A 113,771-nucleotide genomic window follows, 5' to 3' on the forward strand; every position below is an offset into this window, starting at 1 on the left:
ACGGTCTGCCTGTCACCGACCCGTCCCCTTCCTGATTTTTCCGGGGTGGCCACCCCGGAAAAATCAGTCCTTTGTCGCACGCAGCGACACGGAATGCATAAGACAAGCCTGACCGGAAATGCGCGCCGGCGGCGATCCGACGCGCGTTTCCTGTTCTTCGGTGCTCGCAGCCTCCGAGGCCGCTCCGCCCCGATGCTTGGAAACCCACGCCGGGCGCGACCCTTCGGGCCGCTCTCGCTCGCCAGCCCACATTTCCGGTCAGCTTCTGGAGAGCGGTTGCAGGAGCTGCAGCCCCTGTCGCGTTACAGGTGCCGCAGGCGCAGGAACGGGACGACGCGCGTGGAGAGGATCAGGGCTTCGGCCAGCAGGGTCGCGATGCCCGCCCCGTTCACGCTCCACAGGCGTGCCAGCCCGTACAGCACCGGCAGGCAGAGCGTGGTGGCGGCGATGCGGCCGGTGAACAGGCGGTGGGCATAGCCCAGCGAAACCAGGAACGGTTCCAGCGGCACGTCCCACAGATCAAGGATCGCCGCCGAGGTCAGCAGCATCAGCAACGCCAGATCGTCCGTTCGGACCGCCAGCAGGGTCTGGAACACCCAGGGACCGACCGTGGCGGCTGTCAGGAGCGCCACGGCGGAAAACAGGCCGAGCACTTGGAAGATGCGGAACATGATGCGCTGCATGCCCGCGCGGTCGCCCTGGTCGCGCAGGCGGATCAACTCGGGATACAATGCCGGCGTCAGCAATTGCGCCGGCTGGGCCAGGGCGTCGCAGACATGCCAGGTCACGCTGTAGATGGCGGCGGCGGCGGGATTGGTCGCCGCCCCCACCAGCAGCACGGTGACGCGGGAGGTCAGGGCCGCGAGCGCCTGGTTGCCGCTGGTCGACAGGGTGAGGCGCCAGACGCCCTTGAAGCCCGTCTGCCAGATCGTGCCCGTCAGCCGGAAGCCGTGCATGCTGGGCGTATGACGGATGGCCACCCATGCCAGGCTGCAATTGGCCAGGAAGGACATGACGGTGCCGAGATACCAGACCGTCAGGAAGCCCCCCAGATGCCAGTGCAGACCCATGCCCAGCAGGGTACCCGTCAGGCGGGTCGTATTGATCGCCAGATCGGCCAGGGCGGATTGGCGGAAGCGGTCGGTGAGGCGCAGCACGCCCAGCGCCCAGCAGCTGTTCATGAACAGGACGGAGGTCATGTAGACCAGCGCCAGCCCCTGGGCGCTGGCCGGCCAGCCCAAAATATGGCCGAAGGCGGCCACCCCGGCCAAGGCCACCGCCGTGCCGGCCAGGGCCCCGAGCCCGTCCAGCATCATGCAGTGGCGCAGCAGGGTCTGGAAGCGTGGCTGCTCGCCGCGCGCGAACAGCGTGTTGCCGAAATGCAGGAGGGGCTGCCAGGACTGGAAGCGCGTGCCGACCGAGAAGGACGAGGCGCAGACATGCATCAGCAGCAGCGTGCCATATCCCTCCAGCCCCAGCGCGCGCACGACCAGCGCGGTGGTGAGGAAGCCGAGCACGCCCGCCATCCCCTTGCCGCCCAGCAGGTAACCGGTATTGCGGAAGATCCGGGCAACCTGCCCGGGCGGCTGGGAAGACACTAGCGGTCGGTCAGGCGGAACTCGATGCGCCGGTTGCGGGCGTAGGCCGCCTGGGTATCGTGACTGTCCAGCGGCTGGAAATCGGCGAAGCCGGTGGCGGCCAGATGCTGGGGGCTGATGCCTTCCGCGATCAGCAGCTTGACCACGGTGATCGCGCGGGCCGACGACAATTCCCAGTTGCTGGCGAAGGCGCTGTGGATCGGCTGGCGGTCGGCATGGCCGTCCACCCGCATGATCCAGGGGATCGCGGACGGGATCTGCCCCGAGACCTGGCGGAAGGTGCGGGCCAGGGTGCGGATCTCGGCCACGCCTTTGGGCGACAGCTCGGCGCTGCCGGGGGGGAAGAGGACCTCGCTCTGGAACACGAAACGGTCGCCGACGACCTGCACGCCGTCCTGGTCTTTCAGGATGTCGCGCAGGCGGCCGAAGAATTCCGACCGGTAGCGCTGGAGCTGCTCGACCTTGTCGGCCAGGGCCACGTTCAGCTTCAGCCCCAGATCGTCGATCTTGTGGTCGCGGTCATGGACCTGCTGCTGGGAGATATCCAGCATCGTCATCGCGGCGCCGAGCTGGTGGCGGAGTTCCTCGAGCTGCGCGCCCAGGGCCGTGACCTGCTGCTGGCTGGCCTGGGCCAGATTGTCGCGCTCGGCCGTGAGCTGGGACACCTGGGCGGTCAGGGACGAGGCCATCGCCACGTCCTTGTCATGCGCCGAGCGCAGCGAGGCGACGGAGAGCTGGAGCGTGTGGGTGCGATCATGCTCCAGCGCCAGCATGTCGTTGAGCTTGCTGACCTGCTGCGTCAGCTGCTCCATCGCCTGTTGGCGCTTGGCCAGCACCACGGACAGGAAGGCCTGCCCCAGCACGAAGACCAGCAGGACGAAGATGACGACCATCAGCAGGGTGGATAATGCGTCCACATATCCCGGCCAGGCGTCCAGGCCGGCATGGGTCTGGCGGCGGCGGCGTGCCATGCTGTTACCTCGGGGTCCGGGGGGCGATCAGGGCGCGCGCGCGCCGGCGGGTGCGGACGCGGCGATGGTGCGCGTCAGCAGGCGCAGGTCGCCGCGGAGGTCGGTGGCGATCTGCGTGCGGCCCTGTTCCATATCCGACAGGATGCGGGTCAGCTGGGCTTCGATGCCGCGCAATTGCTGCTGGCCCGAATCCTCGGCCATGCGCTGCATCAGGACATGGCTGGCGCGCATCGTCTCGGTCATGACGCCGATCCGGTCGTTCAGGCTGACCAGGAGGGCCTGCTGCTGGTGGCGCCCTTCCTCGCCGCGGGCGATCAGGGCCTGCAGCTTTTCCAGATTTTCGGCGGTCTGTTCCAGCAGGGCCTGGACGTAGACGGGGATGCCGGCGTCGGCGCCGTCGCCGGTGCCCAGGCTGGAGCCGATGCGGGTCAGGCCGGCCAGCCATTCCTCCAACTCGTTGAAGAAGCGGTTCTGGGCCTGGCCCGCCGTCAGGTCCAGGAAGCCCAGCACCAGGGCGCTGGCCAGACCGAACATCGACCCCGAGAAGGCGGTGCCCATGCCGTGCAGCGGCTTGGCCAGGCCGGTCTTCAACTGGTCGAACATCGCGTTCAGGTCGCCCGAGCCGACCGACAGGCTGGTGATCACGTCGGCGATCGACCAGATCGTCAGCAGCAGGCCATAGAACGTGCCCAGCAGGCCCAGGAAGATCAGCAGGTTGGTCATGTAGCGCGACAGTTCCCGCCCCTCGTCGAGGCGCGAGGACAGGCTGTCGAGCATCGACTGCATCGCGGGGGTGGACAGGACCAGCCGGTCGGAGCGGTTGCGGGTGGCCAGCATCGAGGCCATCGGCGCCAGCAGGGTCGGCGGGGTGGGCTGGGCCAGGCCGTCGCGCGGCTGGCGCAGCGTTTCCACCCAGCGGACCTCGGGGATCAGCCGCAGGACCATCCGGACGTTCCAGACGATGCCGAGCGCCAGGATGCCCAGGATGAGCCCGTCCAGGATCGGGTTGTTGAAAAAGGCGGTGTACAGCATGCGCCCCAGGGCGCCGGCCGCCAGCACCACAGCGGTGAGGAACAGGACGATACGCAGAAGATATGTGGTCGGCTGGGTCACGGTGCGGGACGCTGCTCCGAAGGGGCGGGGGAAGGCGGGGGTGCCGAGGCGACCATATCCGACCGGGTCACGTCAACATGATCCGGAAACGTTTCATTCACGCTGTCCGGGCTTTTTGCCCCGCGAGGAGGTACGCCGATCGCGCGGACATAGATCCGGGTCGAGGCGATGCCGGCATGGATCAGGATCGACCGGACCGCCAGGCCGCGCGCCAGCGACAGGCGGCGGGGCGTGGAGATGTCGTCGGCCGCGCCGGAGGCCGTCGCGTCGATCTCGGCCCGGGCGTAGGGTACTTGCAGCAGGGTGGTGGCGAAGCCCTTCACCCGGTCGATCATGGCCGCGTTCATGTCCGCGCTGCCGGCCGCGAAGGTCAGCCGCAGGCCGGCGGGCAGGTCGGCGGCCGTGCCCTTGGCGTCCGCCTTCACCGGGACTTCCGGCGGTGGGGCGGGGGGATGGAGCGGGATATCGACCACGGGGGGGCGGATGATCGGTGGGGGCGGCGGCGCGGCGGGAATGGTGGGCGGCGGCGCAGGGTGGGTGGGAGCCGGTGCCGGTGCCGGCGTGGCGGAGGGGGCCGAAGGGCCGGCCGGCCTGACGGCGGGCGCGTGCGCCGGTGCGGTGTGGGTCGGGCGCGGTTTCGGCGCCTTGGCGCCCGGCAGGGCGGACAGCGCGCTGTCGTCGGTCGTGACCTGCGCGTGGGCCGGGGTGAATGCCAGTCCGCCCAGCACCGAGACGGCCGCGAGCAGGGCGCGGGATGCTGGCGGGCGGCGGAGGCCGGAGCGCGGGGAGCGTGCGGGGCGGATATCGGGCATGATCGGGGCAGCCTAGACCAGATCGCCCGCGGGTCGAAGGGGCGGCGTGCGAGGATGCGAAGAGGCTGGCGCGGCTCAGGGCCGCGCGGTCAGGCTGTCCGCCACCAGTTCGCGCAGCTTTCCGTGCAACTGGGCGTTGCCGGCCACCACATTGACCGAATCGCCCATGTCGTGCAGGTCGGCGCCATCCGGGTCGGTAGCGTAGCCGCCGGCTTCGCGCACCAGCAGCAGGCCGGCGGCGCAGTCCCACGGCTTCAGCCCCAGCTCCCAGAAGCCTTCGTACCGGCCGGCGGCCACCCAGGCGAGATCCAGCGCCGCCGCGCCGAAGCGGCGGATGCCCGCCACGTGCGGCATCAGTGCGCCCAGCGTGCGGGCGAAGGGCAGGCGGCGCTGCGCCGGGACCTTGGCGAAGGGGATGCCGGTGGCGAACAGGGCCTCGTGCATGTCGCGGCGGGCCGAGACGCGGAGGCGGCGTTCGTTGAGGAACGCGCCCACGCCCTTTTCGGCCCAGAACATCTCGTTGGCGGCCGGGTTGTAGACCAGGCCCGCCGCCAGTTCGATCGTGCCATCCGGCAGGCGGCGTTGCAGGGCGATCGAGATCGCCCAGTGCGGGATGCCGTGCAGGAAGTTGGTGGTGCCGTCCAGCGGATCGACGATCCAGCGCCAGGTCCAGTTGTCGCTGCCCGAGGCGCCGCTTTCCTCCATCAGGAAGGCGTAGCCGGGGCGGGCGCGCTCCAGCTCCTCGCGGATCGCGGCTTCGGCGCGCAGGTCGGCCTGCGAGACGAAATCGCCCGGGCCCTTGATGCTGACCTGAAGCTGCTCGACTTCGTTGAAGTCGCGCAGCAGGCGCCGCGCGGCTTTCTGCGCCGCGTTCTGCATCACCGTCATATGGGGAGAGAGTCGCATGGCCACGGCGGTCGGTCCTGTCTGGCTGGAGCGGGTCGTGATGAGGTCGACTTACCTCATCACGCAAAGATGTTCTGTGGAACGGTAAAAACGCAGCGCGGGGGCCTCAGCCCTTCGCGCGTTCCACGTAGCTGGCGTCTTCGGTGCGGACGACGATGCGTTCGCCGGCTTCGATGAAGGGCGGCACCATGGTCTTGACACCGTTGGACAGCTTGGCCGGCTTGTAGGACGAGCTGGCCGTCTGGCCCTTCACGACCGGATCGGCCTCGACGATTTCCAGCGTTACCTGCGCGGGGAGCTGCACGCCCACCGGGTCGCCTTCGACCAGGTTGATCACCAGCGTCATGTTGTCCTGCAGGAACGGCGCCTGGTCGCCCAGCAGGCCCAGCGGGATCAGCGTCTGCTCGAACGTCTCCGGGTCCATCAGCACGACATTGTCGCCGTCCATGTAGGAATAGGTATATTCCTTTTCCTCGGTCATCAGACGTTCGACGGTGTCGGCGGTGCGCCAGCGCTCGTTGGTCTTGTTGCCGGTCTTGAGGTCGCGCATCTCCACCTGGATGAAGGCGCCGCCCTTGCCGGGGGTAATGATCTGCTGCTTCAGGACGGTCCAGCGACGGCCTTCGTGCTCGATGACCTGTCCGGCACGGATCAGGTTCGCCTGCTGTTTCATGGTGGGCCCTGTCTGACTATGGGGTATGGAAGGCGGGCTTCTAACGCTCTCGGGCGCCGAGGGCAAGGTTGGGGGCGGATTCCGCGTCGAGTTTGTGGCGGCCGCCGGCCGGATCGCGCACCACGGGCCCGTCATCGCCGGTTTCCAGATAGTCTGGCCCCAGCGGGACCTTGCCGTGCCCGCCGGGAATGTCGAGCGTGTAGGTGGGCCAGGCCAGGCCCGTCACCCGGCCGCGCAGGCCCGCCAGCAGGTGGCGGCCCTCGGCGATCGGCACGTGGAAGCGCGCGGTGCCGGGGGCGGGGTCGAGCTGGTGCAGATAGTAGGGCTTCAACCTTGCCTCGACCATCGCGCGGAACAGCCCCTCCAGCGCCGCGACGCTGTCATTGACGCCGCGCAGCAGCACCGACTGGCCCAGCACCGGGATGGCCCGTGCCTGGATGCGGCGCAGCGCCGCGCGGGCGGCCGGGGTGAATTCGCTGGCATGATTGGCATGCATGACCACCCACATGGCGCGGTCGGTCTGCATCGCATCGGCCAGTGCGTCGGTGATGCGGGAGGGATCGGCCACCGGCACGCGGCTGTGGATGCGGATGGTCGTGACATGGGGCATCGCCTCCAGGGCGCGGACGATCGCGCCCAGCCGACGGGGGGAGAGCATCAGCGGGTCGCCGCCGGTCAGGATCACCTCGCGGATCGCGGGGTGGTCGCGCAGCCAGTCGAGCGCGCGGGCCAGGGCGGCGTCGTCCAGCACGCCGCCGTCGGGGCCCACATGTTCGCGCCGGAAGCAGAAGCGGCAATAGAGCGGGCAGACCAGCAGGGGCTTGAGCAGCGCGCGGTCGGCATAGCGGTGGACGATGCCGGGGACGGGCGACAGCGCGTCGTCGCCGATCGGGTCCGCGCGTTCATGCGCCGCCACGGCCAGTTCGGCGGCGTCGGGGATGACTTGCAGGCCGATCGGGTCGTCGGGCCGTTCGATCAATGCGGCGAAGGCGGGGGGGATGGCGGTGGCGTATTGCCGGGCCACGTCTTCCAGCGCCGGAGCGGCATCCGGGGGCACCAGTCCGGCGGCCACCAGGGCCGGGATGTCGCGCAGGGTCCGGCCCGATTGCGGGGCGAAATCGTCCTGGGGATGGTTGACCGATCGTGTCATCGGCTGGCTCTACTCGACCGGTCTTCGTCCCGCAACAGGAGTCGTGCATGACCGATCGCGGCGGTTCAGCCCCTTTTTCCGTGCCGGATCGGGACCCCGACCGCATTGCCGGCCGGCTGCCGCTGCTGCGGCGGCGGGCGCTGGTGGCGCGCGGGGTGCGTGCCTTCTTCGATGCGCGGGGCTATCTGGAGGTCGACACGCCCTATGCCGTGCCGACCCCGGGCGAGGAAGTGCATCTGAAGGTGTTCCGCACCGAACGGCGGCATCATGACGGCACCCGCGAGGCGCTGTTCCTGCATACCAGCCCCGAATTCGCCATGAAGCGGATCGTCGCCGCCACCGGCCTGCCGGTCTTCCAGCTGGCGCGCGTGTGGCGGAACGAAGAGGGCAGCCATCTGCATGCCCCGGAATTCACCATGCTGGAATGGTACCGGCCCGGCGCATCGCTGTCTGCGCTGATGGACGAGACCGAGGCGCTGATGCGCGCGGTGCTGCCGCCGGTCGTCGCGCGCCCGGCCGGGCTGGCGGACGCCGTTCCCCTGCGGCTGGACATACCGTTCGAGCGCCTGACGATGCAGGAGGCCTTTGCCCGGCATGCGGGGGTGGACCTGCTGCCGACCGAGGGCGATGCCGGCGCGCTGGCCGTGGCGGCGGGGTGTGCCCTGCGGGAGGGCGAGACGTGGGAGGATCTGTTCTTCCGCCTGCTGATGGAGCGGGTGGAGCCCGCGATCGGCCAGGACCGGCCGACATTCCTGACGCATTGGCCGGCCAGCCAGGCGGCACTGGCGCGGCGCGACCCGGCCGATCCGCGCACCGCCCTGCGCTTCGAGCTTTATGCCGCCGGCATGGAACTGGCGAACGCGTTCGAGGAGCTGACCGACCCGGTGGAGCAGCGCCGGCGCTTTGTGGAGGACCGGGCCCGGCGGGCGGCGCTGTATGGCACCGCGCCCGGGCTGGACTGGCCGATGGACGAGGCCCTGCTGGCGGCGCTGGCGCATCTGCCGCCCTGCGCGGGCATTGCACTGGGATTTGATCGGCTGGTCATGTTGGCGGCGGGGACGGCCCGCATAAATGACATCTTATGGATGGGCTGAACTAAGGACGGGTTGAAATATTTGTAATTTCATCCCCAATTCGTACGCCGTGGCGGTTATGCTACGTTAACGTCATGATAAATTCTATCCTGTAGATCGGTAACCGGATCATGAAATACCTCTCGCTCCTACCGCTGGCTGCCCTGCTCGCCCTGACGGCGTGCGAGGTGCCCTCTCCCGAGCAGCGGAAGCTGCTCAATTCGATGGTCGGCCGGGGCGAGGTGGATGTGATCCGCACGTTCGGCGTGCCCACGCGCTCCTATGAGGCCCAGGGCCATACGTTCCTGGCCTATATCGACAGCGAGACCAATTATTCGCCCGGTGCCGGCGGTTGGGGCTGGGGTTGGAGCGGCGGCCCCGGCTGGGGCGGCGGTTGGGGTGGCTGGGGAGGCGGCTGGGGCGGCCCCGGTTGGGGTCCCGGTTGGGGCGGCGGCTGGGGTGGCATGGGCGGCACCGTCTATACCAGCACCTGCCAGACGACCTTCGAGGTCATTGCCGGCCGGGTGTCGGGCTGGACGATGCGGGGCGACGGATGCTGATTGCCGCCCGCTGAGGCGGGCATGACGACGGGGCGGCGCCGGGTCCGCCCCGCAAAGGGGGTGGAATGAGTGCGGCGCGCGTTCTGATGGCCGGCCTGCTGGCATGTCCTGTCGCGGCCTGTGCGCCGGCGGCCTGGCAGGACCCGTTCGTGGTCCGTGGTGACAGCCGGGCGGCCGCCATTCCCACCGTTTCGGTCGAGCACAGCTACATTCCGGCGCTGGATCAGGGGCGGCCGGACAGTCAGGTGGCCTATGGCGCGCCCGACACGCCGATCTATCGCGACCGGCCGCTGAACGAGACCCTGCGCGGCAGTATCGAACTGGCCGATTATACGCGGGCGCTCGATCTGGCCGGGATGATGGCGCCGTTGCGGCAGGCGGGGCCGTTCACCGTGTTTGCCGTGCCCAACCTGCCGATGGAGCAGTTGGCCCGTGCATCCGGCCCGTCGGGTGGCGTGCCGGCGCCGGCGGTGCTGCATCGGGCGCTGGCCTACAGCATCGTGCGCGGGGCCTATCCGGCGGAGCGGCTGCGCCAGATGGTCGCCGCGGCGCCCGGTAACCGGGTCAGCCTGCCGACGGTTGCCGGCGGGGCGGTGCTGGTGGGGCGCGACCCGGCGACGGGGCGGCTGGTGCTGTCGGACGGGGCCGGGGGCGTGGCGCCGATCTGGATCGACGGGATGCCGCAATCCAACGGGGTGCTGTATCTGACCCGCTCGCTGCTGGGGGCGGCGCCGCCGGCCTCGGATGATGGGGCGCCGGCCCGGACCGGGTGATCGGGCCGGCTTCTATTCAGGCTGCGTCTATGGCTGCGTTCATGGCGCGCACGCCGGCGGCGGGGCCTTCGGGGTGCGACCAGACGGCGCTGATCACGGCCAGGAAATCCGCCCCCGCCCGCACCAGGGGGGCGCAGTTTTCGGGGGTGATGCCGCCGATGGCCACCACCGGCAGTTCCATCATTGCGCTCCACCAGGTCAGCAGTTCCACGGAGGCGCGGATCTCGGTCTCCTTGGACGGTGAGGGGAAGAACGCGCCGAAGGCGACGTAATCGGCCCCGGCCTCGCCCGCGCGCATCGCCAGATCCCGGCTGTCATAGCATGACACGCCCAGTTGCAAGGCGTCGCCCAGCAGGGCGCGGGAGGCGGTGGCGTCCGTGTCCTCGCCGCCCACATGGGCGCCGTCGCAGCCGCTGCGGCGGGCGAGGTCGGGCCGGTCGTTCAGGATGAAGGCGACGTCGCGCTCCTGCGCCACCGGGCGCAGGGTGTCGATCGCGCGGAGGATCGCATCGTCGGATACGTCCTTCAGGCGCAACTGCACGGCGGCGACGGGGCCGGCATCGAGGGCGCGCGCCAGATCCGGCGCGAACGCGACCGGGTCCAGGACCGGGGGGGTGACGAGATAAAGCTGACAATCATACATCGTGGGTCGATCATACGGCGCCCCGCGTCGCAACGACAGGGGGGCAGGGGCGGATCGGTGGGCCATTCGTGCCGGCGATATAGGCCCGCAGCCGTTCGGGCGATGGGGTGGGGCCCACCACCCAATGGGGCGGGCGGCCGGGCAGGCAGGTTGCGCTCAGCGTGTGGGCCAGACGCTGGATCGTGTCTGCCTGGCGGCCGGTGCCGTGCAGCACGATATGGCGCAGGCCCAGCCCCAGGGCCTCGGCGGCGCGGCCTGCCGCCGTGCCGCAATCGAGGAAGGCGGGCAGTGAGGCCTCGGTTTCGGCCAGGAGCGCGCGCCACCAGGCGGGGCCCATGAAACAGCCGGCGTCGGCCGGTGACAGCAGGGCGATGCAAGGTGTGCCGGGCGTGTCGTGCGCGGGCAGCACGGAGAGGATTGCGCGGACCTCGACCGCCGAGGCGACGACGAAGACGCGCGGGGGGATCGGAGGGTGGATCATTGCTTGACGTTGAACCCCGCGCGGGCGATCAGTTCAAGAGTGAGTGTCTGTCCGGATATGTGGACTGGCGAGCGGGCCGCGCGGGATATGCGTGGCGGATTGCTGCCGGCGCATGGGTCTGGACGGCGACCGAGACGCCGAGTGACGGGAATGACGACCGTGGGGCACGCTGATGGACCGGACAGCCCGGTTGCCTGGGGGATGACCGATCCCGCAGACCGCCTGGAACAGGCATTGAACCGTATTGCCTTTGCCCTGGATCGTCGGGACGAGGCGGTGGCCCCGGGCCCTGACCTGCAGACGCTGGCGGCCAATATCGACGCCCTGATCGCGCGGGTGCGCGACGTGCTGGGGCCGGACGAGGATATTGACGGCATGGAGGAGGGCTGAGCCATGGCGCAGGTCACGGTCCGCATCAACGGTTATGCCTATGTCGTCGGCTGCAAGGACGGCCAGGAACGCCATCTCCAGGCCATGGCGATGGAGGTCGAGCGCCGGATCGAGCATATCCGCGCCATTGGTGGGCAGAGTGGCGAGGCCCGCATCCTGGCCCTGGCGGCTTTGCTGATGGCCGATGAGATCCATGACCTCTCGGTCGAGAAGATGCCTGCGGATACCGCGCGCCAGTTGACCGAGGGCCGGCAGGCGCGTGTGGAGAACGAGCGCCGGCGCGAACAGCTGGCCTTGCTGGTCGAGCGCGCCGAGAGCATTGCGGCGGCGCTCGAACATCCCTAAATATGGGGAGCGGGGCTGCCGGACTTGTCAGGCAACTCAACCCCTGGGCCGATAAGCACTTCCTTAGGGAGCTGGCTCTGGCGTGATCCTGGTCATGTTATCTGGCGCCCACCTGCGTGAGCAGGTCCGGGAGGGCTGAAAGACCAACGGTCATGGCGGCTCCGCACATTCCAACCCCATCCGATCTTCCCGCATCCGATCCGCCTGCGCTGGTGGAGGCGAAGGCCGAGCTGCGCCGGCATTTGCGTGCCGTGCGTGCGGCCGCGCCCGCGCCGGGGGCCGCTGCGGCGCTGTGCCGCCGCATGGGGGAGCATGTCCGCGCCGTGTTGCCGCCGGGGGCCTGTGTCGCGGCCGTGTGGCCGTTGCCGGGCGAGGTGGATCTGCGCGGCCTGTGCGCCGGGCTGCATGAGGACGGGTATGGCGTGCTGCTGCCGGAAACGCCGCCGCGTGGGCAGCCTTTGCGCTTTCATCGCTGGTCGCCCGAGGCGGTCATGCATCCTGGCCGTTTTGGCACGCTGCACCCCGATGGGCCTGCGGCGCGGCCTGATCTGGTGTTCGTGCCGCTGCTGGGTTTTGACAGGCGGGGGTTTCGGCTGGGATACGGGGGCGGCTATTACGACCGCACGCTGGCCGGGCTGCCCGGCGTGCCGGCGGTGGGCTTCGGCCTGTCGGCGCAGGAAGTGCCGGCAGTGCCGGTGGGGCCGTATGATGTGCCGCTGCCGTTGATCGTGACGGAGCGGGAAGTGATTCGGGTGTGAGGGGTTTCTGTTCTTTTTTGGAAAAAAGAACCAAAAAACTTTTGATCTGTTCGGGAGCTTTTTGCTGGGGACATACGATGTCCCTGAACGGATAAAAGTCTTTTTGCTTCTTTTTCTTCAGAAAAAGAAGGATGGCGGCCCCAACGTGGAAGAAGGAAAAACGGGTGCGGATCTTGTTTCTGGGCGACATTGTCGGCCGCACGGGGCGCGAGGCGGTGATGGAGGCGGTGCCCAATCTGCGGCGGGATCTGCGCCTGGACCTGGTGGTGGTGAACGGCGAGAATGCGAGCCATGGGTTTGGCCTTTCACTGCCTATCGCCCGTGACCTGTTTGCGGCTGGCGTCGATGTCGTGACGCTGGGGAACCATGCGTGGGATCGCAAGGATCTGGTGGGCCAGATCGATGCCGAGCCGCGCATTATCCGCCCGGCCAATTATCCGCCCGGCACGCCTGGACAGGGCAGTGTGGTGGTGGAGCTGGTGGATGGCCGCAAGGCGCTGGTGATCAATGTCATGGGGCGGCAGTTCATGGAGGCGCTGGACGATCCGTTCCGCGCCGTGACCGACATCATGGCGCGGCATCGGCTGGGGGTGACGGTGCATGCGGTGGTGGTGGATATCCATGCCGAGGCGTCGAGCGAGAAATGGGCGATGGGGCATGTGCTGGATGGGCGGGCTTCGCTGGTGGTGGGTACGCATACCCATACGCCTACAGCCGACCATCGCATTTTGCCCGGTGGCACGGCGTACCAGACCGATGCGGGCATGTGCGGTGATTATGACAGTGTGATCGGCATGGGCAAGGACGCGGCCATTGCGCGGTTCCTGCGCCGGATGCCTGGTGAGCGGTTGCAGCCGGCGGAAGGGGTGGCGACGGTGGCGGGCATGATGGTGGAAACCGATGATGCTACCGGGTTGGCTCGTCGGATGGCGCCGCTGCGTATAGGCGGGTTGTTGGCACCTACGATGCCGGATTTTTGAATTTAGGACGGATAATGGGTGTAGAGGCTACTGGTACCCGTTTCCCATATTGTGATGCTCGTGGCCAATAAGGCGCACTCAGCAGTGAGGCGGGGAAACGCACGACAGAGCATACCGCTTTGTGGCGTTCCCGCTCGTCAATTTATGTTCGCGAACCCAAAGCCGAGCGGCCTATCCCGTCAGGGGGGGGCATTTATTGAGTGATGGCACCCTTTTTCAAACATGACCGCTTGGGCGGCTAAGTAGAATGTCCGGCTTCTGGCAAAGAGGAAAGAAAAGCCGTCATTTTAAAAGGTGGGTGTTAATGATGGTACTGTTGCCCTGGTAATCATTTGTGAGTGGTTAATTCAGTCTAGAAATCTGCCATTCACGGTAAGTTTAATAAAGGGAGGCAACGGGCGGCGAACGGCTGTGCTCTTGTCCTTGTCCTCCGAGTACTTTTGTAGCAAGCTGATCATTCGCGGCGGTTGTTAAGTATTGTGCCTTCAATATCTCCAGACACGATTTGACGGAAAGTGATCGATGGTCAAAAAAGATGAATTTCGTGTAGCCGCCAAAATTGCTGTTCAAAACCTTATCAAACATGGCGATACAGACATTTTCCCTCGGTCATTTGAAGGGCACGCAATTTACGATAAATCGGATCTTTTTGTTGATCTGATATGTGAATATGACGAAAACTTTGATGATTATCTTGCGCGATTTCCACCATCGAATACCAACGCATTAATACCCGTCTCATATTATGGATTTCGTTGGGGCACCCAAATGGACCCCGTCTGGAACGCGCATTTTCTTAGCTGTGTCATCGCTCTCTCTGCGAAAATAGAGGCCACCAGAATTAGGATAGACGCAGAAACAATTTATTCTTATCGCTACCGGCCAGATGAAAAAACAGGCGATCTATTTGATCGTAATTTCAGCTGGCATGCATTTATGATGAAGTCGCTAAGGCATTGTGAAGATTATGAGTTTGTCACCACCTGCGACATAAGTGAATTCTACCCAAGGCTCGGTCATCACAGACTCGAAAATGCACTTCTTCAAATTGCAGGCGAGACGGCATACCCGAAGAAAATTATGTCATTCCTCGCCAACTTTTCAAATACACGTTCCTTCGGACTGCCCATTGGTGGTCCTGCAGCACGTATTTTATCTGAACTGACAATTAACCAAATTGACCGCCTTCTGCAGGGCAAGCGTATTCCTTTTGTAAGGTTTGCTGATGATTTTCATCTTTTCGCACACAGTCGAGAAGAAGCTTACAGGCAGACCATTTTTTTATCCGAGAAATTATTTGAAAATCAAGGTCTTTCTCTTCAAAAATCAAAAACGAGAATCATGACAACTTCTGAATTTCGTGCGACGTGTCCGGTTCAAGAGCCACTGGATGACGGGATTGCTGAAGAAGAAGGTAAAGTCATCGCAGATAAACATGAGCGATCGAAGCTACTGCTTAGTTTTTCTCTGCGGTTTGACCCCTACTCGCCAACAGCCGAGGAGGATTATCAGAATTTAAAAAATGAAGTTAGAAATTTTGATATTTTGGGACTGCTGAAGGAGGAACTTGCGAAGTCTCGCGTTCACATTGCTCTTTCCCGCAAGATAGTATCAGCAATTCATTATCTTGAAGGTCGCACTAAAGACGACGCGGTTTTGTCTGTAATAGAAAATAGTGATGTTCTTTATCCAATTTTCTCGTCCGCGCTAATCATGATGGATCGGGTTTTTGGAGAATTGGGGGATAATGCTCAGAAGCGCCTTACAGAGAATATTATTGCGTTGATTCACTCCGAATCTCATGTTTTTCGAGTTGATGTCCATCTCTGCTTTGCCCTTAGGGTTCTTCAGCACTTGAACACAGAGGAAAATCAACAGCTAATAAAGGAAATTTACGAGACTAGAAAATCTGATATTGTTCGACGAGATATTATTCTGATTATGGCGCTCTGGGGCGATTGGTACTGGCTATCCGACCTTCGGAATCAGTACAGGCAACTTAGCGGACCTGAAAAGCGAGCTCTTTTGGTTGCGTCTTATGCCCTGAGGGATGAGGGAAAGCATTGGCGTGAACATATAAGGAAAGAGTTAAACCCATTTGAGAAGTTTATTCTTTCTTGGGCGGGAGACCGAGTTGGCAGGGGCAGAAAGGACTTCCCGTTGTGATCGATGCTTCTAGTTTCGCCACACTGCATAACGCATTCTGGGCTGAACATGCGCCTACGTCGGAGCACTTCGTTCGACGTCTCAATCTTGAATACACCGAGAGATGGTCACCTCCAATCGATAAGCCACGGGAGAAAATCCGTGCAGCTTTCGTCTCCGAATTTGCGTTTGCACGGTTCTGTGGGCGTGCTTCTGGCCTCGACCCAAGTCAACTGGATACAGCTGCATTCACTGAAACGAAAAAGAGACTAATCCCTCTGATGGATGACTCAAAAGAGTTGGATCTGCCGTTGTCACTTATAGAAAAGAATCAAGTGAAGCATCTTGAAGAGAGTTTGGTGGGATTTTTTGGACGGAGAGGTAAAGAACTTTACATTAGGCCAATTTTTAAAGGCTGTGGATATGTTGATAGCTCGGAAGCGGATGTGATTTCGGGCTCCTGCCTCTTTGAAATTAAAGCAGTCGACCGTCCGTTTAGGAGTGTGGATATTAAACAACTGGTGACTTATTATGCGCTCAATCATGCGTCCAGACAATTCGACCTCGAGAGCATTGGTATTTTCAATCCACGCCGAAGTGTTTGGTTTGAGATGAACTTTGATGAAGTTTCCCGAGAAATATCCGGACAATCAGCACAGGAATTGTGTGATAATGTGGTGCTGGCGGTATCAAGTGGAGATATATCGCGATAGGGTGGAAGTGGCCAGTCTCAGTTAGCCGCTACCTATTCGGGCGCTTATGACCGAATAACCTCCAGAAAGTATTGAAAATAGGCGTAAGCGTCTCTGCGCTAATACGCTCAAGTCGTAAGGAAGGGAGAGCCGCCTCATCGCGATAAGCCGTGGTTCCATTAAAATGGTCGCGTTGAAGATCATAACCCCTAATGTTGAGGATCGTTACAGCTACGACCCATGGTCCGGATATGCCCATCTGAGTTAGACGATTTGCTGCTGTCATCGCCTGATCACACAGGCCACCTTCGAAATAATTGGCGAACACTAAGCGCGCTTCGCTTTCAGATGAGGTTTGGCTGGGGCCGCCAAGCCTCCATGCTGCTTCAATGCGGCCAGATCGGTGCGTATGAGCATATCCTTCGACCATGGAAACACCATTTTCCGTCGGGAGCCCATGGATGAGCGTTCCTTCCAGAGTAGTCATCCACGACGTTGGTGAGGGCCGCCTCAAGTAAGGTTGCTGGGAGTTAAATTCGTCAAGTTCTACATCCCGTGTCTGTCGAAAGTAGTCGAGCGGCGTCAGGGATAACACAGCAGCCGGCAGTGTGCCGATTGAAAACGGCATGTTCCTGCCCTTGGCGGCAGCAACAGCTATCTCATGGATCCCAGTCAAACGGTCAGCGAGGTGCTCCCCGCCAGTAAAGGTTTCCCGAAGCTCTTGTATATCCATTTCATACTTTCCCGCACTGTTCCGGCGATAGAACCTACCGCCTTTACTTGCGACCGAGCGATGGGGCGCAATCATACTGGCCGGTATCCTTATAACAATAATTTGTTCACCGGATGCGAGTCTCAGCGCGCGTGATCGTATACCTGCTACACGTGGCTCCAGACCGTCTCTGATAATGCTCTCCAGCCTTAGAATTTCTTTGTCCGCGTCGATCATTCCTATTCCTGGAAGAGCATTTGCCTGCCCTGCCTCAGCCCCTACTCCAAGGAGAAGATCGCCTCCTTGCGCGTTCGCAAATGCAGAAACGTCAGCAAGCAGCTCGCGTTTTGCCTCGTCATTTGTTCCATAGGTTTCAGACTTAAATTCGATGTAAAGGTCTTCTGTGGTTGAATTTTCGATAAGAAATATAATATTTTCTTCTCGAATATTTTCAAATGGCACGTCCCGTAACACCTTATTTTTTCCCCTAGATATTCGTCATAAAATTTTCTACCCGCGATCACTTAGGGTAGTATTATAACTCATATCGTTCATCTGGAGTATGCGGAGTGGAATTGTGGTATGGCGATGTTGTTCGATGAACGGTCGTCCATTTTCCGGCTCTCGTCAGTATGCTCATTACGTTCGATATGAGGGGCGAGAGCCGACATCTTTCCTGACGATATAGCCGCCATTCATTGAATGGGTCGATAACGGCCATACAGGCGGGCGTTGAGGAGGATCAGGGTCAGGACTACTGTTGCGGCGGTGCCTACCGTGAGCATCATGGCGGGGGCGAGGCCGGTGCCGAACCAGGTGGCGAGGGCGGTTTGGAGCAGGGCGTTGCTGGCGGCGATGAGGTTGCCGCACTGGTAGGCGAGGCCGGGGAAGGTGGCGCGGACCGAGGCGGGGGAGAGTTCGCTGAGATAGGCGGGGACGACGCCCCAGGCGCCCTGGACGCAGAACTGGATGCAGACGGCGCCGACGGCGAGCCAGAAGGGGGAGTGGGAGAGCGCCCACAGCGGCAGGAAGGGCAGGGTGAGGAAGGCGGCCAGCGCGATGCTGTATTGGCGGCTGATCTTCTGCGACAGCACGCCGAAGAACAGGCCGCCGACGATGGCGGCGATGTTGTAGAGCACCACGATCAGCGTGATGGAGGGGTGGGGCAGGTGGCGTTCCAGCCCCAGGAAGATCTTGGGATACAGGTCCTGCGAGCCGTGGCTCATGAAATTGAAGGCGGCCATCAGGGTGATTGCGAAGACGCACAGCGCCGCGTTGTTGCGGACGATGAACCACAGGCTGGGGGGCTTGGTGGCGCGGGCGCTCTGGTCGTGCCGGCGGCGCAGCCATTCGGGGCTTTCGGGCACGCGCAGCCAGATATAGACCGCCGCCAGCAGGGCGCTGCCGCCGAGGATGAACAGCCCGCGCCAGCCGACGAAGGGCAGCAGCAGGAACACCAGAGACGCCAGCAGGTATCCGGCCGGGTAGCCGGCCTGCAGGATGCCCGAGGCGGTGCCGCGCCATGAGGGCGGGATGCTCTCCATGATCAGCGACGTGCCCACGCCCCATTCGCCGCCCAGCGCCACGCCGAACAAGGTGCGCAGCAGCAGGAAGATGGCGAGGTTGGGGGCGAAGGCGGACAGGATCTCGATCGCGGAATAGACGATGATGGTGGCGATCATGACCGGTTTGCGCCCGTACCGGTCGGCGGCGTGCCCGCACAGGAAGGCGCCGATCGGGCGGGTGAGCAAGGTGAGCGTCGGGGCGAGCAGGATGCTTTGCAGCGAGACGTGGAAACTGCGGGCGACATCGTCGAGCGTGAACAGCACGATGAAGAAATCGCAGGCATCGAGCAGCCATGCCAGAAGGGAGGCCAGGACCACATGGCGGGAGGTCGCCACGTCGTAGGTCTGCGCCTGTCCTGTGATCGTCGCCGGTGCGGCTGCCATGTCGTTCATGCCTGTTTCCATCCCTTGCAAGCGCTTTTCCGGTCCGGCGCGTTTTGCCTGCTCTTCTGTAGAGAGCATCGGTTTGGCGAAGATGCGCCTGATATTTAGTTTACCGCGGCCGTGCGATCATATTCGGGCGATGGCCCCGGCATGGCGGGGTTACAGATTGGCGATCATCTTGATGCCGACCAATGTTGCGTTGGGAATGACCGATGTTTCGCCCGGGCGCATCATATATTCGAATTCGGGATAGAGGATCAGGCCCGGCAGAACGGGCATGCTGTAATAGGCCTCCAGCACCGCCGAATGGGTTTGCGGGCCCGTGACGTATGGGCCGAGCGGCAGGCCGGCGTCCTGCCGCAGCCGCTGCCCGTAGGCCAGGCGCGGGCTCATCTGGTAATAGGAATACATCAGGCCCAGCCGGTCGAAGGGGCGCCCGGGCACGATCCCGAGCAGCGCGGTGCCGAAATAGAATTCGTCGGCGAAGGTGGAGATGCTCGGCGTATTGTGGATATAGCCGGCCATCAGGTAACCGCCGGACATCTGGCTGGTGCCCTGGGTGCGATAGATCATCTGGTCGGCCTCGATATAGAACGTGTCGCGCGGCCTGTCGGCATGGGCGCGGGTCGTTTCCCGGTCGATGGCCGGCACGGTGCCGATCATGTCCGCATAGGGCGAGGTGTCGTGCCCGTAGCCGAACTTGTAGTGGCCGACGAGCTTGTGCGGGCCGAAGAAGGGTTCCCATGTCAGTTCCACCGGTGTCTGGATGCCGGTGGTGGTCTCGCTGGCCCAGGCCCAGCCGGTATTGTCCTCGGGCTTGGGGGCGATCTTGTAGATGCCGGTGCGCAATGTCAGGTCGCGCAGCGGCCGGAAGCGCAGCGTGCCGCCCCATGAGGTCTTGGGATAGACGCTCCAGCCCGGGGGTTCGCGGATGGCCATCGGTGCGGAACATTGCATCATGAACGTGCACAGCAGCGCCGAGGTGCCGTAGGTGTGGGTCAGCGCGATGCGGCCGATATTGATGTTGAGCCGGTCGCCGAGAAACGATTTCTCGGCGTAGAGATCGGCCAGTCGGGCGGCGGCGGGGCCGTGGATGCTCCATAATTCGGTCAGCAGGACATTGCGTTCGCCGACATGGTCCCAGCCGACCTGGCGGCCTTCGCGGTTCATGACCAGCCCGTGGACGTACCATCCGTCCAGCCCCAGCAGCTTGCCCAGGTCGAACAGCATGGTCACGCGCAGGTCATGGACATAATCCATGCCCTGGGACAGGCCGCCCGCGATATTGGCCATGCCCTCGGCCTTGTAGATCATGTCGAAGGTGAAGCCGCGTTGGCTCAGCCATTGGCGCCATGGTTTGGCCTGCGGCAGCAGATTGCCCGAGGAGCGGTCGATCGCGAAATAATCGGCGCTCGGGTCGCCGGCGCGCAGGGCATCGTCCTCGGGCGCCAGCAGGGTGGAGAGGCTTTCCCCCTCGAAGAGCGGGTTCAGCCTGTCTTCGGCGAGCGGGCGCTTCTGTTTCACCTGTGTGATTGTTGCGGCCGGGCTGTTGGTCGCACCGAGGCAGGTGGATGCGGTCATGCAGAGCAATGCCACGAGCAGTGAGACGGTGAGGGATGTTCGGTCGTTGATGATGATGCGGATATCGGGCGCCTTGGTGTGGAGGGCGTCGGCAAATGGATTTGCTGCAAACGGCATTCTGTCCGGACAGGGACGTGCGCGAGAGGAGGCAGTCACCGCGAGGGACATGGTATCGTTAGCCGATTCTTTGTTATTATTTCATGATGCATGAAAACATCGTCTGTGGGGGCATTCTCAGCATTGTCATGCCGGAAGGACAATAGATGCCGGTCTGAATATAAATTATGTTTTATTCGAATGAGTTTTGCCGAAATCGAGAAATATTTTCTGAACCATTGGGTTACGGTTCATTGTGTGCCGCGCTTCACCGGGTCGTGAGAGGCTGTCTTCACCAACTGGTGACTTCAGAGACCGGGCGCTATGGGAACATGGCCGGGATTGTCGTGCATGTTTGCGAGATCGGCCAGTGCGTGATCGAGAATGTCGGCGACCAGCCGGGCGGCGGCCGAGAGATGCCGGCCCCGGTCGTGGACCAGGGACAGGGCCAGCGGACGCACCGAGGCGTGGGCCAGTCTGGTGAAGCAGAGCTGGCCGTGCGCGACCTCATCCATCACGTCCAGGGAACTCAGCAGGCTGATGCCCGTGCCGGCGGCCACCAGGGATTTGATCAATTGTACATTGTTGCTGGTTGTCGCCACCCGCGCGGTGACGGCGCAATCGGCTTCGAGGCGTGCGAAGATCGCGGCAACGGCGAGGGGGGAGGCCGGCACGATCGTCGGTTCGTCGGCGCAGAGGGAAAAGCGCGTGGATGCCAGCCGGGCCAGCCGATGGCCGGGGGGCGAGACGAAGCCCAGCGGAAACAGGGCCGCGCTGCGCACATGCAGGCTGCGTATGCCCTCCGGGTCGAGCATCAGGGCCAGGTCGGCCTCTCCGTCATCGAGCAGGCCCGCGATTTCCGCATTGTCGTGGACGCGGAGATTCAGGACGATGCCGGGATGGGTCTGCCTCAGACGGGCGATGATGCCGGTCAGGAAGGAGCGGGTCAGGGCCTCCGGCGCCACCAGGGTGACCTGGCCCCGGCGCAATCCTTTCAGATCGTCGATCTGCCGCGCCACGTCTTCGAAATCGCGATGCCAGCGGCGGGCGTGGGCGTGCAGGATTTCGCCGGCGGCGGTGAGGCGCATGCCGGTGGGCAGCCGTTCGAACAGGGAGGTGCCGAGGGCCTGCTCGCCTTGCAGGAGCTGCCGGTCGATTGCCGAGGCGGCGATCCGCAATTCATCGGAGGCGCGGCGGATGGAACCGTGGCGCGCGACGGCCAGGAAATAGAGCAGGAACCGTGAGAAGGCCGGCATGGCGGGTGCTCTGATTTTGCGAACGGGGAAGATGAAATTCTGATATATACGCGAATGCGACAGGCATGAAACCATGGTGGCCGACCCGTATTGCAGGAGGCCCCCGATGTCTGACGTTCTCCAGAGCCCGGCCCCGGCCGACAGAGCATTGCCGCGCGACTGCACCTTTCTGCCCGAGGATTGGCGGCTGCTGGCCCGGTGCTGGTATCCGGTCGCGCTGGGGCGAGAGCTGGGCCGCGCGCCGCTGGGCGTGACGCTGCTGGATGTGCCGCTGGTGCTCTATCGGGCCGGTGAATCCATTGTGGTGGCGGATAATCTGTGCCCGCATCGCGGGGTGCCGCTGAGCATGGGCAAGGGCGACGGCCAGACGATCGCCTGTGCCTATCATGGTTTCGTCTTCGGGGCCGAGGGGCGGTGCAGGCATGTTCCGGCCAATCCGGACAATAACATCCCGCCCCGGCTGCATCTGCGGACCTATCCGGCGGTCGAGTGCTATGGGCTGATCTGGACCTGTCTGGCACCGGAGGGGGAGCCTGTCCTTCCGCCCATGCCGCATTGGGATGACCCGGCCTTTCAGCAGATCACCTGCCCGTGGATCGACATTGCGGGATTTGCCGGGCGGCAGGTGGAGGGGTTCATCGACGTGGCGCATTTCGCCTTCGTTCATACCGAGACCTTCGCCGATCCGGGCAATGCGGTGGTGCCGCCCTATATGCCCGTCCCGACGCCGAGCGGTTTCGAGGCCGAATATCGCAGCAGCGTCGGCAATTATCCGATCGGCGTGTCGGACCGGGGGCGGCCGGGGTTTGAATGGCTGCGCCATTTCCGCGTGCATGTGCCCTTTACCGCCACGCTGGAGATTCATTTCCCCGATGACGGGCGGCTCGTGATCATGAATGCGGCCTCGCCGGTTTCGGCGCGGAAGACCCGGATGTTTGCGCCCATCTGTCGCAATTTCGACAAGGAAATGCCGATCGAGGATGTCTACGCATTCAATCGCCGGGTCTTCGAGGAGGATCGGGCCATTGTCGAGGCCCAGAGGCCGGAGAACCTGCCGCTGGACCCTACGCTGGAAGCGCATGTGATGGCCGATCGGAGTTCCATCGCCTATCGGCGGGCGTTGCGGGCAAAAGGATTCAGCAGCTTCTTCACGGCTTGAAAACCTGTCTGGACATGCGCGCTGGCGGCGATCCGGCGCGCATGTCCAGACAGGTTTTGATCAGGTTCCAGGTGCGGCAGGGGCTTGTCGGGGCGGGCACATTCCGCGAGGAGAACAGGACGTTCCGTGGTGTGAAGGAAGGGCGTCTTGTTCCTCCGGCAGTTGACCTATCTCGTGGCGCTCGATCGGTTTCGCCATTTCTCGCGCGCGGCGGAGCATTGCGGTGTGTCGCAGCCCGCGCTTTCGGCGGCGATCCGGCAGTTGGAGCATGAGCTGGGGGTGACCATCATCCGCCGCCGGCAGCGGGTGCTGGGCCTGACGCCGGAGGGCGAGCGTGTGCTGGCCTGGGCGCGGCAGAGCCTCGCGGCGCTGGACGGATTGCGGCAGGAGGCCGGTTTTGCCCATGAGGTCGCGGGCGGCAGTCTGGCCATCGGTGTCATGCCGCCGGCCCAGCAACTGGCGCCGCTGCTGATGGAGAGCCTGCGCGCCGCCATCCCGGCGCTGCATCTGGAACTGACCGTCGCGGCGCATGGCGACATCCTGCGCGGGCTGGCCGAACAGCGTTTCGGGCTGGGTATCGTCTATCTCGACCAGTTGCCGGCCGGCGGGTTGTTCGAGGCCCACGAACTTTATGTCGAGCAGCATGTGCTGGTCGGTGGTCCGGGTATTACCCTGCCGGGGCGTGTGCGTTGCGCGTGGAGCGAGGCGGCCGGGTTGCCGCTGTGCCTGCTGGACCGTTCGATGCGCAGCCGCCAGATCGTCGATCGGTGTTTCGCGGAGGCGGACCGCACCCCCGATGTGCGGTTCGAGACGAATGCGCTGGAGCTGTTGCACGTGGAACTGCGGGCGGGGCGTCTGGCGTCGATCCTGCCGGTGGCGGCATTGCCGTCGCGCACCGGTGGGGTGCCGTTTCAGGTCCGGCGGCTCGATCCGTCGCCGACCCCTTCGGTCGGGCTGGTGCGGGTGCGGCAGACGATGACCAGTGCGCTGATGGCGCGGTGCTGGCAGGTTGCGTCCAGCCTTGTGCTGACGGATGTGCTGGCTATGTAGGAAGGATGTTCTTTTTTGAAAAAAAGAACCAAAAAACTTTGATTCGTTCTGGAGTTTTTTGCTGGGGCACGCGATGGCCCTGAACGGATCAAAAGTCTTTTTGCTTCTTTTTCTTCAGAAAAAGAAGAGAGCGTTCTCTCCCGGATCATAAGCAGCCTTTATCACCTGATCACGAGAATGACTTGGACGCCGCCCGTGGCTCCGGCCACTGTCCGCCGCCGAATGGAAGGTGGGGGCGGGCGTGATCGGGGGGCGATGGAGCTGGCTGTTCGCGCCCTCGCGGGCCGATCTGGGGTTTGCGCTCCGGACGTCGTGCGCGGCTATCCTGTCGCTGCTGATTGCGATGTGGATGGAGCTGGGCCGCCCGCAATGGGCGCCGCTGACTGTCTGGACCGTGGCGACGGCCTCGCGCGGGGAGTCGTTTTCCAAGGCGCGTTGGCGCCTGGCGGGTACGGTCGTGGGATGCTGCGTGGGGGTGGCGCTGATTGCCGCCTTTCCGCAGGAGGCGGGGCTGTTCTTTATCTGTCTCGCTGTGTGGGCCGGGCTGTGCTGCGGTCTGGCGACGGTGTTCGACGGTTATCGCAGCTACGGTTTTCTGGTCGCGAGCTTTACGGCCGCCATCGTCGCCACGGACGGTATCGCGTCGCCCGACGATGCGTTCTTTATCGCGATGGCGCGGGGGACGTATATCGCGCTCGGTATTCTCTGCGAGGCTGTGCTGGCCATGCTGTTCTCGCCCGGTCTGCGCGAGCGGGCGCGGGGGGCGCTGCTGGCGCGCCTGCGCAGCGTGTCCGCGACGGCCCGGCAGGGGCTGGAGAGCTGGCAGCGGGCTGTGCCCGGGCCGGCGACGGAAAGCGCCTTGCTGGCGGATATCATGGCGGCGTCGGGCCGGATCGAATTCGATGTGCTGGAGATGGGGCCCGCGGCCGGGCGGGTGGCCGACCATGCCCGCGCGGCATTGGCCGACCTGCTGGCCGCCGTGGCGCGGCGGCGGGCCGGTGCGCCGTGGGATGCCGTGCGGCGGACGCTGGATGCCGGGGCGCTGCATATCGATGCCATTGCGGAACCCCGTGCGGGGGATCGTTTTCGGTTTCGCACCCGTTCGGTGCGGCAGGCGACCCAGGGGCTGCGGAATGGCGCGCGCGTGGCGGCGGGTGTGCTGGCGGCGTCGGTCGCCTGGTATGTCACTGCCTGGCCGTCGGGGATCGGGTTTATTGCCTATGTCGTGCTGGTCTATGGGCTGCTGGCGACGCGTGAGGTGCCGGTGCTGGCCTCGGCCGGCTTTGCGCGTGGAGCGATGTGGTGTGCCCTTGTCGCGGGCGCCTATGTGCTGCTGGTCGTGCCGATGGTGACCGCGCCGGAGATGCTGGCCTTTTGCCTGCTGGTGCCCATGGTGGTCGGCGGCCTGGCCGCGCGCGCGCCGCGCCTGGTCAACCATGCCTTTTCCTTCAACATGTTTCTTCCGGTGCTGATCGGGCCGTCCAATGCCGGCCGGTATGACGAAAGCGCCTTCCTGAATGGGACGATGGCGTTTCTGGCCGCCGTCTTCTTCGCGGGCGCGATGTTCCGGCTGGTTCTGCCTTTCCGGCCCGACGAGCATCTGCGGCGCACGATGGGCTGGGCGGAACGGCGGTTGTCCGGGCTGGCGACGAGCCGGAGCGTGCCTTCGGCGCGCGCCTGGCTGATGACGAATGCGGACAGCATGGTCCGCGCCGTCCGCACGGGACGCGATGTGCCGGGTGAGCGGCTTCTTGCCTATTTCGCGTCCCATATGGCCGTCACGGTGCGGGGGATGTGCGTCCTTGAAATTCGCGAGGCCATGGCGGATTGCACGCTGCCGGTGCCTGTTGCCCGGCGGCTGGCGGCGTTTCTGCGTGCATGGACACGCGATCCGGCGCGGGCGGCCCCGCTTGTGCCGGCGTTGCTGCGCCGGGCGGACATGCAGGCTCCCGAAAGGGAGGATCTGGCGACCGCGCTGCGGGCCATCGTGCGGCAGGACGGGCATCCGCCTTGTGCGACAGCGATGGAGGAGGGGCTGTAGGGTCCCGCTTCGGGCTTTGCGCGGGGCGTGCCCGGTCGGGGCTGCGTTGCCGGCGGCACGGGGCTGCGATCCGGCGGCAGCGCGGCTGGCGCTGCGCCAGGGCTGGTGATGGCCCGATCGTGCCGGAAGAGAGTATCAGCGGTGCCGGAGGAGGCCTTGAAGGATATTTCTCCAGTGGTATGGATGGATAGAATCTTGCTTCTCTGCCTTTGAAGAAAGACATGCTCGGTGAATTCTCTGTTTTTGTGTGTTATTCGCGAGCATGATCTTCGGATAGTCCTGGTCGCCGCCTTTCTCTGCGGGGTGGGATCATGGGTAACGGCGCGCCTGTTTCGCCGGGCGTTGCAGACGAGTGGGTTGCAGCGGGTGGGGTGGCATGTGCTGACCGCCCTGGCCACGGGTGTGGCCATCTGGTGCACGCATTTCATCGCGATGATGGGCTTTCGGGCCGGGGCGGGCGTGACGTTCGACCCGTTGCTGACCCTGCTCTCGCTGTTCATCTGCATCGTCGGGAGCGTGCTGGGCTTTATCGCCGCCGGCAGTCGCGTCGTTCCATGGCCTTCGGTAGTGGGAGGTGGCCTGCTCGGCTCTTCCATCGCGGCCATGCATTATGTCGGCATGATGGCCTTTCACGTCCACGGGCAGGTCATGTGGGATCTGCCCTATGTGATCGGGTCGGGCATCCTGGGGCCGGTTCTGTCCATGGCGGCGCTGCATATGGCGTTGAAGCGGACCGGGGATAGCACCAATGCCATGGCGGGCCTGTTCGCCGCCGCCATCCTGTCGGTGCATTTTCTCGGCATGACGGCGTTTCATGTCGTCTCGACGGGCGAGGGCATGGTGCCCACCCATTCCGAAGCCCTGAAGACCATGACCATGGCCGTGATCGGCATGAGCCTGATCATTCTGGTGATGGGCATGGTCAGCTATCTGATCGATGACAGCACGCGGGCGGAGACCATCGAACGCTTGCGGCGCATGGCGCTGAACGACGCGCTGACAGGACTGCCGAACCGGGCGAATTTCAATGACCGGCTGGATCTGGAAATTGCGCTGGCGACCCAGCGCGGGAGCAGGCTGGCGCTGATCGGTATCGATCTCGATCGGTTCAAGGACATCAACGATCTGCGGGGGCATTCGGTCGGCGACGAGGTGCTGCGCGTGCTGGGGCGCCGCATGAAGGCCCTGCAGCAGGAGGAACGCGGCGAATTCATCGCTCGGACCGGGGGTGACGAATTCACCGCGATCTGTCGCATCGGCGCATCCGGCGATGCGGAGGGCTTTGTCGACCGGATCGAAAAGGCCCTTTCCCTCCCGATCAAGACTGATGACCTGGAAATCTCGTCCGGCGGCAGCCTGGGGGTTGCGCTCTTTCCCGACGATGCCGCCGACAGGAAAAGTCTGATCAACGGCGCGGACCTGGCGATGTATCGCGCGAAATCGAACCCGTTGCGGCGGGTCTGTTTCTATGAAGCCGGCATGGACGAGCGGGTTCGCGAGCGGCGTGCGCTGGCGGCCGACCTGCGTGACGCGATCGGCCGTAACCAGCTGACGCTGCATTATCAGGTCCAGACCATCGTATCGACCGGGCGCATCCGGGGCTATGAGGCTCTGCTGCGCTGGACGCACGCGAAGCGGGGCCAGATTCCTCCTGGCGAGTTCATTCCGCTGGCCGAAGAGAACGGGCTGATTCTGGCGATCGGGGAGTGGGTGCTGCGCACGGCGTGCCGTGAAGCCGCGACGTGGGAGCCGCCCTATACGATTGCGGTCAATCTCTCCGCCGTGCAGTTCGTCAACGCCGACCTGCCGGCGGTGGTCCGGGCGGTTCTGGCCGAGACCGGGCTGGCCCCGGAGCGGCTGGAGCTGGAATTGACGGAATCGACCATTTTCGCCGATCGGGAACGGTCGCTGGAGATGCTGCGCCAGATCAGGGAGCTGGGTGTCAGCATTGCCCTGGACGATTTCGGTACCGGCTATTCGTCGCTGGACACGCTGCGGTCGTTCACCTTCGACCGGATCAAGATCGACCGGTCCTTCTTCTGTTCCTCGGCGGCGACGACCCAGACCATGGCCATTATCCGGGCCGTCCTGGCGTTGGGAAAGAGCTTCGGCATTCCGGTGATGGCCGAGGGCATCGAAACTTATGACCAGCTTTCGATGCTGAATGCCGAAGGCTGCGAGGAAGCGCAGGGGTTCCTGCTGGGGCACCCGGTCACGATGGAGGACATTATCCGCAAGGGGCAGGTCGCGCGGGTGGAGGGCGTGGCATGAACATCAGCTGGCCCTTCGGCCGTGAAGGCTGGTTTTCCACCGCCGAGATCGAGAGTGCCGAGCTGGCCGTGGCGCGGTATCGCCGATGTGCGCAGCACCTGCCGACGATGTATGTCGTCCTGATGGTCAATGCGTGGCTGCTTGCCGCCGTCTTTGCCCGGCAGGCGCCCGACTGGCTTTCGATCTTCTGTCCGGCCGTGGCCAGCGTGTTCTGTGCCTTCAGGATGCGGTCCTGGTTTCAGGCGCGCAGGAGCGAGCCGACGCTGGAGCATGTCCAGGCCGCGTTGACCAGGACCGGCCGGCTTTCCGTCGGGCTGGTCCTTGTCCAGGCGGTGTGGGCGTTTGCGCTTTATCCCTATGGTGACGAGGCGACGCGCTCTTTCCTGTTCTTCTACATCGCTACCACGACGCTGTCGGTCATATACTGTCTGGCGCATCTGCGGGTCGCGGCGATCCGGCTGGCGATCATCGCCAATGTGACGCTCCTGATCCTGTGCCTGTTGAGCGGGACGTCGATCCATCTGGCGGCTGCCGTGAGCCTGCTTGTCGATTCGGTTGGCGGGATCGGCGTGCTGACCAGCACCTATCGCGATTTTTCGAAAACCGTGAATGCGCGTGCCGAGGAATTGCGGCGGGCGAAGGAGCAGGAACTGCTGCTGCGGATGATCGACAACATGCCCGTGGCGGTCATGACGGTGGAGCCGCAGACCTATATCATCAACTACGCGAACCAGATGTCCAAGGCGCTGATCCGCAGTATCGAGCATCTGCTGCCGATCCGTGCCGATGACCTGATCGGCACCTCCATCGACGTGTTCCATCGTTCGCCGGCCCATCAGCGCGGTATTCTGGCCGATCCGAGCAACCTGCCGCACAATGCGCGCATCCGCCTGGGCAACGAGGTGCTGGACCTGAAGATTTCCGCCATCACCGCCCGGGACGGCCATTATATGGCGCCCATGCTGACCTGGGCACTGGTGACGAAGGAGGTCGAGGCGGAAAACCGCATCCGGCATCTGGCGCATTACGACGCGCTGACCGATCTGCCCAACCGGGTCACGTTTCGCCGGGAGCTCGAAGAACGTCTGGCCTCGCCGGGCAATCGCGTCGGGCTGCTGTATGTCGATCTGGATGGTTTCAAGCTGATCAACGATACGCGCGGGCACCAGACCGGCGATGCCTTGCTGCAGCAGGTCGCGGCACGGCTGAAAATGGTCTGCAACGGCCCAGCCGTTACGCTGACCCGGCTGGGCGGGGACGAGTTTGCCGTGCTGCTGCCCCATGATTCCTGCCAGCAGGCCAAGGTGCAGGCCGACCTGATCGTCGCCGCGCTGGGGGCGCCCTTCGATCTCGATTACGATCGGACGCTCCAGATCGGGGCGTCGGTCGGTATTGCTCTGGCGCCGGAACATGGCGGGGAGCCCGATATCCTGCTGTCGCGGGCCGACATGGCGCTGTATGCGGCCAAGGAGGCGGGAAGGGGAACGTCGCGGCTGTTCTCGCCCGACCTGGAGACGCGCATGCAGGAGCGCGTGCGTCTGGAAGAACGGCTGAGGTCGGCCCTGGCCCGCGAGGACGGGCTGTTCGTCTTCTACCAGCCGATTGTCGATCTGCAGTCCGGGCAGGTCACGTCGCGCGAGGCCCTGGCCCGCTGGCATCATGCCGAGCAGGGCTGGATTTCTCCTGGCAGGTTCGTGCCGGTGGCCGAGCAATGCGGGCTGATCGACCAGTTGGGTGCATTCGTCCTGAACCGTGCGTGCCAGAGCGCCGCGCAATGGGCGGACGAGGCGCATGTCGCCGTCAACGTGTCGGCGACTCAGTTGGGCAAGGGCACGTTGATCGATGTCGTCTCGGCGGCGTTGTCCAGCTCGGGCCTGCCGGCGGAGCGGCTGGAGATCGAGGTGACCGAAACGGCGCTGCTGGCCGACGAACATCGCGGTATCCAGGACCTGCTGGCCCTGCGCGAGATGGGGGTGCGCGTTTCGCTGGACGATTTCGGCACCGGCTATTCGTCGTTGGCCCATCTGCGGACCTTCTCGTTCGACAAGATCAAGATCGACGGCTCCTTCGTCAGGGATGCGCTGGAGCGGCCGGAATGCGCGGCGGTGGTCCGGGCCATTGCCGATCTGGGCAAGCGGCTGGGGGTGCGGATCGTCGCCGAAGGGGTCGAGACCGAGGACCAGCTTGCGCTGGTCCGTGCGGAAGGGTGTCGGGAGGTGCAGGGTTATCTCTACGGACGCCCGGCCCCGGCGGACACGGATGCGCCGCTGGTGGCCCGGCTCAACAGAAGGCGGTGAGGGGCTGTTTCAAGGCCCGGCGCGGGGGCTATGTGGGTGGCGGATCGTCCTGTCGGGCCCAGGGTGGCAGTGCGAACGCGTCGACGAAATAATCCAGCAGCGCGTTGACGCGCGCGGGGCGAAGCGGGCTGGGGGGGGTGACCAGGTAGAGCGCGATCGGCGATGCCTGCCACTCCGGAAGGATGATTTCCAGCGATCCGGCCTGAAGACTGTCCCAGATCATGAATTCGGGGAACAGGCCGAATCCCAGTCCGGCTTCGAGCGCCGGCAGGAAGCCTTCCGCATTGTTCGCGCGCAGGCGGGATGCCTGGGACAGCACGTAATCCTTGCCGGACGGCGCGTGGCGCAGGCGGATCGTCCCCGGGGCGGAGGTGTTGGTGTAGACGAAGCTCTTATGCGCTTCGAGATCGCGCGGATGGGTCGGCCGGCCCGTCGCATCGAGCCAGGCGGGGGTGGCGACCAGCAGCAGCCTGACCGCGCAGAGCCGGCGGGCCCGCAGCGAGGAGTCCGCCAGCGAGGAGATCCGCAGTGCGATGTCGTAGCCCTCGGCCACCAGATCGACGATCGCGTCGCTGAAATCGAGCGTGAGGTCGATGTCGGGATAGCGTTGCAGGAAGGCGGGCAGGACTGGCGAGAGGTGCTTGACACCGAATGTCATCGGCGCCGCGATGCGGATCAGGCCCGAGGGTTTCAGCGTGCCGTCCCGGGCTTGGGCCTCGGCGGCTTCGGCTTCGGCGATGATGCGGCTGGCATGGCCCAGGGCGTGGCGGCCCATGTCGGTCAGGGATAACTGGCGCGAATTGCGGTTGAACAGGCTGGCCCCCAGAGCCTGCTCCAGCCGGGTCACGGCCTTCGAGACGGTGGGCTTGGACAGTTGGATGTCCTCTGCCGCGCGTGCGAACGACCCCCATTCGGCCACTTTGGCGAAGATGGCCCAGGCTTCGAAATCGGGCAGTCGCATGAAGAGCGGCCTTTTTGGAAACGGTCAGACGGGTCTCTTTCCATATATTTTCTGTCGGTGCCCGTCCAGACGGGGGCTCCGACAGGCTCCGGGGGCGGAAAATCCGGAAACGAAGGGTTTCGCTTCCTGCCGTATCGGAGTGCTGCGGCGGGGGCGTAGGGTCCGTTCAGAAACATCAGACTGGAGGGATCACGATGATCGAGGTTCGTTCGTTCGCGGAACTGGGCCATGCCGACCATGGGTGGCTCGATGCGAAACATCATTTTTCCTTCGCGGATTATTACGATCCGCGTCGGATGCACTGGGGTGCGCTGCGTGTGTGGAACGATGACGCCATTGCGCCGGGGACCGGTTTCGGCACCCATCCGCATCGCGACATGGAAATCATCACCTATGTGCGCGAAGGGGCCATTACGCATCAGGATAATCTGGGCAATACGGGGCGCACCGAGGCGGGCGACGTGCAGGTGATGTCGGCCGGCACCGGTATCATGCACAGTGAATATAATCGCGAGCCCGGCAGGACGCGCATCTTCCAGATCTGGATCATGCCCGACCGGGCGGGGCATGCGCCCTCGTGGGGCACGCGGACCTTTCCCAGGGGCGAGCGTGGCGGGCGGTTCGTGGTGCTGGCCTCGGGCTACGATGCCGATACGGCGGGCGATGCCTTGCCGATCCATGCCGATGCGCGGGTTCTGGGCGCGACCCTGAAGAAGGGGGAGAGCGCGGAATACCGGCTGGGTGTGGAGCGGCTGGGTTATCTGGTCCCGGCCAAGGGCAGCGTGGAGATCGAGGGCCGGACGGTCGGCACGCGCGATGGGGCGGCGGTTTCGGAGACCGACGTGCTGACGGTGCGCGCGCTGGAGGATGCCGAGATCGTGCTGGTGGATGTTGCGCCCTGACGGGAGCGTTGTCTGAGCCTGCTCCGCCCCCGCCCTTTACGGCGGGGGCGGGCACGGCTGCTTGATTTTTGCCGCGTGGCGTCGCTTCATGCCGGCATGACGATCAGACTGGACGATAGCTGGAAGACGGCTCTGGCCCCCGAATTCGATGCGCCCTACATGCAGGCGCTGAAGGATTTCCTGCTGGCGGAAAAAGCGCGCGGCAAGGTGATTTTTCCCAGGGGGGCGGAATATTTCCGGGCGCTGGACCTGACCCCGCTGACGGACGTCAAGGTCGTGATCCTGGGGCAGGACCCGTATCATGGCGAGGGCCAGGCCCATGGGCTGTGCTTCAGCGTGCGGCCCGGCGTGCGCATTCCGCCGTCGCTGGTCAATATCTACAAGGAACTCCAGAGCGATCTGGGTATTCCACCGGCTCATCACGGCTATCTGGAATCGTGGGCGAAGCAGGGTGTCCTGCTGCTGAACAGCGTGCTGACGGTGGAGCGGGGCAATGCGGCTTCGCACCAGAAGCGGGGATGGGAGCAGTTTACCGATGCGGTGATCGCCCGCGTCAACGAGCAGCGCACGCCGGCTGTCTTCATGCTGTGGGGGGCCTATGCCCAGCGCAAGGCGGCCTTTGTCGACCAGTCGCGGCATCTGGTGCTGAAGGCGGCGCATCCGTCGCCGCTATCGGCGCATAACGGGTTCTTTGGCTGCCACCATTTTTCCAAGGCCAATGCGTTTCTAGCCGGCCATGGGCTGACGCCGATCGACTGGCGGTTGTCGGCGGAGCCGCCGAGGGATGTTTGACGTTCTTTTTTGAAAAAAAGAACCAAAAAACTTTGATTCGTTCAGGAGCCTTGTGCCGGGGATGCACGATGCTCCTGAACGGGTGAAGTCCGGGTAGGGGCTGCGGCCGGTTTTTCCGGCCATGAAACATGGTCAGAGGGCTCTGGCGGGATGTAGGTTTCCGGCCGGGCAAAGACTCTGTCCGGCACAGGTGCCGATGGGCAGGGCCGTGACACCGTCGCCCAGCAGGCCCGGCTTCCGGGCCGAGCGGAGCTGGTCGAGCCCCTGATGCAGGATCACCGCGCGCACCATGCGGCGGCCATCCTTTAGGCGCCAGCGTTCGAAGGCCAGGGTCGTGTCGGGGGCTGTCGGGTCCGGCTGGTCGGTGAAATGCCAGTCCAGGCCGAAGATCGTCCCCAGCATGTCCAGCGTCGTGTCATGTCCGGCGAACAGGACCAGCCTGGCGTCCGGCCCGATTGCGCTGTGATCGGGCAGGGTGACCGGGCGGTCGGTCAGCAGGTCGACGATGGCGCGTGACAGGACCGAACCGCGCGGGATGGCGATGGCGGGCAGGCGACGGGTCAGCGTTGAGGCATAGATATGTGCCGGCAGGATCGTGGCCAGCATGGCCGGGCCGTCCGGCGTGCCCCAGGCCACCTGTTGCGGCCCCATGCCCTGGGCGTAGGCCAGCATTATGTTTTCCGCGATCGTGGCCGCCAGGATGGGGCCGCCTTTCAGGTGCGGTGCCCTGGGCGGGCCGGACAGGGAAAGGCCGTCGGTCAGGCAGGGGCCGGTCCGGCCGGCGCAGCCATCCGGGGCGACCAGCGTCTGGAGTCGGGCCAGCGCGTCCTGGACCGGCTGGGGCCGGTGGTCGCGGTCTTGGGCGATTTCCTGGTCCAGCGCGGCGGTTACGCGGGCCTGGTCCAGGGTCGCGGCGTTGGCGCCGAGGGCGTTGAAGAACGGGTCCGCGTGACCTGCCGGCAGCGCGCGGGATGTGAGGCCGCAGCGGGGGGCGAGATGTTCGGCCATGATCGCGCCGCTCTGGCGCGTGCGGTCGTCGGCGGCGTCGGCCCAGATTGCGACCGCGCCGGGGGCGGGGCAGCCGGTGGTGGGGAGGAGGCCGAACTGGCGGTAACGCTGGTCCAGCGCATCCGTCATGGCGGCCAGCGCCGCGCGGCCATGTTCGGTCAGTTGTCCCGGCGCGACTGGCCAGGAGGGCCAGTCGCGGCCGGTCTGGGCTTTCAGTTCCGCGGGTGGCCTGGTGGGGCTGCGGATGCCGTGGCGGGCGACCAGCACGATTTTTTCCAGCGTTGCGCCCGCGATGGCGGGGGCGCCGGGTACTTCGCCCGGGATGGCCGCCCGGGAGTTGCCCCCCAGCGTTGCGGCCAAGAGGAGGGCGGCGCCGAGGGTGCGGGTTGCAGGGCGGGTTCTCATGGCAGGGTCATCGACAGGTTGAAGAAGACGCTGCGGCCGGACAGGCGCCAGTAGAGCGGTGCGCCGTCGGGATAGCCCGCGCTGGCCGCAGACTGGTTGCCGGCGAAATCGCTGATGGCGTGGCTGTCGAACAGGTTGGCGATCTTGAGGCTGGGGGTCAGGTCGCTCATGAAGCCGGCCAGATGGTGGAAATGCCAGCCCAGGGCAAGGTCGGCGGTCGCGGTGCTGCCGATGCGATACTGGTTGGCGAACACGGTGTGGCCGTCGCTGTCCGTGGTGCTGTCCAGCCCCCAGTGATTGCCGACGAACTTGCCGATCAGCGAGAAATAGGGGCCCTTGCCGTTGTCGTAGAGCAGGCCGAACGAGGCCAGCACGTTCGGGGTGGCGGCCACGCGCACCTGGGTGTGTTTGTACTGGGCGTCGTTCACGCTGTAATTGCCATAGAGCGAGAAGCCGGCGCCGATGGCGTATTGCCCTTCGATCTCCAGGCCCTTGTAGACGGCGCCGCCGCTGTTGACCGAGGTGCTCTGGGTACCGATGCCGGGGACGTTGATCTGGGCAGAGGCGATGTAGTTCGAAAAATCGATGTAATAGGCATCGGCCGAGACGGTCCAGCGCTTCTTCTGGAGCACGGTGCCGACCTGGTAGTTCAGCGTGGTCTCCGGGCGGACGCTGCCGACATTCTGGGTCTGGAAGACGCTCATCGGCGGGGCGAGGAAGCCGCGTGCGATCTGGCCGTAGGCGCTCCAGCCCGGCAGGATGATCTGGTTGATCGCGATCGACGGTTGCCAGGAGGTGAAGGTCTGCTGGTCGTTCAGCGGCACCTTGGTCGATTTGTTGATCGCCGCGTCATAATCGCGGTGGAAATAGGAATATTTGATGCCCGGCTTGACCGTCATGCCCTTCATGGGATGCCAGTCGAATTCGAGATAGGGCTGGACCGTCGTGTTCAGGTCGGAAATATCGTAGCTGTACGCGGAACCGTTCTTGCCCGGAACCGGAATGGCGCCCTGGCTGAGATCGACGGCATAGGTGTAGCGCCGGTCGTCCTGCACATCGGCCCAGACGCCCATCAGCACGTCGCCAACCGGAGTGCTGGCCCGGAAGCGCATCGTATCGCCGTAATCGCGGAAGCTGGCGCGGGCATATTTGCCGGGAATGTCGGTCTTGTAGGTGGCCAGTTTCTTGCCGGCGGTGGAATAGAAGGTCACGCCGTTGGCGGAGGCGTCATTCTGGCTGGCGTCGGTCGATTCGGTGTAATCATGGACAAAGCCGTTGGTATACAGCTTGTTTTCGAATGTCAGCCACGGGGCGAGGCGCGTCTTGAGATTGACGTAGCTGAAATCGGACTGGTAGGTGCTGGGATTGTAGCCGTAATAGCATTGCAGCGCGCGGTCGAAGCACAGCCCGTAATTATTGCCATATTTGGCGTATTCGGCCAGCGTCGCGCCCTGGGTGGTATACTGCCATTCCTTGTCATAGGTCGTGAGCAGGGTCAGGGTCGTATGCTCGCCCAGGTCGATCACGTCCTTGAACAGCAGGTTGCTGCGCCGTTCGGCCGATCCGGTCAGGTAGCCGTCGGTTTCCTCATGCTGCACGTCGAGCACCATGGAGCCGAAACGGGTCTTGCCGCTGTCGATCTCGACCCCGCCGGCGCGGGTGTTGAAACTGCCGTAGGTACCGTAAGGCGTAACGCCGAACTGCTTCGCCGGCGCGCGGGATTCGAAGCCGATCGTGCCGCCGAAGGTTGCGTTGCCGCTGGTCGATGCCGTGCCGGGGCCGCGATCGACCTGAACCTGATCGAGAAAATGCGAGATGAACAGAGAGGATGTCGTGTGATGCAGGTCTGACGCATCGCCGAACGGGATGCCGTCGAACGTCATGTTGTACTGGCCGTCCTGGAAACCGCGCAGGCTGATGGTCTCGGCCTTGCCCATGCCCGGGCCGTTGGGGTTCTGCGACCAGATGCTGGGCTGGAACTTGATGATATCGTCCACGCTGGCCAGCGGGATGATGTTGTTGGTGATGAAGCGCTTCTGGATCACCGATGTCGGCTCGGTGATCGTCAGCGGTACGGTCGAGGGAGCCAGGCGTTCGGCGCGCCGGATGACGGTGACCTCTTCGGTATCCTTCTGCGCGGCGCGGGCGGACTGGTTGGGATGGGGCGCTGTGCCCGCCGGGCCTTCGATCAGAAATCCGCCGTCATGCTGCGGCACGGCGTGCAGGCCGCTGCCCTGCAGCAGGCGGGTTGCCGCATCTTCGACGCTCAGCGTGCCGTCCACGGCCGGGGCGCGGCGGTTGCCGATTTCGCTGCTGGCGAAGAGGATGTCCCGGCCGCTGATGCGCGCCAGTTCTTCGAGCGATTCCGCCAGGGGCTGGGCGCGCAGATGCACGGTGACGGGGGCGGGCGTGGCGGTGCCGGCATGTGCCGGCTGGAGGCCGGCGATGGCGGTGGAGATGACCAGCAGGGCGGCCAGGCGTTGCGGAGAAGGGTGAGGAGACGGCGAGCGTGACATCGGGGGGAGTCCTGTCTGTGGCGCCGGTTGCGCCGGCTTACAGGCGTGACGAACTTCCGCGACGAGTCCTCAATGTTTTTGGCTGTGTTTCATCAAAGCTTCACAATCCGTAGGGTGGTGCCGTCTTCGATGCGCACGGGGAGCAGGTGCATCAGGGCACGGGCGAAGCCTGCCATGTTGCCGGTATGGTACAGCCCGCTGATCCGCAGCGCGCCGATGCCGGGCGATGCGATTTCCATCTTTCTTTCGCTGTAGCGGTTCATGTCCGCGATCGCCTCGGCCAGGGGGGTATCGCGGAAGACGACGCGGCCCGTGCGCCAGGCGATCAGATCGTCCAGTCTCGGATGGTCGATGCAGGGGGGCTGGCCGGTGCGCAGGATCAGGCGCGTGCCGCGGCCGATGGTGATGGGGCTGGCCGACCCCGAGGCGGGAATGGCCGTCAGCGTGCCGTCTAGGACCGTGGCGGCCAGTCCGTCATCGAGCAGGCTGATATCGAACTGCCCGGCGGAGGATGTCAGGGTGCCGGTTGCCGTTGCCAGGCGCAGGGGGAGCGCACCGCCGGGCAGCGTCAGGGCGATCCGCCCGCGGGCCAGCCATGCTTCGTCGCGACCCATTCTGGGGGAAAAGACGATCATGCTCTGGGTATCGAGCAGCAGGTCGGCGCCGCCTTGCAGGGTGCAATGGTGCCGTTCGCCGGTTGCGGTACGCAGGACCGTCGCTTCGGCCGGTGCGCCGGGCAGGCCGAACAGGCTGGCCGCCAGCCCGATGCCGCCCGCCAGGACAGCGCGGCGCGACGCCGTGTCGGTGTTCTGCCGGCCATTATGCCTGAGCGTCGCCGAGGAGGCCCAGACGCCGGACATCAGGGAAAAGACCTCGCGATGGCGCGGATGTTCGTCCAGCCATGCGGTGAAGCGGCGCTGTTCGTCCTCGGTGCAGTCTTCGGCCCGCAGACGTACCGACCAGCGGGCGGCGGTCTGGATGGTGCTGTCGCTCATGCCGCGTCGCCGTCCAGCAGGGCCGTCGTCAGGACGCACAGGGCCTTGCTGATCTGTTTTTCGACCGTGCTGACGCTGACGCCGAGTTGGGCGGCGATGGTGCGGTAGGGCAGGTGATCCAGCCGGTGCATCAGGAAGATGCGGGCGGTGCGCGCATCGAGCGCTGCGAAGGCGGCCGAGAGGCGGGCCAGTTGCTGCCGGCCCAGCACCACGGCATCGGGCAGGGGCAGCGGGCAGGCGATGGAGTCCGCCTGCTCGGGTGGCAGGCTGACCAGGCTGACCAGGCTGACCAGGCTGTCGCGGCGTTCGCGGCGATATTCGTCGATGGCCAGGTTGCGCGCGGCTCGGAGCACATAGGCTTCGGTATTGGCGATGCCGGTATGGCCGCGTTCCAGGATGTGGAGCAGGGCCGTCTGCAGGAGATCTTCGGAATCGTGCCGGCCGGTCAGGCGGCGAATGCGGGCATGCAGCGACGCCCAACCGGTCTGCCGGATTGCCCAATCCGTCATGTCCCTCGCGCCCTCGTTCCGCTCTGTCCGGTATCGGAGCGGACCCTAGAAGGACGTTCCGGTCCTGTCATCGGCGCGGGACCGGGACCGGAACGTTATTCTTTAAATCTTCATGATCGCGGAGCGCATCCCTGCCCTGACTTGTTCTCCGGGCTCCAGCAACATTATGTTAAAAATACCCATTCACGACGAAAAGGATGTCAGACATGCGGATTGTGGCCTCGCTGGCGGTTGTGGCAGCACTCGGTTCCGTGCCTTCGCTGTCGCATGCCGCGCCGCTGCATGCGGCGTGGGAGAAATTCAAGGCCGGTCGGGCGATGCATCATCTTTCCAATGACGGAGAGCGAGCGCTGGCCGACATCGTGACTGCCCGCCAGCTTGTTGCGCAGGGGAAGGTGGATCAGGCGGTGCCGCCCCTTTATGACGCGCAGAAGCGGCTGGAGGCCGCCCGCAAGGCCGAGAAACGCTACAACGCGGCGGAAAGCGCGCTTCAGCCCGCGCCGCAGCATCCGCTGCCGCCGACGCATCAGCCGGTGACGACGCCGACTGATTGGGTACCGGTGGGTGGCGAGTTCATCGCCAGTGACATTCTGGCGCCCGAGAAGAAGGCGGCGGTCGCGTCGGCCAACGCCCAGCTGAAGGCAGGCGACAGCAAGGCCGCGGCCCAGACGATGCAGGTCGTGGGCGAGGATGTCGATTTCATCGTCGCGCTGGCGCCGCTGGGCCAGACGGAAGGCGCGGTCAACCGGGCGACGGTGTTCGTCGAGGGCCGCCAGCCGAAGCAGGCGGCCGAGGCGCTGGACCAGGCGCTGGACGGAATTGTCTTCGTCTCGCAGGATTTCATTGAGACCCTGACGCCGACCGCCCCGGCGCCCTCGGCGCAGCCGGCGAAGAAATAATCACCGCGGCGGCCGGGGCGGACGGCGTTCGCCCCCGTGCTTGCGTCTTCCGCCTGTCCGGCGTTAGTGGATAGGCGGATTTGCAGTGAACGAGGTGGCCGGACCGTGAACGGGCGGGACGCGATCAGGAAGGAGCGGCCGGGATGGGGCCGCTGGACGGTCGCCTTGCTCGTGCTGTGCGGCTATCTCGGCTTGCTGGGCATTCAGGCGCGCGCGCTGCCCGGCGAGATGCCCCGGGCCACGCTGGAGCGTCTGACGGGCATTCATCTGACGCCGCCACCCGCGTCCAACATGTGTGATGACATGCCCGGTATGGCGATGGCCGGCATGCCGGGGTCGGGCGACCGGTCGCATGGCCATGCGCCGGACAATGATGCCTGCCCGCTTTGCCCGCTTCTGCACCTGTCGCTGGTTGTGCTGCCGGTTGTGCTGGCGGCACTCTGTCTCCTGCACCGGCTGGTGCGGGTGCGCTACAGCCCGGCCCGGCCGCGTGCGCCGCCGATGCGGCGGGCCCTTTTGCGGCCCCCGGCCATTGGGCCGCCCTTGACGATCTGAGAGATTTTTCAGCGATCGTGCCGCCGCATGCCCGTAGGGGGTGGCCTGTACGATCCTGAACCGTCTCCGCGCATGACGCGCCCATGGCCTGCGTACGGGGAAACCGGTGCGCGTGGCCCGTGGGCTGTGGTTCTCTCTCAGATCAGGTTTCTGTCATGACAGATCATGTCCGGTCCTTGTGGATCGGTGCCGTGGCGTGCGGCTGGGCCGTCGCCGGCGGGTTGACCGTTGTTCCTGCGTGGGCGGACCAGGCCGTGTCCGCGCCGATATCCTCTCAATCCTCATCTGCCGGAGCGGCGGGCGAGTTCATTACCGTCAACGGCGTACGGCGGCCGGCGGGGCATAGTGCGGATACGAGCGCCCTGCTGTCTCATGCGTTGGGGTTCAGCAGTTATGCGGCCGGTGGCGTGTCGGCGCTGCCGGTGCTGAACGGGATGGCGGATGACCGGGTGGCGACCTTTGTGGACGGGATGCGGATTGCCTCAGCCTGTCCCAATCACATGAATCCGGCGATGTCCTATATCGATCCGGACAGCGTGGCGTCGGTGATCGCCACCGCCGGGGTCACCTCGGTCAGCCAGGGGGGCGACAGTACCGGGGGGACGGTCTCGGTCGAGCGGCGCGATCCGCAATTTGCCAAGGCCGGGGTGCTTCTCGTCACCGGCCGGCTGCGGGGGGATTATCGCAGCAATGGAGGCGGGTCCGGCGCGTCGGGGTCGGTGACGGTGGCGAACGACCTGCTGAGCCTGCGCTATACCGGCTCCTACAGCCATGCCAGCGATTACCATGCCGGCGGTGACGGGCCGCGCGTGCGGTCGACCAGTTATCTGAGCTTCAACCATGCCTTCACGCTGGGCGTGCACAAGGACAATCATCTGCTGGCGCTGACGGTCGGGCAGCAGGATATTCCGTATGAGGGTTTTCCGAATCAATACATGGATATGACCAACAACCGGTCGACCTTCGTGAACGGCAAGTACAAGGGCGATTTCGACTGGGGCACGCTGGAGGCGCGGGGATTCTGGCAACGGGTGGATCATGTCATGGACATGATGTCGGACAAGGGTGGGCATACGGCCTCGACGGGCATGCCGATGAATACCGATGCGCGGACGGCGGGCTATGCGATCAAGGCGACGATTCCGCTTGGCCGGCGGCATGAACTGGGCCTGGGGAGTTCGTTCGACCATAACGGGTTGAACGATTGGTGGCCGCCGCTGGCGGGCAGCATGATGATGGGGCCGAATACCTATCATAACGTCAATAACGGGTATCGGGACCGGCTGGGCCATTACATCGAATGGAAGGCGCAGTGGCTGCCGCGCTTGTCCACCGAACTGGGGATGCGCAGTGACCTGGTGATGATGAATACCGGCCCGGTCGCGCCCTATTCCTGGACCGAGATGATGAGCATGGCCGATGTCATGGCGGCGCGGCAGTTCAATGCGGCCTCGCGCGGGCGGACCGATACCAATTTCGATGTCACGGCGCTGGTGCACTGGCATCCGCTCGACAGTCTGATGGTCGAGGGCGGGTATGCGCGCAAGACGCGCTCGCCCAATTTGTACGAACGTTATGCCTGGGGCAGGGGGGCGATGGCGAGCAGCATGATCGGCTGGTTCGGCGACGGGAACGGCTATGTCGGCAACCTGGGCCTGACGCCGGAGATTGCCAATACCGCCAGCATGACGATCACGTGGCATGACCCGCGCGATCAGGCGTGGCTGCTGAAAATCCAGCCCTACTACACATACACGCATCATTATATCAACGTGATGCGTATCGGGGCGCTTTCGAACGGCCTGTCGCAATTGCAGTTCGTCAACCACGATGCGCGGAGCTACGGCATCAACGGCTCGGCCTTTGCGCGGCTATGGCGGAGCGACGTGTTCGGCACCGGCGAGGTGCAGGCCAACCTCAACTGGGTGCGCGGGCAGGATCTGGTGACGCATTCCGGCCTTTATCATCAGATGCCGGCCAACGGCACGATTGCGCTGCACGAGATTTATGAGAACTGGACCGGTCGCGTCGAGGTAACGCTGGTCAAGGCCAAGGACACGGTCGACTGGCTGCGGCATGAGCCGCGCACGCCGGGTTATGCGTTGCTGGGATTGGGCGGGAGCTATCGGTGGCGGAATCTTACGCTCGATGCCAGCATCGATAACGTGCTGGACCAGAAATATGATCTGCCGCTCGGGGGGCTTTCGCTGGGCGATTACAAGGCGACGGGCGTGCTGGGGGCGCTGCCCGGATTGGGGCGCTCTTACAATCTGAGCCTGACGGCGACGTTCTGATGGGCCGGATCAGCCGAAACGGAAACCGGACAGGGCCTTGCCCATGATGGTGTCGCTGTAATCGCGCTGCCCCGGGTCCTGTCCCGCTGCCCCCGCCGCGAGCATCAGCGGCAGCAGATGTTCGGGGCGGGGATGGCATTGAAGGGCGCCGGGGGCACGGTCCCAGTGTAGCAGGGCCTGGTACCGTTCTTCCGGCGGCGCTTCCACGGCTTGGGCCAGCCAGTCGTCGAAGGCGCGTGCGGCGGCGTCTGACGCCGGGTCGGGCTCCATGAAATGCGCGAGATTATGGTAGGTCATGCCGGTGGCGGCGATCAGAACGTTCTGGTCGCGCAGGGGGCGCAGCGCGGCGCCGACCTGCATTTCGGCTTCCGCATTCATGTCGCGGCGCAGGGACAGTTCCACGATCGGGATATCGGCCTGTTCGAAGGCGAGCATGAAGGGGATGAAGACGCCGTGGTCGAAACCCCGGGCCGGGTCCTCGGCATTCGCGATTCCTGCGACATCCAAGAGGGCCCGCACCCGTGCTGCCAGTGCCGGTGCGCCGGGGGCGGGATAGCGCAGCCGGTAGGTGTGGGCGGGGAAACCGTAATAATCGTAGATCAGCGGAGGATGTGTTGCGGAGGTGACGGTCGGCACGTCCGTTTCCCAGTGGCCCGAGACCGCGAGGATGGCGTCGGGGCGGCAGGGCAGTGTCGCGGCCAGCCCGCGCAGATAGGCGGCCATGCGGTCCCAGGTGTCCGGCCAGTCCATGAAGAAGCAGGGGCCGCCGCCATGGGGCAGGAACAGGACCGGCTGACGCGCGGAGGCGGCGCCGGCCTGGGGGGCGTGGGCTTGCGATTCCATGATGTGCTCCTGATGGGTGAGGGGCCGCCGCGTTTTGTCATGGTTCGGGCGGTGCGATAAAGCCCGGAGCGGCAGGTTTCCCGCTTGTGCGGATGAATTTTTTACGTCTCGCCCAGGAACAGGGCTTTCTCCTTCTCCACCTCGCGGCGGAGCAGGGTGCAGAGATGGTGGATGCGGCGGGTGCCGCGTTCGTCGGCGCGGGTGACCAGCCAGTAGATGCGACGCAGGGTCATCGTCTCGGGCAGGACGCGCACCAGTTGGGGCCGGGTGGCGGCGACGAAGGCCGGGAGGACGGCGAGGCAGACGCCGGAACAGGCGGCCTCCATCTGGGCATGGATGCTGGAGTTCTGAATCCGTACCGCCCGCGCGGGAATGCCCATGGCGCCCTGATAATCAAGTTCGCGCGTGAAGAGGAGTTCGTCGACGTAACCGGCGAACATGTGCTCGGCCAGGTCCTCGCGCGCGTGGATGGGGGCGTGGCGGGCCAGATAGTCGGGGCTGGCGTAGATGAACAGTCGGTATTCGCCCAGTTCCTCGCCCGCGAAGCGGTTGCCGTTGGGTGGGGTCAGCGTGATGGCGATATCGGCGTGGCGGCGGGCGAGGGAGACGATCTGCTGGATGGTCTCCATTTCCACCGTCAGGCCGGGATTGTTGGCCAGCAGCAGGCCGATCCGGGGGGGCGAGGAAGAAATTGGCGAATCCCTCCAGCGCGCTGATGCGGATGGTGCCGGACAGGCCGCCTTCGCCGGTCTCGGTAATGCGGCCGGCTTCCTTGTCCATGCCCTCGACTGCTGCCAGCAGCCGTTCACCTTGTCGTGTCATCGCGTAGCCGCGCAGATGCCGTTCGAACAGCGAGGCGTCCATGGATTGCTCCAGGGACTGGATGTGGCGCCCCACCGTCGCATGGTCCACGCCGAGTTGGCGGCCCGCCACCGACAGCGATCCGCCGCGCGCGACCGCCAGAAAATACTGCAGGTCGCGCCAATCCAGTCCACGCTTCATGCGCGTCGTTCCCCATGATCCCGCACACCGGGCTGTTCGGTACCGTGCAGATTTGCACAGCCCATGGGCGAAAACGCCTAATTTTCGTGCGAGCGTCTTCGCGTTAGCCCAGAGACAACATCAACAAGAAGAGGCGCCGCCGATGAGGCGGACGAAGAGGCTGTCTGAAAAGTCGGCCTGCCGAGCGAGAGGCCGCGTAGCGGCACGGCCGGTGTGTGTTTCCGAGTATCGGAGCGGAGCGGCCCTGATGGAAGTGGGCATCGAAGCACAGGAAACGCGGGTCGGATCGCCGGTGGAGTGACTTTGCAAACAGCCTCGAAGCCTCTCCGGCCGATCAGGAGTCCTGCCCATGACAGCCTTATCCTTGCCTCCCTTCGTCCGCCTTGGCGGCGGCGCGCTCGATGAATTGCCGGCCGCGCTGCGCCAGGCGGGGCTCCGGGCGCCGTTCATCATCACCGACCGTTTCATGGCGGCCTCCGGCGTGCTGGAGCGGGTGCATGCGCTGTTGAGCGGGGAGGAGTTCGAGATGCGCGCCTTCACCGACACCGTGCCCGACCCGACGGTGGCCTGTGTGGAGGCCGCGCTGGCGATGTTGCGCGAGGGCGCGCATGATTGCGTGATCGGGCTGGGAGGCGGCAGCCCCATCGATACGGCGAAGATGGTCGCCGTGCTGGCGGTGCATGACACCACGCCGGCGCGGCTGAAGGCGCCGTTCGTGCAGGATGCGCCGGGGCTGCCGATCATCGCCATCCCGACCACCGCCGGCACCGGGTCCGAGGCCACGCGTGTGACTGTCATCACCGACGAAGCGACGGACGAGAAGATGCTGTGCATGGGGGCGGCCTATCAGCCCCGGATCGCCATCGTCGATTATGAGCTGACCCTGTCGATGCCGCCGCGCCTGACGGCGGATACCGGGATCGATGCCCTGACCCACGCGCTGGAAGCCTATGTCTCGCGCAAGGCCAGCCCGTTTACCGATGCGCTGGCACTGACGGCGATGAAGCGCATCTGGACCCATCTGCCTGCCTGCTGCGTCGAGCCCGGCAATCGGGAGGCCCGTGCCGCCGTGATGGAGGGGGCGTTCGAGGCCGGAATGGCGTTCTCCAATGCATCGGTGGCGCTGGTGCATGGGATGAGCCGGCCGATCGGGGCGCATTTCCATGTCGCGCACGGTTTGTCCAACGCGATGCTGTTGCCCGAGATTACGGCGTGGTCGCTGTCCGGGGCGCCGGGGCGGTATGCCGGATGCGCCCGGGCCATGGGCATTGTTGGGGGGGAAGCGTCCGATGCGGTGGCCGGCGAGGCGCTGGTGGGGGCGCTGCGGGCGCGCAATGCGGAACTGGGGGTGCCGTCGCCGCAATCCTTCGGGCTGGATGCCGCCCGTTGGGACAATCTGCTACCGCTGATGGCCGATCAGGCGCTGGCCTCGGGCTCGCCCGCGAATAATCCGCGCGTGCCGACCGCGACCGAGATCGTGGACCTTTATCGCCGCGTCTGGGCGTGACCCCCTCAGAAAACGGGAGCGACCATCATGCAGGATTCGCACGCTGCCGCCCGGCCGATGTATGGGCTGGTCTTCGCCTCCAGCGTCGGCACCATTATCGAATGGTACGATTTCTTCCTTTATGGAAGCCTGGCCATCTTCTTTTCGAAATTGTTCTACCCGCCGCAGGATGGAACGGCGGCGACGCTGATCAGTGTCGCGACCTTCGCGACCGGGTTTGCCGTCCGTCCGCTCGGCAGCCTGATCTTCGGCCATCTGGGGGACCGGTTCGGGCGCAAGGTCACGTTTCTGGCCACGCTGCTGATCATGGGCTGTTCAACCGCCGCCATCGGCTTTCTGCCCACTTATGCCTCGGCGGGTTATCTGGCGCCGGTGCTGCTGATCTCGCTGCGCATCGTCCAGGGGCTGGCGCTGGGTGGAGAATATGGCGGGGCGGCCACCTACGTTGCGGAACATGCGCCGGCCCATGAGCGGGGCAAGTGGGCCAGCTATATCCAGGCCATGGCGTCGGGCGGGTTTGTGCTGTCGCTGGCCATGGTGCTGGGCCTGCGCCTGGGGCTGGGTGAGGAAAGCTTCGGCGCCTGGGGGTGGCGCCTGCCGTTCCTGGTTTCGATCGTGCTGGTCGGCGTGTCGTTTCGTATTCGCATGCGGCTGCATGAATCGCCGGTCTTTCTGAACATGCAGAAGAATAAGCAGCTTTCCGCATCGCCGATCCGCGACGCGTTCACGATTCCGGGCAATGCGCGGCGGATCGTGACCTTCCTGTTCGGTGTGGCCTGCGCGCAGGCGATCACCTTCTATACCGCGCAGTTCTATGCGCTCTATTTCCTGCAAAGCGTCATGCATGTGGATTTCCTGTCCGCCACGCTGGCGGTTGCCGCGGGGGCCCTGTGCGGGCTGCCGTTCTTCATCGTCTTCGGCGCGCTGTCGGACCGGGTCGGGCGCAAGCGTTTGTCACTGTGCGGGATGGCGGCGGCGGTTGTTTTCTATCTGCCGATGTTCATGCTGCTGCGTTCTGCGGTGCATGGCACCACGATCGATTTCCTGCCTGTCGCGGCGACCGTGTTCCTGCTGGTGGTGATTGCCGCCATGATCTACGGGCCGTATGGCGCCTTCATCGTCGAGAGCTTTCCGCCTTCGGTCCGCTATACGTCGATTTCCATTCCCTACCATATCGGCAACGGGATTTTCGGTGGGTTCCTGCCGCTGATCGGTCTCAGCCTGGTCAATATCACCGGGAATGTCTTCGCGGGGCTGCTTTATCCGATCGCAGTCTGCATCGTCGGCTTTCTTGTCACCCTTTTCTTCGTGCCTGAAACGCTGCCGGTCGGGCGTGACCGGAAGCGTGAGGCGGCTTCGCTGTCCTGTGACGCGCTGGTCCCGGATTCCGGGTCGCAGATCTGAACACCAATACACATATGAAGGATCGAGATCATGAAGATCATTCCTCACGTTATCGATGGTCGACACAGCGAGGGCGACGGGAAGGGGCGTGCCGATGTGTTCAACCCGGCGACGGGTTCCGTGGCGGCGCAGGTCGTGCTGGGGGGGCAGAGCGACCTGGAAGCGGCGATTGACGCAGCGCGCCGTGCCTTTCCCGCCTGGGCGGAGACGCCGCCGCTGACGCGCGCGCGCATCCTGTTCCGGGTGCGGGACCTGATCGAGGCGCGCATGGACCAGTTGGCCGCCACGATTACGGCCGAGCATGGCAAGATCCTTTCGGACGCCCAGGGCGAGGTCACGCGCGGGTTGGAAGTGGTGGAATATGCTACCGCCGCGCCGGAGTTGCTGAAGGGCGAGTTCACCGAGCAGGTCAGTCGCGGGATCGACGCCCACACCATGCGCCAGCCGCTGGGGGTCGTGGCCGGCATCACGCCGTTCAACTTCCCGGTCATGGTGCCGCTGTGGATGGCACCGATGGCGCTGGCGACCGGCAATTGCTTTATCCTGAAGCCGTCCGAGCGCGATCCGTCCGCCGCCGTGCTGCTGGCCGACATCTTCAAGGAAGCCGGGCTGCCGGACGGGGTGTTCCAGGTGGTGCAGGGCGACAAGGAGATGGTCAATGCCATCCTTGAGCATCGCGGCATCGAAGCGGTCAGCTTTGTCGGTTCCACGCCCATCGCCAGGCACGTCTATGCCACGGGGACCGCGGCCGGCAAGCGTGTGCAGGCGCTGGGCGGGGCGAAAAACCATGCTGTCATCATGCCGGATTGCGATTTGGACCGTGCGGTGGATGCACTGGTGGGGGCGGCCTACGGCTCGGCGGGCGAACGCTGCATGGCGATTTCGGTCGCCGTGGCGGTGGGGCCGGTGGCCGATGCGCTGGTGAGCAAGCTGGCCGAGCGGGCCCGTTCGCTGAAGATCGGTCAGGGCACCGACAACAGCAACGAGATGGGGCCGCTGATCAGCGGCCAGCATCTGGCGCGCGTACACGCGCTGGTCGATGCCGGGGTGGAGCAGGGGGCAACCCTGGTCGTCGACGGGCGCGACCATGTCGTGGCCGGGCATGAGAAGGGGTTCTTCATCGGCGGGTCGCTGTTCGACCATGTGACGGCGGATATGACGATCTATCGGGAGGAGATCTTCGGCCCGGTACTGTGTGTGGTGCGCGTGCCGGATTTCGACAGCGCGCTGACGCTGATCAATGAAAGCCCCTATGGCAACGGCACCGCGATCTTTACCCGCGACGGCGATGCCGCCCGCGTGTTCACCCATGGGGTGAAGGCGGGCATGATCGGCGTGAACGTGCCCATTCCGGTGCCGATGGCCTTTCACTCGTTCGGGGGTTGGAAGGATTCGCTCTTCGGTGACCATCATATGCACGGGCCGGAGGGTGTGCGCTTCTTTACACGCATGAAGGCGGTGACTACCCGCTGGCCGACGGGTATTCGCTCGGGCGCGGAATTCGCGATGCCGACGCACGGCTGACATGGGCGCGGGCCGGGTTGCGTGGAGGCGCGCCCGGCCCGGCATGGCGGCGTAAAAAGACTTTTCAATTGGAAATTACTGTCTGTAAATCCTTTACAGAAATACAGCATGAATACTGGTTTCCGGCTTCCGGCATGAGGGGTGATGGCGTTAAGCCTTGTGACGCCACGCTTCCCAAGAATAACGGAAACCGTCACATGTCATATCAGGAATCGGCAACCGCCAAGCTCAACCAGATCATCCAGGCCAAGCAGGGCACCTGGGGCGGGATCAATCCCGACTATGTCGTGCGCATGCGTCTGCAGAACCGTTTTCAGACGGGGTTGGACATCGCGCGCTACACGGCCGCCATCATGCGTCAGGACATGGCTGCCTATGACGCCGATCCGGCGCAGTACACCCAGTCGCTGGGGGCTTGGCACGGTTTCATCGCGCAGCAGCAGATGATCTCGGTGAAGAAGCATTTCGGGTCGCTGAAGGGCCGCTACCTGTATCTGTCGGGCTGGATGGTCGCCGCACTGCGCTCGGAATTCGGCCCGCTGCCCGACCAGTCGATGCATGAGAAGACGGCGGTGCCGGCGCTGATCGAGGAAATCTACACCTTCCTGCGCCAGGCGGATGCCCGCGAGCTGGGGGGGCTGTTCCGCGACCTCGACGCCGCGCGTGAAGCCGGCGATGCGGCGCGCGAGGCCGAGATCCAGGCGAAGATCGACAATCACCAGACCCATATCGTGCCGATCATCGCCGATATCGACGCGGGTTTCGGCAATGCCGAGGCGACCTACCTGCTGTCGAAGAAGATGATCGAGGCCGGTGCCTGCGCCATCCAGATCGAGAACCAGGTGTCGGACGAAAAGCAGTGCGGCCATCAGGACGGCAAGGTCACGGTGCCGCATGAGGACTTCCTGGCGAAGGTGCGCGCTGTCCGCTACGCGTTCCTGGAACTGGGGGTGGAAGATGGTGTGATCGTCTGTCGCACCGACAGCCTGGGTGCGGGCCTGACCAAGCAGATCGCCTATAGCAGCCAGCCGGGCGATCTGGGCGACCAGTACAATGCCTATCTGGATTGCGAAGAGGTGACTGACGGCACCGTGCGTGACGGCGACGTGATCATTGCCCGCGAAGGCAAGCTGCTGCGTCCGAAGCGGCTGCCCAGCAACCTCTACCAGTTCCGTCACGGAACCGGTGCGGATCGTTGCGTGCTGGACTGCATCACCGCGCTGGAGAATGGTGCCGACCTGCTGTGGATCGAGACGGAAAAGCCGCATATCGAGCAGATTGCCGGCATGATGGATCGTATCCGCGACGCCGTGCCGAATGCCAAGCTGGTCTACAACAACTCGCCGTCCTTCAACTGGACGCTCAATTTCCGCCAGCAGGTCTATGATGCCTGGAAGGAAGAAGGGCGCGACGTGACGGCGTATGACCGCGCGAAGCTGATGGCGCAGAGCTATGACGAGACCGACCTGGCGACGGAGGCCGACCTGCGCATCCGCTCGTTCCAGCGGGATGCGTCGAAGCGGGCCGGCATCTTCCATCACCTGATCACGCTGCCCACCTATCACACGGCGGCGCTGTCGACCGACAATCTCTCCAAGAGATATTTCGGCGAGGAGGGGATGCTGGGTTACGTGCAGAACGTCCAGCGCGAGGAAATCCGCCAGGGGATCGCGTGCGTCAGGCACCAGAACATGGCGGGATCGGACATCGGCGACGATCACAAGGAGTATTTCGCCGGCGAAGCGGCGCTGAAGGCCGGCGGCGCGCATAACACCATGGGGCAGTTCGGCTGAAGCCGGCGCCTCCTGGCGTTGCGGAATAAGAACAAGCAATAACGGTTATTGAAACTGCTGGCCCGGTCTTCCTGATGGAGACCGGGCTTTTTTTTGTGGGTTACGCGACCGGTCGGGGCCGGGCATGTCGTCTGCGGTCGGAGACATGAAAATATACATTTGTATTTCTGTAGAATATGAAACCATGTATATGGATTGATTGTGGAAATCGTGGTGTAAATCATACGGCGGCGTTGACCGATTCATGGTGGCTCACTAGCCTTCCGGCAATTCATTGCGGGAAACCTGCGCGATCCGGTGCGTTCTTGCGGGGAATGGCGCGGAGTGTTCGGTCGATAGTGTCCAGTTTATTGAAAATACGGTCTTTGTTTCTGGCGACGATGGTGCCGGTCATCGGTCTGCCGAGCCTGGCCCGGGCGGCCCCCCATGATGACGAGATTGCGGCGTTGCGACGCGACATGCGGGAAATGCAGCGCGAGATGCGCGATGAGATCAGGGTGCTTCAGGCCCGGATCGCCCGCGACGAGGGCCATGTGCCGCAGGCGCAGGGTACGCATCGGCCGGGAATGCCCCCGCATGGTGCCCATGCCGTGCCGAGGCGGTGGAGCGGGCCGTTGCCCATGATCGGCGCGCCACAGGGGGCGGGCCCGGTGCGGCCTCGCTCGGAGGCGGAAAGCCGGCTGGCCCTGGTGGAAGGGCCGATCCCGTCCTGGGCGGACTTCAGGGCCGCGACGGCGAAGGATGAGAGCGTGCATATCGGTGGCATGCGCATCGGCTTTCCGTCCGGGCGGCCCACGATATCGTCGGATGACGGGGCGTACAGTTTTTCGGTCGGCATGCTGTTGCAGGAAGATATCGGCGGTTTTATCGGCACCGGCGCCAGGGCGGGCGAGGCCAGGGGCAATTTCAACAGCTTTACCGAAAACGGGCGCAGGCTGCGGCTGTATTTCTCCTGGCGGTACAAGGATTGGGTGGTGCATGTCACCCCCGATTTCGGGTCGCTGACCGCCGACGGGTCGGTCGGGCTGTTCGAGGCGAACCTGAATTATACCGGGTTGCGCCATATGACGCTGACGGTTGGCTATTTCCAGCCGCGCATGGACGAGGAAAGTGCGGAACGGCCGGTGGCGTTCGAGTTTCTTGAACGGCCGACCATCGTCGATCTTGCGCGCAACATAGCGGCCGGTGTCGCGCGCTTCAGCGTCGGTGCCGAGCATTACGAGGATCGGTGGCTGGCGGCGCTTTATTTCACCGGGCAGAAATTCGGCGACCGCAACAAGGATACGACGATTACCGACAGCCAGACCGGCGGCGTCGCGCGTATTGTCGGGCGGCCCTATGTCAGCAGGGATGTCGATGTCCATGTCGGGGCCGGTGCGATCAGCGCCTTCAGGGTTAACCAGAATGCGGAGGGCCGGAGTTATACGTTCCGCGACAACGTGGAGGTGCCGCTGGGCGAGACCTCGCTGCTGACATCGGGTGCGTTGTCCAATGTGGCGCAGATCTGGGCGGCCGGTCCGCAACTGGCGGTGCGCTGGCGGCGTTTCCTGCTGAAGGGCGAATATTACCATATCGGCGTGGAACGCAGCCGGGAGGCCGGTGCGGCCCCGCTGCCCTCGCTGGGATTCGACGGATGGTATGTCGCCGCCAATTATACGCTGTTCGGCCGGCCCCGATCCTACAATCCCAGGATCGCCGCGTTTGTCACGCCGGGGGTGGAGCGGGATTTCGATCCGCTGCATGGGGATTGGGGCGCATTGGAACTCAATGGGCGCTGGAGCGTCACGGATCTGTCCGATGTCGCCGATCAGGGCGGCGCGGGGGTTGACGGCAACCAGCAGACGGTCTGGCAGGGGGGCCTGAACTGGTACCCCAACCGCTATTTCAAGTTCATGCTGGATTTCGACCATTTCATCGTCACCCGATCGAAGGGTGTGGCCGGCGGGGTCAATCTGTTCGGGCGGACCGGCAATCTGGTCGTGGGGCGGGTCCAGGCCAGTTTCTGAGGCGGTTTTTTTTCGATGGGATACCGGGTGGGACGTGCCGCCCGCCCATGCCTCTTTTGGATGAGGGCCGGTCCGCCTGAGGCCGCCTTCATATGCGATTAACAACTATAAAAAATAGTGAAATATTCGTGTTGTCGCTCGGACACTGTCCGAATTAAACGAACGAAAACAGTCAATGACGTTTATGACGCTATTGACCGTTAAATTACAACGTGTCATCGATCATTGCGGTTCGCGCTAAGTGCGAAAAATATCGTGAAATATGCCTGCGTGTGCTGGGTCGAGGGTTCGTGGAATATGAGAGAAGGTTTCAAAGTCCGGCGCGTGCTTGCCCTGGCAACGGCCCTGTCCACCAGTTTTCTGCCGGCTCTGGCGGAGGCGGCTTCGCAGGATGACGAAGTCACGGCATTGCGGCGTGAAATGCGGGAGATGCAGCGCCAGATGCGGGACGAGATCCGGGTGCTGCAGGCCCGGATCGCCCGCGATGAGGGCCGGACCGTGTCCGTCACCACCGGCCATGGTGGGGAGAAGGTGCCGCGCGTCGTCCATGCGCATCGCTGGGCCGGTGGTCCGTTGCCCGCGATCGGGGAACCGCAGGGACCGGCTGCCACGCATCGGCCCCGCACGGATGCCGAGACGCGCCTGATCACCCCGGAAGGGCCGATTCCGTCCTGGGCCGAGATCCGGGCCGCGACCGCGCGGGACGAGACCGTGCATGTGGGTGGCATGCAGATCGGCTTTCCGTCCGGGCGGCCCACGATTTCGTCGGACGATGGGGCATACAGTTTCTCGATCGGCCTGACGGCGCAGGAGGATCTGGGGGGCTTTCTCGGCGCCGGGCCCAAGCAGGGCGAGGGGGCCGGCAATTTCAACAAATTCACGCAGAATGCCCGGCGCCTGCGGATCTATTTCTCCTGGCGCTACAAGGATTGGGTGGCGAACGTCACGCCGGAATTCGGCTCCAGCTCGGTGGATGGGTCGGTCAGCCTGTTCGAGGCCAATGCGAACTATACCGGGCTGCGCCATACGACGCTGACCGTCGGCTATTTCCAGCCGCGCATGGAAGAGGAAAGCGCGGAGCGGGCATCGTCGTTCGAGTTCCTCGAGCGCCCGACCATTATCGATCTGGTGCGCAACCTGGCGGGCGGTGTTGCGCGATTCAGCGTCGGCGGCGAGCATTATGAAAATCGCTGGCAGGCGGCGGCCTATTTCACCGGCCAGAAATTCGGCGACCGGAGCAAGGACACGACGATTACCGACAGCCAGACCGGCGCGGTGGCCCGCATCGTCGGCCGGCCCTATGTGACCAAGGATATCGACGTCCATGTCGGGGCCGGCGCGACCAGCGCCTTCAAGGTCAACCAGAATTCAAGCGGCCGCAACTATATGTTCAGCGACAATATGGAGGTGCCGCTGGGCGAGACCTCGCTGCTGACATCGGGGGCGTTGACCAATGTGTCCCAGATCTGGGCGGCTGGTCCGCAATTGGCCTTCCGCTGGCGGAAATTCCTGCTGAAGGGCGAATATTACCATGTGGGCGTGGAGCGCGGGCACAATGCCGGCGCGAGCCCGCTGCCGTCGCTGAATTTCGACGGGTGGTATGTCGCGGCCAACTATACGCTGTTGGGCCGGGGGCGTGGATATAACGTCAAGACCGGTGCCTTCACCACGCCGGGGGTCGAGCATGATTTCGATCCGGCGCGCGGCGATTGGGGCGCGCTGGAACTCAGCGGCCGCTGGAGTGTGGCGGATCTGTCCGATGTCGCCAACCAGGGCGGTGTGGGCGTCAATGGCAACCAGCAGACGGTCTGGGCGGGGGGACTGAACTGGTATCCCAACCAGCATTTCAAGTTCATGCTGGATTTCGACCATTTCATCGTCACCCGGTCGAAGGGTGTGTCCGGCGGGGTGGATCTGCTGGGCCGGACGGGCAATGCCGTCGCCGGGCGGGTGCAGGCCACATTCTGAACGGACTTTCCTTTCATCCGCAACTGTCATCTGGACGAGAAACGATATGAAGAACGGTTTCATGGCGCCGTCGCGGCGTGGCTTCCTTGCCGGCACGGCCGCGGCCGCCACGGCGTTTGCCGTGGGCGCGCGCCCGCGTCCGGCGGCGGCGGCGACGCGGCTGCTGAATGTATCGTATGATCCGACGCGCGAGCTTTATGCCGATGCCGGACGGGCCTTTTCCGCCTTCTGGGCGAAGGCCCATGGCGGCGAGCAGGTGGTGGTGACGTCCTCGCACGGCGGGTCGGGCGCGCAGGCGCGCTCGGTGCTGGAGGGGGCGCCCGCCGATGTGGTGACGCTGGGCCTGGCTTATGACATCGACATCCTGGCCCAGCACGGGCTGCTGGCGGCGGACTGGCAGACGCGGCTGCCGCATAATTCCACGCCCTATACCAGCACGATCGTCTTCCTGGTGCGCAAGGGGAACCCCAAGGGCATCCATGACTGGCCGGACCTGCTGCGGGACGGCGTGCAGGTGATCACCCCCAACCCCAAGACCTCGGGCGGTGCGCGCTGGAACTATCTGGCCGCCTGGGGCTGGGCGCTGCGCCAGCCCGGCGGGTCCGAAGCCTCGGCGACCGCGTATCTCAAATCGCTGTTCGCCCATGTGCCGGTGCTGGATACCGGTGCGCGCGGGGCCACCAACAGTTTCGTGCAGCGCGGGCTGGGCGATGTGCTGCTGGCATGGGAGGACGAGGCGCTGCTGGCGACGCGCGAGCTGGGGCCGGACAAGTTCGACATCGTCGTGCCGCCGGTAACGATCCTGGCCGAACCGCCGGTCGCGGTGGTGGACAAGAACGTCAAGGCGCATGGAACGGAAGCGGTGGCGAAGGGCTTCCTCGACTTCCTGTTCACGCCCGAGGGGCAGCGGATCGGGGCGAAACATTATTTCCGCCCGGTCGATCCGGCGATCGTGGCCGAAACGGCGTCTGTCTTCCCCAAGACGACAACATTCGATGTCGCCAGCCTGGGTGGATGGACTAAGGTCCAGAAGGCGCATTTCGCCGATGGCGGTGTGTTCGACCAGATCTATAGCCGATAACGGACTCTTTCATGGTGTTTTGGCTGCGGCGGCGCGATGGGCTGCCAGGTCTTTCCATATCCATCGCGTTCACGCTGGTCTGGATCGGCCTGATTGTCGCGTTGCCGTTGACGGCCCTGGTGTTGCGCCCCTGGCAGGATGGGGGTGCCGTCATGCTGCGGGCGCTGCATGATACGCGCATGTATGCGGCTTTGCGCGTCAGTTTCGGCTGTGCCGCGCTGGCTGCCCTGATCGATGTGCCGCTGGGCCTGCTGCTGGCCTGGGCGCTGGTGCGTGCGCGTTTGCCGGGGCGGCGGGCGATCGATGCGCTGATCGACCTGCCCTTCGCCCTGCCGACCGCCGTGACGGGCATCACGCTGGCGACCCTGTATGGCCCTACCGGGTGGATCGGCGCGCTGCTGGCCCGTGCCGGCATCCGTGTGGCCTATACGCCGGCCGGCATTGTGGCTGCGCTGATGTTCGTTGGCCTGCCCTTTATCGTGCGGGCCGTCGAACCGGTGCTGCGCGGCCTGCCGCCGGAACTGGAGGAGGCGGGGCTGCTGCTTGGGGCCAGCCCGTTGCAGAATTTTCGCCGGGTCATCCTGCCGCCCTTGCTGCCGCCGCTGGTGGCGGGGTTCAGCCTGGCCTTCGCGCGCTGCATCGGCGAATACGGGTCGGTGATTTTCATTGCCGGCAATCAGCCGTTCCATAGCGAGATCGCGCCGCTGCTGATCGTCGTGCGGTTGCAGGAATATGATTATGGCGGCGCGACCGCGATCGCGCTGATCCTGCTGCTCAGTGCGCTGGTATGCATGACCGGGGTGGCCGCGCTGCGCCGCCGTGTGTCGCGCGGGCTGGTGGCGCGGGGGGCGGCGTGATGGGCGGGCCCTCGCGTCGCGGCAATGCCGTGCTGGTTGCCGCTACCTATCTGACGGTGCTGGCCGTGCTGGTGCTGCCGGTGCTGCTGGTGATGGTCGAGGCGCTGCGCACCGGAATCATGGCCGCGTGGCGTAGCCTGCTGGACCCGGACGCGCTGTCCGCGATCCGCCTGACGCTGGTGGTGACGCTGGTGGCCACCCTCGTCAATACCGCCGGCGGAATCATGGCGGCGTGGCTGGTGACCAAATACCGTTTTCGCGGGCGTGGGGCTCTGGTCGCGCTGATTGAACTGCCGATCAGTGTCTCGCCGGTGATTGCCGGCCTGGTCTGGCTGCTGCTGTTCGGGCGGCAGGGCTGGTGGGGCGACTGGCTGGACCGGCACAATATCCAGATCGCCTTTGCCACGCCGGGTATTCTGCTGGCCACGCTCTTCGTCACCTTTCCCTATGTCGCGCGGACGCTGATGCCGTTCATGGAGCAGCAGGGGCGCGAGGCGGAGGAGGCGGCGTTTCTGCTCGGGGCCGGGTTCTGGCGGACATTGTGGCGGGTGACGCTGCCCGATGCGCGCTGGGCGCTACTGTCGGGTATCCTGCTGACGACGGCGCGGGGGATCGGCGAGTTCGGCGCGGTGTCGGTCGTCTCGGGCCATATTCCAGGGCTGACGGAAACCATGCCGTTGCATATCGAGACGCTCTATAACGGCTATCAGACGGTCGCCGCCTTCACCATGGCGGCGCTGCTGGCGCTGATCGCCATGGCCACCGTCCTGCTGCGGTCGTTTCTCGAGCATGATTTCAGGAAGGCGTCGTCATGAGCGTCCAGATCCAGTCCCTGACGCGCCGTGCGCCGAATGCGTCGCGCAAGATGCTCGACGGGGTTTCGCTGACCATCGAAGATGGGGCCTTCGTGGCCCTGGTCGGGCCGTCCGGCGCCGGCAAGACCACGCTGCTGCGGACCATCGCCGGGCTGGACGGGCCTTATGAGGGCACGGTGCTGGTCGATGGCCAGGTGCTGGCGGGACGCCCGATGCGCGAGCGGCGGATCGGCTTCGTGTTCCAGAACTATGCGCTGTTCCGCCATATGACGGTGGCGCGCAACATCTCGTTCGGGCTGGATGTGCTGCCCCGGGGGGAGCGGCCGGATCGGGGGGCGATTGCTGCCCGGGTGGCCGAATTGCTGGAACTGATCCAGTTGCCGACGCTGGGCGGGGCCTATCCGGACCAGTTGTCCGGCGGGCAGCGGCAGCGCGTGGCGCTGGCGCGCGCGCTGGCGACGAAGCCGGGCCTGCTGCTGCTGGACGAGCCGTTCGGTGCGCTGGACCCGATCGTGCGGCGGCAGATCCGCCGCTGGCTGCGCGGGCTGCACGACCAGCTGGGCCTGACGACGGTGCTGGTGACCCACGACCATGACGAGGCGCTGGAAGTGGCCGACCGGCTGGTGGTGATGCAGAACGGGCGCATCGTGCAGGAGGCGGCGGCCGAGACGCTGGACGCAGCACCCGCCACGCCGTTCGTGATGGAATTTCTGGGCGAGGCGCTGGAATTTGCCGGCCGGGTCGCCCATGGGCGGTTCCTGCCCGATGACCCGAATGTCCTGTCTTTTGCCGTTGGTGCCGGCGACGGTCCGGCGACGGCCTATCTCCGCCCGCATGAGGCGCGGCTGGTGGCAGGGGGTGGGGCGGCCCGGGCCATACCGTTGACCGGCGGGCAGGGGGGACTGCGGCGGCTGGCGGTGGCGCTGGGCACGCGGGAGGTCGAGATCCTCGTCCTGCCGGAGCGGTTGGGCCAGGCGGGGACCGAGGGGCTGGGGCTCGATATCGGGCGGGCGCGCCTGTTTCGCGATGGCGCGCCGCTGGCCGGCGCGCCCCCGGTGGTGACCGGGCAGGAATTGCCGCGCGTGACCGTGGGCTGACGCGGCGGAGGCAGGGCGGCTGGTTCAGCGGTGGGGGGCCACCAGTGCGAACAGCGTGCCCTCCGGGTCGCGGCATTGGGCGACCCATTGTCCGCCGGGCACCTCCATCGGGCCCTGGATGGCGTGGCCGCCTGCCTGTGTGACGCGTTCCAGTGCCGGGTCCAGGGCCTCGACGGCGATATAGAACAGCCAGAATGGTACTGCCGCGTCGGGTTCGGTCATCATGCCGCCGACCGGCGGGCCGCCGGTGGCGAAGATCTGGTAGATGCCCCTTGGGCCCATATCCAGCGCGTCGGCCTTGGTCCAGCCGAACTGGCCGGCATAGAAGGCGAAGGCTGCCTCGCCGTCGCTTGCGTAGAGTTCGTGCCACGCGACATGGCCGGGCGTGCCTTCCGGGACCGGCGGCATCGGTCCTTCGCCATTGCCCTGGAACAGGGCGAAGGGTGCGCCCTGCGGGTCGGTGACGACCGCGAAGCGGCCGACGCCGGGGATATCGTCCGGGGCATGCAGGATGGCGCCGGAGGCGGTGGCGATCCGTGCGCTGGCGGCATCGACGTTATCCACGCCGATATAGCCGATCCAGCCCGGCCGGGCGGCGGCGTCCAGGCTCGGCAGGCCGAGGATGCCGGCCACCGGGCGCTCGGCGGCGCTGAGGATCCGGTAGGCCATGCCCGGCACGCCGGCATCGCGGGCGTGCCAGCCGATGACGGTGCAATAAAACGATTCGGCGGCCGCTGGGTCGCCGGCGATCAGTTCGTACCAGACGAACGTGCCCGAATGGGTCGACATGGCGCATCCTCTCCAGCCGGTCCGGCCCCGGCGGGCATCGCGCGGGTTGCGGCGGCCCTGATGACCGTGGTGCGGACGCGGGACCATATCAAGCGCCGCCATTCGCGGTTTTTTTGCCGCCCGTGCGGTGATATGGCCCGATAGCCGGGCTTTGCCGCCCGCCCCCGCCACGCCAGCCGAAGGAAATGCGCCATGCCCCCGGAATTGATCGCGGTCCTGATCGCGGTCAGCGACGACCGGCCGATGGTGCTGACGCTGGAAGGCGGCCGCCTGCTGCCCTCCGGGCCGCTGGAAGCGGGGCATCGGTCGCTGCAGACGGGTTTGCGCCTGTGGGTGGAGCACCAGACCGGTCATGCGCTGGGGCATGTGGAGCAGCTTTATACATTTGCCGATGCGCCGGTCGATGGGGGCCCCGATGAACGGCGGGTCATGATCTCCTACCTTGCCTTGACCCGCACCCGCCGGGGTGAGCGCGGTTGGCGGGGCTGGTACGATTATTTCCCGTGGGAGGACCAGACGGCGCCAGAAGGCCGCGCGCTGGTGCAGCGGATTGCGCGGCTGCTGGATGATTGGGCCGGGCGTGCGCCTTCGGCCGCCGGGCAGGAGGCGCGGCGCCAGCGTGTGGCGTTGACCTTCGGACTGGACGGGCTGGGCTGGGACGATGAACTGGTGCTGCAGCGCTACGAACTGCTGTGGGAGGCGGCGCTGGTGCCGGAATCCGCGCCGCCGGGGGCACCGGTGCTGCCGGGCCTGAGCATGGCGCGCGACGAGCGGCGCGTGCTGGCCACGGCGATGGCGCGGCTGCGGGCCAAGATCCGCTACCGGCCGGTGATCTACGAGCTGATGCCCGACAGTTTCACGCTGCTGCACCTGCAGCGTACGGTGGAGGCGGTGGCCGGCCAGCCGATGCACAAGCAGAATTTCCGCCGGCTGGTGGCCCAGCAGGATCTGATCGAGGAGACGGGCGAGGTGGCGCCGGACACGCGCGGCCGGCCGGCGCGGCTGTTCCGCTTTCGGCGCGAGGTGATCGGCGCGCGGCGGATTGCGGGGTCGAAATTGCCGTTGGCGCGCCCGATCTGAAAGCCTGGCCGAAAATGCGCGCTGGCGCGCATTTTCGGTCAGGCTTTGGGAGCCTCGTTTAAAAAATGCTGTTGAATGCGTTGTTCACGGATATGTTTGACGGGATCAGTGAGCTGGAATTCTGGCGTTTTTTCCGTGATGGGATTTAGGGCGCGCGCCGGCATGGGTTGACGCGAACGGTATGCGGGTTGAACAGCACAAGGGCGACGTTATGTATCTAGATTATGCTCAACATGAGCATAAAGGTCGAAGGAGACCGTGATGTCCGAAACCCTTACCGCTCCGTCCCAGCTCGATGCGCTCTATGATCGTGTCGCCCGTGTCGTCCCGCGCCTGGAATGGGATCTGTTCGCCGACGACATTGCGGCCATCCTGGAGCTGAAGCGGCGGCGCCGTGCGGTGATCCTGGCCCATAATTACCAGACGCCCGAGATCTTTCACTGCATCGCCGACATTCGGGGCGACAGCTTGGCCCTGGCGCGCGACGCGCAGGGACTGGATGCCGAGGTGATCGTGATGGCCGGCGTGCATTTCATGGCCGAGACCGCGAAGCTGATGAACCCCGACCGCACGGTGCTGATGCCGTCGCTGGAGGCCGGGTGCTCGCTGGCGGATTCGATCACCGCCGAGGATGTGCGGGCCCTGCGCCGCGCCCATCCCGGCGTGCCGGTGGTGACCTATGTGAACAGCACCGCCGAGGTGAAGGCGGAGAGCGATATCTGCTGCACCTCGGCCAATGCGCGGCGGATCGTGGAAAGCCTGGGCGTGCCGCGGGTGATCATGATCCCCGACGAGTTCCTGGCCCAGAACGTGCAGCGGGAAACCGGGGTCGAGATCATCACCTGGCGCGGCCATTGCGAGGTGCATGAGCGCTTCACGCCGCAGGAGATCCGGGACTGGCGCGCCGACAATCCCGACGTGGCGGTGCTGGCGCATCCGGAATGCCCGCCGGGCGTGGTGGCGGAGGCGGATTTTTCGGGCTCGACGGCGGCGATGTCGGATTTCGTCGCCGAGGGCGCGCATCGCAAGGTGCTGCTGGTGACCGAATGTTCCATGAGCGACAATCTGGCGGCTGCGCATCCGGAGGTGGAGTTCGTCCGGCCATGCAATCTGTGCCCGCACATGAAGCGCATCACCCTGCGGGCCATCCGCCATGCGCTGGAGACCATGAGCCATGAGGTGACGATCCCCGCGCATCTGGTGGCGGGCGGGCGCCGCGCGGTCGAACGGATGCTGGCGGCATGACCGGTTTCGCCGCCCTGGCGGGGCAGCCGGTCATTGCCGGGGGCGGGTTGGCCGGTCTGGCGACCGCGCTGCTGATGGACCGGCCCTGCGTGCTGCTGTCGCCCGCGCCGCTGGGGCGGGATGCCGCCAGTGCGCTGGCGCAGGGCGGGATTGCGGCCGCGATCGGGGCGGGTGATTCAGTGGCCCTGCATGCGGCGGACACGCTGGCCGCCGGCGTCGGGCTGTGCGACCCGGACGCCGTTGCGGCCATTGTCGGGGCCGGCCCCGAAGCGGTGGCGGGGCTGCGGTCGCTGGGCGTGGTCTTCGACCTGGGGGCCGACGAGAAGCCCGACCTGCATCTGGAGGCCGCGCATGCCCGCGCGCGTATTGCCCATGCGCGGGGCGACGGCACGGGGGCCGAGATCATGCGGGCGCTGGTGGCGCGGGTACGGGCCACGCCGCGCATTACGGTGATCGAGGGGGCTGCTCTGCGCCGCCTGATCCTGCGGGATGGACGGGTAGCCGGGGTCGAGATCATGCGGGGCGGTGTGGTGCTGGCCTTGCCGACGGCTGCCTGCGTCATCGCCACCGGTGGGGTGGGGGCGCTGTTTCCCGCGACGACCAGCCCGGTAGGTGGGCAGGGAATGGGGCTGGCCTGCGCGGCGCGGGCGGGGGCGGTGCTGCGGGACATGGAGTTCGTGCAGTTTCACCCCACGGCGCTGGCCGATGGGCCGGCCGGTGCGCCGCGGGCGCTGGTCAGCGAGGCGGTGCGGGGTGCCGGCGCGATTCTGGTGGATGAGACCGGAGCGCGCTTTACCGACGAGCTTGCGCCGCGCGACGTGGTGGCGCGTGCGATCGAGGCCCATCTGGCGGCCGGGCATCAGGTGCTGCTGGATGCACGTGCGGCCACGGGGGGGGCGTTTGCGCGGCATTTTCCCGGGATTGCGCTTGCCTGTGCGGCGCGGGGGCTGGACCCCGACCGCCAGCCGATGCCGGTGCGGCCGGCGGTGCATTATCATATGGGCGGGATCGAGACCGACCTGAACGGGCGCAGCAGCGTGCCCGGCCTGTGGGCCTGCGGCGAGGCGGCGTCGACCGGGCTGCACGGCGCCAACCGGCTGGCCAGCAATTCGCTGCTGGAGGCCTTTGTCTGTGCAGGGTTTGTGGCGCGCGATCTGGATGCCGCCTCTCTGCCCATGCCGCGCCCGGTTGGTGAGCCGGCGCCCGATGTCGGGGATGGGTTGGGGTTGGCGGATATCCATGCCTGCCTTGGTCGTGCCGCCGGCATTCTGCGTGATGGTGCGGGGCTGGCCCGTGCCGCGCGGGCGCTGGCGCCACATGTGGCCGGCGATGATCGTGCGCTGGTCGGGGCCATGCTGTGCCTGGCGGCGCTGGAGCGCCGGGAAAGCCGAGGTGGCCATTATCGTAGCGATTATCCGCGAACCGCCGCGGCCGCCGTGCATTCGCGCCTGACGCTGGCGCGGACCCTGACCATGCTGGCCGAGCTGTCGTCCGGCGAGCCTGTCCTTACTCCTGCCGATGGATTGACCGTACCATGACCCCTTTGCCCGACCTGATGCTGGAACCGCTGGTGCGTGCGGGATTGCTGGAGGATCTCGGTTGCGGTGGCGACCTGACGACCGATGCGCTGGCGGCGCCCGGCCAGATGCTCCGCACTGCCCTGGTGGCGCGGCAGCCGGGCGTGGTGGCGGGGCTGGCGCTGGCCCGGCTGGCCTTCACGCTGATGGACCCGTCGGTGCGCTTCGAGATCGAGCGGCCGGATGGCAGCGCGGTTGAGCCCGGTGAGCGGATTGCGCGCGTCACCGGGCCGGCGCCGGCGATTCTGGGTGGCGAGCGGGTGGCGCTGAATTACCTGTCGCATCTGTGCGGGATCGCCACCGCCACGGCCGGGATCGTCCGTGCCGTGGCAGGGACGAAGGCCCGTGTGTGCTGCACGCGCAAGACGCTGCCGGGGATGCGGGCGATCCAGAAATATGCGGTGCGGGCCGGCGGCGGGGCGAATCATCGCTTCCGCCTGGATGATGCGATCCTGATCAAGGACAATCACATCGCGCTGGCCGGCGGCGATGTGGCGCACGCGCTGGCGGCGGCGCGGGCGCGGGCGGGGCATCTGGTGAGTATCGAACTGGAAGTCGATACGCTCGACCAGTTGGCGCAGGCGCTGCGGGCGGGGGGAGCGGATGCGTTCCTGCTGGACAACATGAATCCCGACCAGTTGCGCGAGGCCGTCGCCATGGTGAGCGGGCGGGCCGTGACCGAGGCTTCGGGCGGGATCACGCCCGATAGCGCGCCCGAGATTGCCGCGACGGGGGTGGATATCCTGTCGGTCGGGTGGCTGACCCATACGGTGCGGGCGCTGGATATCGGGCTGGATCACGAGGTGGGTGGCTGAAAGCCACGCGGGTGGCTCGACAGCGGAGCGTGTCCCTGTTCATCATGACGGATCGGGCGCTCCGGTGCGCCCGTCGATGATGGAAGCCGCGCGATGTCCCTGCGTCCCGCCGTTCTGTTTGTCTGTACCGGCAATATCTGCCGCTCGCCGCTGGCCGAGGCTGCGTTTCGGGTGGCGGCCGAACGCCATGGGCTGGAAGGGCTGGTCGATTCGGCCGGGACCGGCGACTGGCATCGTGGCGAGGCGCCCGACCGGCGGGCGCAGGTGGTGGCGCGGCGGCATGGGCTCGATATTGCCGATTATCGGGCGCGGATGGTCAGCGCGGCCGATTTCCGGACCTTTACCCATATCGTCGCCCTCGATCCGGGCCATCTGAAGATATTGCGCAATCGGCGGCCTATCGATTCGACGGCCGAACTCTCGCTGCTGCTGGATCATGTGCCGGGGCGGGAGGGGCAGGGCGTGGCCGATCCGTATTACGGGGACGCACGGGCTTTCGACGTGACATGGGCGGATGTGCGGCAGGGGGCTGAGGCCCTGGCGTTGAAACTGGCCCGCGCCACCATGGCGTGACCGGCAGAGGAGAAGCGTGATGACGCGATATGGGCTGATCGCCTGTCTGGGAGCCATGCTGGCGCTGGCGGCGCCGGCAGGTGCGCGGGCCGCACCGCCGGTCGAGCGGCTGCGCCTGCCGGCGGGGTTCCATGTCTCGGTCTATACCGACCAGGTTCCCTCGGCGCGGGAAATGGCGGTGGGGGCGCGGGGCACGCTGTTCGTGGGTTCGATGAGCGGCGGTGTGGTTTACGCGGTGACGGGCGGGCCCGAGCGGGCTGCGCGGGTGCGGATCGTGGCGCGCGGGCTGACCATGCCGGTGGGCGTCGCCTTTCATGATGGCGACCTGTATATTTCCGATGTGCATGACATCGTGGTGCTGCGCGGGATCGAGGACCATCTGGACGACCCGCCGAAGCCCGAGGTCGCCGTGACCGACCTGCCGTGGCGGATGGGCGACCATAGCTGGAAATTCATCGCCTTCGGACCCGACGGCAAGCTGTATGTGCCGATTGGGTCGCCCTGCAATATCTGCGATGTCGGCCATCGTTTCGGCAAGCTGATGCGGATGAATGCGGACGGGTCCGGTCGCGAGGATATTGCCTGGGGCATTCGCAACAGTGTCGGGTTCGACTGGCAGCCGGGCACGGGCACGCTGTGGTTCACCGATAATGGGCGCGACCTGCTGGGCGATGACATTCCCAGCGACGAGCTGAACCGGCTGGACCATCCGGGCCAGTCATTCGGCTACCCTGTGTGCCATCAGGGCGACATCCTGGACCCGGTTTTCGGGCGTGGGCAGGATTGCCGTGCCTTTACCCCGCCGGTGCTGAAACTGGGGGCGCATGTGGGGGCGGTGGGAATGCGGTTCTATAAAGGGAACATGTTCCCCGATTCCTATCGCGGCGGCGCGCTGATCGCAGAGCACGGTTCGTGGAATCGCAGCCGGCTGGCGGGCTACCGGGTGATGGCGGTGCGATTCGGCCCCGATGGCGGGGTGGCGTCCTATACGCCGCTGCTGGACGGGTTCCAGAACGACGAGACGCCCTGGGGGCGCCCGGCGGACGTGCAGCCGCTGGCGGATGGCAGCGTGCTGGTGAGCGACGATTTGTCCGGTGCGATCTATCGCGTGACCTATAGCGCACCATAGGGACGGCTTGCCTGCGGCGTCAGGATGCTGGCGCCGGGAGGGGGATTTTTGCGATTTTGGAAAGGGTGGCGCGAGTGACGGGGCTCGAACCCGCGACCTCCGGCGTGACAGGCCGGCGCTCTAACCAACTGAGCTACACCCGCATCGGCTTGGGGTTTGCACCCCTCGTCCGTGTGTGGAGGGCGAATTAACAAAGCCCGACGATTCTGGCAACAGCCTGTGTGAGAAAAAAATGACAGGCGGGGAAAAACCTGCCCGGTGCGTTGGGGCGCCGGGCAGGGGAAATTCAGTTCGCGCCGGCGTCGCCCAGGGCCTTGGCGCCGTCCAGCGTTGCGGCGACGCCATGGACCGTGGCGGCGATGCGGACCGCCGTCTGGACCTGTTCGGCCGACAGGCCGCCCTCGCGCACCACCCGCTCGTGGCTTTCGACGCACATGCCGCAGCCATTGATGGCCGAGACGGCGAGGGCCCACAGCTCGAAATCCAGCTTCTCGACGCCGGGGCGGCCGATGACGTTCATCCGCAGGCGTGCGGGCATCTTGGCGTAGTCGCCTTCGACCATATGCACGAAGCGGTAATAGATATTGTTCATGCCCATGATCGCAGCGGCGGCCTTGGCGGCGTCCAGGGCTTCGGGCGACAGGATTGACTGGTATTCGGCCACGATGGCGCGCGTGACGTCATCGTTGCGCGCGGCAAGGGCCGAGGCCACGAAGGTGCCGGCCAGTTGCTGCGGCGACAGGGTGATGTCGTTGGCCAGGGACCCGAGATTGAGCTTGAGATCCTTCGCGTAATCGGGAAGGCGTTCCTTGAGCGATTCGATCGACATGGCGGACAGACCTGCTGGGCGGAGGCACCCGGCCGGACGGGCGGTCGCGGGAGGGCTCCGGCAAATGGAAAACAGGGGGACGGGCGTTTCCCGTCATCATCATCGGGGCGTCGCCGCGTGGCGACCCTCTCCCCGTCGCGGGCAGGGCCCGCGTGCCGCCCGTCCGCAAACCGGACGGGCGGGGTGGTCCGGCCATGGGGCCGGACCGTCCTGACCGGGAGGGATCAGGGCTTCAGGAAGGCTTCGCCCTGCTTCCAGTTGCACGGGCACAGCTCGTCGCTCTGCAGCGCGTCCAGGATGCGCAGGACTTCCTGCGGGTTGCGGCCGACCGACAGGTCGTTGACGCTGACGTGACGGATGATGCCTTCCGGATCGACCAGGAAGGTCGCGCGGTTGGCGACGCCCGCCGCAGGCGACAGGACGCCCAGGGCCGTCGACAGCTCGCGCTTGATGTCGGCCAGCATCGGGATCTGAAGGCCCTTGAGGTCTTCATGGTGCAGGCGCCAGTTCAGGTGCACGAACTCGCTGTCGATCGAGACGCCGTAGACCACGGTGTCACGGTCCTTGAACTCGCCGGCCAGCTTGCCGAAGGCGACGATTTCGGTCGGGCAGACGAACGTGAAATCCTTCGGCCAGAAGAAGACGAGCTTCCACTTGCCCGCATCGGTCTTGTCCGAAATCTGGACGAAATCGCCCTTCAGCCCTTCCGGGCCGCCGGGGACGGCCGCCAGATCGAATTCCGGAAATTTATCGCCGACTGTCAGCATCGGTTTTGCTCCCTTGCAGTAGGTGGTCGTGACCGTGGCCACACCAGGCGGTCACGGCATGGGTTGTATCTATGGCTCCGAAGGCGATATCATGCCAATGAATAATTTATATCTGGATGATCGAACCAATCGATGACGCCACTGCCTTCCGCCCAGCAACTGCGCTATCTGATCACGCTGGCGGAATTGCGACATTTCGGCCGTGCCGCCCAGGCCTGCGCGGTGACGCAATCCACGCTGTCGGCCGGCATCCTGGCGCTGGAGCGACAGCTGGACATTCAACTCCTGGACCGGAATGTCGGCAAGCGCGTGGTCTTTACCCCCATCGGGGACGAGGTTGCGGCGCGGGCGCGATTTGCGCTGGAGGCCCTTCAGGGGGTGCAGGATGTGGCCGATGCCTCGCGCGCGCCGATGACGGGGCTGCTGCGGATCGGGGTGATTCCGACCATCGGGCCCTTTGTGGTGCCGGGGCTGGTTGCGCGCCTGCGGCGACATTTTCCGCAGATCCGCCTGTCGGTGAATGAGGACCTGACGGGCAATGTGCTGGACAAGCTGGCCCTGGGCCGGCTGGACCTGGTGCTGCTGGCCATGCCCTGCCCGTGCGAGGGGGCGGAGACGCTGCCGCTGTGGCGGGACGAGTTCATGCTGGTGCTGCCGGCCAATCATCCGCTGACGGCGCTGGAATCGATTCCGGTGGACCGCATTGCGGGCGAGCGGATGGTGCTGCTGGAAGACGGGCATTGCCTGCGCGACCAGACCCTGGCGCTGTGCCGGCAGGAGCGGGGCTGGACCAGCACGGACGGCGAGGAGGAATTCGTCGTGACCTCGCTCTATACACTGGTCGAGATGGTGGCGGAGGGGTTGGGGATCGCGCTGCTGCCGCGCCTGGCCGTGGAGTCGGGCATTCTGCGCGATCTGCCGGTGGCGGTGCGGCCGGTGACGGGGTGCCAGGCCTGGCGTACCATCGGGCTGGGCTGGCGCGCCCGTTCGCCCCGCGCGGGCGAGTTCCGGCTGTTGGCCCCGCATGTCCGGCCGCCGGCCCTGGACGTGCCGGCGGTGGGGTGAAAATGCCATCCGGAAGGGTGGAAAAGGGGCTGCATGGTTGACTCGGGGCCGCTCGCCCGGTATTCGGCCCGTCTTCGCGGTTTACCGCCGCCAGTGAGGGTCGGGTCATGAAGATCAGAAACAGCCTGAAGTCGGCCAAGGTTCGTGACAAGGACTGCCGTGTGGTCCGTCGTCATGGCAAGGTCTATGTCATCAACAAGAAGAACCCCCGCATGAAGGCCCGTCAGGGCTGAATGTCGCGGACGGCCTTGGCCGTACCGTTCTTTCTGGGTGACGCGAAAACCCGCGCCTGCCCCCGCATTGCGGGTGGTTGGCGCGGGTTTTCGCGCGTGCGCGCCATGGTGGCGGCGCTGCTGTGGCTGGGCGCGATGCCCGCATGGGCCGATGCGCCTGCCGCGCCGGCACATGAGGCGTCTGGCGCGGGGCAGCCGGTGCATCCCAGCCCGGCTTCGACTCCGGACCTGTCCGCCCTGACGGCCCAGTTGGCGGCCGCGACCTCGCGTGCGGCGGCGGCCGATCTGGAAGCGCGTCTGGAGCGGGCGCGGCGGCATGCGCTCTCGCCCACCACGCGCCTGCTGCAACGGGGGGCCATGGCGCATCTGGTCGACGGCAAGGCGCTGGGCGCGGTCGAGGATCTGGATGATGCGCTGGTGCTGCAACCCGATGTCGCGATCCTGTGGCGCGACCGGGCGCAGGCGCGGCTGGCGGCGCGGGACCTGACCGGGGCGATCGCCGATCTGGGTGTGGCCCTTCAGCGCGACGGGCAGGATGCGGTGGCGTGGCGGCTGCTGTCGGCGGTTGAAGAGCAGCGTGGCGACTGGCAGGCGGCCGAGCAGGCCTGGCAGCGCGTGATGGCGCTGGACCCGATGGTGGATGGCGGCCGCGCCAATGGCGAACGGCTGCATCTGAAGGCATTCGGCCGCCCGACCTGACGGCGCGGTTGCGGGATGCCCCCCTGCGATACGTCACTTGCGATACGTAACTATCGCGATTCCCGACATTTTATGGCATGATCGTTCGCATGAACGATCAGGCCGCATGTGGAACGACAACGGGCGGGCGCCGGGTGGCCGGGCCGGTGCCGGATCGCGCATCCCTGCGCGCGACCGCTCTGGCGCATCTGGCCCGTTTCGGCACTACGCGCGCCGGTTTGACGCAAGTGCTGGAGCGCCGCGTGCAGCGCTGGACCCGGCGCGCCGTCGAGGGCGGCGAACTGTCGGAAGATGTGGAAGCGCGGGCCGCGCCGCTGGGGGCGGTGATCGAACAGGTGGTGGCGGAAATGGTGGCCCTGGGGGCGGTGGATGACGCGGCGTTTGCCGGGTCGCGCGCCCGGTCGCTGACGCGCTCCGGCCGGTCGCGCCGCGCGGTGCAGGCGCATCTGGCGGCGCGGGGGGTGGAGGCGGACATTGTCGGCACCGTGCTGGATGAGACGCTGGGCGAGCGCGGGCAGGACGGGCAGGAGATGGAGCTGGCGGCGGCCCTGATCTTTGCGCGCCGGCGCCGCGCCGGGCCCTTCGCCCCCGTTCACGAAGGGGGCGAGGACGCAGTATCGGGCGACGAATGGGCGGTGCGGCGCCGCAAGGCGCTGGATGCGATGGCCCGGGCCGGGTTCGGCCGCGCGACGGCCGAGGCGGCGCTGGACATGGACCCCGAGGAAGCCGAGGACCGGATTATCCGGATGAAATCGGCGTGAGGGCCGGGGGATGGGTTGCGCGCGGGTTGATGCTGTGCGGCCTGTTGCCGCTGGCGGCCTGTGGGGGCGGGAGCGGCCGTGGCTGGAACGGCTCGGTGCAGTGCGCGCCCTATGCCCGCTCGGTCACCGGGTTGCGGCTGAACGGTGCCGCCGCCGGCTGGTGGCGACAGTCGGAAGGGGCGTATGCGCATACGCATGTGCCCGCGCCGGGTGAGGTTCTGGTGTTCCGCTCCACCCACCGGTTGCCGGACGGGCATGTCTCGGTCGTGCGGCAGGTGCGCGGGTCGCGGGCGATCCTGGTCGATCAGGCGAACTGGGTGCCGGGGCGCATCGATCGTGGCATTCCGGTGGTCGATGTCTCGCAGGCCAATGACTGGTCGGCGGTCAGGGTGTGGTGGCAGCCGGTTCACAGCCTGGGTAAAAGCGTCTATCCCACATATGGGTTCATCTCGCGCGATCTGCCGGATCGTCCGTCGCCGGACGCGTGACGGGGCGCGGGGCAGGCGGCGCTTGCATGGTGGGCCTCCCGGTTCCATGTCATATCGGGATCCATGTCATGTCGGAATTGTCGGGACGGCCGGTGCCGGCCTCGAAGCCGACGGCGCCAAGGCGCGGAAACGAGGGTGTGTGTTATGGGTAGCTTGAGCATCTGGCACTGGCTGATCGTTCTGGCGGTGGTGCTGGTCCTGTTCGGTGGCGGCGGCAAGATCAGCACGCTGATGGGCGATGTCGCGCGCGGCGTGAAATCGTTCAAGAAGAACATGGCCGACGACGAGAGCATGGAAAACGCGAATAGCGGATCGGGCGGGCATATCGCCCCGCCGGGGCCGGCGGCCGGTGCGCAGCGCGATGCCAGCTTCTCGGCATCGAGCCGTCCGTCAGGGTCTTCGACCCCCTGAGCCTGCGGCCGGGCGAACGATTCGGGATCATGTGACGATATGGACCAGATGACGACGACCGATCTGTGGGTCGACGCGGTGCAGGACATCATCGGCGCCGGCCGGCGGATGGACCGGTTCGGCTGGGTGCCGGCCACGGCCGGCAATATCAGCCGCCGCCTGCCGGACGGGCGGATCGCGATCACGCGGTCGGGCGGGCACAAGGGCTTCCTGACCCCGGACGGTGTGATCGAGGTCGGGATGGATGGCAGGGCCATGCATGCCGGCGACCGGCCCAGTGCCGAGACCCTGCTGCATTGTCAGCTCTATGCGCATGATCCGGCCATCGGGGCGGTGCTGCATGGCCATTCCGTCGCCTCGACCGTGCTGTCGATGGCGGCGACGGATGGCGCGATCACCCTGGCGGATTACGAGGTCCAGAAGGTGTTCGAGGGGCAGACCACCCACGAGGCCAGTGTGCGCGTGCCGGTGTTCGACAATGACCAGGACATTGCGCGGCTGTGTACGGTGGTGGCGCCCGATCTGGGGCGGATGCCGGCGGGCTACGTGATTCGCGGCCACGGCGTGTATGTGTGGGGCCCCACGATGGATGTGGCGCTGGCGCGGCTGGAGGGGCTGGAATTCCTGCTGGCCTGCGAACTGGAAAAGAGGAAGCTCGGCCGATGAGTCGCCTGACCGTCTATCGCGACGACGATCCGGGCCATATCGTGCTGCGTACCGAGAGCGCGTCGGAGATGGCCGATACGCTGCGTGGTATTGGCGTGCGTTTCGAACGCTGGAACAGCCCGGTGGTGCCGCCGCCCGATGCCGCGCCCGAGGCCGTGCTGGAAGCCTATCGCCCCTATCTGGATGAGTTGATGGGGGCGACCGGGGCAGGGTCGGCCGATGTGGTGCGGATTACCACCCGGACGCCGAATCTGGCCGAATTGCGGGCGAAGTTCCTGTCGGAACATATCCATAGCGAGGACGAGGTCCGGTTCTTCGTCCATGGCTGGGGCAATTTCGTGCTGCATGTCGGGGGCAGTGTCTATGACGTGCATTGCGTCGCGGGCGACCTGATTTCGGTCCCAGCCGGCATTCCGCACTGGTTCGATGCCGGGATGGAGCCCGATGTCGTGGCCTTGCGGGTCTTTACCGACAAGACCGGTTGGATTGCCCAATATACGGGCGACGATATCGCCCAGCGCTTTCCGGCGGCCTGAGGAGCGGATGATTGTGGCGGAAGCGGTGACGCAGGCGGGCGGGATCGACTCTGTCCTGCTGGATATCGAAGGCACGACGATTCCGGTCGCCTTCGTGCATCAGGTTCTCTTTCCCTATGCCCGTCAGGCATTGCCCGAACTGCTGGCCACACGCGGCGACGAGCCGGCCGTGCGGGATGCGGTGGCCGACATCGCGGCGCTGGCCCCCGGCGTGGAGCCGCTGGCGCAGTTGAATGCCTGGATGGATCGGGACGAGAAGATCGGCCCGCTGAAGGCGTTGCAGGGACTGGCATGGGCGGAGGGCTACCGCACCGGCGCCTTGCAGGCCGCGCTGTATCCCGACGTGCTGCCGGCCCTGCGGCGCTGGCATGCGGGCGGGCTGCGGCTGGCGGTCTATTCCTCGGGTTCCGAGGCGGCGCAGCGCCTGATCTATGGCCATACGACCGAGGGCGACGTGCGCGGCCTGTTCGACGGGTTCTACGACCTGCGGATCGGCGGCAAGCGCGAGGCGGATAGTTATCACGCCATTCTGGCCGAGGCCGGCTGGGTTGCCGGGCGCACCCTGTTCCTGTCCGACATCGTGGCCGAATTGGACGCGGCGGCGGTGGCGGGGCTGCGGACCTGCCAGCTTGCCCGGCCGGAGGACGGCACCCGCCCGGGCGATACGCACCCGGTGGCCGCGACGTTGGACGAGGTGGCGCGCCTGTTCGCCCTGCCTGACGCGCCATGAGGGCGCACCTGCATACCGGCTGGCGCCACATCCCCGCCGAGGCGCGGGGCATGGCGGCGGCGCTGGGCAATTTCGACGGCGTGCATCTGGGCCATGCCCATCTGCTGCATACGCTGCATACGGCGCGGCCCGATCTGGGGCTGGCGGTGGTGACCTTCGAGCCCCATCCGCGCGAATTGTTCCGCCCGCAGGACCCGCCCTTCCGCCTGACGCTGGCCGAGGAACGGCTGGCCGCCCTGTCCGCGCTGGGCGTGCGCCATGTCTTTCAGATTCCCTTCGATGCCGCGTTCAGCGCCATGACCGCCGAGCGGTTCGTGACCGATGTGCTGCATGAGGGGCTGGGCCTGCGTCACCTGGCCTGCGGGGCCGATTTCGCCTTCGGCCATCGCCGGGGCGGCAATGCCGCGTTCCTGGCCGAGCGGGCCGAGGAACTGGGGATCGGGATGACCACGGTACCGGCATTGGCCGACGAGGGTGGTCCCTATTCCTCGACGCGCATTCGCCGGCTGTTGCAGGACGGCTATCCCGAGCGGGCGGCCGAGGAGCTGGGGCGCCCCTGGGCGATCCGGGGCGTGGTGCAGCATGGCGACAAGCGCGGGCGCCTGCTGGGCTTTCCCACGGCCAACGTGCCGCTGGGCCGGCATCTGGAACCGGCGCGTGGCGTCTATGCCGTGACCGTGCGGCTGCCGGACGGGCGGACCTGGCCGGGTGTCGCCAATATCGGCCGCCGGCCGACCATTGATGACGGGCAGGAGAGTCGGCTGGAGGTCCATCTGCTGGATTTCGAGGGGGATCTCTATGGCCAGACCCTGTCGGTCGCCCTGCATACGCTGCTGCGCGAGGAGCGGCGTTTCGAAGGGCTCGACGCGCTGAAGGCGCAGATCGCCGAGGATGCGGCGACCGCTCGATCCTATCTGGACCGGCTGGTGCGGGCGGGCGCCTTCCCCCAAGCTTGACCATCCGGTGCGCGGCTCCGCATAAGGTTGGGTCCGCGAGGGGAGGGGCATAATCCTTCCGTCACATCGTTATCCATTGTCGCCAGTAGCCAGAAATTCAGGGTCATGACCGAGTCGAAGTCACAGGATCTCTATCGGGATACGGTATTCCTGCCGAAAACCAGCTTCCCCATGCGGGGCAGCCTGCCGAAGCGGGAGCCGGAGATTCTGGCGCACTGGGCGGCGAGCGGCCTGGACGGGCTGCTGCGCGCGCAGGCCGAAGGCCGGCCGTCCTTCATGCTGCATGACGGGCCGCCTTATGCGAACGGCCACCTGCATATCGGCCACGCGCTGAACAAGATCCTGAAGGATGTGGTCAACCGTGCCCACCGCATGGCCGGTTTCGCGGTGCATTACCGCCCCGGCTGGGACTGCCACGGCCTGCCGATCGAATGGAAGATCGAGGAGGAATATCGCAAGTCCGGCCGCGACAAGGATTCGGTGCCGGTTCTTCAGTTCCGTGCCGAATGCCGGGCCTATGCCGCGAAATGGGTCGAGATCCAGGCCGCCGAGTTCCGCCGCCTGGGTGTGCAGGCCGAGTGGGACGAGCGCTATGCCACGATGGATTTTTCCTCCGAGGCGACGATCGCCGAGGAAATCGGCCGCTTTCTGCTGAACGGGCTGCTCTATCGCGGCCTGCGCCCGGTGATGTGGAGCCCGGTGGAGAAGACGGCCCTCGCCGAGGCCGAAATCGAATATCGCGACCATGAATCGACCACGATCCATGTCGCGTTCCCGTTCATCCACGACCCGACGCCGACCCGGGCGCTGCAGGATGTCTCGGCCGTTATCTGGACGACCACGCCCTGGACCATCCCCGGCAACCGCGCCATCGCCTTCGGGCCCGAGATCACCTATGCGGTGCTGCGCGTCGATGGCGTGACCGACAATGCGCTGCTGGAACCGGGGGCCCGCCTGCTGGTGGCCGAGGCGCTGATTGCGCCGTTCTGCGCCGCCGCCGGGGTCACCGAGCATTACGTGCTCTACACCATGCCGGGCGAGGCGCTGACGGGGGCGATCTGCGCCCATCCGCTGCGCGGCGAGGGCTATGATTTCGACGTGCCGCTGCTGGGCGGCGAGTTCGTCACCACCGATGCCGGCACCGGCCTGGTCCATATGGCCCCGGCGCATGGCGAGGACGATTTCGCCCTGACGGTGGCGAATGGGATCGAGGTGCCGGAACTGGTCCTGGATGACGGGCGCTATGCCGACTGGGTGCCGCTGTTTGCCGGCGCGCATGTCTTCAAGGCCGCCGACCCGGTCTGCGCGGCGCTGACGCAGGCGATGGAGCGGGCCAATAATGACGGCGCGGCGCCGGCCGGGCTGGTTGCGCGGTCGACGCTGGTGCATTCCTATCCCCATTCCTGGCGGTCGCGGGCGCCGGTGATCTATCGCGCCACGCCGCAATGGTTCATCCGCATGGATGGTGAGGGAGAGCTGCGCGCCCGCGCGCTGAAGGCGCTGGAGGATGTGACCTTCGTGCCGGCCCAGGCGCGCAACCGCCTGACCTCGATGGTTGCCGGGCGCCCCGACTGGTGCATCAGCCGCCAGCGGGCATGGGGTGTGCCGATCGCGGTGTTTGTCGAGAAGCGGAGCGGCGAGGTGCTGCGCGACCCGGCGGTGATGCAGCGCATCGTGGACGCCTTCCGCACCGAGGGCGCGGATGTGTGGTACAGCGCCCCGGCCAGCCGGTTCCTGGGCAACGAACGCAACCCCGACGAGTACGAGCAGGTGTTCGATATCGTCGATGTGTGGTTCGAGAGCGGGTCGACCCATGCGTTCGTGCTGGGGCGCGACGGCATGCCGTTCCCGGCCGACCTGTATCTGGAAGGATCGGACCAGCATCGCGGCTGGTTCCAGTCCTCGCTGCTGGAAAGTGTGGGCACGCGGGGGATCGCGCCCTATCGCGCGCTGGTGACCAACGGCTTCGTGCTCGACGAGCAGGGCCGCAAGATGTCCAAGTCGCTGGGCAATGTCGTGGCGCCGCAGGACGTGAACGACTCGCTGGGTGCGGACATCCTGCGCCTGTGGGTGATGAATTCCGACACCAATGAAGATCTGCGCATCGGCAACGAGATCCTGAAGCAGCAGGGCGAGCTGTATCGCCGGCTGCGCAACACGCTGCGCTGGCTGCTGGGCGCACTGGACGGCTTTACCGATGCCGAGCGCGTGCCCTACGAGCAGATGCCCGAGCTGGAACAATGGGTGCTGCATCGTCTGACCGAGCTGGGCGCGCAGATCGACCGTGCGGTGAAGACGCATGAATGGGTCGGCGTCTATGCCGCCCTGCACGGGTTCTGCGCCACCGACCTGTCGGCCTTCTATTTCGACGTGCGCAAGGATGCGCTCTATTGCGACGGCACCGACAGCCTGCGCCGCCGGGCCGCGCGCACGGTGCTGGACCAGTTGCATCGCTGCCTGTGCGCGTGGCTGGCGCCGGTGCTGGTCTTTACCGCCGAGGAAGCGTGGACGGCGCGTTTCGGCGAGGGGGAGAGCGTGCATCTGCAATCCTTCCCTTCGTTGCCGGAAGAGTGGATCCGCCCGGATCTGGCCGATCGCTGGGCGACGTTGCGCGGCGTGCGCCGTGTCGTGACGACCGAGATCGAGGCCGCGCGGCGTGGCGGCATCGTGGGGTCGTCGCTTCAGGCGGCGCTGGACCTGAAACTGTCGGAGGAAGAGGCCGGGCGCTTCGCCGATGTCGATTGGTGCGAACTGGCCATCGTGTCGCAGGCGTCGATCACGGTGGAGCCGGGGGCGGCGTCGATCTTCCTCTCCGGCGCAGCCGAGGGCGAGGAACGTGACGGCGGTGCGGTCGGGGCCCATGGCGTGCCGAGCATCTCGGCGGCGTCGGGGCATAAATGTGCCCGCTGCTGGAAGGTGCTGGACGAGGTCGGGAGCCATGCGGGCCATCCCGAACTGTGCCTGCGCTGCGTTGCCGTCGTCGACGCGCGGGCCGACGCGTGAGCGAAGCCGTGCTGGCCGCCGGCGCGCCCCGGCTGGCCTGGCGCTGCCGCGCCATCGGCGCCGCGCTGTTCCTGCTCGTCCTGCTGTTGGATCAGGGCAGCAAATACTGGATTCTGTACGGCCTGGACCTGCCGGACCGGGTGTCGGTTCCGGTGCTGCCGTTCTTCAACCTGACCATGGTGTGGAACCACGCGATCACCTTCGGCATGCTGGGCGGGCTGGCGGGGATGGGGCGCATCGTCTTCACCGCGCTGGCCCTGGCGGTGGTGCTGGTGCTGACGATCTGGCTCGCGAGGACGACCCGTCCCTGGGTGGCCGGCGGGCTGGGCGCGGTCATGGGCGGGGCGATCGGCAATGTGATCGACCGGCTCCATTACGGGGCGGTGGTCGATTTCGTGCATCTGCATGCGTACGGGCACAGTTTCTATGTGTTCAACCTGGCCGATGCCTCGATCGATTGCGGCGTCGCGATTTTGCTGTTCGACAGCCTGACCGAGCGGCGCGGCCTTGCCGAAACCGGGCAGAGGCGGTAGAAAGCGAAGCATGGCGCCCCTATTCCCTCGTCTGCTTCCGTTCGCACTTCTGCTGTCGGGCGGAGTCCTTCTTGCCGGTTGCTCCGGCTCGGACCTCAATCGGGCCTTCGGCCTGGAACGCGATTCGCCGGATGAGTATACGGTGACGACGCGCGCTCCGCTGTCGATGCCGCCGACCCAGGAACTGGCGGTTCCGCACAGCGATGCGTCGCGGCCGCAGGATGAGAGCCCGAGATTGCAGGCGCTGGAGACCCTGTCGCCCAACGTTGCGCTACAGGGTGCCGACGGCACGCCCAGCGCCGGCCAGGCCGCGCTGGTGAACGAGGCCGATGCGGCGTCGGAAAGCTCCGACAAGGGCGAGCTTGGCCAGGCGGGGCAGGGCTTCATCAACCAGCTGATGTTCTGGAACGGCGGGGGAGCCGGCGGCGAGGTGGATGGCGATGCCGAGAACCGCCGTCTGCGCCAGAACGCGGCGCTGGGCAACAGCCCGACCCAGGGCGCCACGCCGACCGTCAAGAGCAAGGCCCCGAGCAACTAGCCACCAGTAACGCGCTACCAGGGACGGTTCGGCCGGTCGGCCGGCCGGGAGTGGGGACCGGCCGTGGCCGGTCCTTTTTTCATTGTAAGCTCGATCCCGGGGTGCGCCAGCCGGCAAGCTTGCCGCCCTCTATCGTGAGCGCCGGGAAAGCCAGACCGTGCGGGACGGTTTCAAAAATCCATCTGTGCGGAGCCAGGATCGTAGTGCGTTTCAGGCGATCCTCATCGACGTCTTTCAGGAGCGCCTGCCGCCTCGTACCAGGCGGCTGACGTCCGGTCGGCGAACAGGTCGAACTGGCATTCCCTGATCGGGTTCTCTATCTCGCCACGCGCGCAATAGGGTGTGTTGGCATAGAGATCGGAGCAACCCCATCTCTATTTGCAATCGGGGCGTTTCGGTCGCATGAGCATATGCCAATAGAAACCTAATCAAAAAATAAAATTCTCCTGTCAATGGGATGGCTTGTCCATCGATCACGCCCGCTTCCTGTCTTTATCCTTCATCGTCGCTGGGGTCACGATCCTTTGTGAAACATGAATAACTCGAATAATGGTTAATGTATTACTGACAAGGGATTTTTTTCTTGCGCGTCCCGGCGGAGGACATGTAGGCAGGCGATGCGGGGCATGGACCCTGTTTGGAATGCCCCGTATCGACGGCGTCTCACTGAATTCCTGGTGCATCCGTTTATCGCGGGGGCAGAATGATGTTGCAGATCCACTGGCATGATCGATGTAACTTCGGGCGATAGAGGCGGAGCCAAAATGTGCACGTCTTCTCGATGGCAATAAATCTGAAGAATGTTATCGATATATTCATATATGAGACGAAAAACTAGAGACGTAAAAATCGTCCAAAATAAAAGATAAAAATAAATAAATGCTCTCACTATCTCTGGAACGGAGGCTGTGTGATGATTATTTATGTTTATCAAGAAAATAGAATTTCCGGATTTTTCTCGCGCGGGACCGGAATTTCTTCATGAAGTTCATCGAGACATTCGCGGATGCCCACGCTGCTGCGAGCAGCCATGCCGGGGACGACAGACCTGCCGATAAGGCCAGGCAGGATGGCGGCAATGCGTCGGGGGCGCCCAATGATGACGCACAAGCCTACCCGCCCATTGCGCCTGAGCCGACACAGCGCACCGAGACGGGCATTCGCTACGATTTCAATTGCGGCTGCCGGGTCGTGCTGCCCACGCCGCCGGCCCGCGCCACGTGGCATATCCGCCTGACCGATCGTGACAGCGGGAACATCCTTTTCGAGCATAGAGGTGTGTCCGACGCGTTGGTGAATTCGACGAAACGCTGGTTCGTCAATTTCTACATCGAGGTCTGGAAGGAGGTGCCCGAACCGGCGGGTGGCGTCATCGAGGAATTGGTATTCAGCCATCGATTCGATCCGCGCGGCAAGGACATCCTGATCCAGTTTCCTGTCGGAACCCTGGGGGATACGCTCGGCTGGATGCCCTATGCCGCCCGTTTCGCGGAAAAGCATGGCGCGCACATCACCTGCGCCCTGTCGGCGCTGATCCGTCCCCTGTTCGTCGACGCTTATCCGCATATCCGTTTCCTGACGCATGAGGAAATCAATGCGCAAAAGCTGAATACGACATTCTATGCCACCTATAGCCTGGGCCTGTTCTTCGACGATGAGGCCTGCGACTGGCAACCGACGGATTTCCGCCATGTCGGACTGCACAGGACCGCGGCGCATATCCTGGGGGTCGATCCAACCGAGGAGGCGGCCAGGATCAGCATTCCCGATGAAGGGCGCCCGATCGACGAACCCTATGTCTGCATCGCCGCCCAGGCATCGAGCCAGTGCAAATACTGGAACAATCCCTATGGGTGGGGGGAGGTCATCGCCTGGCTGAAGGAGCAGGGCTATCGCGTGGTCTGTATCGACCAGAAACGCGTTCACGGCACCGGGCTGGTCTGGAACCACATCCCCTACGGGGCCGAGGACCAGACGGGCGACCGGCCGCTCGTGGAGCGGGCCAGGTGGCTGAAACATGCCGATTTCTTCGTCGGCCTGTCGAGCGGGCTGTCCTGGCTGGCATGGTCCACGGGAACGCCGGTGGTGATGGTCTCGGGCTTCACGCACCCGACAAACGAATTCGAAACATCCGGACGCGTCAACTGCTGGCATGTCTGCAATTCCTGCTGGAACGATCCGAAGGAACGGTTCGACCACAAGGATTTCCTGTGGTGCCCCAGGCACAAGGGAACAGAACGGCAGTTCGAATGCACCAAGTCCGTCACCGGGAAGATGGTGATCGGGAAGATTCTTCACATCATGCAGGAAAGGACGCACTGAGATGAGCTATGTTTCCAATGGCATCCTATACGTCAATGACTTCGTTGCCGGTGGAAGTCGTCCCGGAACGTTCTACGGCAGTCCTTTTTCTTCCGCGATCGTGCTTTCGGGCGGGACGCTTGGGGGCGGGGCCGTCAATTCGGGCGGCACCGTGACCGTCCTCAACGGGGGAATCCTGTCGGGCGCGACCATCAATAATAGCGGACAGGTCTATGTGAGCAGCGGGGGCACCGTCTCGGGAACCACCTCCGTCACCTCCGGTGGCACGCTCGTCTTCAGCAGCGGCGTCTCGCTGGGGTATGGCGGCAGCACGGGTGTCGCCGTGTTCTCGGGCGGCAATGTCGTGCTGAATTCCGGTACGTCCCAATATTACTACACCACAACCTTGTCAGGCGGCACGCTGACCGCATACAGGTCGCCTAGCCTGACCTACACGAGTGCCGGCGGTACCGTTGTTCTGGACGGCGCCCAGGGTGCTTACTCGATGTCCACGACACTTGTCGCGGCGAACATCAATGTCGTTGCCAAAAACGGCGCGACGCTGAGCAATACGACATTGCTTTCGGGCAATACGCTGACCGCCATCTCCGGAGGAACGGTCCAGAATATCTCCGTATCCTCCGGCGCCACGCTGAACGTTTCGAGCGGCGCCTTCATTACCAGCCAGGTCACGCTGGGCAATGGCGCGTCGGCATCGGTATCGGTCATCGCCGGCGGCTCCATCGTGCTGAACGGCAGCAACAACGCGGCCCTGACCCTGACCGGGACCGGCAGTTCCACGGTGGCGATCAGCGGCTTCAACGGCACGGCGCCCGGCAATTCGGACCAGATCACCCTGGCCGACGTCCCGACGGCGAACGTCGCCTCCGTCTCCTATCCCGATGGCAATCATGTCACTTTCACGATGAAGGACGGGTCCGCCACCACCCTGAACATCCTCAACGTGAGCAGTTCGGGCTATACGCTCGGCACCGACAGCACGGGCGATCTGGTCTATATGGTCTGCTATCTGGCGGGCACGATGATCCGGATGGCCGACGGCGGCGAATGCGCGGTCGAGGAGATCGGGATTGGCGACAGCGTCCTGACCTATGACTGGCGCGAGGGCCGCGACCGCGTCCGCCCCGTCATATGGGCCGGGCATCAGCATGTCGCGGTCCGCCCCGATCTTCCGGACGATCAGGCAGGCTATCCGGTGCGGGTCGCGGCCAACGCCATCGCCGACGGGGTGCCTTGCAAGGACCTGCTGATCACGTCCGAACACAGCCTGTTCTTCGGCGGAAAATTCATCCCCGTTCGCATGCTGGTGAATGGCAGGAGCATTTTCTACGATCGTTCCATCACCTGTTACGACTACTACCATATCGAGACGGACCGGCATTCGGTGATCATGGCCGATGGCGTGCTGTCCGAAAGCTATCTGGACACAGGCAACCGGCGTGGCTTTACCCAGCACGGGAGCGTGCTGACGCTGGGCGGCAGGGTCGGCACCTGGCAGGAGGATGCGGCCGCACCGCTGACGGTAGACCGTGCATTCGCCGAACCGCTGTTCCGCCAGATCGATGCCCGTGCCGCCTTGCTGGCCGGTCAGGCGGACGGCGAGAATGCCCCGACGCTCACAATGGACATGGATCTGCGTCTCGTTACCGAAGACGGTGCGACCATCCGCCCGGCGCGCAGGACCGACAGCACGGTCATATTCATGCTCCCCTCCGACGTCGAGACCGTGCGCGTCGTCTCCCGCGCCAGCCGTCTCTGCGACACTATCGGCCCGTTCGTCGACGATCGCCGCCTGCTTGGCGTGGCTGTCGGCGAGGTCAGGATATTCGAGGGGAATCATGTCGCCGTCATCCGCGCGCATCTGACGGAGCCGGCGCTGGATGGCTGGAACGTGCTGGAATGGGAGGATACACGCTGGACGACCGGCGACGCCCGGTTGCCGTTGGGCAAGCGCAGCCCCAACAGCGTTGCCCTCCTGGCCATCCAGATCAGGGCGGGTGGTCCTTATCTCGTCGACAGCGGTCCGGACGCGGTGCGCGTCCGGACCGCCTGACCACGAGGCGTACGGCGCGCCTGGCGCGGACCCGCGTGCCGGGCGGTGTGGTTGGGGAGCGATCAGTCATGATCGCTCCCCATGCCGATCGGCGGCGGTTCCCCGCTGCGTCTCTCATCGAAAAGGACTTCATCCCCTCAGGGTGGATGGTCTAGCCTGACAAGATGAGTGATTCGCCCGTCCTGCCCGTCCGACCGGTGATCCGGCGTCTGTCGGAACAGGTGGTCAACCGCATTGCGGCGGGTGAAGTCATCGAACGTCCTGCTGCCGCGTTGAAGGAACTGGTCGAGAACGCGATCGATTCCGGTGCGCGGCGGATCGCGATCCTGCTGGAGCAGGGCGGGATCAACCGTATCGAAGTGGTCGATGACGGGTGCGGCATGACGCCGGACGACCTGATGCTGGCGGTCGAGCGGCATTGTACCTCGAAACTGCGCGACGAGACGCTGGTGCGGATCGAGACCCTGGGCTTCCGGGGCGAGGCGCTGCCCTCGATCGGGGCCGCGGCGCGGCTGTCGGTGACGTCGCGCCCGCATGGGGCGGACAGTGCGTGGCGGGTGACGGTGGAAGGCGGGCTGGTGAGCGCGCCCGCGCCCTGTGCCGGCCCGGCCGGGACCCGCGTGGTGGTGGAAGATATGTTCTTCGCGACACCTGCCCGGCGGAAATTCCTCAAGAGTCCCCGGGTCGAGGGCGGCCATGCCGACATCACGGTGCGCCGGCTGGCCCTGTCGGTGCCGCATGTCGCGTTTCGCCTGCAACTGGACGACCGGGTGGTGTTCGACCTGCCGTGCCAGGACATGGCGGCGCGTGTGGCGGCCATTCTGGAGACCGAGGGCGCGGACGGCATGCTGCCGGTGGAGGGCGTGAAGGGCGATCTGGTGCTGAGCGGCTTTGCCTGCGGGCCGTCGGTGCATCGGGCGACGGCGGCGGGGCAGATCCTGCTGGTCAATGGCCGGCCGGTGGTCGATCCGGTGCTGCGCACGGCGGTGCGCGTCGGCTACCGGCATGTGATCGAGCATGGGCGGCATGCGGTGGTGGCGCTGTCACTGACCATTCCGCCCGACATGGTCGATGTGAATGTCCATCCGGCGAAGACCGAGCTGCGCTTTGCCGACCCGGCCGCGGTGCGGGGGCTGGTGATCGGCGCGCTGGGCCGGGCGCTGGGGGGCGGGGCGGGCGTGGCCGGGGTGCGGCCGGGCTTGTTGCAGTCGCGCACGGCGGGGCCGGCGCGGATCTGGTATCCGCCGGCCGATCCCGTGCCCGCGCGTCCGGCGGCGCCGGTCTTTGCGGCGCCGGGGCCGGCGGCGTTTTCCGGCGGGCGACTCGATCTGGGCGATCGGCCGGCCGCGCGTGTGCTGGACCCGGTCTTGCCGGCGGTGCCGCCGGTAGCGGGGGCGGGCACGGGCCCGGCGCCGCTGGAAGATGAGGGTGCCATGCTGGCCGATCCGGCGGATTATCCGCTGGGCGCGCCGGTGGCGCAGGTGATGGGGACCTATGTCATCGCGGTGTCGGGCGACGGGGCGCTGGTGCTGGTGGATCAGCATGCCGCGCATGAGCGCCTGACGCATGAGCGGCTGCGGGCCCAGTATCTGGACGGTACGCTGCGCGCCCAGCGGCTGTTGCTGCCCGAAGTGGTGACCCTGCCGCGCGGGCAGGCCGAGGCGGTGCTGTCCCGGGCCGGCACGCTGTCGGCGCTGGGGGTGGAGATCGAGCCGTTCGGCGGCGATGCGGTGCTGGTGCGGGCGCTGCCGGCGCTGCTGGGCACCGACGACCCGGCCGGGCTGCTGCGGGACATGGCCGAGGAAATGGCCGAGGACGATCTGGCCGATGCGGACGAGGTGCAGGCGCTGGACGGGCGGCTGGATGCCATCCTGGCCAGGATGGCCTGCCACGGCAGCGTCCGGGCCGGGCGCAGCCTGACGCGGGCGGAGATGGATGCGCTGCTGCGCGACATGGAACGGACGCCGCGTGCCGGCACCTGTTCGCACGGGCGGCCGACCTGGCTGAAGCTGAGTCGCGCGGATCTGGAAACGCTGTTCGGGCGGCGATAACCGCCGCGATTGCCCGCGTGTGGTGGAAAATGCGGGGCTGGTTCAACGTCAGCGCGTGGCCGTGGTTGTGCAAAGCGCCGAAAACCGATGCTGCTCGGGAGAACGTGATGCGGCGCCCGGGTGGTCTCGCTGCCGGAACAGGGATAGGCTTCGCCATCTTTCACGGACGATGAGACCGACGTGCATCCCATCCTGCTCTCCCTGGTCACGTATCTGCCGCTGGGCGGCGCGCTTGCCATCTTCCTGATGCGCGGCACCTCCGAGGCGATCGAGACCGCGTCGCGATGGGTGGCGCTGTGGACCAGCCTGCTGGTCTTCGCGCTGTCGGTGGTGATGTGGGGCGAGTTCGATCCGCAGGTGCCGGGCTTTCAGTTCGTGCAGCAGGCGGACTGGGCGGCGTCGTTCGGTGTTTCGTACCATACCGGGGTCGACGGGATCAGCCTGCTGTTCGTGCTGCTGTCCACCTTCCTGACGCCGCTGGCGGTGATCGGCGGGTGGAAGCTGGTGACGACCCGGGTGCGCGACTACATGGTTGCGCTGCTGCTGCTGGAAACCACGCTGGTCGGCCTGTTCTCGGCGCTGGACCTGGTTCTCTTCTACGTGTTCTACGAGGCGACGCTGATTCCGGGCAGCCTGATGATCGGCGTATGGGGTGGGCCGAAGCGGGTCTGGGCCTCGATGCAGTTCTTCCTGTTCACCTTCGGCGGGTCGCTGTTCATGCTGCTGGCGCTGCTGGCGATGTGGACCATGACCGGCACCACCGACATTCCCGCGCTGATGCATGCGAATTTCGCGCCTTCCATGCAGTGCTGGCTGCTGCTGGGCTTTATCCTGGCCTTCGGGGTGAAGCTGCCGCTGTTCCCGCTGCATGCGTGGCTGCCCGATGCCTATACCGAGGCGCCCACGCCCACGACGGCGCTGCTGTCAGGCGTGCTGTCGAAGGCCGGCGCCTATGGGCTGCTGCGTTTCGGCGTGCTGATGTTCCCCGACGCGGCGCGGCTGTTTGCGCCCTATGTGCTGACGCTGGGCGTCATCGCCGTGATCTATGCCGCCATCGTCGCCCTGGCGCAGACGGACATGAAGCGGCTGATCGCCTATTCCTCGTTCTCGCACATGGGGGTGATCGCGGTCGGCCTGTTCACGCTTACGCCCGAGGGCATTGATGGCGCGATCTTCCAGATGCTGTCGCATGGCGTGATCATCACCGCCCTGTTCTTCTGCGTGGCCGCCGTGTCCTGGCGGGCCGAGACGCGGTCGATCGACGCGTTCTCGGGTGTCGCGCACAAGATGCCGGTGCTGGCGACGCTGGGGATGCTGTTCGTCATGGCCAATATCGGCCTGCCCGGCACCGGTGCCTTCGTCGGCGAATGGCTGGTGATGGTGGGGGCGATCCATGTCTCGTTCTGGATCGCCTTCCTGGCCGGCAGCAGCATGATCCTGGGTGCGGTCTATATGCTGGTGCTGTATCGCCGGGTGATGTTCGGCGCGCCGGGGCGCGGGGTGGTGGCGATGCTGCGTGACCTGACCGGGCCGGAACTGGCGGTTCTGGTGCCCTGCGCGCTGGTCACGCTGTGGATGGGTATTCATCCCACGAGCTTCCTGCGGGTGTTCGATCCGGCGGTGGTCAATGCCGTCTCGGCGCCCCCGGCACAGGCTGGGCTGGCACCGGTTCATCTCGCGTCCCGCTGACCGGCCCTGATGGCCGGCCGTCGCCGGAGCTTTTGACGCAGTCTGCTTAAAGCAGGCCATCCTGCGCTGCCGCGACGACCTCGCGCGTCAGGGCGTCCAGCAGCCGGGTGCCGATGCGGGCATGCTGCCAGTAGAGCGGCACGTCCAGATGGTGGTTCGGCGTCAGGCTGACTAGTTGCCCGGTGCGCAGGTGGTTGGCGACCAGGGGGATGGGGTTCATGCACCAGCCCATTCCGGCCAGGGCGGCGTCGATGAAGCCGTGGGTGGACGGAATCCAGTGTGTCGGCATGTCCGGTTCGGGCCCGAAGAGGGTGCGGGCCCAGCGGGCGTGCAGATCGTCCCGCCGGTCGAACCGCAGGACTGGAGCCCGGGCCAGGGATTCGGCGTCGACGCCGCTTGCGAACCATTGCGCCACGAAGGCGGGTGACGCCGTTGCCGCATAGCGCAGGGCGCCCAGCGGGACGGTACGGCATCCCTGGACGGGCGTGTGGTCGGTGGTCACGGCGGCCAGCACGTCGCCCGTGCGCAGCCGTTCGGCCGTATGGTCCTCGCCCGCGATGACCAGGTCGACCAGCCGGTCGCCGCGCCCGGCAAAGCCCGCGATGGCGGGAATGAACCAGGTGGCCAGGCTGTCGGCATTGACCGCGACGCGGATCGTCGGCGGCCCGGACTCGGCGATCTGGCTTGCCAGCCCGGGCAGGGCGGAGGCCATCTCGCCCTCCAGCAGGCGGACCCGTTCGACATGGGCGCACAGCCGCGCGCCGATCGCGGTGACGTCGCAGGGTTGCCCGCGCACGATCAGCACGGCGCCCAGCCGGTCTTCCAGCGTGCGCACCCGCTGCGACACCGCCGAGGCCGTGACGCCCAGCGCCGCCGCCGCGCGTTCGAAACTGCCCTCCCGCGCGACGGCGGCGACGGCGGCCAGCGCGGCGTAATCCAGCATCGGATTTAGCTCCGCTTAATCAGGTGAAGAGAATTAAGCTGGATTACGCGACCATCGCCCGGCATGGAAGCGGCCATGTTGATTCCTTCCGGCTTTGCCAGCGGGTTCGGCCTTGCGGCCGCCCTGATCGTCGCCATCGGCGCCCAGAATTTGTTCGTCCTGCGTCAAGGGCTGCTCCGGCGGCATGTCGTGCCGGTGGTGATGTTCTGCACCCTGTCCGACATGCTGCTGGTCTCGGCCGGTGTGCTGGGGATGGGGGTGATTGTGCAGAAGATGCCTGCGCTGATCTGGGTCATGTCCCTGGGCGGCGCGGTGTTTCTGGCGTGGTACGGGTTCGGTGCCCTGCGGCGTGCCTTTGCCCCTTCCGCAATGGTGGCCGAGGGGGGCTCGGGGCAGGATAGCCTGGCCGGCACGCTGGGGCGGGCTGCGGCGTTTACCTATCTGAACCCGCATGTCTATCTGGACACGGTGCTGCTGATGGGGGCGGTGGGCGGCGGGCTGCCGGGTGGGGCCAGGCCGCTGTTCGTGGCCGGGGCGGCGACGGCCAGCGCCTTGTGGTTTACCGGCCTGGGATTCGGTGCGCGCCTGCTGCGCCCGATCTTTGCCCGCCCGGCTGCGTGGCGCGTGCTGGATGGGATCGTCGCGGCGGTGATGCTGGCGCTGGCCGGCATGCTGGCGGTGCGTGGCCTTGGCGCCGCGACGCCCTGGCTGGCCATGCTGCACAGGCTATAAAGGCGCGGTTCGGGGACTCTTCAAAGGCGCGGTTCGGGGACTCTTCAGGGCTGGTCAGCCGGGGTGATGATATGCTCCGATAGGTGCGTGGTTTTCCTGCGACGCGGAGTGGCCCGGATGCCCGTTCCATCATCGAAGAAATGGTTTGCCGCGAAGCGTTATGGCATCGGTGCGGGCCTGCCTGTCGCGTGGCAGGGCTGGGTGACGCTGCTGCTGCTGTTCCTCGGGGCCGTTCTGTCCGTTTCGGCCATTCCGGTATTTTTTCATTCCACCATTGCGGTTTTTGTCGAAATCGTAATCATTCTCGTCATCCTGGCTGTCTTTCTCGTGGTTTGCGCGGCGAAGACGGAAGGAGGTTGGAGGTGGCGCTGGGGTGACGAACGCGAGTGACCTCCGGAACCGGGCGAGGTTGATGCAAGGTTGGATGCGGCGGGTGTGGGCGATGTGGGGACTGGCATGAAGCATATTTCCGCTGCCAGTCCGGCGGGGGCCCATGGCTGGCGGCCGATCGTCATCATGGCGCTGCTGTTCTTCAGCATCGGCTTCGTCACCTGGCTGAACGGGCCGCTGATCACGTTCGTGCAGCTTGCCTTCAGCCTCAGCGATGTCGCGGCCTTTCTGGTTCCATCCTGTTTTTATCTGGCTTATTTCGTTTTTCCGCTGCCCGCGATGCTGCTGGCGCGCCGGACCGGGCTGAAGGCCGGCATGGCGATCGCGCTGATGGTGATGGCGGGCGGCACGGCGCTGTTTGGCGAATGCGTGACCGGGCGCTGGTATCCTGGCGCGCTGGCGGGGCTGGGGGTCATCGGTGCCGGCCTGTCGCTGCTGCAGGTGACGATCAATCCGTATGTCACGCTGCTGGGGCCGCATGATCGCGCGGCGCAGCGGATCGCGATCATGGGCACGGCGAACAAATTCGCCGGCATCCTGGCGCCGCTGGTCTTCGCTTCCCTGGTGATGCGCGATATCGGCGGCATTGCCACCCTGGTTCAGGGAGCGCCGTCCCTGGCCGCGCGGGATGCCGTGCTGATGCATTTCACCCGCGCGGTGCATGCGCCGTACCTGTTCATGGCCGTGCTGCTGCTGGTGATGGCGGTGTGGGTCCTGCGGTCGCGCCTGCCGGATATCGGGATCGGGCCGGAGGTGTCGGGGCCGGCCGACAGGAGGGATGGGGGCCTGTTCCTGCTGGCGCTCGGGGTGTTCAGCACGTTCCTTTATGTCGGGGTGGAAGTCATGGCGGGGGATGCGATCGGCCTGTATGGCCGCTCCTTCGGCCTGTCGCTGGACGTGACCAAATATTTTACCGCCGTGACCCTGGCGGCGATGCTGGCGGGGTATCTGGCCGGCATGGTGGTGGTGCCGCGTCTGGTGTCGCAACTGCGCTATATGGGGCTGTCCTGCGCCATGGGGCTGGCGCTGTGCGCGGCGGCGTGGATGACGACGGGCCTGGCGTCCGTGCTGTGCGTGGCGCTGCTCGGCTTTGCCAATGCGATGATCATGCCGGCGCTGTTTCCGGTGGTCATGCGGACGATGGGCCGGCATGCCGAGCATGCGGCGTCATTGCTGGTGATGGCGTTTTGCGGTGGGGGCGTGCTGCCGCAAATATTTGTGCATCTGGCGCGGCTTTGCGGGGCGCACGCCGCCTTCGTGCTTGTTGCGGCGCCGGTCTATCTGGTCATTCTGGCTTACGTATTGATTTTATTCACGTCTCCCAACTCCGATATGAGGGTGTCAAAAAATGTCCCTTTTCATATTCCGGAGAACGACAATGACGTCTGCGCGACCATCAGATTTTAAAGCGATAGCGTCGGATTACTTTGATCAATTCATAGCGTCGGGGCAGCCATTTAGTGGGGTCAAAGGAGTCCCAATGACGAGCTTGCTCGAGGATTACCTCCAGGAGCATGAAATATATAATGTCTCTTCCGCAGTGGATTTCTTAAAGAAATGTGGATTTGGGTTGGTTTATCAGGATGTTGATAAGAGATTGAACGTATCTAGACAATTTAGAAAGTTATGGCTTGGAAAATCCACGAAAATTGTAAGGGGTATATTTCCTCTATTGCCTACGGAGCTCTATGCGTCAGTTTACATCTCGAATGATGACGCCGAAAAAATTGGAAAACTTGAATTAACTGCTTTCCCCTCTGCCTTTTAAGGGGATTTTTATGCCATGTCTGAAGAAACGATCCAGGTTATCTTTCAGCCAATCCAAGGCGCCAGTTTGCGGCCTGATGGTGCGTCGTGAAGGGCGCGCGCCGTTGGAGGCGCGCATCTGATGCCGGCCTGTCGTCAGGGATGAGGTGCCGGCGGCACCGACGGTTGCGGTGGCTGATAGAGTGAGAGGGCGGCGATCGGCTGAACGAAGATCTCGCGCCGGTTCCAGGGAATCCAGACCCGGTGGCGGCGGAGGAATTCCGCCCCCAGGAGGCTGTGATCGGTCTCGCCGATCCTCAGGACGGGATGGTTGAAGCGGAAGGGACCGAGTTCAAGACTGTCGAACCTGTGCAGGAATCGGGCTGTTTTCTCGTCGTCAATGCCGAAGCCGATGCCCTTGCGATCATTGGCGAGGTCGGATTTCCTGACGCCTGCCTCTTCGGCATCGTCCGCGGAAATCAGGGTATTAAACGCGCCGCTGTCGAGAATCGCGTCCATGGCATGGTTGTTGAGTTTGACGCGGACGATGATCTTGGTCTGATCCCTGCCGTCATGGTCGGTGGGGACCTCGTAATAGGCGCCGGTCCAGTGCGGGATGATGCCCTTGCAGCCATGGACATCGTACAAATTGACCCGATGGTTCGGCAGGTCGAAGACGACATCGTAACTAGACAGGAAGTCGGCGCCGAGAAGCCCGACAATGGGACGCCCCTTGATGGTGCGACCGTCCATCAGCTTGCCGACGGCGACGAAGGATACATCCGAAGCCGTTGCACTGCCCAGGCCAACCGTATGGGCCGTGACGATCGTGCCGGTGGTTTCGCCGCCGACACCACGCAGGCGGACCTGCCGGAAGCTGGAATCCAGGTCGAGCTTGTCGACCTGCTGCGGCCAGATGCTGCTGACGATGGCACCGGTATCGACGATGAGTGCCACGGGATGCCCATTGACGGTCGCCTTGACGACCGGGGAACCGCGATCGTTCAGGACGTCCAGATCGCCGACCGAGGCGATGGTGCAGGAGCCGTTATCAGCGCATGCGCTGAGGCCGAGGGGGATGCACAACGGCAACCAGCGCAGGGATCGAAACATGGCGTCATGTTAGGATGTTATGAAATCCTGGCAAGGCGTTGCGGGCGTGGCGAGGCGCTGGTCAGCACCCCGCCCCGGCGCGGGTGAACCAGGGGACCATGCGGCGCAAAGCCTCTTCCAGCCGGTCGGTCGAGACCGCAAAGCTGAAGCGCATGAAGCGATTGCCTTCGACGGGGTCGAAATCCAGCCCTGGCGCGGTGGCGACGCCGGTATCGGCCAGCAGCCGGGCGCAGAAGGCCAGGCTGTCATTCGTCAGATGCCCGATATCGGCATAGATGTAGAAGGCGCCGTCGGGTGGTGCGATGCGCTCGATCCCCAGTTCCGGCAGGCGCTCCAGGAGCAGGTCGCGATTGTGGCGGTACATGCGGACATGGCCCTCCAGCTCCTCGCGGCAGTCGAAGGCGACCAGTCCGGCATGCTGGCTGAGCGAGGGCGGGGTGAGGAACATGTTGCCCACGCGTGTCTGCACTGCCTCGATCAGCGACGGGGGGGCGACCAGCCAGCCCAGCCGCCAGCCGGCCATGCTGAAATATTTCGAGAAGCTGTTGACGACCAGCGCCTCGGGCTCGTCCTGCAGGATCGAGCGGACCGGCCCGACATAGCTCAGCCCATGATAGATCTCGTCGGAGACGATGCGGATGCCCCGGTCGCGGCAGAGAGCGACGATGGCCTGCATCTCGGCTTCCGACAGGATCGTGCCGGTGGGGTTGGCGGGGCTGGCCAGGATGATGCCGTCCGGCGGCGGGTCCAGCGCCGCGATGGCGGCCGCCGAAAGCTGGAAACGCTCGGCCGGGCCGCAGGGGATCTCGACCGGTTCCATATACAGGGCCCGCAATGTGTTGCGGTAGGCGACATAGCCCGGCCGGGCCAGCGCGACCCGTGCGCCGGGCTTGAAGGCGCTGTTCAGCGCCAGGACGAAGGCCGGCGAGGCCCCGCAGGTCAGCCAGATCTGTTCGGGCTGGACGGTGGCGCCATAGGTTTCCTGATAATGGCGGGCGATGCGCGCCTTGAGCGGCGTGCTCTCCCAATAGCCCATGGCGTCGCTGTCCAGGACGCGGTGGGCCTCGGTGATCGCCGCCTTCGGCGCGCCGGTCGAGGGCTGGCCGAATTCCATATGCACGATGTCGCGCCCTTCCGCCGCCATCTGGTGGGCCAGGGTGCTGAGCCCGACGGCGTGGAAGGGATCGATGCGGGGGACGGTCATGGGCGGGCCTCGTCCGGCGTGGGAGGGCGAATCCTGTCGGCATAGTCGCCCCTCCGGTCGCCGACAAGCGGTCGTGCGACTGGAGGGGGCTTTTGAGCCCCCTTTGACGTTACCGGCCCAGCTGGTGCCCGCTGGCGGTACGCAGGAACGTGCCGGCACGCAGCCGGCCCTCGATTTCCTCGAGCGACAGGCCGCGCGTTTCGGGGACGAAGCGCAGCACGAACAGATAGGCCAGGGCGTTGATCAGCCCGAACAGCAGGAAGGTGCCGCCGGCGCCGAACCCCTGGACCATCGACAGGGTCGTCATCGAGATCAGCAGGTCGGCCCCCCAATGCGCCGCCGCCGCCAGGCCCATGCCCTTGCCGCGCACCGAGAGCGGAAAGACCTCGGCCCCGATGATCCAGATGGTGACCGACAGGCTGCCGACATTCAGCACCGCATAGCCCAGCAGCGACGCCACCATCAGCCAGGGATGCGACGTGCCCCCCGAGGCCTGCATGTGGAACAGCTCGGCCAGTACCAGCAGGCACAGGCTGGCCCCCGGCAGGAACCACAGCAGCAGGGCACGCCGGCCGATCGCCTCGACCGCCCAGTTGCCGAACAATGTCGCGACGATGATTGCGATCCCGACCGCGACCGAGGTGAGGAGGGCCGAGCCCTGGCCGAACCCGGCGCCGGAAAAGATGGTAGGGGCATAATAGAGAACGGCATTGATGCCGCTGAGCTGACAGAGCAGGGCGACGCCGATTGCAGCCACCAGGGCGGGGCGAATCCACGGGCGGGCCAGTTCCGACCAGGGTTCCTGCCGGTCGTGCGCATCGATGATGCTTTGCAGTTCTTCCTCTGCCGTGTGGTGGCTTTCGCGCACCCGGCGCAGGACGGTCCGCGCGCCTTCGAAATCGCCTTGCATGGCCAGCCAGCGCGGGCTGTTGGGCAGGAAGGCCATGCCCAGCAGCAGGATCACGGCGGGAATGATCCCCAGCCCGAACATGAGCCGCCAGCTTTCATGCCGGAGCAGGTAGCCGGTGACGAACGAGACCAGGAGCCCGCAGACCACTGCGAGCTGGAAGAGGCCCACCAGACGCCCGCGCCGGTGGGCCGGGGCCAGCTCGGAGATGTAGAGCGGCACGATCTGCGATGCCGCGCCCACCGCCAGTCCCAGCACGAAGCGTGCTGCGGTCAGCATCCAGGTACCATTGGCCAGTGAGGCGACGAGCGTACCGAGGATGAAGATTGCGGCGGCCACCATGACGGTGCGCCGCCGGCCGCCGCGGTCGGACAGGGGCGCAGCCCCCAGGCAGCCCACCAGCGCCCCGGCGATGATGGCCGAGGTGACGATCTGCTGGCCGCCGATATCCAGATGGAACTGCGGAGTGATCTGCAGCAGGGCCGCGGAGATGATGCCGGTGTCATACCCGAACAGCAGCCCGCCGGCGGCGGAAATGCCCGCGATGACATTGATGAGCAGTTTGGCCTGCGAATTTTCTATTTCATTCATTTAGTTATTCTATGAACTGATTCGGAAAAAATCAAAGCAAAGCAGGGTGTCCGGTACAAAAAGACGGCGGTTTCGGACGAATTTGTGATAGTTTGCTATCGTCTTTCAAGAAACTTTCCGACAATGGGATGCGCAGTCGGGGAGAAGGCAAGAGGAGAGGCAAGACAATACTGGAAAACGCGATCACGAATTTGTGACAGGGCGAGGGGACATCGATCAGGAAGTTGCCACGCTGATCGGGTCACACTCGCCATCCCCAGACGACACATCGGGGAAACAATGATCGGGAAACGGAAAAAGAATGAACAACAATAATATATTCCGGCCTGCGGGTTCAGAACACGCGACAAGGGGCACCGGCCTGAATCATGCCGGGGCCGTGCATGCCAATCTCCATGCGCCCGAGCTGATCGGGCATGCGATTCGCCGGGATGAGGGCGCCTTGTCTTCCGGCGGGGCGCTGATGGTGCGCACCGGCCTGCATACCGGCCGTTCGGTGCAGGACAAGTTCATCGTCGACGAAGCCTCGACGCGCGACGGCGTCTGGTGGGGGGAGATCAACGTGGCGCTGCCGGCGGATTCGTTCCTGCGGGTCTGCGACCATGTGCGTGGCTATCTGGCCGGGCAGGAGCTGTTTACCCAGGATCTGTATGCGGGTGCCGACCCGGCCCATCGCATCCGCGTCCGTCTGGTGACGACCCATGCATGGCATGCGCTGTTCGCGCGCAACATGTTCATCCGGCCGCCTTCGTCCGAGCTGCCGGGGTTCGAGCCGGATTTCGTGATCCTGCATGCGCCGGACCTTGAACTCGACCCGGCGCGGCATGGGGTGCGCGGTGGCACCGGAATCATCCTGTCGCTGGAGCAGCGGCTGGTGGTGATTGCCGGCACCCAGTATGCCGGCGAGATCAAGAAATCCATCTTCACGGTCATGAACTGGCTGCTGCCGGAGCAGGATGTCATGCCGATGCATTGCTCGGCCAATATCGGGCCTGGCGGCGATGTGGCCCTGTTCTTCGGCCTGTCGGGCACCGGCAAGACCACGCTGTCTTCCGATGCCTCGCGCCAGTTGATCGGCGATGACGAGCATGGCTGGTCGAAGGATGGCGTGTTCAATGTCGAGGGGGGCTGTTACGCCAAGGTGATCGGCCTGAAGCGCGAGGCCGAGCCGGAGATCTGGGATGCATCGCACCGGTTCGGCACCGTGCTGGAGAATGTGGTGGCCGATCGCGACGGCGTGCCGGACTTCATGCATGGCGGGCTGACGGAAAACACGCGTGCCTGCTATCCGATCGATTTCGTGGCCAATGCCAGTCCGGACGGTCAGGGCGGGGTGCCGCGCCATGTGGTGATGCTGACGGCCGATGCGTTCGGCGTGCTGCCCCCCATTGCGCGGCTGACCCCGGCGCAGGCGGTGTATCATTTCCTCTCGGGCTATACGGCGCGGATCGCCGGGACCGAGAAGGGGCTGGGGAAGGAGCCGCAGGCGACCTTCAGCGCCTGTTTCGGCGCGCCGTTCCTGCCGCGCCCGCCGGAACTGTATGGCGAACGGCTGGCGGCCAGCCTGGCGCGCACGCCGGTGACATGCTGGCTGGTGAATACCGGCTGGACCGGCGGGCCGTACGGGACCGGCCGGCGGATCGCGCTGGCCCAGACGCGTGCGCTGGTCAATGCCGCGCTGGACGGGCGGCTGGACGACGTGCCCTTCCGGGTCGAGGAGCATTTCGGCCTGTCGATCCCGACTCATGTGCCCGGCGTGCCGGACAGTCTGCTGGACCCGGCCTCGACCTGGGCCGATCCGGCAGCCTATGCGCGCGCGGCCGCGGACCTCGCGGGGCGGTTCGAGAAGAATTTCGAGACCTTCCGTGACGGGTGTGCGCCCGAGGTTCAGGAGGCCGCGATCCGCCCCCGCGCGGTGTGAACGGACGGTGGCGCCGCGCGAGAATGTGACGCGTGGCGCCATCGGCGCGTGCCGGTTGCTCTTGACCCCATCCCTCGGGCCGGGACTAAGATCGCCCCGTTCTCCGGGGAGTCGCATGCGAGCGGCTGAGAGAGGGGTGTTTTCCCCCTGACCCGTCGAACCTGATCCGGGTTATGCCGGCGAAGGGATGGGAATTGAGCGCGGCGCCGCGATGTGCCGTCCGTCAAGACATTTCGCGCCGGCGCGCCCCCTCCATGAGCAAGAGGACGCGCCATGAATATCCAGACACCCTCCGCGACCCCGTCGCGCCAGCCGACGCGCACGCCCGCGACCGGCGATGTGACGGTCGGGCCCCGTGCCGGCGGATACAAGGTCTATCAGGGCGGCACGCTGTTTCCCGACCTGCGCGTGCCCTTCCGGCAGGTTGACCTGCATCCCAGTGCCGATGAGCCGCCGGTGACGCTGTACGATCCGTCGGGCCCCTATACCGACCCTACGGTCGACATCGACATCGCGCGCGGCCTGCCGGCCCTGCGTGCGGGTTGGATCGAGCGGCGCGGGGACTCTGCGGTGGTCGACCTGCCGCGCCAGGTGCGGCCGGAGGATAATGGCGGGGCCAGCGGGGCGACGCTGGCGCCGGCCTTCGACAATAGCGGGCGGGTGGTGCGGCGCGGCCTGAAGGGTCGGCCGGTGACGCAGCTTGAATATGCCCGCGCCGGGATCGTGACCGAGGAGATGGAATATGTCGCGATCCGCGAGAATCAGCGCCGTGCGGCGACGGACCCGGCGCTGCGGGATGGCGAGGATTTCGGTGCCAGCATTCCGGATTTCGTGACGCCCGAATTCGTCCGTGACGAAATTGCCCGTGGTCGGGCCGTGCTGCCGGCGAACATCAACCATCCGGAACTGGAGCCGATGATCATCGGCCGAAATTTCCTGGTGAAGATCAACGCCAATATCGGCAATTCCGCCGTGCTGGGCCATGTGGCCGATGAGGTGGACAAGATGGTCTGGGCCACGCGCTGGGGCGCGGATACGGTGATGGACCTGTCGACCGGCCGTAACATCCATAATATCCGCGACTGGATCGTTCGCAACAGCCCGGTGCCGATCGGCACGGTGCCGATCTATCAGGCGCTGGAGAAAGTTGGCGGCGTGGCCGAGGACCTGACCTGGGAGGTCTTCCGCGACACGCTGATCGAACAGGCCGAGCAGGGGGTGGATTACTTCACCATCCATGCCGGGGTGCGGCTGGCCTATGTGCCGCTGACGGCGCGGCGGGTGACGGGCATCGTCTCGCGCGGTGGGTCGATCATGGCCAAATGGTGCCTGGCGCATCATCGCGAGAGCTTTCTCTATGAGAAATTCGCGGAAATCTGCGAGATCATGCGGGAATATGATGTCAGCTTCAGCCTGGGTGACGGGCTGCGCCCGGGGTCGATCGCGGACGCCAACGACGCTGCCCAGTTCGCCGAACTGCGCACGCTGGGCGAGTTGACCCGGGTGGCGTGGGACCATGGCTGCCAGGTGATGATCGAGGGGCCGGGCCATGTGCCGATGCACAAGATCAAGGCCAATATGGACGAGCAGCTGGCCCATTGCGGCGAGGCGCCGTTCTACACGCTCGGGCCGCTGACGACCGACATTGCGCCGGGTTACGACCACATCACCAGTGCTATCGGGGCGGCGATGATCGGGTGGTTCGGCACGGCCATGCTCTGCTACGTCACGCCCAAGGAGCATCTGGGCCTGCCCGACCGTAATGACGTGAAGACCGGGGTGATCACCTACAAGCTTGCGGCCCATGCCGCCGACCTGGCCAAGGGGCATCCGGCCGCCCGGCTGCATGACGATGCGGTGTCGCGCGCGCGCTTCGAATTCCGCTGGGAGGACCAGTTCAATCTCGGGCTCGACCCCGAGACGGCGCGTTGCTTCCATGACGAGACGCTGCCGAAGGAGGCGCACAAGACGGCGCATTTCTGTTCGATGTGCGGGCCGAAATTCTGTTCGATGAAGATCAGCCAGGATATTCGCGACGCGGCGCGTAGTCAGAATGACGGGGCCGGCATGTCGGCCGCCGAAATCACAGCTGGGCTGGCGGAGATGGGGGAGAAGTTCCGGGCCGGGGGGAGTGCGATCGACGTGGCGGTTGCGGAGTAAGGTTTCTGTTCTTTTTTGAAAAAAAGAACCAAAAAACTTTTGATCTGTTAAGGACTGTCCTGCGGGCTTCGTAAAGCCTTAAACGGATAAAAGTCTTTTTGCTTCTTTTTCTTCAGAAAAAGAAGGCTCTCCTGCCACCGCACGAAACCGTGCGGTGGCAGGGTCCGCCTTGTAAAAATCTGCCGTCGGATACGGCGCGCGGGCCAGTTCGTCCACGGCGGCGATAATCCGTGCCGCTTTTGCGTCATCCATCAGCACGCTGAAATTCAGGCGCGTCCAGCCGGGCTTGCGCATTTCGTCACCCGAGAGGATCGCGGCGCGCAACGTGTCGGATTCCGTGCGGTCGATGCCGAGCAGCCGGTGGGCGTAGGGGCCGGCACAGGCGCAGCCGCCGCGCGCTTGGATGCCGTAGCAGTCGGACAGCATGCGGGTGAAGAGCTGCTGGTGGAGCATGCCGCCGCGCTGCCGGTCGTGGACCTGCATCGAGAAGATCGGCAGCCGCCGTGTGGCGCGCGGGTTGCCCAGGATCACGAGGTTGGGGTTGTGGTCCCAGACGGCCCGCGCCGCGTGGTACAGCGTGTCGTGGCGGGCATTCATGACATCCTGCCCGATCGCGTCCTTGACCAGGAAGGCGAGGGCGGCGCGGATGTCGCCGGTCACGTTGGGGGTGCCGGCTTCCTCGCGCGTCGCGATGGCGTCGGCATAATCATGGCCCCAGGGCGAGACGAAGCGCACCGTGCCGCCGCCGGTGACGACCGGGCGGTGCAGCGTGACGGCGGCATCGCGGACGATCGTGATGCCCGAGGCGCCTGGTCCGCCCACGAATTTGTGGGGCGAGACCACGATGGCGTCTTTTTCCCATTCTGTACCGGGCTTCATGTCGATCGGCAGGTATGGGCCGCCGCCGGCATAGTCCCAGACGGCAAGGGCGCCGTGGGCCTTCAGCAGCGCCGTGACGGCATCGGTATCGGTGATGATGCCGGTGACGTTGGATGCGGCCGAGAAGGCGCCGATTTTCAGGCGTGACGGGCCGGCTTCCGTCAGGGAGGCCGCCAGATGCGCCAGGTCCGGTCCGCCCTCGGCGGCCTCGTCGATTTCGACGATCTCGGCGCCGCTTTCGCGCCAGGGCAGGATGTTGGAATGATGTTCGTAGGGGCCGATGAACACGATCGGGGCGGCGCCGCTGCGTGCGGCTTGCGGCACGCCGAGCAGGGCCACCAGCCGGTTCAGCCCCGCCGTGGCGCCCGAGCCGGTGAAGATGGTCGAAAATCCTTCCCCGGCGCCGCACAGGCGAGCAATGGCGGCGCGTGCGGCATGGCGCAGGCGGCTGACATGCCGGCCGCAGAACGAGGCCTCGGTATGGCTGTTGGCGTACCAGGGCAGGACATGATTCATCATGAAATCCTCGACCTGGCGCAGGGCCCGGCCCGAGGCCACGTAGTCGGCATAGATCAGCTTCTGCACGCCGAAGGGGCCGGGGACGGGGGCGCCTTCGCCGATCAGCCCGGCGCGGAGACCGTCCAGCCCGCCCGCCTGCAGGGACATCGTGAAATCCGTGAAGAGATCCTGCCCGTCGCGCACCGCCTGCCTCCGTCAATGGATGGCGAAAAAATAGACGGGATTTGGCGGAAGAACTTTATCATTCTCTCGATTGAAACGGAAATAATTGGGTCATATGATCTGGAATTGGCGAAAAAATGGATCATTTTGATCTGGCATTGCTGCAGGCGCTGCAACGCGATGCCGGCGTGTCGCAGCGTGAACTGGCCGAGCGGATCGGGCTGTCGCAGAATGCCTGCTGGCGGCGGCTGCATGCGTTGCGGGAGCGCGGGCTGATCCGTCAGCAGACGGTACTGCTCGGTCCCGATTCCGTGGGGCTGACGGTGTTTGTGATGGTACGCACCCGTCACCATTCCCGGGACTGGCTGGACCGCTTTCGCGAGGCGGTGGTGTCGGTGCCCAATGTGATCGATTTCTACCTGATCGCCGGCGATTACGATTAGATGCTGAAGATCGTGACGACGGACATGAATGCATTCGACGCCATCTATCGCGCGCTGATCGCGCGGGTCGAACTGGATACTGTCACATCATACATGGCGATGGAGGCGATCTGCGATCGGCGGGACCTGCCATTGTGACAGGCCCCGGCGATCTTGTGCGCCTGAAGCTCAGAATTTGTTGATCGTGCCCTTTACGGCACCTTTCGCCTTCTCGGCGGTGCCTTTCATCTTCTGCGCTTCGCCTTCGGCTTCCAGATTGGGATTCCTGGTCGCCTTGCCGACATTGCGCTTGATCTCGCCGACCATCTTGTCGGCGTGGCCTTTGATCTTGTCCTTGAGTTCGCCCATCTCCGTGACTCCTCTGGTTCGTGGCCTCTCGGGCCGGAGGCTGGCACGGTGTAAAACGTCCGGGGCCGATGGGGGTTGCGTGGCGGGGGTTTTGCGACGGGCCTGGCGATTCTGGAATGCGGTCAATGCTGCTCGTCGCCGATCGTCGCCTGGTCGGGCGTGACTTCACGCATCCGGGTGGGGGCCTTGCCTTTCGCATGGCTGGAGGTGGGGCAGGGAGCGGATGACGACGTGTCGTCGCCCCTCATGCCATGATGCATGCCGCCCATGCCGCCACCGCCTCCCCCGAAGCCGCCACCGAAACCGCCCCCCGCCATGCCGCCACCCATGCCGCCGCCACCCATGCCCCCGCCGAATCCATGGTGGCCGCCAAAGCCGCCCGAACCGCCATGCCCCGAGCGGCAGGCCCCATCGGAATCGTCTCCGCCACAGGCGGCCAGCATCGGCAGGCAGGCGGCAAGCAGGCAGGGCAGCAGGATACGGGTCAGCTTCATGGTCAGCGGCTCCATCAATGGACAGGAGGCGCGATGATGGGCATCTGCGGGCTGGAGGGAAAGCAACAGTCTGTAACCGAACGCGGCGTTATGTGGCGTCTTCGGAAGGGTCGTGTTCCAGGGGCGCCATGTCGGGAGTCAGGTGCAGCGCCAGATACAGCGCGACGATATCCTTGCTGGCGGTCAGGTCGACGCCGCAGATGCTTTCGATCCGCCGCAGGCGGTAGTCCAGGCTGTTGCGATGCAGCCCGAGGGCGGCAGCGGTGGGTTGGGGCCGCATGCCGTGGGCCAGCCAGACCCGCATCGTATGCAGCAACGTCGCGTGCCCTGTGGCCTCGAGCAGCGGGCGCAGCGGGGCGCGCAGCTCCTGGGTCCGCCAATCCTGGGACGGGGCGTCCAGCAGGACGGCCAGGCGCATTTCATCGTAGAATAGGAGTTCGCGTGCCGGGTGCAGGCGCTGTCCGACATCCAGCGTTGCCCGGGCCGTGTGGAAGGAGCGCACCAGCCCGTCGGCCCCGTCGACGAACCCGCCCAGTGCCAGGCGCAGGTCGAGCCCGGTGGTGGCGCGGGCGCGGGCCAGCAGGCGGTGCGCCCGTTCGCGATGCCAGTCCAGGCTCCAGGTGCCTTTGGCGGTGAGGGCCGGTTTCAGCACCGCGATCTCGGCCAGGGAGAGCGGTGCCACCAGATTCCCGCGCTCCGGCTCGCCGAGCAGGGTGATCAGCTGGTGCCGTTCGCCCAGCAATGCCGCGGCATCCGGCCCTTCGGAGCGGATTTCGATGATCGCGGCCACCCGTGGCTGCCGCAGGTCGATGCCCAGGCGGGCCGCCGAACGGGCCAGGGCCGGCGGGGTGGGGGCCTCGCGCACCAGGCTCAGCACCAGTTCCTCGCGCAGGCGGGCGTCGCGCGAGAGGGTGCGATTCTGGCGTGCATGCTCCAGCATCGTCTCGGCCGCCATGCGGACCAGCTCGGCATAGGGGCGCAGCGAGCCGGGGGTGCCGGTCAGCCCGACACAGCCTACGATCGCCCGGCCGATCCGCAGCGGCAGGTTGACGCCCGGCTGCGCGCCGCCGAACTGCCGGACGGCTCGGGCTTCGATCTCGACCGCGCTGCTGCGCGCCAGGACCAGGAGGGCCCCGTCATGGACCTGGCCCAGCCGGGCGGGGTCGCCGCTGGCGATGATGATGCCGCGGGCGTCCATCACGTTGATGTTGCAGCCTGTGATGGCCATCGACCGGTCGACGATCGCCTGGGCCAGGGCGGGGTCGATGTCCGGACGCCCGATGCCGTCGGGCGTGGCGGTGTGGGCTGTCTGTTCCGGTGTCTTCATGCTGTCCTGTCATATGCCCAGAATTTTGTGCCGATTCTGGCATATTTATCGTGCAGATGCACCAAGACGGCGGGCCGCTTCTGCCCGTAGGGTCGATTCAATGGCCCGGACGCCGCATGGTGTCTGGAGCCCCCGCCCGCATCCCGCCCCCGGGACGTGGCCGGGCAAGAAAAACAAGCATCGGGGAAGAATGATGCACGCAGCCTCCGCACTCTCGTCGCCGGCGGTGGACCGGCTGGACGCGACCTTTCGCAAGGTCGCGGGCAGGGTGGTGCCCTATATTTTCGTCTGTTACCTGTTCAATTACCTGGACCGGGTGAATGTCGGCTTCGCCAAGCTGGAGATGCTTGACGCGCTGCACATGTCCGAACGGGCCTATGGGCTTGGGGCCGGGATCTTCTTCCTTGGCTATATCGCCTGCGGCGTGCCCAGCAACCTGATGCTGCAGCGCGTGGGCGCGCGGCGGTGGCTGGCGCTGATCATGGTCCTGTGGGGCCTGCTGTCGGCGGCGCAGATGTTCGTGGCCGGTCCGACCAGCTTCTATCTGTTGCGCTTCGTGACCGGGGCGGCCGAGGCGGGGTTCTTTCCCGGTCTGGTGCTGTATCTGACGCGGTGGTTCCCCTCCGAACGGCAGGGGCGGGCGCTGACCCTGTTTATGTCGGCGATTCCGCTCTCCGGCGTGGTGGGCGGCCCGTTATCGGGGTGGATGCTGTCGCATTTCGCCTCGGCGCCCGGTGGGCTGGCGGCGTGGCAGTGGCTGTTCCTGCTGCAGGGGCTGCCGACCGTGGCACTGGGCATCGGCATGGTGATGCTGCTGAGCGACACGATCGAGCAGGCGGCCTGGCTGGCGCCGGAGGAGCGGGCGGCGGTCGGCGAGGCCTTGCGGCGCGACCGGCTGGAGCAGCCGAAGCAGCTGGCCGACAGTTTCGGCGCCGTATTGCGCAATCCGGCGGTCTGGATGCTGGGGCTGCTGTATTTCTGCATCCAGGCCGGGGTCTACGCGATCAATTTCTGGCTGCCGACGATCATCCGCTCCAGCGGCATCCATGACGCGGCGACGATCGGCTGGCTGAGCGCCGTGCCGTATGTGGGGGCCAGCCTGTTCATGATCGTCATGGGCCGTTCGGCGGACCGGATGCGCGAGCGGCGGTGGCATCTGGCGGTTCCGCTGCTGATGGCGGCGGGTGGGCTGGCACTGGCCGCCCGGTTCCCGGATTCGATGCCTGTGGCGCTGGGGGCGTTGACGGTGGCGACCGCGGGTGCGCTGACCGGCCTGCCGATGTTCTGGCCGCTTTGCAGCGGTTACCTGAGCCCGGCGGCGGCGGCGGGCGGGCTGGCGCTGATCAATTCGATGGGGCAGCTGGCTGGGTTCGTCAGCCCGTATCTGGTGGGCTGGATCAAGGACGCGACGCAGCGGACCGACGGGGCGCTGGCCCTGCTGGCGGCGATGGCGGTGCTGGGCGTGGTGCTTGTGCTGCGCATGCCCCCCACCCGCGTCAACCGCTGAAAGCGTGGCTGGACATGCGCGCTGATGGCGATCCGGCGCGCGTTTCCTGCGCTCCGGTGCTCACGGCCATCAAGGCCGCTCCGCGTCGAGGCTCGGAAACGCACGACGGGCGTGCCGCTTGCGCGGCACTCTCGCTCACCAGCCCCCATGTCCAGCCACGCTTTCCGAGGCTCGGGTGGCATAATCAAAAACAACGGAGGGGGCGGCGATGAAGATCGTGATCGTGTGTGATTCCTTCAAGGAAAGCCTGTCGGCGCTGCAGGTGGCCGATGCGATCGAGGATGGGTTTCGCGAGATCTATCCGGACGCGACCTATGTGAAGCTGCCGGCCGCCGATGGGGGGGAAGGTACGGCGGAGTCGCTGGTTCTGGCGACGGGCGGGCGGATGCTGACCCGGGAGGTGACCGGGCCGCTGGGCGCGCCGGTCACGGCGGCGTTCGGCATTCTGGGCGATGGGCGGACGGCGGTGGTGGAGATGGCCGCTGCCGCCGGGCTGATGCTGGTGCCGCGCGACCGGCGCGACCCGATGGCGGCCACGACCTATGGCGTCGGGCAACTGATCCTGGCGGCGCTCGATGAAGGATGCCGGCACGTCATTCTGGGACTCGGCGGCAGCGCCACCAATGATGGTGGCGCCGGCATGGCGCAGGCGCTGGGTGCGTCGCTGCGCGATCGGGACGGTGTCGAGCTGCCGTTCGGCGGTGGGGAACTGGCCCGGCTGGCGCGCATCGACCTCTCGGGCCTCGATGCCCGGCTGGCCGGCTGCCGGATCGAGGTGGCCTGCGATGTCGATAATCCGCTGACCGGTCCCTTCGGGGCCTCTGCGGTCTTTGGCCCGCAGAAGGGGGCGACGCCGGAGATGGTGCGCCTGCTGGATGGTGCGCTGGCGGGATATGCCAATCAGGTCGCGGCGGCGACCGGGCGCGCGGTCGATGCCGTTCCCGGCGCCGGCGCGGCAGGCGGGCTGGGGGCGGCGGCGCTGGCATTCCTGGATGCCACCTTGCGGCCGGGGGTGGAGATTGTGATGGAAGCGCTGGGTCTGGACGCCATTGTGGCCGATGCCGACCTGGTGATTACCGGCGAGGGTCGGATCGACGGGCAGACCGTGCATGGCAAGGCGCCGATCGGCGTGGCCCGGGTGGCCCGGCGGCATGGGCGGCCGGTGATCGGCATCGCCGGATCGCTGGGTGCGGATGCGGCCAGGGTGCATGCCCATGGGATCGATGCCGTCTTCAGCGTCGTCAACCGGCCCTGCACGCTGGAAGAGGCCCTGGCGGAGGCGGCGCTCAATGTCCGTGTGACGGCGCGCAACGTGGCCGCCGCGACCGCGATCTTTGGGACGAGATGAGATAAATGTAACCGACGGGCCGGGTTCCGTGGGAGGTTGATTTTATTTTATGTCAAATATGACAAAACGAAGACAGTGTCGTTGGGCTATGGCTGTTTTCCTGCCGGGGATGGGTTGTCTATAAAATATTGTTTTTATGAGGATGTAGGGAAAGCGCCTTGCGTTTCGTGGGTGGGGGCGATGGTTTTTGCCCAATGAGAGATTAACTTAAATTAACTAAAAGACCATCGAGCTGTGTAACATAAGGACCGGAAAAGATCGCACCCGAGCCGTGGGTGCGTCCGATCAGGCCCGTGGCAACGCTGGCCGGGGGAGACCTGACAGGGACGCATTCTTGATCTGGCGTCGGATTTCCCCGATGCTTGGCGAAAGAGCAGGAGGCTCGTGGCGATCGGCGCGGATCGCACCGGAGAGTGAGCGCGGTCATGGCGACCCCGTGGTTCGATGCCGCGTCGCGTGCCGATACCGGGCCTGTTCAGGCGACAATGTGCTTTTTGATTCGTCGTGCGGCCGGCGGCCGTCGCGACTGTTGGTTTATTATGGTCTCGAAGAGGGCAGGGAAACATTATGAAGACTAAGGGCGGTATCCGTATCGCGATCGTGGGCGTCGGCAACTGTGCCAGCGCCCTGATCCAGGGCATTCACTATTACGGCCCGAACCGCCACAACGAGGAAGTCATCGGCCTGATGCACGAAAGCCTCGGCGGCTATCGTCCCAGTGATATCGAGGTTGTGGCCGCGTTCGATATTGACGCGCGCAAGGTCGGCACCGATGTCAGCCGCGCCATCTTCGCTGCCCCCAATTGCGTCGTGAAGTTCGAGCCGAACATCCCCGACAGTGGCGTGACCGTGCGCATGGGCGCGGTGCTGGACGGCATGTCCGAGCATATGGCCAACCACGACGAGAAGCGCAGCTTCGTGCGCGCCGATGCGGCCGAGCCGACCCGTGAGGACGTGGTGGCGGAGCTGCGCCGCAGCGGTGCCGAAATCCTGGTGAACTACCTGCCGGTCGGCTCGGAGAAGGCCACCCGCTTCTACGCCGAATGCGCGCTGGAGGCCGGTGTCGGCTTCATCAACAACATCCCGGTCTTCATCGCCAGCGACCCGGAATATGCCGCCCGCTTTGCCGAGCGCAACGTGCCGATCATCGGTGACGACATCAAGTCGCAGCTGGGCGCGACCATCGTCCACCGCGTGCTGACCGACCTGTTCGCCAAGCGCGGCGTCAAGATGCTGCATACCTACCAGCTGAACACGGGCGGCAACACCGACTTCCTGAACATGAAGAATCAGGAGCGTCTGGCGTCGAAGAAGACCTCGAAGACCGAAGCCGTGCAGGCCGTCGCGAAGACGCGCATGGAGAACGAGGACATCCATGTCGGCCCCAGCGACTATGTGCCGTGGCAGAACGACAACAAGGTCTGCTTCATCCGCATGGAAGGCCATGCCTTCGGCAACGTGCCGCTGGAGCTGGAGCTGCGCCTGTCGGTGCAGGATTCGCCGAACTCGGCCGGTGTCGCCATCGACATGATCCGCTGCTGCAAGCTGGCGCTGGATTCCGGTGTGGGTGGAGTCCTGGCGGCGCCCAGCGCTTATTTCTGCAAGCATCCGCTGGTCCAGTACACGGATGACGAGGCGCACAAGATGGTCGAGGCGTTCATCGCCACCCATTCGACCGAGGCCGTTCCCGCCTGATGAAGTGCCTGATCGTCGCCGCCGGGCAGGGCAGTCGCCTGCGTGACAAGGGGCCACTCAAGCCCCTGGTCCCGATCAGGGGGCGCCCCCTGATTGCCGAGGTCATCGACCGCGCCCGCCGTGGCGGGGTCGATGAATTCGTCATCATCAATGGCTATCGCGGCGACGAACTGTGCGCGGCCCTGGACGGCATGGCGGAATGTGACGGGGTGCGCGTCACCCATGTTCATAATTCGGCATGGGACCGCGCCAACGGGGTTTCCGTCCTCTGTGCCCGGCCGTTCCTTGACGGGCCGTTTCTGCTGACGATGTGCGACCATGTGCTGGACCCGGACATCAATCGCCTGATGGCGTCGATTCCGGCCGGCCGGGACGGTGTGACGCTGGGTATCGACAGCAATGTCGAGCGCATGCTGAACGACCCGGACGACGTGACGCGGGTATTGTGCCGGGACGGCCGGATCGAGCGCATCGGCAAGTCGCTGACGGAATTCAATGCGTTCGACACCGGGATCTTCCGGTGCACGCCTTCTATGTTCGATGCCCTGGAAAGCAGCCAGGCCGAGGGCGAGGACAGTATTTCCGGCGCCATGAACACGCTGGCCCGCTGGCACAAGGCCTATGTCCTCGATATCGGCGAGCGTCTGTGGATCGATGTCGATGACCCGGTGGCCTATGACAAGGCCGAACGCCTGATGGCCCAAGGGCTGCTTTGACAGGCATTGCCCTGGCCCCCACGGGTCAGGGGACGAGGAAACAAGGGCGCCAGTCGTGTTGCAGCAGACAGATCCCGTGCGGCGCACGTCGGAAATCGAAGAGCTGACCAATCTGTATGTCATCCATCCGGTCTCGGGGTGGCTGACGCGGCATTTTGCCCGCATGGGGGTGGCGCCCAATGTGGTGTCGCTCTGCGGCATGGCGGCGGGCGTGCTGGCGGGGGTGGTCTATCACCATGTCGGCGATCCGCGTTTCGCGGTCGCCGGGTTCCTGCTCATGATCATCTGGCATGTCATGGACGGCGCGGATGGCCAGTTGGCGCGGCTGACGGGCAAGCAGTCGCAGACCGGCAAGATTCTCGATGGCATCTGCGATTATGTGACGTTCGTGTCGGTCTATGTCGGGCTGGCGCTGGCCCTTTCCGCCCTTTACGGGGCGTGGGTGTGGGCGCTGGTCGTGCTGGCCGGCCTGTGCCACGCGGTGCAGTCTGCCGCCTATGAACGGCAGCGGCAGGATTATAATTTCTGGGGCTGGGCGCGTGGCGCGGCACCCGTGGCGCGGGCGAAGGTTCGTTCGGGCCGGCGCATGGGCGACCTGCTGTTCGGGCTATACAATCGGCTCGAGGCGCTGACCGCCGTGTGCGGGGAGGCAGGGCTGAACCAGCGCCTGGCGGGATTGCTGGCGGCGCATCCCGACTGCGCGCCGGTGATCCGGACCGCCTATCGCGAGGCCTTTGCGCCGCTGCTGCGCGGCTGGTCGATCCTGTCGGCCAATTATCGGACGATCGGCATCTTCCTGTGCGTTTTCTGCCGTGTGCCGCTGGCCTATTTCATGTTCGAGATCATGGGTTTTACGGCGATCCTGATGATGCTGCTGGCCCGGCAGCGCGTGTGTGATGCCGCGTTCATGGCCGGGCTGGATGGCCTGGACGCCGATCTGCCGTGCCCGGCCGACCGCCGCCGCGACCAGGCGGCCTTTGTGGTCGAGGCCAAGGCGCCCGTCGCGCCCTGACGGCGCGGGAAACCGCCGTCGGGCCCCACACACCACCGCGGGGCTTTTGAAAGGGCCTCTTATTCCCTGGTGTGGATGAAGAGGTAGGCTGCGGACAGCATCAGCAGGGTCGGGGGCGTCAGAGCCGTGATGGCCGGGTTCAGATCCAGCAGCAGGCCCAGCCGGTTGGTGATTTCCTGCCCCAGAGAGAACACGATGGCGATCGCGATGCCGATCGCCATCCGGTAACCCAGATTCTGCGATCGCGGGGGCCCGAAGACGAAGGGCGCGGCACAGGCGATCAGCGCGATCATGGCGAATGGCGTGCTGATGCGCGACCAGAGTTCCTGCTCATAGCGCGTGGCCGGCAGATGGTGCCGTTTCAGGTCCTGGATGTAGCGATACAGGGCGATGGGCGGCACGCTCTCGGGCGGCAGGCTGAGGAAACGGATCTGCCGTGACGACAGGAAGGCATGCCAGATCATGCTGTCCTGATGGCTGGTGTGGAACTGGTCGGCGACGATGTCCTTGCGTGTGACGTCCGCCAGCACCCAGTCATCGTCCGCGCCGATGGTGGCGCGGGCCGCATGCAGATATTGTGTCAGCGCGCCCTGGTCGTCGAAACGGTAGATGTCGATATCCTCGGCCCGCGTTTCGTTCACGAAGCGGTGGACGCCGAGGAACTGCTGGTCGCCATGGGCCCAGAAAGCGCTGTTGTCTCCGGCATTTGCCGTGCCCGCTGTCAGGGCGGCGGTGCGGCCCTCCTGGGCCATGTGGCGGGCTGAGGGGACGATGAACTGCCCGACCAGGAACAGCAGCACGATCGTCGGCACGATCAGGCGCAGCACCGCGCCGATGATCTGCATTTCCGACAGGCCGATCCCCTGCAGGGCAGTCAGTTCCGAATGTTTGGCAAGGCCGCCCAGACCCAGCAGGCAGGCCAGCAGCATGGCGATGGGGGTGACCTGCATGAACCGTGCCGGCGCCAGCAGGGCGGTATAGGCGGCGGCATCGGCCAGATGATAATGCCCCTGGCCGACGAAGGAGAGCTGGTCCACGAATTCCAGCAGGCTGAACAGCGCCGTCAGCCCGACGGCGACCAGGACGAAGGCCCGCAGCGTGACGAGCTGGATATAGCGATCGAAGCGTCTCATTCTCATGCCGCGTTGTCCCGCCGGGACAGCAGCTCGGCGATCTGGCCACGCAGCATGAACCCTGTCAGGGCCGCCAGAAGGGCGGGCGCCCACCAGATGCCGGGAACGGGGGCGACCATGCCGTGCTGGACCCAGGTTCGGGCGGAGGTATAGAGCAGGTAATAGACGAAGAAGATCAGGATCGCGGTCCCCAGTTTGCCGTAGCGGTTCTGCCGGGGGCGCCCCCGGGCCAGCGGCACGGCCAGCATCGCCAGCAGCATGGTGGTCAGGGGGGTGGACAGGCGCCACTGGAATTCCGCCACGTCCGCCGGCTTGTGTGAGGTGGCGATGCGCAGGCTGCCGGCGGTTACCGAACTGTAGTTCGGCGTTTCCACCACATGGCGGTTCGGGTCCTGGGTGATTTCACGCGCGCTCAGGACCTGATCGTGCGCCCCGGGCTGGGTGCCGATATCGTAGATATGGGCATTCTTCAGCCGCACATAGAGATCGGTGCGGCCGTTGCCCTCTTCGGCCACCGGATAGCCGAGTTCGGCATGGATGATCCGTGTGTCCGTGGGGCGGCGCAACTGGACGAAGATATCCCGTGCCGGGCCGTTGGGGCCCTGGCGCCGGGTGAGGAAGATGACGCGCGCGCCGTTCTGCACGACATAGAAGGTGCCGGGCTGCATCGCGTCGACGTCCAGCGTCAGTTCGGCGCTGCGCGAGAGGGCATGCAGGCGCTCATAGGCCCAGGGGCGCACGACCAGCGACAGGAGGCCGACCCCGATGGCGACGCATCCGGCCAGGACCATGACATGGCGCAGCAGCATGGTGGGGGTGACCCGCAGGGCATGCAGCGCCGTGATTTCGGAATTGCCGTACAGCGTGCCCAGCGCCAGCACGATCGACAGGTACAGCGCCACCGGCACCAGCACTTCCAGGCTGATCAGCAGCTTGAGCACGATCAGTTCCACGATCGTGTCGGTGGACAGCAGGCCGTTCACGGCGTCCGACAGGAAATCGGCGGCGCTGTAGCCGGCGAACAGGGCCATGCACACCACCAGCATGGCCGCCAGGGGCTTCCCGATTTCGCGCAGAAGATAGGTGCGAATGATCAAGGTATGAAAACCGTCTGTCGGGGACACGCGTCGCGCCGGGGCGCACGAACCGGTCCCTCCGCCCTGTCACGCCGGACGGGCGCGGCCTGTGCCGCGTGTGAACGCACCCCTGATTGCCCAAGGATAAAAGAGCGGGCTGCTTTCGTCAAACCAGTTGCCTCGGCCGGTTCACGGGCCGGAGGGCGGGAGGATCGGCGACCCGGTGCGCAGCAGATGTTTCAGCCAGCGCCAGCACTGGCGTCGATAGAGGCGCCACTGGGACGCTTGCCAGCGCATGACCGGATCGGCCGGGGCATTCAGGCGTTCGGAGATCGCGGTCATGATCCGCGTGGCGCGGGCCTCCCAGGTCAGGGTGCGGCTTTCCGCCAGCGCGGCCTCGGCGAGGCGGGCGCGGAGCGTGGGGTCGTCGGTCATCTGCCGCACTGCTTCCGCCAGGGCGGAGGGGGAGTCTGGCTGGCAGAGGCAGGCATTGACCCCGTGGCGCAGGATTTCCTGCACGTCTGGCGTGTCCCCGGCCAGGATGGGGCGGCCCGATGCCATGTAGAAGAACAGCTTGAGCGGCAGGACGGTCGAGCCGAAGCGCGTCAGGGGCTGGAGCGAAGGCGGGATCAGCAGGACATCGGCGGCGGCGACATACAGGCCCAGGGTCTCGGGCGGCTGGAACGGCACGATCCGCACGTTGGGCAGGGGGCGGGCCTTCTCCTCGATCGGACCATCGCCATAGGAGCCGACCAGGATGAACAGCCGGTCGGGCAGCAGGCGCGCCGCCTCGATGACCACGTCCAGCCCCTTTCGCTGGTTGATCCGGCCCGTATAGACGATCGTCCGGGCGGCGGGGGGGATGGACAGGGCCTGTCGCGCGGCCTCCGACGAAGGGCGCGCATCCAGCCGCTCGGGCTCGAAGCCATTATGGATGCAGCGCAATCTGGCGGCGGGCACGCCGAGTTCCAGATATTTCCGCCGCGTATAGTCCGAATGGCAGATATTGAGGATGAAGCGCGGATGGCTCATCAGCCGGTGGAGCCAGCGGCGCAGCGGCGGGATCTGATCGGGCCAGGGGCGGTAATGGTCGAAGACCACGCGCTGGCCGAATCGGATGGCCATCCAGGCGATCCACAGGTTGCGGGTATAGACCAGGTCGGCCTGACGGAAGGCCCGACGGCAGACGATGGTCAGGCCGCACATCAGATGGCGTAGGACGGCCGGGCCCAGCGGTGCCCAGGCCCGTACCACCGTCAGCCCCGTGGCCTTGCCCAGGGCCGCGCAGGCCGCCTGGTCGCGCATGGGAACGTGCAGCCGCGCGCGAGGCGCCAGGCGGGCCAGGTAGCGGGCAGTGGTGATGAAGACTTCGGCGTCGGCCTCGGCACTGGGGAGCGGATTTTCGAATGCGAAAAGGATTCCGATCCCCGCATCCGGGTTTCCGGCATGGCCGCTCTGTCTCACTGGTCGCATCCATCAGGCTTCTGTCCGGGCGCTGGCCCGCCGATGGCGCATATGACCGGGAACGTCCGTGGCTGTCCAGAAGGGGTCGCCATGCCGGCGCCGGGGGGCGGATGCAACCATCGTGGGCACGGCGCGCTACGAAATCGGTTGACGGCCCCCTTTTTGCTCCCTGTCTGGTTCGGAGGAAACGGTCATGCGTGATCTGACCGCCATCGAGATCCTGTCGCACCTGACCGCGCTACGCGCCCAGGTGTCGGGGTTGCATGTGGCCTTGCAGACGTTACGGACCGTCCATGCGCCTTCGTCATCGCGGGTGGTCGCAGACAGTGAGATCGTGACGGTTACGCTCAACGGTTCCGTTCTCCGGCGTGTCGAGGACTGGCAGGCGCGGCAGTCGGACCTGCCGAACCGCGCGATCGCGCTGGAACGGATGATCGAGGCCTTTCTCGATCTGGATGCATGGGCCAAGCGCTCCGGCCTGAACGGGTCGGGCACGGAGGGCGTGGGCGCCGAGGTTTAGCCCCGGTGCCACCATTGCGTGGTGGGTTACGGCCAGCCGGTCGCCGGTATGTCGAAATGATCGATCAGTTCGTGGTCCGGCAGATGCGCCAGTTCCTTGGGCTCTGCCAGGATCAGCCTGTCCTGGGCGGCGGCGGTCAGTTCGGCGCGGATGGCGTGCAGGAGATGACCCGGCGCCGCCAGGACGAAGCGGCTGATCGTGCCGTCCGTCACGCCGTGATTCAGCGTTTCGGCGATCGTGATGGCGAACCGTTCGGTGGCCGCGATGTGCCGGATGGTGTGCAGCGCGGGTCCTTCGTGGCGCAGCAGGCGCGCCGTGTGCGCGTCGGCGACGACATATGTCACGGGGTCGATCGTTGTCATGATCTTCTTCTCCCTGTCGAAGACCGCATCATCTTTCACCCGAACGCCCTTTCGGGGAAGGGGGCTGCGTCCTTCGCGTCATCACTTTCCGCGATCCGGCCGGCGATGGCGAGGAAGCGCCGGCGCACTGCGCCTGCATGGGGATTGAGGTGCGCGATGGCGTGAGAGACGTCCGGCGCGTCGTCCCGCACCATGGCGGTGGCGGCGCGGATCAGGTCGAAGCTGCTGGTGCTGATCCGTTCGGGCATCGGGCCCATCTCGGAGAGGATGCGCGCCAGCAGGTGGGTCAGGCCCTGCGCCATCGCGGCGTCGCGGTCATGGGCGTCGGGCGTGGTCAGGATGACATCCAGCCCCAGGGTCCGGCGCAGGAACGCGGCCACGGGGCCGGGCCTGGTCCCACGGAGGGGACAGAGCACGATGCGGTGGCCGGCGATGCCGTTCCGCGCGCTCTGGGGGCCGAACAGGGGATGGGTGGCGATGATCCGGACATGGTCCGGCAGTTCCCGGCACAGGATCTCCGCCGGCAGGATCTTGACCGACCCGACATCGGCCACCAGCGCGTGGCGCGGTAGATGGGGGGCGATTGCGCGCGCGACCGCCTGCATCCGCGCGACCGGGACCGCCAGGATCACGATCGGGCAGGCGGCGGCATCTTCCAGCGTCGTCGCCGTGACCCCCGGCATGAGGGGGCCCGGCGGCAGAACGGGATCGTGGACGCGGACGGGGCAATGGGCGGCCAGGTGGGGGGCGATCAGCCGCCCGAAGGCGCCGAAGCCGAACAGGCCGATCTGGAGAGAAGGGGGAAGAGATCCGTCTGACATGACACTGCTTTCGGGAAGCTGCGTTGTCAGGAGGAATCTCGATTGTTCGACCGCTGACGACGCAGCGGTTGAACACATGACAAGCCCCCGCCGCTATGAATGCGGCGCGTAATACAGTCCGGACAGGAAGGACGGGGTGATCATGCGCGCAGGTAAAATCATTCGGCGGGGCCGGTCAAGGCCGGCGGGGGTTTCTGCCCCTGGGCCGCGACCAGCAGCCATGCCCCCACGACCTGGAGCGGCAGGCCCGCCACCAGCATGACGAAGCCCGCCCAGTGCTGGTCCTGAAGCGGGGTCAGGTCCCATCGGCACAATATGTCGAGATAGGGGGCGTAGAGCACGCGCGGCGCCGTCATCCATATCACGGCCACCACTGTCATCGGCAGGCTGCCCAGCAGCGCGTAGGCGCCGGCAAGCGGATCGTGCCGGATCACGCGGCTGCCCGGCATCAGCTGGGCCCAGAACAGCAGGCCGGCCAGCAGGTCCAGCAGG

101 protein-coding genes, 1 tRNA gene, 1 other RNA gene, 2 pseudogenes and 1 riboswitch (1 of these 106 running past the window's edge) are annotated in these 113,771 nt (G+C 65.6%); of the genes and pseudogenes, 66 read left to right on the plus strand and 39 right to left on the minus strand.

Annotated features, from left to right (window positions below; genetic code table 11):
• Positions 1–302: 302 nt before the first annotated feature.
• From HLH35_RS14150 to HLH35_RS14180, 7 genes are all read right to left on the minus strand, one after another.
• Positions 303–1,598, minus strand: coding sequence for a lipopolysaccharide biosynthesis protein (locus tag HLH35_RS14150; protein WP_338029360.1), 1,296 nt, complete (start codon positions 1,596–1,598; stop codon positions 303–305).
• Positions 1,598–2,569, minus strand: coding sequence for a peptidoglycan -binding protein (locus HLH35_RS14155; RefSeq protein WP_182979760.1), 972 nt, complete (start codon positions 2,567–2,569; stop codon positions 1,598–1,600). Before HLH35_RS14155 ends, HLH35_RS14150 begins: the two co-directional genes overlap by 1 nt.
• Before the next feature lie 27 nt (positions 2,570–2,596).
• Entirely contained in the window at positions 2,597–3,682 is a 1,086-nt protein-coding gene (locus HLH35_RS14160) for a flagellar motor protein MotA (protein ID WP_182979761.1), read from the minus strand.
• Positions 3,679–4,494: an OmpA family protein gene (locus tag HLH35_RS14165; protein ID WP_246385114.1), complete on the minus strand. Its 816-nt coding sequence runs from the start codon at positions 4,492–4,494 to the stop codon at positions 3,679–3,681. Before HLH35_RS14165 ends, HLH35_RS14160 begins: the two co-directional genes overlap by 4 nt.
• Positions 4,495–4,569: 75 nt before the next feature.
• Positions 4,570–5,400, minus strand: coding sequence for an inositol monophosphatase family protein (locus HLH35_RS14170; RefSeq protein WP_182979853.1), 831 nt, complete (start codon positions 5,398–5,400; stop codon positions 4,570–4,572).
• Positions 5,401–5,506: 106 nt separating this feature from the next.
• Positions 5,507–6,073 (minus strand): elongation factor P, encoded by a 567-nt coding sequence (gene efp / locus HLH35_RS14175; protein ID WP_182979762.1) that lies wholly within the window; start codon positions 6,071–6,073, stop codon positions 5,507–5,509.
• Positions 6,074–6,113: 40 nt separating this feature from the next.
• Positions 6,114–7,223 carry a lysine-2,3-aminomutase-like protein gene (locus HLH35_RS14180; protein WP_182979763.1) on the minus strand — a complete coding sequence of 370 codons (1,110 nt, stop codon included), beginning with the start codon at positions 7,221–7,223 and terminating at the stop codon, positions 6,114–6,116.
• 47 nt (positions 7,224–7,270) lie between these two features.
• Between HLH35_RS14180 and epmA the strand changes: the two genes are divergently transcribed.
• The 3 genes from epmA (at position 7,271) to HLH35_RS14195 (ending at position 9,629) form a co-directional block, all read left to right on the plus strand.
• Positions 7,271–8,317 (plus strand): EF-P lysine aminoacylase EpmA, encoded by a 1,047-nt coding sequence (epmA, locus tag HLH35_RS14185; protein ID WP_182979764.1) that lies wholly within the window; start codon positions 7,271–7,273, stop codon positions 8,315–8,317.
• A gap of 110 nt (positions 8,318–8,427) precedes the next feature.
• On the plus strand, positions 8,428–8,856 hold the full coding sequence (locus HLH35_RS14190; RefSeq protein WP_182979765.1) for a hypothetical protein: 429 nt from the start codon (positions 8,428–8,430) through the stop codon (positions 8,854–8,856).
• Positions 8,857–8,921: 65 nt separating this feature from the next.
• Positions 8,922–9,629, plus strand: a complete 708-nt coding sequence (locus HLH35_RS14195) for a fasciclin domain-containing protein (protein ID WP_182979766.1) — start codon at positions 8,922–8,924, stop codon at positions 9,627–9,629.
• Between the two features lie 16 nt (positions 9,630–9,645).
• Here the strand turns inward: HLH35_RS14195 and thiE are convergent, their stop codons facing one another.
• Both thiE and HLH35_RS14205 read right to left on the minus strand, forming a co-directional pair.
• Positions 9,646–10,272 carry a thiamine phosphate synthase gene (gene thiE, locus HLH35_RS14200; protein ID WP_182979767.1) on the minus strand — a complete coding sequence of 209 codons (627 nt, stop codon included), beginning with the start codon at positions 10,270–10,272 and terminating at the stop codon, positions 9,646–9,648.
• A 10-nt stretch (positions 10,273–10,282) separates the two neighbouring features.
• Positions 10,283–10,753, minus strand: a complete 471-nt coding sequence (locus tag HLH35_RS14205) for a hypothetical protein (RefSeq protein WP_182979768.1) — start codon at positions 10,751–10,753, stop codon at positions 10,283–10,285.
• A 201-nt stretch (positions 10,754–10,954) separates the two neighbouring features.
• Between HLH35_RS14205 and HLH35_RS14210 the strand changes: the two genes are divergently transcribed.
• The 7 genes from HLH35_RS14210 to HLH35_RS14240 all read left to right on the plus strand — a co-directional run bounded on the left by HLH35_RS14210 (position 10,955) and on the right by HLH35_RS14240 (position 16,084).
• Positions 10,955–11,143 (plus strand): hypothetical protein, encoded by a 189-nt coding sequence (locus tag HLH35_RS14210; protein WP_246385115.1) that lies wholly within the window; start codon positions 10,955–10,957, stop codon positions 11,141–11,143.
• A 3-nt stretch (positions 11,144–11,146) separates the two neighbouring features.
• Positions 11,147–11,488 (plus strand): cell division protein ZapA, encoded by a 342-nt coding sequence (locus HLH35_RS14215; RefSeq protein WP_182979770.1) that lies wholly within the window; start codon positions 11,147–11,149, stop codon positions 11,486–11,488.
• Positions 11,489–11,497: 9 nt separating this feature from the next.
• Positions 11,498–11,654: non-coding RNA, 6S RNA (gene ssrS / locus HLH35_RS14220), on the plus strand.
• Positions 11,641–12,246, plus strand: a complete 606-nt coding sequence (locus HLH35_RS14225; protein ID WP_182979771.1) for a 5-formyltetrahydrofolate cyclo-ligase — start codon at positions 11,641–11,643, stop codon at positions 12,244–12,246. Before ssrS ends, HLH35_RS14225 begins: the two co-directional genes overlap by 14 nt.
• A 164-nt stretch (positions 12,247–12,410) precedes the next feature.
• Positions 12,411–13,226 (plus strand): TIGR00282 family metallophosphoesterase, encoded by an 816-nt coding sequence (locus tag HLH35_RS14230; RefSeq protein ID WP_182979772.1) that lies wholly within the window; start codon positions 12,411–12,413, stop codon positions 13,224–13,226.
• 522 nt (positions 13,227–13,748) lie between these two features.
• A complete protein-coding gene (locus tag HLH35_RS14235) occupies positions 13,749–15,392 on the plus strand; it encodes an RNA-directed DNA polymerase (protein ID WP_182979773.1) in 1,644 nt (547 codons plus the stop codon).
• The gene (locus HLH35_RS14240; RefSeq protein WP_182979774.1) at positions 15,389–16,084 is read left to right on the plus strand and encodes a hypothetical protein; all 696 of its coding nucleotides are present in this window, start codon (positions 15,389–15,391) and stop codon (positions 16,082–16,084) included. The genes HLH35_RS14235 and HLH35_RS14240 overlap by 4 nt, the downstream gene beginning before the upstream one ends.
• Before the next feature lie 28 nt (positions 16,085–16,112).
• Here HLH35_RS14240 and HLH35_RS14245 read toward each other — a convergent pair whose 3' ends face one another.
• The 4 genes from HLH35_RS14245 to HLH35_RS14260 all read right to left on the minus strand — a co-directional run bounded on the left by HLH35_RS14245 (position 16,113) and on the right by HLH35_RS14260 (position 21,657).
• Positions 16,113–17,249, minus strand: a complete 1,137-nt coding sequence (locus tag HLH35_RS14245) for an RNA-binding domain-containing protein (protein WP_182979775.1) — start codon at positions 17,247–17,249, stop codon at positions 16,113–16,115.
• Between the two features lie 221 nt (positions 17,250–17,470).
• The gene (locus tag HLH35_RS14250; protein WP_246385122.1) at positions 17,471–18,724 is read right to left on the minus strand and encodes an MFS transporter; all 1,254 of its coding nucleotides are present in this window, start codon (positions 18,722–18,724) and stop codon (positions 17,471–17,473) included.
• Positions 18,725–18,883: 159 nt separating this feature from the next.
• Complete coding sequence (locus HLH35_RS14255) at positions 18,884–20,305, minus strand: carbohydrate porin (protein ID WP_246385123.1); 1,422 nt, start codon at positions 20,303–20,305, stop codon at positions 18,884–18,886.
• Between the two features lie 404 nt (positions 20,306–20,709).
• A complete protein-coding gene (locus HLH35_RS14260; protein WP_182979778.1) occupies positions 20,710–21,657 on the minus strand; it encodes a LysR family transcriptional regulator in 948 nt (315 codons plus the stop codon).
• A gap of 106 nt (positions 21,658–21,763) precedes the next feature.
• Here HLH35_RS14260 and HLH35_RS14265 point away from each other — a divergent pair, with 106 nt between their 5' ends.
• From HLH35_RS14265 to HLH35_RS14285, 5 genes are all read left to right on the plus strand, one after another.
• Positions 21,764–22,816, plus strand: a complete 1,053-nt coding sequence (locus HLH35_RS14265; RefSeq protein WP_182979779.1) for an aromatic ring-hydroxylating oxygenase subunit alpha — start codon at positions 21,764–21,766, stop codon at positions 22,814–22,816.
• A 147-nt stretch (positions 22,817–22,963) separates the two neighbouring features.
• Positions 22,964–23,866 (plus strand): LysR family transcriptional regulator, encoded by a 903-nt coding sequence (locus HLH35_RS14270; protein ID WP_182979780.1) that lies wholly within the window; start codon positions 22,964–22,966, stop codon positions 23,864–23,866.
• 241 nt (positions 23,867–24,107) lie between these two features.
• Positions 24,108–25,907, plus strand: coding sequence for an FUSC family protein (locus HLH35_RS14275; protein ID WP_338029361.1), 1,800 nt, complete (start codon positions 24,108–24,110; stop codon positions 25,905–25,907).
• A gap of 228 nt (positions 25,908–26,135) precedes the next feature.
• Complete coding sequence (locus HLH35_RS14280) at positions 26,136–28,178, plus strand: EAL domain-containing protein (protein WP_182979781.1); 2,043 nt, start codon at positions 26,136–26,138, stop codon at positions 28,176–28,178.
• A complete protein-coding gene (locus HLH35_RS14285) occupies positions 28,175–30,475 on the plus strand; it encodes a putative bifunctional diguanylate cyclase/phosphodiesterase (RefSeq protein ID WP_182979782.1) in 2,301 nt (766 codons plus the stop codon). The genes HLH35_RS14280 and HLH35_RS14285 overlap by 4 nt, the downstream gene beginning before the upstream one ends.
• A 28-nt stretch (positions 30,476–30,503) precedes the next feature.
• On the opposite strand, the gene HLH35_RS14290 is transcribed toward HLH35_RS14285, so the two are convergent.
• Positions 30,504–31,436 (minus strand): LysR family transcriptional regulator, encoded by a 933-nt coding sequence (locus HLH35_RS14290; protein ID WP_182979783.1) that lies wholly within the window; start codon positions 31,434–31,436, stop codon positions 30,504–30,506.
• Positions 31,437–31,630: 194 nt separating this feature from the next.
• Here HLH35_RS14290 and HLH35_RS14295 point away from each other — a divergent pair, with 194 nt between their 5' ends.
• Together HLH35_RS14295 and ung are read left to right on the plus strand one after the other, a co-directional pair.
• A complete protein-coding gene (locus HLH35_RS14295; RefSeq protein ID WP_182979784.1) occupies positions 31,631–32,338 on the plus strand; it encodes a pirin family protein in 708 nt (235 codons plus the stop codon).
• A gap of 75 nt (positions 32,339–32,413) precedes the next feature.
• On the plus strand, positions 32,414–33,130 hold the full coding sequence (ung, locus tag HLH35_RS14300; protein ID WP_456305639.1) for a uracil-DNA glycosylase: 717 nt from the start codon (positions 32,414–32,416) through the stop codon (positions 33,128–33,130).
• 132 nt (positions 33,131–33,262) lie between these two features.
• On the opposite strand, the gene HLH35_RS14305 is transcribed toward ung, so the two are convergent.
• The 4 genes from HLH35_RS14305 to HLH35_RS14320 all read right to left on the minus strand — a co-directional run bounded on the left by HLH35_RS14305 (position 33,263) and on the right by HLH35_RS14320 (position 38,563).
• Positions 33,263–34,543 (minus strand): histidine-type phosphatase, encoded by a 1,281-nt coding sequence (locus HLH35_RS14305; RefSeq protein ID WP_182979785.1) that lies wholly within the window; start codon positions 34,541–34,543, stop codon positions 33,263–33,265.
• Positions 34,540–37,059, minus strand: coding sequence for a TonB-dependent receptor domain-containing protein (locus tag HLH35_RS14310; protein WP_182979786.1), 2,520 nt, complete (start codon positions 37,057–37,059; stop codon positions 34,540–34,542). Before HLH35_RS14310 ends, HLH35_RS14305 begins: the two co-directional genes overlap by 4 nt.
• 92 nt (positions 37,060–37,151) lie before the next feature.
• The gene (locus tag HLH35_RS14315) at positions 37,152–38,054 is read right to left on the minus strand and encodes a FecR family protein (RefSeq protein WP_182979787.1); all 903 of its coding nucleotides are present in this window, start codon (positions 38,052–38,054) and stop codon (positions 37,152–37,154) included.
• The gene (locus HLH35_RS14320; protein ID WP_182979788.1) at positions 38,051–38,563 is read right to left on the minus strand and encodes an RNA polymerase sigma factor; all 513 of its coding nucleotides are present in this window, start codon (positions 38,561–38,563) and stop codon (positions 38,051–38,053) included. Before HLH35_RS14320 ends, HLH35_RS14315 begins: the two co-directional genes overlap by 4 nt.
• A gap of 206 nt (positions 38,564–38,769) precedes the next feature.
• Here HLH35_RS14320 and HLH35_RS14325 point away from each other — a divergent pair, with 206 nt between their 5' ends.
• The 3 genes from HLH35_RS14325 (at position 38,770) to HLH35_RS14335 (ending at position 42,311) form a co-directional block, all read left to right on the plus strand.
• Positions 38,770–39,462 (plus strand): YfdX family protein, encoded by a 693-nt coding sequence (locus HLH35_RS14325; protein WP_182979789.1) that lies wholly within the window; start codon positions 38,770–38,772, stop codon positions 39,460–39,462.
• Positions 39,463–39,567: 105 nt separating this feature from the next.
• Complete coding sequence (locus tag HLH35_RS14330) at positions 39,568–40,017, plus strand: DUF2946 family protein (RefSeq protein WP_338029362.1); 450 nt, start codon at positions 39,568–39,570, stop codon at positions 40,015–40,017.
• 155 nt (positions 40,018–40,172) lie between these two features.
• On the plus strand, positions 40,173–42,311 hold the full coding sequence (locus HLH35_RS14335) for a TonB-dependent receptor (protein WP_182979790.1): 2,139 nt from the start codon (positions 40,173–40,175) through the stop codon (positions 42,309–42,311).
• Between the two features lie 9 nt (positions 42,312–42,320).
• Here the strand turns inward: HLH35_RS14335 and HLH35_RS14340 are convergent, their stop codons facing one another.
• From HLH35_RS14340 to HLH35_RS20000, 3 genes and pseudogenes are all read right to left on the minus strand, one after another.
• On the minus strand, positions 42,321–43,154 hold the full coding sequence (locus tag HLH35_RS14340; protein ID WP_182979791.1) for a DODA-type extradiol aromatic ring-opening family dioxygenase: 834 nt from the start codon (positions 43,152–43,154) through the stop codon (positions 42,321–42,323).
• Positions 43,155–43,255: 101 nt separating this feature from the next.
• Positions 43,256–43,783: a substrate-binding domain-containing protein gene (locus HLH35_RS19995; RefSeq protein WP_246385116.1), complete on the minus strand. Its 528-nt coding sequence runs from the start codon at positions 43,781–43,783 to the stop codon at positions 43,256–43,258.
• A 235-nt stretch (positions 43,784–44,018) separates the two neighbouring features.
• Positions 44,019–44,156, minus strand: a pseudogene (locus HLH35_RS20000) (LysR family transcriptional regulator); the annotation flags it as partial.
• Positions 44,157–44,505: 349 nt separating this feature from the next.
• On the opposite strand from HLH35_RS20000, the gene HLH35_RS14350 reads away from it, so the two are divergent.
• The 10 genes from HLH35_RS14350 to HLH35_RS14395 all read left to right on the plus strand — a co-directional run bounded on the left by HLH35_RS14350 (position 44,506) and on the right by HLH35_RS14395 (position 58,208).
• Positions 44,506–45,663, plus strand: coding sequence for an iron-containing alcohol dehydrogenase (locus HLH35_RS14350; protein ID WP_182979792.1), 1,158 nt, complete (start codon positions 44,506–44,508; stop codon positions 45,661–45,663).
• Between the two features lie 27 nt (positions 45,664–45,690).
• Positions 45,691–47,067 (plus strand): MFS transporter, encoded by a 1,377-nt coding sequence (locus HLH35_RS14355; protein ID WP_182979793.1) that lies wholly within the window; start codon positions 45,691–45,693, stop codon positions 47,065–47,067.
• 30 nt (positions 47,068–47,097) lie between these two features.
• Positions 47,098–48,591, plus strand: coding sequence for a CoA-acylating methylmalonate-semialdehyde dehydrogenase (locus tag HLH35_RS14360; protein ID WP_182979794.1), 1,494 nt, complete (start codon positions 47,098–47,100; stop codon positions 48,589–48,591).
• A 197-nt stretch (positions 48,592–48,788) separates the two neighbouring features.
• Positions 48,789–50,384, plus strand: coding sequence for an isocitrate lyase (locus HLH35_RS14365; RefSeq protein WP_182979795.1), 1,596 nt, complete (start codon positions 48,789–48,791; stop codon positions 50,382–50,384).
• A 314-nt stretch (positions 50,385–50,698) separates the two neighbouring features.
• Positions 50,699–52,390, plus strand: coding sequence for an OprO/OprP family phosphate-selective porin (locus HLH35_RS14370; RefSeq protein ID WP_408870129.1), 1,692 nt, complete (start codon positions 50,699–50,701; stop codon positions 52,388–52,390).
• A gap of 297 nt (positions 52,391–52,687) precedes the next feature.
• Positions 52,688–54,358, plus strand: coding sequence for an OprO/OprP family phosphate-selective porin (locus HLH35_RS14375; protein ID WP_182979796.1), 1,671 nt, complete (start codon positions 52,688–52,690; stop codon positions 54,356–54,358).
• 46 nt (positions 54,359–54,404) lie between these two features.
• Entirely contained in the window at positions 54,405–55,439 is a 1,035-nt protein-coding gene (locus HLH35_RS14380; RefSeq protein WP_182979797.1) for a sulfate ABC transporter substrate-binding protein, read from the plus strand.
• A gap of 11 nt (positions 55,440–55,450) precedes the next feature.
• Positions 55,451–56,296: a sulfate ABC transporter permease subunit CysT gene (gene cysT, locus HLH35_RS14385; protein ID WP_182979798.1), complete on the plus strand. Its 846-nt coding sequence runs from the start codon at positions 55,451–55,453 to the stop codon at positions 56,294–56,296.
• On the plus strand, positions 56,296–57,111 hold the full coding sequence (cysW, locus tag HLH35_RS14390) for a sulfate ABC transporter permease subunit CysW (protein ID WP_182979857.1): 816 nt from the start codon (positions 56,296–56,298) through the stop codon (positions 57,109–57,111). The genes cysT and cysW overlap by 1 nt, the downstream gene beginning before the upstream one ends.
• A complete protein-coding gene (locus HLH35_RS14395) occupies positions 57,108–58,208 on the plus strand; it encodes a sulfate/molybdate ABC transporter ATP-binding protein (protein ID WP_182979799.1) in 1,101 nt (366 codons plus the stop codon). The genes cysW and HLH35_RS14395 overlap by 4 nt, the downstream gene beginning before the upstream one ends.
• 24 nt (positions 58,209–58,232) lie before the next feature.
• Here HLH35_RS14395 and HLH35_RS14400 read toward each other — a convergent pair whose 3' ends face one another.
• Positions 58,233–58,997, minus strand: coding sequence for a VOC family protein (locus HLH35_RS14400; RefSeq protein WP_182979800.1), 765 nt, complete (start codon positions 58,995–58,997; stop codon positions 58,233–58,235).
• A 192-nt stretch (positions 58,998–59,189) separates the two neighbouring features.
• On the opposite strand from HLH35_RS14400, the gene HLH35_RS14405 reads away from it, so the two are divergent.
• From HLH35_RS14405 to HLH35_RS14430, 6 genes are all read left to right on the plus strand, one after another.
• Positions 59,190–60,077: an NUDIX hydrolase gene (locus tag HLH35_RS14405; RefSeq protein ID WP_182979801.1), complete on the plus strand. Its 888-nt coding sequence runs from the start codon at positions 59,190–59,192 to the stop codon at positions 60,075–60,077.
• 261 nt (positions 60,078–60,338) lie between these two features.
• A complete protein-coding gene (gene nadA / locus HLH35_RS14410; protein ID WP_182979802.1) occupies positions 60,339–61,322 on the plus strand; it encodes a quinolinate synthase NadA in 984 nt (327 codons plus the stop codon).
• Positions 61,319–62,860 carry an L-aspartate oxidase gene (locus HLH35_RS14415; protein WP_182979803.1) on the plus strand — a complete coding sequence of 514 codons (1,542 nt, stop codon included), beginning with the start codon at positions 61,319–61,321 and terminating at the stop codon, positions 62,858–62,860. Before nadA ends, HLH35_RS14415 begins: the two co-directional genes overlap by 4 nt.
• On the plus strand, positions 62,857–63,714 hold the full coding sequence (gene nadC / locus HLH35_RS14420; RefSeq protein ID WP_182979804.1) for a carboxylating nicotinate-nucleotide diphosphorylase: 858 nt from the start codon (positions 62,857–62,859) through the stop codon (positions 63,712–63,714). Before HLH35_RS14415 ends, nadC begins: the two co-directional genes overlap by 4 nt.
• A gap of 93 nt (positions 63,715–63,807) precedes the next feature.
• Positions 63,808–64,287, plus strand: coding sequence for a low molecular weight protein-tyrosine-phosphatase (locus HLH35_RS14425; protein ID WP_182979805.1), 480 nt, complete (start codon positions 63,808–63,810; stop codon positions 64,285–64,287).
• 19 nt (positions 64,288–64,306) lie between these two features.
• Positions 64,307–65,416 (plus strand): PQQ-dependent sugar dehydrogenase, encoded by a 1,110-nt coding sequence (locus HLH35_RS14430; RefSeq protein ID WP_182979806.1) that lies wholly within the window; start codon positions 64,307–64,309, stop codon positions 65,414–65,416.
• Positions 65,417–65,482: 66 nt separating this feature from the next.
• Here HLH35_RS14430 and HLH35_RS14435 read toward each other — a convergent pair.
• The 3 genes from HLH35_RS14435 to HLH35_RS14445 all read right to left on the minus strand — a co-directional run bounded on the left by HLH35_RS14435 (position 65,483) and on the right by HLH35_RS14445 (position 67,012).
• A tRNA-Asp gene (locus tag HLH35_RS14435) sits at positions 65,483–65,559 on the minus strand.
• 143 nt (positions 65,560–65,702) lie between these two features.
• Positions 65,703–66,245 carry a carboxymuconolactone decarboxylase family protein gene (locus tag HLH35_RS14440; protein ID WP_182979807.1) on the minus strand — a complete coding sequence of 181 codons (543 nt, stop codon included), beginning with the start codon at positions 66,243–66,245 and terminating at the stop codon, positions 65,703–65,705.
• Between the two features lie 224 nt (positions 66,246–66,469).
• Positions 66,470–67,012, minus strand: a complete 543-nt coding sequence (locus tag HLH35_RS14445) for a peroxiredoxin (RefSeq protein ID WP_114726334.1) — start codon at positions 67,010–67,012, stop codon at positions 66,470–66,472.
• Positions 67,013–67,144: 132 nt separating this feature from the next.
• Here HLH35_RS14445 and HLH35_RS14450 point away from each other — a divergent pair, with 132 nt between their 5' ends.
• The 17 genes from HLH35_RS14450 (at position 67,145) to HLH35_RS14530 (ending at position 85,746) form a co-directional block, all read left to right on the plus strand.
• Complete coding sequence (locus tag HLH35_RS14450; RefSeq protein ID WP_182979808.1) at positions 67,145–68,077, plus strand: hydrogen peroxide-inducible genes activator; 933 nt, start codon at positions 67,145–67,147, stop codon at positions 68,075–68,077.
• A gap of 107 nt (positions 68,078–68,184) precedes the next feature.
• A complete protein-coding gene (ykgO, locus tag HLH35_RS14455) occupies positions 68,185–68,310 on the plus strand; it encodes a type B 50S ribosomal protein L36 (protein ID WP_012223099.1) in 126 nt (41 codons plus the stop codon).
• Positions 68,311–69,009 (plus strand): tetratricopeptide repeat protein, encoded by a 699-nt coding sequence (locus HLH35_RS14460; protein WP_246385117.1) that lies wholly within the window; start codon positions 68,311–68,313, stop codon positions 69,007–69,009.
• Between the two features lie 89 nt (positions 69,010–69,098).
• Positions 69,099–69,770, plus strand: a complete 672-nt coding sequence (locus HLH35_RS14465; protein ID WP_182979809.1) for a regulatory protein RecX — start codon at positions 69,099–69,101, stop codon at positions 69,768–69,770.
• Positions 69,771–69,799: 29 nt separating this feature from the next.
• Complete coding sequence (locus HLH35_RS14470; RefSeq protein WP_182979859.1) at positions 69,800–70,258, plus strand: CHAP domain-containing protein; 459 nt, start codon at positions 69,800–69,802, stop codon at positions 70,256–70,258.
• A 144-nt stretch (positions 70,259–70,402) separates the two neighbouring features.
• Complete coding sequence (locus tag HLH35_RS14475) at positions 70,403–70,669, plus strand: twin-arginine translocase TatA/TatE family subunit (RefSeq protein ID WP_182979810.1); 267 nt, start codon at positions 70,403–70,405, stop codon at positions 70,667–70,669.
• Positions 70,670–70,717: 48 nt separating this feature from the next.
• Positions 70,718–71,335 (plus strand): methylthioribulose 1-phosphate dehydratase, encoded by a 618-nt coding sequence (locus HLH35_RS14480; protein WP_408870130.1) that lies wholly within the window; start codon positions 70,718–70,720, stop codon positions 71,333–71,335.
• A complete protein-coding gene (locus tag HLH35_RS14485; protein WP_182979812.1) occupies positions 71,332–71,871 on the plus strand; it encodes a 1,2-dihydroxy-3-keto-5-methylthiopentene dioxygenase in 540 nt (179 codons plus the stop codon). Before HLH35_RS14480 ends, HLH35_RS14485 begins: the two co-directional genes overlap by 4 nt.
• Positions 71,872–71,878: 7 nt before the next feature.
• Positions 71,879–72,601, plus strand: a complete 723-nt coding sequence (gene mtnC, locus HLH35_RS14490; protein ID WP_182979813.1) for an acireductone synthase — start codon at positions 71,879–71,881, stop codon at positions 72,599–72,601.
• Entirely contained in the window at positions 72,598–73,557 is a 960-nt protein-coding gene (locus HLH35_RS14495; RefSeq protein ID WP_182979814.1) for a bifunctional riboflavin kinase/FAD synthetase, read from the plus strand. Before mtnC ends, HLH35_RS14495 begins: the two co-directional genes overlap by 4 nt.
• Before the next feature lie 105 nt (positions 73,558–73,662).
• Positions 73,663–76,560: an isoleucine--tRNA ligase gene (ileS, locus tag HLH35_RS14500; protein WP_182979815.1), complete on the plus strand. Its 2,898-nt coding sequence runs from the start codon at positions 73,663–73,665 to the stop codon at positions 76,558–76,560.
• Positions 76,557–77,093: a signal peptidase II gene (gene lspA, locus HLH35_RS14505; protein WP_338029363.1), complete on the plus strand. Its 537-nt coding sequence runs from the start codon at positions 76,557–76,559 to the stop codon at positions 77,091–77,093. The genes ileS and lspA overlap by 4 nt, the downstream gene beginning before the upstream one ends.
• A 10-nt stretch (positions 77,094–77,103) precedes the next feature.
• On the plus strand, positions 77,104–77,631 hold the full coding sequence (locus HLH35_RS14510; protein ID WP_182979817.1) for a DUF3035 domain-containing protein: 528 nt from the start codon (positions 77,104–77,106) through the stop codon (positions 77,629–77,631).
• Between the two features lie 981 nt (positions 77,632–78,612).
• Entirely contained in the window at positions 78,613–79,953 is a 1,341-nt protein-coding gene (locus tag HLH35_RS14515; RefSeq protein ID WP_182979818.1) for an autotransporter strand-loop-strand O-heptosyltransferase, read from the plus strand.
• Between the two features lies 1 nt (position 79,954).
• Positions 79,955–82,006 carry a Hint domain-containing protein gene (locus HLH35_RS14520; protein ID WP_182979819.1) on the plus strand — a complete coding sequence of 684 codons (2,052 nt, stop codon included), beginning with the start codon at positions 79,955–79,957 and terminating at the stop codon, positions 82,004–82,006.
• Positions 82,007–82,170: 164 nt separating this feature from the next.
• Complete coding sequence (mutL, locus tag HLH35_RS14525; protein ID WP_182979820.1) at positions 82,171–84,057, plus strand: DNA mismatch repair endonuclease MutL; 1,887 nt, start codon at positions 82,171–82,173, stop codon at positions 84,055–84,057.
• A gap of 180 nt (positions 84,058–84,237) precedes the next feature.
• Positions 84,238–85,746: an NADH-quinone oxidoreductase subunit M gene (locus tag HLH35_RS14530; protein ID WP_182979821.1), complete on the plus strand. Its 1,509-nt coding sequence runs from the start codon at positions 84,238–84,240 to the stop codon at positions 85,744–85,746.
• A 46-nt stretch (positions 85,747–85,792) separates the two neighbouring features.
• Here the strand turns inward: HLH35_RS14530 and HLH35_RS14535 are convergent, their stop codons facing one another.
• Positions 85,793–86,689, minus strand: a complete 897-nt coding sequence (locus HLH35_RS14535; protein ID WP_182979822.1) for a LysR family transcriptional regulator ArgP — start codon at positions 86,687–86,689, stop codon at positions 85,793–85,795.
• Between the two features lie 75 nt (positions 86,690–86,764).
• On the opposite strand from HLH35_RS14535, the gene HLH35_RS14540 reads away from it, so the two are divergent.
• The 4 genes from HLH35_RS14540 to HLH35_RS14555 all read left to right on the plus strand — a co-directional run bounded on the left by HLH35_RS14540 (position 86,765) and on the right by HLH35_RS14555 (position 89,579).
• Positions 86,765–87,421, plus strand: coding sequence for a LysE/ArgO family amino acid transporter (locus tag HLH35_RS14540; RefSeq protein WP_182979823.1), 657 nt, complete (start codon positions 86,765–86,767; stop codon positions 87,419–87,421).
• Positions 87,422–87,538: 117 nt separating this feature from the next.
• Entirely contained in the window at positions 87,539–87,811 is a 273-nt protein-coding gene (locus HLH35_RS14545; RefSeq protein ID WP_182979860.1) for a hypothetical protein, read from the plus strand.
• Positions 87,812–87,877: 66 nt separating this feature from the next.
• Positions 87,878–89,218 (plus strand): glucose/galactose MFS transporter, encoded by a 1,341-nt coding sequence (gene gluP, locus HLH35_RS14550; RefSeq protein WP_182979824.1) that lies wholly within the window; start codon positions 87,878–87,880, stop codon positions 89,216–89,218.
• Positions 89,219–89,291: 73 nt separating this feature from the next.
• Positions 89,292–89,579, plus strand: a complete 288-nt coding sequence (locus tag HLH35_RS14555; RefSeq protein ID WP_182979825.1) for a hypothetical protein — start codon at positions 89,292–89,294, stop codon at positions 89,577–89,579.
• Between the two features lie 134 nt (positions 89,580–89,713).
• On the opposite strand, the gene HLH35_RS14560 is transcribed toward HLH35_RS14555, so the two are convergent.
• The 3 genes from HLH35_RS14560 to HLH35_RS14570 form a co-directional block, all read right to left on the minus strand.
• The gene (locus tag HLH35_RS14560) at positions 89,714–90,670 is read right to left on the minus strand and encodes an aspartyl protease family protein (protein ID WP_182979826.1); all 957 of its coding nucleotides are present in this window, start codon (positions 90,668–90,670) and stop codon (positions 89,714–89,716) included.
• A gap of 61 nt (positions 90,671–90,731) precedes the next feature.
• Positions 90,732–91,874 (minus strand): aminotransferase class I/II-fold pyridoxal phosphate-dependent enzyme, encoded by a 1,143-nt coding sequence (locus HLH35_RS14565; protein ID WP_182979827.1) that lies wholly within the window; start codon positions 91,872–91,874, stop codon positions 90,732–90,734.
• A gap of 109 nt (positions 91,875–91,983) precedes the next feature.
• Positions 91,984–93,372, minus strand: coding sequence for a sugar porter family MFS transporter (locus tag HLH35_RS14570; protein WP_182979828.1), 1,389 nt, complete (start codon positions 93,370–93,372; stop codon positions 91,984–91,986).
• A 301-nt stretch (positions 93,373–93,673) separates the two neighbouring features.
• Here HLH35_RS14570 and pckA point away from each other — a divergent pair, with 301 nt between their 5' ends.
• Together pckA and thiC are read left to right on the plus strand one after the other, a co-directional pair.
• Positions 93,674–95,293, plus strand: coding sequence for a phosphoenolpyruvate carboxykinase (ATP) (gene pckA / locus HLH35_RS14575; protein ID WP_182979829.1), 1,620 nt, complete (start codon positions 93,674–93,676; stop codon positions 95,291–95,293).
• 94 nt (positions 95,294–95,387) lie between these two features.
• Positions 95,388–95,499, plus strand: a riboswitch (TPP riboswitch).
• Positions 95,500–95,566: 67 nt separating this feature from the next.
• A complete protein-coding gene (gene thiC, locus HLH35_RS14580) occupies positions 95,567–97,453 on the plus strand; it encodes a phosphomethylpyrimidine synthase ThiC (RefSeq protein ID WP_182979830.1) in 1,887 nt (628 codons plus the stop codon).
• Positions 97,454–97,531: 78 nt separating this feature from the next.
• Here thiC and HLH35_RS14585 read toward each other — a convergent pair whose 3' ends face one another.
• On the minus strand, positions 97,532–98,998 hold the full coding sequence (locus HLH35_RS14585) for an aminotransferase class V-fold PLP-dependent enzyme (protein ID WP_182979861.1): 1,467 nt from the start codon (positions 98,996–98,998) through the stop codon (positions 97,532–97,534).
• A 140-nt stretch (positions 98,999–99,138) separates the two neighbouring features.
• On the opposite strand from HLH35_RS14585, the pseudogene HLH35_RS14590 reads away from it, so the two are divergent.
• Positions 99,139–99,594 (plus strand): annotated as a pseudogene (locus HLH35_RS14590) (Lrp/AsnC family transcriptional regulator).
• Positions 99,595–99,624: 30 nt separating this feature from the next.
• Here the strand turns inward: HLH35_RS14590 and HLH35_RS14595 are convergent.
• The 3 genes from HLH35_RS14595 to HLH35_RS14605 all read right to left on the minus strand — a co-directional run bounded on the left by HLH35_RS14595 (position 99,625) and on the right by HLH35_RS14605 (position 101,625).
• Positions 99,625–99,804 carry a CsbD family protein gene (locus tag HLH35_RS14595; RefSeq protein ID WP_182979831.1) on the minus strand — a complete coding sequence of 60 codons (180 nt, stop codon included), beginning with the start codon at positions 99,802–99,804 and terminating at the stop codon, positions 99,625–99,627.
• A gap of 122 nt (positions 99,805–99,926) precedes the next feature.
• A complete protein-coding gene (locus HLH35_RS14600; protein WP_182979832.1) occupies positions 99,927–100,298 on the minus strand; it encodes a hypothetical protein in 372 nt (123 codons plus the stop codon).
• Between the two features lie 88 nt (positions 100,299–100,386).
• Positions 100,387–101,625 (minus strand): sugar diacid recognition domain-containing protein, encoded by a 1,239-nt coding sequence (locus HLH35_RS14605; RefSeq protein ID WP_182979833.1) that lies wholly within the window; start codon positions 101,623–101,625, stop codon positions 100,387–100,389.
• 190 nt (positions 101,626–101,815) lie between these two features.
• On the opposite strand from HLH35_RS14605, the gene HLH35_RS14610 reads away from it, so the two are divergent.
• From HLH35_RS14610 to HLH35_RS14630, 5 genes are all read left to right on the plus strand, one after another.
• Positions 101,816–103,132 carry an MFS transporter gene (locus HLH35_RS14610; protein ID WP_246385118.1) on the plus strand — a complete coding sequence of 439 codons (1,317 nt, stop codon included), beginning with the start codon at positions 101,816–101,818 and terminating at the stop codon, positions 103,130–103,132.
• Positions 103,133–103,340: 208 nt separating this feature from the next.
• Positions 103,341–104,480: a glycerate kinase gene (locus tag HLH35_RS14615; RefSeq protein ID WP_182979834.1), complete on the plus strand. Its 1,140-nt coding sequence runs from the start codon at positions 103,341–103,343 to the stop codon at positions 104,478–104,480.
• Positions 104,481–105,047: 567 nt separating this feature from the next.
• On the plus strand, positions 105,048–106,175 hold the full coding sequence (locus HLH35_RS14620; RefSeq protein ID WP_182979835.1) for an inositol-3-phosphate synthase: 1,128 nt from the start codon (positions 105,048–105,050) through the stop codon (positions 106,173–106,175).
• Complete coding sequence (locus tag HLH35_RS14625; RefSeq protein WP_182979836.1) at positions 106,175–106,891, plus strand: phosphocholine cytidylyltransferase family protein; 717 nt, start codon at positions 106,175–106,177, stop codon at positions 106,889–106,891. The genes HLH35_RS14620 and HLH35_RS14625 overlap by 1 nt, the downstream gene beginning before the upstream one ends.
• Positions 106,892–106,946: 55 nt before the next feature.
• Positions 106,947–107,903 (plus strand): CDP-alcohol phosphatidyltransferase family protein, encoded by a 957-nt coding sequence (locus HLH35_RS14630; protein WP_338029364.1) that lies wholly within the window; start codon positions 106,947–106,949, stop codon positions 107,901–107,903.
• A 59-nt stretch (positions 107,904–107,962) separates the two neighbouring features.
• On the opposite strand, the gene lptG is transcribed toward HLH35_RS14630, so the two are convergent.
• The 3 genes from lptG to HLH35_RS14645 all read right to left on the minus strand — a co-directional run bounded on the left by lptG (position 107,963) and on the right by HLH35_RS14645 (position 111,585).
• The gene (gene lptG, locus HLH35_RS14635; protein ID WP_246385119.1) at positions 107,963–109,042 is read right to left on the minus strand and encodes an LPS export ABC transporter permease LptG; all 1,080 of its coding nucleotides are present in this window, start codon (positions 109,040–109,042) and stop codon (positions 107,963–107,965) included.
• A complete protein-coding gene (lptF, locus tag HLH35_RS14640) occupies positions 109,039–110,133 on the minus strand; it encodes an LPS export ABC transporter permease LptF (protein ID WP_182979837.1) in 1,095 nt (364 codons plus the stop codon). Before lptF ends, lptG begins: the two co-directional genes overlap by 4 nt.
• A gap of 168 nt (positions 110,134–110,301) precedes the next feature.
• Positions 110,302–111,585 carry a glycosyltransferase gene (locus tag HLH35_RS14645; protein WP_220790695.1) on the minus strand — a complete coding sequence of 428 codons (1,284 nt, stop codon included), beginning with the start codon at positions 111,583–111,585 and terminating at the stop codon, positions 110,302–110,304.
• 184 nt (positions 111,586–111,769) lie between these two features.
• Here HLH35_RS14645 and HLH35_RS14650 point away from each other — a divergent pair, with 184 nt between their 5' ends.
• Positions 111,770–112,096: a hypothetical protein gene (locus HLH35_RS14650; protein ID WP_182979838.1), complete on the plus strand. Its 327-nt coding sequence runs from the start codon at positions 111,770–111,772 to the stop codon at positions 112,094–112,096.
• Positions 112,097–112,122: 26 nt separating this feature from the next.
• On the opposite strand, the gene HLH35_RS14655 is transcribed toward HLH35_RS14650, so the two are convergent.
• The 3 genes from HLH35_RS14655 to HLH35_RS14665 all read right to left on the minus strand — a co-directional run.
• Positions 112,123–112,458, minus strand: coding sequence for a host attachment protein (locus tag HLH35_RS14655; protein ID WP_182979839.1), 336 nt, complete (start codon positions 112,456–112,458; stop codon positions 112,123–112,125).
• Between the two features lie 35 nt (positions 112,459–112,493).
• Positions 112,494–113,279 (minus strand): prephenate dehydrogenase/arogenate dehydrogenase family protein, encoded by a 786-nt coding sequence (locus HLH35_RS14660; RefSeq protein WP_182979840.1) that lies wholly within the window; start codon positions 113,277–113,279, stop codon positions 112,494–112,496.
• Positions 113,280–113,437: 158 nt separating this feature from the next.
• A protein-coding gene (locus HLH35_RS14665; RefSeq protein ID WP_182979841.1) for a cytochrome c oxidase assembly protein crosses the window boundary here: on the minus strand, positions 113,438–113,771 show its 3' end. Its footprint extends 410 nt past the window's final position; the window shows 334 of its 744 coding nt (coding positions 411–744); the start codon falls outside the window, past its right edge; it ends in the stop codon at positions 113,438–113,440.

Origin of the sequence: Gluconacetobacter asukensis, assembly GCF_014174375.1 — a bacterium.
Taxonomy (GTDB): Bacteria; Pseudomonadota; Alphaproteobacteria; order Acetobacterales; family Acetobacteraceae; genus Gluconacetobacter; species Gluconacetobacter asukensis.

What these genes read in the sequence shown, in the direction of transcription:
- HLH35_RS14365 (WP_182979795.1), top strand. Translation starts at nt 48,789, where the DNA reads ATGTCATATCAGGAATCGGCAACCGCCAAGCTCAACCAGATCATCCAG.
- ykgO (WP_012223099.1), top strand. Translation starts at nt 68,185, where the DNA reads ATGAAGATCAGAAACAGCCTGAAGTCGGCCAAGGTTCGTGACAAGGAC.
- HLH35_RS14650 (WP_182979838.1), top strand. Translation starts at nt 111,770, where the DNA reads ATGCGTGATCTGACCGCCATCGAGATCCTGTCGCACCTGACCGCGCTA.
- HLH35_RS14445 (WP_114726334.1), bottom strand. Translation starts at nt 67,012, where the DNA reads ATGCTGACAGTCGGCGATAAATTTCCGGAATTCGATCTGGCGGCCGTC.
- HLH35_RS14475 (WP_182979810.1), top strand. Translation starts at nt 70,403, where the DNA reads ATGGGTAGCTTGAGCATCTGGCACTGGCTGATCGTTCTGGCGGTGGTG.
- HLH35_RS14660 (WP_182979840.1), bottom strand. Translation starts at nt 113,279, where the DNA reads ATGTCAGACGGATCTCTTCCCCCTTCTCTCCAGATCGGCCTGTTCGGC.
- nadA (WP_182979802.1), top strand. Translation starts at nt 60,339, where the DNA reads ATGTCCGAAACCCTTACCGCTCCGTCCCAGCTCGATGCGCTCTATGAT.
- HLH35_RS14645 (WP_220790695.1), bottom strand. Translation starts at nt 111,585, where the DNA reads ATGCGACCAGTGAGACAGAGCGGCCATGCCGGAAACCCGGATGCGGGG.
- HLH35_RS14425 (WP_182979805.1), top strand. Translation starts at nt 63,808, where the DNA reads ATGTCCCTGCGTCCCGCCGTTCTGTTTGTCTGTACCGGCAATATCTGC.
- HLH35_RS14565 (WP_182979827.1), bottom strand. Translation starts at nt 91,874, where the DNA reads ATGACCGTCCCCCGCATCGATCCCTTCCACGCCGTCGGGCTCAGCACC.
- HLH35_RS14570 (WP_182979828.1), bottom strand. Translation starts at nt 93,372, where the DNA reads ATGAATGAAATAGAAAATTCGCAGGCCAAACTGCTCATCAATGTCATC.
- HLH35_RS14440 (WP_182979807.1), bottom strand. Translation starts at nt 66,245, where the DNA reads ATGTCGATCGAATCGCTCAAGGAACGCCTTCCCGATTACGCGAAGGAT.
- HLH35_RS14395 (WP_182979799.1), top strand. Translation starts at nt 57,108, where the DNA reads ATGAGCGTCCAGATCCAGTCCCTGACGCGCCGTGCGCCGAATGCGTCG.
- HLH35_RS14310 (WP_182979786.1), bottom strand. Translation starts at nt 37,059, where the DNA reads ATGTCACGCTCGCCGTCTCCTCACCCTTCTCCGCAACGCCTGGCCGCC.
- HLH35_RS14285 (WP_182979782.1), top strand. Translation starts at nt 28,175, where the DNA reads ATGAACATCAGCTGGCCCTTCGGCCGTGAAGGCTGGTTTTCCACCGCC.
- nadC (WP_182979804.1), top strand. Translation starts at nt 62,857, where the DNA reads ATGACCCCTTTGCCCGACCTGATGCTGGAACCGCTGGTGCGTGCGGGA.
- HLH35_RS14615 (WP_182979834.1), top strand. Translation starts at nt 103,341, where the DNA reads ATGAAGATCGTGATCGTGTGTGATTCCTTCAAGGAAAGCCTGTCGGCG.
- HLH35_RS14355 (WP_182979793.1), top strand. Translation starts at nt 45,691, where the DNA reads ATGCAGGATTCGCACGCTGCCGCCCGGCCGATGTATGGGCTGGTCTTC.
- HLH35_RS14380 (WP_182979797.1), top strand. Translation starts at nt 54,405, where the DNA reads ATGAAGAACGGTTTCATGGCGCCGTCGCGGCGTGGCTTCCTTGCCGGC.
- cysT (WP_182979798.1), top strand. Translation starts at nt 55,451, where the DNA reads ATGGTGTTTTGGCTGCGGCGGCGCGATGGGCTGCCAGGTCTTTCCATA.
- HLH35_RS14170 (WP_182979853.1), bottom strand. Translation starts at nt 5,400, where the DNA reads ATGCGACTCTCTCCCCATATGACGGTGATGCAGAACGCGGCGCAGAAA.
- HLH35_RS14545 (WP_182979860.1), top strand. Translation starts at nt 87,539, where the DNA reads ATGCCCGTTCCATCATCGAAGAAATGGTTTGCCGCGAAGCGTTATGGC.
- pckA (WP_182979829.1), top strand. Translation starts at nt 93,674, where the DNA reads ATGAACAACAATAATATATTCCGGCCTGCGGGTTCAGAACACGCGACA.
- thiC (WP_182979830.1), top strand. Translation starts at nt 95,567, where the DNA reads ATGAATATCCAGACACCCTCCGCGACCCCGTCGCGCCAGCCGACGCGC.
- HLH35_RS14470 (WP_182979859.1), top strand. Translation starts at nt 69,800, where the DNA reads ATGCTGTGCGGCCTGTTGCCGCTGGCGGCCTGTGGGGGCGGGAGCGGC.
- gluP (WP_182979824.1), top strand. Translation starts at nt 87,878, where the DNA reads ATGAAGCATATTTCCGCTGCCAGTCCGGCGGGGGCCCATGGCTGGCGG.
- HLH35_RS14620 (WP_182979835.1), top strand. Translation starts at nt 105,048, where the DNA reads ATGAAGACTAAGGGCGGTATCCGTATCGCGATCGTGGGCGTCGGCAAC.
- cysW (WP_182979857.1), top strand. Translation starts at nt 56,296, where the DNA reads ATGGGCGGGCCCTCGCGTCGCGGCAATGCCGTGCTGGTTGCCGCTACC.
- mutL (WP_182979820.1), top strand. Translation starts at nt 82,171, where the DNA reads ATGAGTGATTCGCCCGTCCTGCCCGTCCGACCGGTGATCCGGCGTCTG.
- HLH35_RS14480 (WP_408870130.1), top strand. Translation starts at nt 70,718, where the DNA reads ATGACGACGACCGATCTGTGGGTCGACGCGGTGCAGGACATCATCGGC.
- efp (WP_182979762.1), bottom strand. Translation starts at nt 6,073, where the DNA reads ATGAAACAGCAGGCGAACCTGATCCGTGCCGGACAGGTCATCGAGCAC.
- HLH35_RS14320 (WP_182979788.1), bottom strand. Translation starts at nt 38,563, where the DNA reads ATGACGGATTGGGCAATCCGGCAGACCGGTTGGGCGTCGCTGCATGCC.
- HLH35_RS14605 (WP_182979833.1), bottom strand. Translation starts at nt 101,625, where the DNA reads ATGAAGACACCGGAACAGACAGCCCACACCGCCACGCCCGACGGCATC.
- HLH35_RS14205 (WP_182979768.1), bottom strand. Translation starts at nt 10,753, where the DNA reads ATGATCCACCCTCCGATCCCCCCGCGCGTCTTCGTCGTCGCCTCGGCG.
- HLH35_RS14210 (WP_246385115.1), top strand. Translation starts at nt 10,955, where the DNA reads ATGACCGATCCCGCAGACCGCCTGGAACAGGCATTGAACCGTATTGCC.
- HLH35_RS14165 (WP_246385114.1), bottom strand. Translation starts at nt 4,494, where the DNA reads ATGCCCGATATCCGCCCCGCACGCTCCCCGCGCTCCGGCCTCCGCCGC.
- HLH35_RS14335 (WP_182979790.1), top strand. Translation starts at nt 40,173, where the DNA reads ATGACAGATCATGTCCGGTCCTTGTGGATCGGTGCCGTGGCGTGCGGC.
- HLH35_RS14340 (WP_182979791.1), bottom strand. Translation starts at nt 43,154, where the DNA reads ATGGAATCGCAAGCCCACGCCCCCCAGGCCGGCGCCGCCTCCGCGCGT.
- HLH35_RS14260 (WP_182979778.1), bottom strand. Translation starts at nt 21,657, where the DNA reads ATGCCGGCCTTCTCACGGTTCCTGCTCTATTTCCTGGCCGTCGCGCGC.
- HLH35_RS14235 (WP_182979773.1), top strand. Translation starts at nt 13,749, where the DNA reads ATGGTCAAAAAAGATGAATTTCGTGTAGCCGCCAAAATTGCTGTTCAA.
- HLH35_RS14215 (WP_182979770.1), top strand. Translation starts at nt 11,147, where the DNA reads ATGGCGCAGGTCACGGTCCGCATCAACGGTTATGCCTATGTCGTCGGC.
- HLH35_RS14610 (WP_246385118.1), top strand. Translation starts at nt 101,816, where the DNA reads ATGATGCACGCAGCCTCCGCACTCTCGTCGCCGGCGGTGGACCGGCTG.
- HLH35_RS14595 (WP_182979831.1), bottom strand. Translation starts at nt 99,804, where the DNA reads ATGGGCGAACTCAAGGACAAGATCAAAGGCCACGCCGACAAGATGGTC.
- HLH35_RS14295 (WP_182979784.1), top strand. Translation starts at nt 31,631, where the DNA reads ATGATCGAGGTTCGTTCGTTCGCGGAACTGGGCCATGCCGACCATGGG.
- HLH35_RS14485 (WP_182979812.1), top strand. Translation starts at nt 71,332, where the DNA reads ATGAGTCGCCTGACCGTCTATCGCGACGACGATCCGGGCCATATCGTG.
- HLH35_RS14415 (WP_182979803.1), top strand. Translation starts at nt 61,319, where the DNA reads ATGACCGGTTTCGCCGCCCTGGCGGGGCAGCCGGTCATTGCCGGGGGC.
- HLH35_RS14600 (WP_182979832.1), bottom strand. Translation starts at nt 100,298, where the DNA reads ATGAAGCTGACCCGTATCCTGCTGCCCTGCCTGCTTGCCGCCTGCCTG.
- HLH35_RS14180 (WP_182979763.1), bottom strand. Translation starts at nt 7,223, where the DNA reads ATGACACGATCGGTCAACCATCCCCAGGACGATTTCGCCCCGCAATCG.
- HLH35_RS14325 (WP_182979789.1), top strand. Translation starts at nt 38,770, where the DNA reads ATGCGGATTGTGGCCTCGCTGGCGGTTGTGGCAGCACTCGGTTCCGTG.
- HLH35_RS14465 (WP_182979809.1), top strand. Translation starts at nt 69,099, where the DNA reads ATGAACGATCAGGCCGCATGTGGAACGACAACGGGCGGGCGCCGGGTG.
- HLH35_RS14290 (WP_182979783.1), bottom strand. Translation starts at nt 31,436, where the DNA reads ATGCGACTGCCCGATTTCGAAGCCTGGGCCATCTTCGCCAAAGTGGCC.
- HLH35_RS14305 (WP_182979785.1), bottom strand. Translation starts at nt 34,543, where the DNA reads ATGAGAACCCGCCCTGCAACCCGCACCCTCGGCGCCGCCCTCCTCTTG.
- HLH35_RS14250 (WP_246385122.1), bottom strand. Translation starts at nt 18,724, where the DNA reads ATGGCAGCCGCACCGGCGACGATCACAGGACAGGCGCAGACCTACGAC.
- HLH35_RS14225 (WP_182979771.1), top strand. Translation starts at nt 11,641, where the DNA reads ATGGCGGCTCCGCACATTCCAACCCCATCCGATCTTCCCGCATCCGAT.
- HLH35_RS14515 (WP_182979818.1), top strand. Translation starts at nt 78,613, where the DNA reads ATGAAGTTCATCGAGACATTCGCGGATGCCCACGCTGCTGCGAGCAGC.
- lptG (WP_246385119.1), bottom strand. Translation starts at nt 109,042, where the DNA reads ATGAGAATGAGACGCTTCGATCGCTATATCCAGCTCGTCACGCTGCGG.
- HLH35_RS14450 (WP_182979808.1), top strand. Translation starts at nt 67,145, where the DNA reads ATGACGCCACTGCCTTCCGCCCAGCAACTGCGCTATCTGATCACGCTG.
- mtnC (WP_182979813.1), top strand. Translation starts at nt 71,879, where the DNA reads ATGATTGTGGCGGAAGCGGTGACGCAGGCGGGCGGGATCGACTCTGTC.
- HLH35_RS14460 (WP_246385117.1), top strand. Translation starts at nt 68,311, where the DNA reads ATGTCGCGGACGGCCTTGGCCGTACCGTTCTTTCTGGGTGACGCGAAA.
- HLH35_RS14585 (WP_182979861.1), bottom strand. Translation starts at nt 98,998, where the DNA reads ATGTCCCTGCAGGCGGGCGGGCTGGACGGTCTCCGCGCCGGGCTGATC.
- HLH35_RS14495 (WP_182979814.1), top strand. Translation starts at nt 72,598, where the DNA reads ATGAGGGCGCACCTGCATACCGGCTGGCGCCACATCCCCGCCGAGGCG.
- HLH35_RS14315 (WP_182979787.1), bottom strand. Translation starts at nt 38,054, where the DNA reads ATGAGCGACAGCACCATCCAGACCGCCGCCCGCTGGTCGGTACGTCTG.
- HLH35_RS14510 (WP_182979817.1), top strand. Translation starts at nt 77,104, where the DNA reads ATGGCGCCCCTATTCCCTCGTCTGCTTCCGTTCGCACTTCTGCTGTCG.
- HLH35_RS19995 (WP_246385116.1), bottom strand. Translation starts at nt 43,783, where the DNA reads ATGGAGACCATCCAGCAGATCGTCTCCCTCGCCCGCCGCCACGCCGAT.
- HLH35_RS14190 (WP_182979765.1), top strand. Translation starts at nt 8,428, where the DNA reads ATGAAATACCTCTCGCTCCTACCGCTGGCTGCCCTGCTCGCCCTGACG.
- HLH35_RS14555 (WP_182979825.1), top strand. Translation starts at nt 89,292, where the DNA reads ATGACGAGCTTGCTCGAGGATTACCTCCAGGAGCATGAAATATATAAT.
- HLH35_RS14520 (WP_182979819.1), top strand. Translation starts at nt 79,955, where the DNA reads ATGAGCTATGTTTCCAATGGCATCCTATACGTCAATGACTTCGTTGCC.
- HLH35_RS14540 (WP_182979823.1), top strand. Translation starts at nt 86,765, where the DNA reads ATGTTGATTCCTTCCGGCTTTGCCAGCGGGTTCGGCCTTGCGGCCGCC.
- thiE (WP_182979767.1), bottom strand. Translation starts at nt 10,272, where the DNA reads ATGTATGATTGTCAGCTTTATCTCGTCACCCCCCCGGTCCTGGACCCG.
- HLH35_RS14255 (WP_246385123.1), bottom strand. Translation starts at nt 20,305, where the DNA reads ATGACCGCATCCACCTGCCTCGGTGCGACCAACAGCCCGGCCGCAACA.
- HLH35_RS14430 (WP_182979806.1), top strand. Translation starts at nt 64,307, where the DNA reads ATGACGCGATATGGGCTGATCGCCTGTCTGGGAGCCATGCTGGCGCTG.
- HLH35_RS14350 (WP_182979792.1), top strand. Translation starts at nt 44,506, where the DNA reads ATGACAGCCTTATCCTTGCCTCCCTTCGTCCGCCTTGGCGGCGGCGCG.
- HLH35_RS14400 (WP_182979800.1), bottom strand. Translation starts at nt 58,997, where the DNA reads ATGTCGACCCATTCGGGCACGTTCGTCTGGTACGAACTGATCGCCGGC.
- HLH35_RS14265 (WP_182979779.1), top strand. Translation starts at nt 21,764, where the DNA reads ATGTCTGACGTTCTCCAGAGCCCGGCCCCGGCCGACAGAGCATTGCCG.
- HLH35_RS14625 (WP_182979836.1), top strand. Translation starts at nt 106,175, where the DNA reads ATGAAGTGCCTGATCGTCGCCGCCGGGCAGGGCAGTCGCCTGCGTGAC.
- ileS (WP_182979815.1), top strand. Translation starts at nt 73,663, where the DNA reads ATGACCGAGTCGAAGTCACAGGATCTCTATCGGGATACGGTATTCCTG.
- HLH35_RS14655 (WP_182979839.1), bottom strand. Translation starts at nt 112,458, where the DNA reads ATGACAACGATCGACCCCGTGACATATGTCGTCGCCGACGCGCACACG.
- HLH35_RS14195 (WP_182979766.1), top strand. Translation starts at nt 8,922, where the DNA reads ATGAGTGCGGCGCGCGTTCTGATGGCCGGCCTGCTGGCATGTCCTGTC.
- HLH35_RS14375 (WP_182979796.1), top strand. Translation starts at nt 52,688, where the DNA reads ATGAGAGAAGGTTTCAAAGTCCGGCGCGTGCTTGCCCTGGCAACGGCC.
- HLH35_RS14360 (WP_182979794.1), top strand. Translation starts at nt 47,098, where the DNA reads ATGAAGATCATTCCTCACGTTATCGATGGTCGACACAGCGAGGGCGAC.
- HLH35_RS14535 (WP_182979822.1), bottom strand. Translation starts at nt 86,689, where the DNA reads ATGCTGGATTACGCCGCGCTGGCCGCCGTCGCCGCCGTCGCGCGGGAG.
- epmA (WP_182979764.1), top strand. Translation starts at nt 7,271, where the DNA reads ATGACCGATCGCGGCGGTTCAGCCCCTTTTTCCGTGCCGGATCGGGAC.
- HLH35_RS14405 (WP_182979801.1), top strand. Translation starts at nt 59,190, where the DNA reads ATGCCCCCGGAATTGATCGCGGTCCTGATCGCGGTCAGCGACGACCGG.
- HLH35_RS14370 (WP_408870129.1), top strand. Translation starts at nt 50,699, where the DNA reads ATGGCGCGGAGTGTTCGGTCGATAGTGTCCAGTTTATTGAAAATACGG.
- HLH35_RS14560 (WP_182979826.1), bottom strand. Translation starts at nt 90,670, where the DNA reads ATGTTTCGATCCCTGCGCTGGTTGCCGTTGTGCATCCCCCTCGGCCTC.
- HLH35_RS14155 (WP_182979760.1), bottom strand. Translation starts at nt 2,569, where the DNA reads ATGGCACGCCGCCGCCGCCAGACCCATGCCGGCCTGGACGCCTGGCCG.